General features: G+C 37.2%; 99 protein-coding genes and 8 pseudogenes (1 of these 107 cut by a window edge). 69 read left to right on the top strand and 38 right to left on the bottom strand.

What is annotated here, in order from left to right; translation table 11 throughout:
- Positions 1-512 precede the first annotated feature (512 nt).
- The 20 genes from AC2IP4_RS16545 to AC2IP4_RS16450 all read left to right on the top strand — a co-directional run bounded on the left by AC2IP4_RS16545 (position 513) and on the right by AC2IP4_RS16450 (position 25,528).
- Positions 513-1,322 (top strand): helix-turn-helix transcriptional regulator, encoded by an 810-nt coding sequence (locus tag AC2IP4_RS16545; RefSeq protein ID WP_375320044.1) that lies wholly within the window; start codon positions 513-515, stop codon positions 1,320-1,322.
- A 463-nt stretch (positions 1,323-1,785) separates the two neighbouring features.
- Positions 1,786-3,771, top strand: coding sequence for a type VI secretion system Vgr family protein (locus tag AC2IP4_RS16540; RefSeq protein ID WP_375320045.1), 1,986 nt, complete (start codon positions 1,786-1,788; stop codon positions 3,769-3,771).
- A complete protein-coding gene (locus AC2IP4_RS16535) occupies positions 3,771-4,334 on the top strand; it encodes a DUF6931 family protein (RefSeq protein ID WP_105056524.1) in 564 nt (187 codons plus the stop codon). Before AC2IP4_RS16540 ends, AC2IP4_RS16535 begins: the two co-directional genes overlap by 1 nt.
- Positions 4,335-4,343: 9 nt before the next feature.
- The gene (locus tag AC2IP4_RS16530) at positions 4,344-4,640 is read left to right on the top strand and encodes a PAAR domain-containing protein (RefSeq protein ID WP_060991874.1); all 297 of its coding nucleotides are present in this window, start codon (positions 4,344-4,346) and stop codon (positions 4,638-4,640) included.
- A 168-nt stretch (positions 4,641-4,808) separates the two neighbouring features.
- Positions 4,809-6,188, top strand: coding sequence for a type VI secretion system protein TssA (locus tag AC2IP4_RS16525; RefSeq protein ID WP_105056523.1), 1,380 nt, complete (start codon positions 4,809-4,811; stop codon positions 6,186-6,188).
- A 32-nt stretch (positions 6,189-6,220) separates the two neighbouring features.
- Positions 6,221-6,739 carry an Hcp family type VI secretion system effector gene (locus AC2IP4_RS16520; RefSeq protein ID WP_375320046.1) on the top strand — a complete coding sequence of 173 codons (519 nt, stop codon included), beginning with the start codon at positions 6,221-6,223 and terminating at the stop codon, positions 6,737-6,739.
- A gap of 71 nt (positions 6,740-6,810) precedes the next feature.
- On the top strand, positions 6,811-7,320 hold the full coding sequence (tssB, locus tag AC2IP4_RS16515; protein WP_060991877.1) for a type VI secretion system contractile sheath small subunit: 510 nt from the start codon (positions 6,811-6,813) through the stop codon (positions 7,318-7,320).
- Positions 7,320-8,801, top strand: coding sequence for a type VI secretion system contractile sheath large subunit (gene tssC, locus AC2IP4_RS16510; protein WP_375320047.1), 1,482 nt, complete (start codon positions 7,320-7,322; stop codon positions 8,799-8,801). Before tssB ends, tssC begins: the two co-directional genes overlap by 1 nt.
- A gap of 51 nt (positions 8,802-8,852) precedes the next feature.
- Positions 8,853-10,205, top strand: coding sequence for a type VI secretion system contractile sheath domain-containing protein (locus tag AC2IP4_RS16505; RefSeq protein ID WP_375320048.1), 1,353 nt, complete (start codon positions 8,853-8,855; stop codon positions 10,203-10,205).
- Positions 10,202-10,624 carry a GPW/gp25 family protein gene (locus AC2IP4_RS16500; RefSeq protein ID WP_375320049.1) on the top strand — a complete coding sequence of 141 codons (423 nt, stop codon included), beginning with the start codon at positions 10,202-10,204 and terminating at the stop codon, positions 10,622-10,624. The genes AC2IP4_RS16505 and AC2IP4_RS16500 overlap by 4 nt, the downstream gene beginning before the upstream one ends.
- Positions 10,617-12,398 carry a type VI secretion system baseplate subunit TssF gene (gene tssF, locus AC2IP4_RS16495; RefSeq protein ID WP_486311160.1) on the top strand — a complete coding sequence of 594 codons (1,782 nt, stop codon included), beginning with the start codon at positions 10,617-10,619 and terminating at the stop codon, positions 12,396-12,398. Before AC2IP4_RS16500 ends, tssF begins: the two co-directional genes overlap by 8 nt.
- Positions 12,380-13,363: a type VI secretion system baseplate subunit TssG gene (locus AC2IP4_RS16490; protein ID WP_375320051.1), complete on the top strand. Its 984-nt coding sequence runs from the start codon at positions 12,380-12,382 to the stop codon at positions 13,361-13,363. Before tssF ends, AC2IP4_RS16490 begins: the two co-directional genes overlap by 19 nt.
- A 6-nt stretch (positions 13,364-13,369) precedes the next feature.
- Positions 13,370-16,000 (top strand): type VI secretion system ATPase TssH, encoded by a 2,631-nt coding sequence (tssH, locus tag AC2IP4_RS16485; RefSeq protein ID WP_486307761.1) that lies wholly within the window; start codon positions 13,370-13,372, stop codon positions 15,998-16,000.
- A 232-nt stretch (positions 16,001-16,232) separates the two neighbouring features.
- Complete coding sequence (locus AC2IP4_RS16480) at positions 16,233-17,210, top strand: FHA domain-containing protein (protein ID WP_486311159.1); 978 nt, start codon at positions 16,233-16,235, stop codon at positions 17,208-17,210.
- The gene (tssJ, locus tag AC2IP4_RS16475) at positions 17,207-17,671 is read left to right on the top strand and encodes a type VI secretion system lipoprotein TssJ (RefSeq protein WP_375320054.1); all 465 of its coding nucleotides are present in this window, start codon (positions 17,207-17,209) and stop codon (positions 17,669-17,671) included. The genes AC2IP4_RS16480 and tssJ overlap by 4 nt, the downstream gene beginning before the upstream one ends.
- A gap of 2 nt (positions 17,672-17,673) precedes the next feature.
- Positions 17,674-18,990, top strand: coding sequence for a type VI secretion system baseplate subunit TssK (gene tssK, locus AC2IP4_RS16470; RefSeq protein WP_105056513.1), 1,317 nt, complete (start codon positions 17,674-17,676; stop codon positions 18,988-18,990).
- 64 nt (positions 18,991-19,054) lie between these two features.
- Entirely contained in the window at positions 19,055-20,098 is a 1,044-nt protein-coding gene (icmH, locus tag AC2IP4_RS16465; protein WP_375320842.1) for a type IVB secretion system protein IcmH/DotU, read from the top strand.
- Positions 20,099-20,105: 7 nt separating this feature from the next.
- A complete protein-coding gene (tssM, locus tag AC2IP4_RS16460) occupies positions 20,106-23,561 on the top strand; it encodes a type VI secretion system membrane subunit TssM (protein WP_486311158.1) in 3,456 nt (1,151 codons plus the stop codon).
- 114 nt (positions 23,562-23,675) lie between these two features.
- The gene (locus tag AC2IP4_RS16455) at positions 23,676-24,182 is read left to right on the top strand and encodes a protein kinase domain-containing protein (protein WP_375320056.1); all 507 of its coding nucleotides are present in this window, start codon (positions 23,676-23,678) and stop codon (positions 24,180-24,182) included.
- A gap of 422 nt (positions 24,183-24,604) precedes the next feature.
- Complete coding sequence (locus tag AC2IP4_RS16450) at positions 24,605-25,528, top strand: hypothetical protein (RefSeq protein WP_486311157.1); 924 nt, start codon at positions 24,605-24,607, stop codon at positions 25,526-25,528.
- A 352-nt stretch (positions 25,529-25,880) separates the two neighbouring features.
- Here AC2IP4_RS16450 and AC2IP4_RS16445 read toward each other — a convergent pair whose 3' ends face one another.
- Positions 25,881-26,417 (bottom strand): hypothetical protein, encoded by a 537-nt coding sequence (locus AC2IP4_RS16445; RefSeq protein ID WP_486311156.1) that lies wholly within the window; start codon positions 26,415-26,417, stop codon positions 25,881-25,883.
- Positions 26,418-26,476: 59 nt separating this feature from the next.
- Positions 26,477-26,674 carry a LysR family transcriptional regulator gene (locus tag AC2IP4_RS16440; RefSeq protein WP_375320059.1) on the bottom strand — a complete coding sequence of 66 codons (198 nt, stop codon included), beginning with the start codon at positions 26,672-26,674 and terminating at the stop codon, positions 26,477-26,479.
- Between the two features lie 145 nt (positions 26,675-26,819).
- Between AC2IP4_RS16440 and AC2IP4_RS16435 the strand changes: the two genes are divergently transcribed.
- On the top strand, positions 26,820-27,170 hold the full coding sequence (locus AC2IP4_RS16435; RefSeq protein WP_375320060.1) for a hypothetical protein: 351 nt from the start codon (positions 26,820-26,822) through the stop codon (positions 27,168-27,170).
- A 19-nt stretch (positions 27,171-27,189) separates the two neighbouring features.
- On the opposite strand, the gene AC2IP4_RS16430 is transcribed toward AC2IP4_RS16435, so the two are convergent.
- From AC2IP4_RS16430 to AC2IP4_RS16415, 4 genes and pseudogenes are all read right to left on the bottom strand, one after another.
- On the bottom strand, positions 27,190-27,372 hold the full coding sequence (locus AC2IP4_RS16430) for a hypothetical protein (protein ID WP_375320854.1): 183 nt from the start codon (positions 27,370-27,372) through the stop codon (positions 27,190-27,192).
- Between the two features lie 88 nt (positions 27,373-27,460).
- A pseudogene (locus AC2IP4_RS16425) lies at positions 27,461-27,594 on the bottom strand (IS5/IS1182 family transposase); the annotation flags it as partial.
- A gap of 62 nt (positions 27,595-27,656) precedes the next feature.
- Positions 27,657-28,604, bottom strand: coding sequence for a phosphatase domain-containing putative toxin (locus AC2IP4_RS16420; RefSeq protein WP_375320061.1), 948 nt, complete (start codon positions 28,602-28,604; stop codon positions 27,657-27,659).
- 559 nt (positions 28,605-29,163) lie between these two features.
- Positions 29,164-30,075 (bottom strand): annotated as a pseudogene (locus AC2IP4_RS16415) (IS256 family transposase); the annotation flags it as partial.
- A gap of 78 nt (positions 30,076-30,153) precedes the next feature.
- On the opposite strand from AC2IP4_RS16415, the pseudogene AC2IP4_RS16410 reads away from it, so the two are divergent.
- Together AC2IP4_RS16410 and AC2IP4_RS16405 are read left to right on the top strand one after the other, a co-directional pair.
- Positions 30,154-30,287, top strand: a pseudogene (locus AC2IP4_RS16410) (IS5/IS1182 family transposase); the annotation flags it as partial.
- Positions 30,288-30,308: 21 nt separating this feature from the next.
- Positions 30,309-30,938, top strand: a pseudogene (locus tag AC2IP4_RS16405) (IS630 family transposase); the annotation flags it as partial.
- 368 nt (positions 30,939-31,306) lie between these two features.
- On the opposite strand, the gene AC2IP4_RS16400 reads toward AC2IP4_RS16405, so the two are convergent.
- Positions 31,307-32,413 carry a M20/M25/M40 family metallo-hydrolase gene (locus AC2IP4_RS16400; protein ID WP_375320062.1) on the bottom strand — a complete coding sequence of 369 codons (1,107 nt, stop codon included), beginning with the start codon at positions 32,411-32,413 and terminating at the stop codon, positions 31,307-31,309.
- Between the two features lie 227 nt (positions 32,414-32,640).
- Here AC2IP4_RS16400 and msrB point away from each other — a divergent pair, with 227 nt between their 5' ends.
- The 11 genes from msrB to AC2IP4_RS16345 all read left to right on the top strand — a co-directional run bounded on the left by msrB (position 32,641) and on the right by AC2IP4_RS16345 (position 45,925).
- Entirely contained in the window at positions 32,641-33,780 is a 1,140-nt protein-coding gene (msrB, locus tag AC2IP4_RS16395; RefSeq protein ID WP_375320063.1) for a peptide-methionine (R)-S-oxide reductase MsrB, read from the top strand.
- 141 nt (positions 33,781-33,921) lie between these two features.
- Positions 33,922-34,224 carry a VF_A0006 family four-cysteine protein gene (locus AC2IP4_RS16390; RefSeq protein ID WP_375320064.1) on the top strand — a complete coding sequence of 101 codons (303 nt, stop codon included), beginning with the start codon at positions 33,922-33,924 and terminating at the stop codon, positions 34,222-34,224.
- 225 nt (positions 34,225-34,449) lie between these two features.
- A complete protein-coding gene (locus tag AC2IP4_RS16385) occupies positions 34,450-35,322 on the top strand; it encodes a patatin-like phospholipase family protein (protein ID WP_486307755.1) in 873 nt (290 codons plus the stop codon).
- Positions 35,323-35,384: 62 nt separating this feature from the next.
- Positions 35,385-36,836: a catalase KatE2 gene (katE2, locus tag AC2IP4_RS16380; protein ID WP_375320066.1), complete on the top strand. Its 1,452-nt coding sequence runs from the start codon at positions 35,385-35,387 to the stop codon at positions 36,834-36,836.
- 856 nt (positions 36,837-37,692) lie between these two features.
- Entirely contained in the window at positions 37,693-38,928 is a 1,236-nt protein-coding gene (gene ltrA, locus AC2IP4_RS16375; RefSeq protein WP_486311155.1) for a group II intron reverse transcriptase/maturase, read from the top strand.
- Positions 38,929-39,228: 300 nt separating this feature from the next.
- Positions 39,229-40,212 (top strand): oxygen-dependent tRNA uridine(34) hydroxylase TrhO, encoded by a 984-nt coding sequence (trhO, locus tag AC2IP4_RS16370; RefSeq protein WP_486311154.1) that lies wholly within the window; start codon positions 39,229-39,231, stop codon positions 40,210-40,212.
- Positions 40,213-40,437: 225 nt separating this feature from the next.
- Positions 40,438-41,625, top strand: a complete 1,188-nt coding sequence (locus AC2IP4_RS16365) for a lytic polysaccharide monooxygenase (RefSeq protein WP_375320068.1) — start codon at positions 40,438-40,440, stop codon at positions 41,623-41,625.
- Between the two features lie 212 nt (positions 41,626-41,837).
- The gene (locus AC2IP4_RS16360; RefSeq protein ID WP_375320069.1) at positions 41,838-42,377 is read left to right on the top strand and encodes a porin family protein; all 540 of its coding nucleotides are present in this window, start codon (positions 41,838-41,840) and stop codon (positions 42,375-42,377) included.
- 227 nt (positions 42,378-42,604) lie between these two features.
- Entirely contained in the window at positions 42,605-44,218 is a 1,614-nt protein-coding gene (locus AC2IP4_RS16355) for an ABC-F family ATPase (protein ID WP_375320070.1), read from the top strand.
- A gap of 153 nt (positions 44,219-44,371) precedes the next feature.
- Entirely contained in the window at positions 44,372-45,001 is a 630-nt protein-coding gene (locus AC2IP4_RS16350; RefSeq protein WP_486311205.1) for a 3'-5' exonuclease, read from the top strand.
- A 291-nt stretch (positions 45,002-45,292) separates the two neighbouring features.
- The gene (locus tag AC2IP4_RS16345) at positions 45,293-45,925 is read left to right on the top strand and encodes an Ig-like domain-containing protein (RefSeq protein ID WP_486311153.1); all 633 of its coding nucleotides are present in this window, start codon (positions 45,293-45,295) and stop codon (positions 45,923-45,925) included.
- A gap of 13 nt (positions 45,926-45,938) precedes the next feature.
- Here the strand turns inward: AC2IP4_RS16345 and AC2IP4_RS16340 are convergent, their stop codons facing one another.
- Both AC2IP4_RS16340 and AC2IP4_RS16335 read right to left on the bottom strand, forming a co-directional pair.
- Positions 45,939-46,151, bottom strand: a complete 213-nt coding sequence (locus AC2IP4_RS16340) for a TIGR02450 family Trp-rich protein (RefSeq protein ID WP_375320844.1) — start codon at positions 46,149-46,151, stop codon at positions 45,939-45,941.
- Between the two features lie 242 nt (positions 46,152-46,393).
- Positions 46,394-49,249, bottom strand: a complete 2,856-nt coding sequence (locus tag AC2IP4_RS16335) for a M16 family metallopeptidase (protein ID WP_486311152.1) — start codon at positions 49,247-49,249, stop codon at positions 46,394-46,396.
- A gap of 780 nt (positions 49,250-50,029) precedes the next feature.
- Between AC2IP4_RS16335 and rsgA the strand changes: the two genes are divergently transcribed.
- The 4 genes and pseudogenes from rsgA to AC2IP4_RS16315 all read left to right on the top strand — a co-directional run bounded on the left by rsgA (position 50,030) and on the right by AC2IP4_RS16315 (position 52,652).
- Entirely contained in the window at positions 50,030-51,091 is a 1,062-nt protein-coding gene (gene rsgA, locus AC2IP4_RS16330; RefSeq protein ID WP_375320074.1) for a ribosome small subunit-dependent GTPase A, read from the top strand.
- 307 nt (positions 51,092-51,398) lie between these two features.
- Positions 51,399-51,743: pseudogene (locus AC2IP4_RS16325) on the top strand (ribosome small subunit-dependent GTPase A); the annotation flags it as partial.
- A 91-nt stretch (positions 51,744-51,834) separates the two neighbouring features.
- A complete protein-coding gene (gene soxR, locus AC2IP4_RS16320; protein ID WP_375320076.1) occupies positions 51,835-52,281 on the top strand; it encodes a redox-sensitive transcriptional activator SoxR in 447 nt (148 codons plus the stop codon).
- Positions 52,282-52,400: 119 nt separating this feature from the next.
- Positions 52,401-52,652 (top strand): hypothetical protein, encoded by a 252-nt coding sequence (locus AC2IP4_RS16315; protein WP_375320077.1) that lies wholly within the window; start codon positions 52,401-52,403, stop codon positions 52,650-52,652.
- Between the two features lie 163 nt (positions 52,653-52,815).
- On the opposite strand, the gene AC2IP4_RS16310 is transcribed toward AC2IP4_RS16315, so the two are convergent.
- Both AC2IP4_RS16310 and AC2IP4_RS16305 read right to left on the bottom strand, forming a co-directional pair.
- Positions 52,816-53,049, bottom strand: coding sequence for a D-fructose-6-phosphate amidotransferase (locus tag AC2IP4_RS16310; RefSeq protein ID WP_375320078.1), 234 nt, complete (start codon positions 53,047-53,049; stop codon positions 52,816-52,818).
- Between the two features lie 228 nt (positions 53,050-53,277).
- Entirely contained in the window at positions 53,278-54,177 is a 900-nt protein-coding gene (locus tag AC2IP4_RS16305) for a LysR family transcriptional regulator (protein ID WP_375320079.1), read from the bottom strand.
- A 308-nt stretch (positions 54,178-54,485) separates the two neighbouring features.
- Here AC2IP4_RS16305 and AC2IP4_RS16300 point away from each other — a divergent pair, with 308 nt between their 5' ends.
- Positions 54,486-54,671: a hypothetical protein gene (locus tag AC2IP4_RS16300; RefSeq protein ID WP_105056478.1), complete on the top strand. Its 186-nt coding sequence runs from the start codon at positions 54,486-54,488 to the stop codon at positions 54,669-54,671.
- Positions 54,672-54,726: 55 nt separating this feature from the next.
- Here the strand turns inward: AC2IP4_RS16300 and mepA are convergent, their stop codons facing one another.
- Positions 54,727-55,533 carry a penicillin-insensitive murein endopeptidase gene (gene mepA / locus AC2IP4_RS16295; RefSeq protein ID WP_375320080.1) on the bottom strand — a complete coding sequence of 269 codons (807 nt, stop codon included), beginning with the start codon at positions 55,531-55,533 and terminating at the stop codon, positions 54,727-54,729.
- A gap of 334 nt (positions 55,534-55,867) precedes the next feature.
- Here mepA and AC2IP4_RS16290 point away from each other — a divergent pair, with 334 nt between their 5' ends.
- The gene (locus tag AC2IP4_RS16290) at positions 55,868-58,234 is read left to right on the top strand and encodes a cellulose-binding domain-containing protein (RefSeq protein ID WP_486311151.1); all 2,367 of its coding nucleotides are present in this window, start codon (positions 55,868-55,870) and stop codon (positions 58,232-58,234) included.
- Positions 58,235-58,414: 180 nt separating this feature from the next.
- On the opposite strand, the gene AC2IP4_RS16285 is transcribed toward AC2IP4_RS16290, so the two are convergent.
- Positions 58,415-61,003 (bottom strand): hypothetical protein, encoded by a 2,589-nt coding sequence (locus AC2IP4_RS16285; protein ID WP_486311150.1) that lies wholly within the window; start codon positions 61,001-61,003, stop codon positions 58,415-58,417.
- A 586-nt stretch (positions 61,004-61,589) separates the two neighbouring features.
- Here AC2IP4_RS16285 and AC2IP4_RS16280 point away from each other — a divergent pair.
- Complete coding sequence (locus AC2IP4_RS16280; protein ID WP_375320083.1) at positions 61,590-63,104, top strand: peptide MFS transporter; 1,515 nt, start codon at positions 61,590-61,592, stop codon at positions 63,102-63,104.
- Positions 63,105-63,184: 80 nt separating this feature from the next.
- On the opposite strand, the gene AC2IP4_RS16275 is transcribed toward AC2IP4_RS16280, so the two are convergent.
- Together AC2IP4_RS16275 and AC2IP4_RS16270 are read right to left on the bottom strand one after the other, a co-directional pair.
- A complete protein-coding gene (locus AC2IP4_RS16275; RefSeq protein WP_375320084.1) occupies positions 63,185-63,382 on the bottom strand; it encodes a hypothetical protein in 198 nt (65 codons plus the stop codon).
- A gap of 310 nt (positions 63,383-63,692) precedes the next feature.
- Positions 63,693-64,505 carry an enoyl-CoA hydratase/isomerase family protein gene (locus AC2IP4_RS16270; protein ID WP_486311149.1) on the bottom strand — a complete coding sequence of 271 codons (813 nt, stop codon included), beginning with the start codon at positions 64,503-64,505 and terminating at the stop codon, positions 63,693-63,695.
- A gap of 178 nt (positions 64,506-64,683) precedes the next feature.
- Between AC2IP4_RS16270 and AC2IP4_RS16265 the strand changes: the two genes are divergently transcribed.
- The gene (locus AC2IP4_RS16265) at positions 64,684-65,634 is read left to right on the top strand and encodes a LysR family transcriptional regulator (protein ID WP_375320086.1); all 951 of its coding nucleotides are present in this window, start codon (positions 64,684-64,686) and stop codon (positions 65,632-65,634) included.
- A gap of 99 nt (positions 65,635-65,733) precedes the next feature.
- Here the strand turns inward: AC2IP4_RS16265 and AC2IP4_RS16260 are convergent, their stop codons facing one another.
- A complete protein-coding gene (locus AC2IP4_RS16260) occupies positions 65,734-66,159 on the bottom strand; it encodes a MarR family winged helix-turn-helix transcriptional regulator (protein ID WP_375320087.1) in 426 nt (141 codons plus the stop codon).
- Positions 66,160-66,306: 147 nt separating this feature from the next.
- On the opposite strand from AC2IP4_RS16260, the gene AC2IP4_RS16255 reads away from it, so the two are divergent.
- From AC2IP4_RS16255 to AC2IP4_RS16245, 3 genes are all read left to right on the top strand, one after another.
- Complete coding sequence (locus tag AC2IP4_RS16255) at positions 66,307-66,609, top strand: DUF3861 domain-containing protein (RefSeq protein ID WP_375320088.1); 303 nt, start codon at positions 66,307-66,309, stop codon at positions 66,607-66,609.
- Positions 66,610-66,904: 295 nt separating this feature from the next.
- Positions 66,905-67,225: a DUF3302 domain-containing protein gene (locus AC2IP4_RS16250; protein WP_375320089.1), complete on the top strand. Its 321-nt coding sequence runs from the start codon at positions 66,905-66,907 to the stop codon at positions 67,223-67,225.
- Positions 67,226-67,229: 4 nt separating this feature from the next.
- On the top strand, positions 67,230-68,225 hold the full coding sequence (locus tag AC2IP4_RS16245; protein ID WP_375320090.1) for an HlyD family secretion protein: 996 nt from the start codon (positions 67,230-67,232) through the stop codon (positions 68,223-68,225).
- Between the two features lie 86 nt (positions 68,226-68,311).
- Here AC2IP4_RS16245 and AC2IP4_RS16240 read toward each other — a convergent pair whose 3' ends face one another.
- Together AC2IP4_RS16240 and AC2IP4_RS16235 are read right to left on the bottom strand one after the other, a co-directional pair.
- Entirely contained in the window at positions 68,312-69,214 is a 903-nt protein-coding gene (locus tag AC2IP4_RS16240; RefSeq protein WP_375320091.1) for a LysR family transcriptional regulator, read from the bottom strand.
- Positions 69,215-69,282: 68 nt separating this feature from the next.
- Positions 69,283-70,527, bottom strand: a complete 1,245-nt coding sequence (locus AC2IP4_RS16235; RefSeq protein ID WP_486311148.1) for an NADH:flavin oxidoreductase/NADH oxidase family protein — start codon at positions 70,525-70,527, stop codon at positions 69,283-69,285.
- 169 nt (positions 70,528-70,696) lie between these two features.
- Between AC2IP4_RS16235 and AC2IP4_RS16230 the strand changes: the two genes are divergently transcribed.
- On the top strand, positions 70,697-71,605 hold the full coding sequence (locus tag AC2IP4_RS16230) for a DMT family transporter (protein ID WP_486311147.1): 909 nt from the start codon (positions 70,697-70,699) through the stop codon (positions 71,603-71,605).
- Here the strand turns inward: AC2IP4_RS16230 and AC2IP4_RS16225 are convergent.
- Positions 71,583-72,461, bottom strand: a complete 879-nt coding sequence (locus AC2IP4_RS16225) for a LysR family transcriptional regulator (protein WP_486311146.1) — start codon at positions 72,459-72,461, stop codon at positions 71,583-71,585. The genes AC2IP4_RS16230 and AC2IP4_RS16225 overlap by 23 nt on opposite strands.
- A 99-nt stretch (positions 72,462-72,560) precedes the next feature.
- Between AC2IP4_RS16225 and AC2IP4_RS16220 the strand changes: the two genes are divergently transcribed.
- Positions 72,561-72,923 carry a DoxX family protein gene (locus tag AC2IP4_RS16220; protein WP_486311145.1) on the top strand — a complete coding sequence of 121 codons (363 nt, stop codon included), beginning with the start codon at positions 72,561-72,563 and terminating at the stop codon, positions 72,921-72,923.
- 55 nt (positions 72,924-72,978) lie between these two features.
- Here the strand turns inward: AC2IP4_RS16220 and AC2IP4_RS16215 are convergent, their stop codons facing one another.
- The gene (locus AC2IP4_RS16215; RefSeq protein WP_486311144.1) at positions 72,979-73,614 is read right to left on the bottom strand and encodes a CatB-related O-acetyltransferase; all 636 of its coding nucleotides are present in this window, start codon (positions 73,612-73,614) and stop codon (positions 72,979-72,981) included.
- A gap of 248 nt (positions 73,615-73,862) precedes the next feature.
- Between AC2IP4_RS16215 and AC2IP4_RS16210 the strand changes: the two genes are divergently transcribed.
- Both AC2IP4_RS16210 and AC2IP4_RS16205 read left to right on the top strand, forming a co-directional pair.
- Positions 73,863-74,315 carry a helix-turn-helix domain-containing protein gene (locus tag AC2IP4_RS16210; protein WP_486311143.1) on the top strand — a complete coding sequence of 151 codons (453 nt, stop codon included), beginning with the start codon at positions 73,863-73,865 and terminating at the stop codon, positions 74,313-74,315.
- On the top strand, positions 74,315-74,884 hold the full coding sequence (locus AC2IP4_RS16205; RefSeq protein ID WP_486311142.1) for a PIN domain-containing protein: 570 nt from the start codon (positions 74,315-74,317) through the stop codon (positions 74,882-74,884). Before AC2IP4_RS16210 ends, AC2IP4_RS16205 begins: the two co-directional genes overlap by 1 nt.
- A 109-nt stretch (positions 74,885-74,993) precedes the next feature.
- Here AC2IP4_RS16205 and AC2IP4_RS16200 read toward each other — a convergent pair whose 3' ends face one another.
- On the bottom strand, positions 74,994-75,368 hold the full coding sequence (locus tag AC2IP4_RS16200) for a hypothetical protein (protein ID WP_486311141.1): 375 nt from the start codon (positions 75,366-75,368) through the stop codon (positions 74,994-74,996).
- Between the two features lie 679 nt (positions 75,369-76,047).
- Here AC2IP4_RS16200 and AC2IP4_RS16195 point away from each other — a divergent pair.
- The 7 genes from AC2IP4_RS16195 to ugpC all read left to right on the top strand — a co-directional run bounded on the left by AC2IP4_RS16195 (position 76,048) and on the right by ugpC (position 83,054).
- The gene (locus AC2IP4_RS16195) at positions 76,048-77,115 is read left to right on the top strand and encodes a hypothetical protein (RefSeq protein WP_486311140.1); all 1,068 of its coding nucleotides are present in this window, start codon (positions 76,048-76,050) and stop codon (positions 77,113-77,115) included.
- Positions 77,116-77,705: 590 nt separating this feature from the next.
- Positions 77,706-78,137 (top strand): hypothetical protein, encoded by a 432-nt coding sequence (locus AC2IP4_RS16190; protein ID WP_486311139.1) that lies wholly within the window; start codon positions 77,706-77,708, stop codon positions 78,135-78,137.
- A 215-nt stretch (positions 78,138-78,352) separates the two neighbouring features.
- On the top strand, positions 78,353-78,586 hold the full coding sequence (locus tag AC2IP4_RS16185; RefSeq protein ID WP_486311138.1) for a hypothetical protein: 234 nt from the start codon (positions 78,353-78,355) through the stop codon (positions 78,584-78,586).
- 192 nt (positions 78,587-78,778) lie between these two features.
- Positions 78,779-80,071 (top strand): extracellular solute-binding protein, encoded by a 1,293-nt coding sequence (locus AC2IP4_RS16180; RefSeq protein WP_130045982.1) that lies wholly within the window; start codon positions 78,779-78,781, stop codon positions 80,069-80,071.
- 71 nt (positions 80,072-80,142) lie between these two features.
- Positions 80,143-81,024 (top strand): ABC transporter permease subunit, encoded by an 882-nt coding sequence (locus tag AC2IP4_RS16175; protein WP_130046799.1) that lies wholly within the window; start codon positions 80,143-80,145, stop codon positions 81,022-81,024.
- Between the two features lie 44 nt (positions 81,025-81,068).
- Entirely contained in the window at positions 81,069-81,911 is an 843-nt protein-coding gene (gene ugpE, locus AC2IP4_RS16170; RefSeq protein ID WP_486311137.1) for a sn-glycerol-3-phosphate ABC transporter permease UgpE, read from the top strand.
- A 60-nt stretch (positions 81,912-81,971) separates the two neighbouring features.
- The gene (ugpC, locus tag AC2IP4_RS16165; RefSeq protein ID WP_486311136.1) at positions 81,972-83,054 is read left to right on the top strand and encodes a sn-glycerol-3-phosphate ABC transporter ATP-binding protein UgpC; all 1,083 of its coding nucleotides are present in this window, start codon (positions 81,972-81,974) and stop codon (positions 83,052-83,054) included.
- Between the two features lie 46 nt (positions 83,055-83,100).
- Here the strand turns inward: ugpC and AC2IP4_RS16160 are convergent, their stop codons facing one another.
- Complete coding sequence (locus AC2IP4_RS16160; RefSeq protein ID WP_486311135.1) at positions 83,101-83,994, bottom strand: LysR family transcriptional regulator; 894 nt, start codon at positions 83,992-83,994, stop codon at positions 83,101-83,103.
- A gap of 116 nt (positions 83,995-84,110) precedes the next feature.
- Here AC2IP4_RS16160 and AC2IP4_RS16155 point away from each other — a divergent pair, with 116 nt between their 5' ends.
- Complete coding sequence (locus AC2IP4_RS16155; RefSeq protein ID WP_486311134.1) at positions 84,111-86,132, top strand: alkyl/aryl-sulfatase; 2,022 nt, start codon at positions 84,111-84,113, stop codon at positions 86,130-86,132.
- 275 nt (positions 86,133-86,407) lie between these two features.
- Here the strand turns inward: AC2IP4_RS16155 and AC2IP4_RS16150 are convergent, their stop codons facing one another.
- From AC2IP4_RS16150 to AC2IP4_RS16125, 6 genes and pseudogenes are all read right to left on the bottom strand, one after another.
- Positions 86,408-87,235, bottom strand: a complete 828-nt coding sequence (locus AC2IP4_RS16150) for a DUF3037 domain-containing protein (RefSeq protein WP_486311133.1) — start codon at positions 87,233-87,235, stop codon at positions 86,408-86,410.
- Positions 87,235-88,038, bottom strand: coding sequence for a HipA family kinase (locus AC2IP4_RS16145; protein WP_486311132.1), 804 nt, complete (start codon positions 88,036-88,038; stop codon positions 87,235-87,237). Before AC2IP4_RS16145 ends, AC2IP4_RS16150 begins: the two co-directional genes overlap by 1 nt.
- Before the next feature lie 274 nt (positions 88,039-88,312).
- Positions 88,313-88,513: pseudogene (locus AC2IP4_RS16140) on the bottom strand (sugar efflux transporter); the annotation flags it as partial.
- Between the two features lie 73 nt (positions 88,514-88,586).
- Positions 88,587-88,925 (bottom strand): annotated as a pseudogene (locus tag AC2IP4_RS16135) (nucleotidyl transferase AbiEii/AbiGii toxin family protein); the annotation flags it as partial.
- Positions 88,924-89,328 (bottom strand): DUF6088 family protein, encoded by a 405-nt coding sequence (locus AC2IP4_RS16130; protein WP_130046790.1) that lies wholly within the window; start codon positions 89,326-89,328, stop codon positions 88,924-88,926. The pseudogene AC2IP4_RS16135 and the gene AC2IP4_RS16130, both read right to left, overlap by 2 nt.
- A gap of 217 nt (positions 89,329-89,545) precedes the next feature.
- The gene (locus AC2IP4_RS16125; protein ID WP_486307739.1) at positions 89,546-90,748 is read right to left on the bottom strand and encodes a sugar efflux transporter; all 1,203 of its coding nucleotides are present in this window, start codon (positions 90,746-90,748) and stop codon (positions 89,546-89,548) included.
- A 205-nt stretch (positions 90,749-90,953) separates the two neighbouring features.
- Here AC2IP4_RS16125 and AC2IP4_RS16120 point away from each other — a divergent pair, with 205 nt between their 5' ends.
- From AC2IP4_RS16120 to AC2IP4_RS16100, 5 genes are all read left to right on the top strand, one after another.
- Positions 90,954-91,841 (top strand): helix-turn-helix transcriptional regulator, encoded by an 888-nt coding sequence (locus tag AC2IP4_RS16120; RefSeq protein ID WP_072055416.1) that lies wholly within the window; start codon positions 90,954-90,956, stop codon positions 91,839-91,841.
- Positions 91,842-91,885: 44 nt separating this feature from the next.
- Positions 91,886-92,725, top strand: coding sequence for a LysR family transcriptional regulator (locus AC2IP4_RS16115; protein WP_486311131.1), 840 nt, complete (start codon positions 91,886-91,888; stop codon positions 92,723-92,725).
- A 1,212-nt stretch (positions 92,726-93,937) separates the two neighbouring features.
- On the top strand, positions 93,938-95,212 hold the full coding sequence (locus AC2IP4_RS16110; protein WP_375320106.1) for a trypsin-like serine protease: 1,275 nt from the start codon (positions 93,938-93,940) through the stop codon (positions 95,210-95,212).
- Positions 95,213-95,297: 85 nt separating this feature from the next.
- Positions 95,298-96,818: an FAD-dependent oxidoreductase gene (locus AC2IP4_RS16105; RefSeq protein ID WP_375320107.1), complete on the top strand. Its 1,521-nt coding sequence runs from the start codon at positions 95,298-95,300 to the stop codon at positions 96,816-96,818.
- Positions 96,815-97,606 (top strand): hypothetical protein, encoded by a 792-nt coding sequence (locus tag AC2IP4_RS16100; RefSeq protein WP_375320108.1) that lies wholly within the window; start codon positions 96,815-96,817, stop codon positions 97,604-97,606. Before AC2IP4_RS16105 ends, AC2IP4_RS16100 begins: the two co-directional genes overlap by 4 nt.
- A 57-nt stretch (positions 97,607-97,663) precedes the next feature.
- On the opposite strand, the gene AC2IP4_RS16095 is transcribed toward AC2IP4_RS16100, so the two are convergent.
- Positions 97,664-97,816 (bottom strand): hypothetical protein, encoded by a 153-nt coding sequence (locus AC2IP4_RS16095; RefSeq protein ID WP_181044678.1) that lies wholly within the window; start codon positions 97,814-97,816, stop codon positions 97,664-97,666.
- Positions 97,817-98,111: 295 nt separating this feature from the next.
- On the opposite strand from AC2IP4_RS16095, the pseudogene AC2IP4_RS16090 reads away from it, so the two are divergent.
- Both AC2IP4_RS16090 and AC2IP4_RS16085 read left to right on the top strand, forming a co-directional pair.
- Positions 98,112-98,330: pseudogene (locus AC2IP4_RS16090) on the top strand (hypothetical protein); the annotation flags it as partial.
- 226 nt (positions 98,331-98,556) lie between these two features.
- Positions 98,557-98,970 (top strand): VF530 family protein, encoded by a 414-nt coding sequence (locus AC2IP4_RS16085; RefSeq protein WP_045103503.1) that lies wholly within the window; start codon positions 98,557-98,559, stop codon positions 98,968-98,970.
- Between the two features lie 136 nt (positions 98,971-99,106).
- Here AC2IP4_RS16085 and AC2IP4_RS16080 read toward each other — a convergent pair whose 3' ends face one another.
- Positions 99,107-99,826: an SDR family oxidoreductase gene (locus AC2IP4_RS16080; protein WP_122032420.1), complete on the bottom strand. Its 720-nt coding sequence runs from the start codon at positions 99,824-99,826 to the stop codon at positions 99,107-99,109.
- Between the two features lie 164 nt (positions 99,827-99,990).
- Here AC2IP4_RS16080 and AC2IP4_RS16075 point away from each other — a divergent pair, with 164 nt between their 5' ends.
- Entirely contained in the window at positions 99,991-100,890 is a 900-nt protein-coding gene (locus AC2IP4_RS16075; protein ID WP_375320109.1) for a LysR family transcriptional regulator, read from the top strand.
- A gap of 63 nt (positions 100,891-100,953) precedes the next feature.
- Here AC2IP4_RS16075 and AC2IP4_RS16070 read toward each other — a convergent pair whose 3' ends face one another.
- Both AC2IP4_RS16070 and AC2IP4_RS16065 read right to left on the bottom strand, forming a co-directional pair.
- On the bottom strand, positions 100,954-101,166 hold the full coding sequence (locus AC2IP4_RS16070) for a helix-turn-helix domain-containing protein (RefSeq protein ID WP_005421814.1): 213 nt from the start codon (positions 101,164-101,166) through the stop codon (positions 100,954-100,956).
- Positions 101,167-101,177: 11 nt separating this feature from the next.
- Entirely contained in the window at positions 101,178-101,708 is a 531-nt protein-coding gene (locus tag AC2IP4_RS16065; RefSeq protein ID WP_375320110.1) for a DUF2975 domain-containing protein, read from the bottom strand.
- A gap of 254 nt (positions 101,709-101,962) precedes the next feature.
- On the opposite strand from AC2IP4_RS16065, the gene AC2IP4_RS16060 reads away from it, so the two are divergent.
- Positions 101,963-103,285 carry a CHASE3 domain-containing protein gene (locus tag AC2IP4_RS16060; RefSeq protein ID WP_486307735.1) on the top strand — a complete coding sequence of 441 codons (1,323 nt, stop codon included), beginning with the start codon at positions 101,963-101,965 and terminating at the stop codon, positions 103,283-103,285.
- Here AC2IP4_RS16060 and AC2IP4_RS16055 read toward each other — a convergent pair.
- The 3 genes from AC2IP4_RS16055 to AC2IP4_RS16045 are packed head-to-tail and all read right to left on the bottom strand — an operon-like array spanning position 103,269 to position 108,072.
- Entirely contained in the window at positions 103,269-105,269 is a 2,001-nt protein-coding gene (locus AC2IP4_RS16055) for a diguanylate cyclase domain-containing protein (protein ID WP_486311130.1), read from the bottom strand. The two genes, AC2IP4_RS16060 and AC2IP4_RS16055, sit on opposite strands and share 17 nt — an antisense overlap.
- Positions 105,266-105,859, bottom strand: a complete 594-nt coding sequence (locus tag AC2IP4_RS16050; protein ID WP_375320113.1) for a YfiR family protein — start codon at positions 105,857-105,859, stop codon at positions 105,266-105,268. The genes AC2IP4_RS16055 and AC2IP4_RS16050 overlap by 4 nt, the downstream gene beginning before the upstream one ends.
- Positions 105,860-105,861: 2 nt before the next feature.
- A complete protein-coding gene (locus tag AC2IP4_RS16045) occupies positions 105,862-108,072 on the bottom strand; it encodes a TonB-dependent receptor plug domain-containing protein (RefSeq protein WP_486311129.1) in 2,211 nt (736 codons plus the stop codon).
- Between the two features lie 386 nt (positions 108,073-108,458).
- On the opposite strand from AC2IP4_RS16045, the gene AC2IP4_RS16040 reads away from it, so the two are divergent.
- Entirely contained in the window at positions 108,459-111,449 is a 2,991-nt protein-coding gene (locus tag AC2IP4_RS16040; protein WP_486311128.1) for a YncE family protein, read from the top strand.
- Between the two features lie 84 nt (positions 111,450-111,533).
- On the opposite strand, the gene AC2IP4_RS16035 is transcribed toward AC2IP4_RS16040, so the two are convergent.
- From AC2IP4_RS16035 to AC2IP4_RS16025, 3 genes are all read right to left on the bottom strand, one after another.
- The gene (locus tag AC2IP4_RS16035) at positions 111,534-112,742 is read right to left on the bottom strand and encodes an MFS transporter (RefSeq protein WP_375320116.1); all 1,209 of its coding nucleotides are present in this window, start codon (positions 112,740-112,742) and stop codon (positions 111,534-111,536) included.
- 9 nt (positions 112,743-112,751) lie between these two features.
- A complete protein-coding gene (locus AC2IP4_RS16030) occupies positions 112,752-112,934 on the bottom strand; it encodes a hypothetical protein (RefSeq protein ID WP_375320117.1) in 183 nt (60 codons plus the stop codon).
- Between the two features lie 128 nt (positions 112,935-113,062).
- Entirely contained in the window at positions 113,063-113,527 is a 465-nt protein-coding gene (locus AC2IP4_RS16025; protein ID WP_375320118.1) for a hypothetical protein, read from the bottom strand.
- A gap of 554 nt (positions 113,528-114,081) precedes the next feature.
- Here AC2IP4_RS16025 and AC2IP4_RS16020 point away from each other — a divergent pair.
- Together AC2IP4_RS16020 and AC2IP4_RS16015 are read left to right on the top strand one after the other, a co-directional pair.
- Complete coding sequence (locus AC2IP4_RS16020; protein ID WP_105056447.1) at positions 114,082-114,615, top strand: heme NO-binding domain-containing protein; 534 nt, start codon at positions 114,082-114,084, stop codon at positions 114,613-114,615.
- Between the two features lie 19 nt (positions 114,616-114,634).
- On the top strand, positions 114,635-115,343 hold the 5' portion of the coding sequence (locus AC2IP4_RS16015) for an ATP-binding protein (protein ID WP_375320119.1). The gene runs 1,049 nt beyond the window's last position; only the first 709 of its 1,758 coding nucleotides appear in the window; it begins with the start codon at positions 114,635-114,637; its stop codon lies beyond the right edge, outside the window.

The following is a 115,343-nucleotide window of genomic DNA, read 5'->3' as shown; positions in this document are numbered from 1 at the left end:
TATATGTTATCTATTGATTTTATAGGTTATTTGGTTAACATAAAACATAAATAATAGTTGATCTTTTTTATATTTATGTGACAGTATAGCCTTTGTCAAGGATGCAAATAATAATTTATTTTTTTATTAACTTGTTAAGTTTATATTACATAGTAATATTTATTTTTATGTATTGTTCTAGTTAGTATTTAAATTAATAATATTATTTTCACTAGCTTTTATTTTTATGGTATGTGAAACCATTTAATGGTGTAATTAGAGCTAATGATCTAAATGCATGATTCATCGTTATTATAAATATTAATACACAAAAATATTGGGCAAATTTATTTTAAAATATTATTTTACTGTCTATGGTAATTCTTGATCTATTCATTGTTTATTTGAGGGTATGGTAGTGCAATGTATGCTTCTTTAATTAAAATTGTGTTGTTCGTATTTAAGTCAAACTTTGACAATTTTTCTAGTTAGGAATAGATGTGTTAGATTAATTTAACACTGAAGGGGGCAATTTGCGTTCGCGAAAAATTTGTTGTGAAAAACAAGATGAAGTATTTCATTCTGGTCAGTCCCAGATTGTTGTCATTCACAATGGTCTATTGAGAGTAAAAACTGGAGATTGCACACTTAATGTTGTTGCTGGTTGTGGTATTTACTTTTCTCAAGGTGATTATTTACTAGAATATACACCGATAGATGGTCAATATAGGGCTTCAGTTATTGAATTTGATAACGAGTTTGTCAGTAAACTATTGCAAAAGCATAGTGAGCTTTTAATGTCTTTTCCAAAGGTCGCGAACATTCAATCTGGATTATTTTCGTTTACTCTTAATATATTGATTAAACAAACGTTATCAGGAATGAAAACATTAGAAGAGCAGTCGTATCCTGACGCTATTATGCGATTAAAGTATGAGGAAATGCTCATCCTATTATTACATGGCGAACAGGGTGAACACCTATATGCCTTGTTGTCACAATTGACAAACAAAAGTTCAGATCGATTACGTCGCTTTATGGAACGTCATTATCTCAAAGAGTGGAAACTGACGGACTACGCTCAAGAATTTGGTGCTAGTCTTACGACGTTTAAAGAGCTTTTTAACGAATACTATGGTATTTCACCGAGAGCCTGGATTAGTGAGCGTCGTATATTGCATGCTCATAAGCTATTACTGACTAGTAAAATGAGTATTGTGGACGTCGCGATGGAGTCCGGTTTTTCAAGCCAATCGTACTTTACACAAAGTTATCGCCGTCGTTTTGGTACAACACCAAGTAAAGTTCGTACGGGAGATGAACAAGTGACTATCGGTAAGTGAAATGTCTAAGAACTAAAATTTTCTGACTAATTTTGAAAGGCATTAACTGACGTAATCGTTATTATGCTCAGTGTAAGAACGAAGCAAAATTATTATCTCTATTTCATTCTAGATTGTTCGGAATTTATTATGGTCGCTGGTAGTTTCAAACTGTGGAAGCGAGCTTGGTCAAACATCCAAGGATTTTAATCATGACGATTATTGAATAAAAGCCAGTTTATTTTCTGACATTCGTCATGATGAATGTAAAAACTTTGTATGAGAAAGCTCAGCCATTATGAATCGCTTATTTTATGTTGAGGTTGTTTTTTAGTAATAATAAATTAATAGTTTAAATTATTTACAAGTTTTTATTATGTTTAGTAAATAATATATACAGATAAGTATAGTATGACAGTCTGTATGGTTTTAGAAAATAAATATCTTTTAATTATAATTATTATACTAAAGGAATAATACTATAATGACTCAATTATTACATGATTTTCGCCCTCTGACTGTGAGGTTAGTTGATAATGAAATATATACAGTTACTCAATTAGAATGTGAGGAAGTATTATCTCAAGGAACTAATTTTACATTTTCTGTTGCGAGCAATACTAAGATTAGTGATAAAGTATTAGGCAAAAGTGTTGATGTTATTTTTAAACAAGAAAAGGAAACTCGTCATTTTTTCGGCTTAGCAGTTAGTATTGAGTTAATGGGTTACAGCGAAGAAAAGTCTTTATTCTTTTATCAAATTCAAGCTTCTGATCCTCTTTCGCTTCTTGCATATCGTTATAATCGTCAAATTTTCCAAGATATGACGACGAAACAAATTATAGATAAAGTACTTGGAGAGTCTGATTTTAAAAGTTATTTTAAAATCTCATTGTCTGAAAATGGTAAAAAACATAAGTATTGTGCTCAATTAGATGAGAGTGATTTATTGTTTGTACAGCGCTTATTGTCTAGTGAAGGATGGCATTACCATGTTGATCATACTGGCAGTAAAGCTATTGTTATTATTGCAGATTCAAATCAAGGCTTTAAATCAATTGAGAGAAACTCTGTGTACTTTCAAGACGGAAGCTCCGATCCTGAGAGTACTGTGAATACATGGCAACTGAAAACAAGTATAGGCACTGCAAAATTATCATTAGTGGATCATACTCAAGAATTAGCAGAAGTTTTCAGTAGTGGTGAACGTAAAAGTGAATTCACTCATTCCCCTACGTCATTTTCTTCTTACCACTATGGGCAAGGCTTTACCGATAAAGGGAATATTCGTTCTGCTGTTAAGCGTCATATGGAAGCGTTAGATATAGAGAAAACATTAGCAATCTCTCAGTCATATATAGCAGCTTTTTCTTGCGGTAAACGTTTTAAATTACTTAAGCATCCTGTTAGTAATTTTAACCAAGAATACGTAATTTCAAAGGTCACTCATAGTATTAACTGCGATGAATCAGGAAAGAAGGTGGCTTATCAAAATCATTTTCAATGTCTGATAACATCATCGCCATATCGACCTGTACTAAGAGCAAAACCTCAAGTGCATTCTATTCATGCAGCAACAGTGACAGGACCTAAAGATAAAGAAATTTACCGTGATGACATGGGACGTATAAAAGTACAATTTCATTGGGATCAAAAAGGCAAAGAAGATGAGAATTCATCGTGCTGGCTTCCTGTTTCTCAAGGGTTAGCGAGTAAAGGATTTGGTATGCAATTTGTGCCACGTATTGGAGATGAGGTACTTGTTCAATATATTGATGGTAATCCTGATCAGCCCATTGTTGTCGGTTCTATCTATAATAAATCGAATAGGACGCCTTATTCTTCAGCTTCTCAAAGTGGAATTAAAACTCGGACTACGCCAAAAGGTAACAATAAACAAGGTAACGAACTGCGTTTTGAAGATCAAAAAGATAAAGAACATATATTTCTTCATGCTGAAAAAGACCTATTGTTGAATGCGAATAATGATTGGCTAACAACCGTTAAAGGTAAGCAAACAACAATAATAGATAAAACCTCAGATCTATTAGTAAAAGAGGGAGTATTTCTTAAAAGTGAAAAAACAATAGAAATAAACAGTAAAGATAATTGGTCTTCGAGTAGTGACAAAGAAGTTAAATTGGGTGCCGGATCTAAAATGTTACTGGAAGCAAAATCATCGGTTATGGTTGATGGTAGTTCTATTGCGATTACTGGAAAAAGTAAAATAGAACTGAAAGTAGGAGCCAGTAAAATAGAAATCAGTGCTAGTGGTATTAAGATAGATGGGCCACAAATTAGCATTTTAGGGAAAGCAAAAGCAGAGATGAAAGCAGCAATGGTGACAGTTGAAGGTCAAGGGAAAGCAAATATTAAAGCTGCAACGGTCGCTCTTAATGCAAGTGCTATCGCTGAAGTAAAAGCGGGAGCTATGGTTCAAATCAAAGGTGCAATTACAAAGGTAAACTAATGAAATTATTAAAGATCCCATATCAAAAAGCTCTTGATGTTTTAGCGCTTTATTCTGCAAATAATGATTTCTCCTTGTTAGCAGAGGATACAATGACACCTTATGAATTGATCCAAGTAGCATTAGAGCAATCATTACATGCAGATGTCGTTTGCTATTTAGCACATGCACTTCCTGTCCGAGAAGCCGTTTGGTGGGCATATTGTTGTACAAATAATCGAGATGATTGGAATCCTCAAGAATGGGATGCAATTCGAGCAACAAAAGCATGGGTACATACCCCAGATGAAACTAATCGTCGATTTGCAGAAGCAATGGCACTTAAAGCTGGTCTTGATTCTGGTGCTGGTTGGGCTGCTCAATCTGCATTTTGGAGTGGTGGAAGCATAACAAGACCTAACGAACCAATAGTTCCTCCTCCGCAGTATTTATATGCCCAAGCGGTTGCAGGTTGTATTGATTTAAGTGCTGTTCTACCTGAAGGGCAGTTGGCAATAGAACGTTATCAACATTTTATAGATATTGGTTTTGATATCGCTAAAGGTGGAAATGGCGATATTTAGGAGAATAGAATGTTACCAGCAGCTAGAGCAACTGATATGCACATGTGTCCAATGCAAACTCCTGTCGTTGTACCTATTCCACATGTAGGAGGCCCTTTATTACCTTTTCCTACAACTGTCCTGATTGGTAATTTACCAGCAGCTACTTTAGGGCAAATGTGTATTTGTATAGGGCCACCTGACAGCATAATTAAAGGGAGTGCAACAGTATTAATTAATAATAAACCAGCAGCTCGTATGGGAGATATAACTGCACACGGTGGAACTATAATTATGGGAATGCCAACAGTGCTAATTGGTGGTTAATTTATTTTACTTATAAATAATATACTTATATTTGTAATGTCTATATGTATGTTATTTAAATATCTATTTTTATTTCTATATGAAAATTAATTGTAATAGTTATATTTTCGCTTATACGTATATGAAATATGCTTCGTCGAATTTATTGATGAATTATTTGGGGGATAAATGAAGTTTACAAAAAAAAATATTTTAGAGTTTCAAACTCCTATTAGTGATGATTTTATTTGCGGAGTTTATTTAAAATTAGATAAAAGTACATTTCGTCCTTTACGTAATGAGTTTAATGTTGCTCAAACATCTTTACGTAAACTTAGCCAGAACCCAAGCAGTCAAGAGTTAGAACTTTTACAAGATGAGAATCGTGAAAATTGGCAAGTGTTATCAATTAGCTTAATGGCTACTTTTCAAAATGTGACGAGAGATATTGAGTTAATTGGGTGGTTTATTACTTCTCAAATTTTACTTGATAACTCACTTAGCAGCGTTGCATATTCAATGAATTGGTTTGCTGATTTATTGGAACAACAATGGAATTTCATTAACCCTGTATTACCTGAAGAAAAGTTAAAAAGTGATTCAGATGTAGAGCGTTTAGCTGAGCAATATAACGTTAAAGTGAAAGCGTTTTTTCAATTACTTGGGGATAGTGAAGAAAGTTGCTTATTGTATACCCCCTTTTTACTGCTACCACTTGTCGATCACGTTACATTTTATGATTTTCAAAGTGCAGAGCGTAAAGGCGAATTAAGTCAACTTAAACAACAGGCGACTTCGTTAATTGCTCTTGAACGTAATAATGTTCGACAACGATTAGAAAGTGTAGTCGAGTGTCTTTTTCAAATTGAACGTTTAATTGCGATAACCAAAACGCATGCTCAATCTGTAGGGATTAATGCTCCTAACTTTAATTTTTTGAAAACGTTGTTTACTAAATATAACAACGCATTGCAGCAGTTATCGGGCATGAAATCTGAAATGAAAAGTACAAGTCATGAAGAAAAGGAATGTTTAATAAACCAATCGAAAAATGCTGAGACTTGTGACGAAAATACTTTGTTCGTAGAAGCTGATTCTCATGTGGGTAATTTATCTAGGTCTATGATACTAACGGCAGATAATCTTTCGCAAACAGGTTTCACGAATAATATGAATCGTGATTTAGCTTTCCATTTACTTCGAGAAGTATCTGATTATTTCCGTCAGAGTGAACCACATAGCCCCGTTTCGTTTTTATTAGAAAAGGCGATCCGTTGGGGATACTTATCTCTTCCTGAATTATTACAAGAAATGATGACAGAACAGGATGGAGATAATGTAAGTAAAATTTTTAATGCCGCAGGATTGAATCACTTTGAACAGGTTTTGCTACCAGATGTAAGTGTACCTCCTAGTGTCATTAAAAATACTTTAACGTTTACTGAGAGTTCTTCTATTTCAGAACCTGTAAATATTGAAGATAAAGTAGATCAAGTATCTATTAATGATACTGAACTAAAACAACATGAAGAAGAGTCATCTTCGGGGCCTACAGCGCTTCGTTGGTGAATATATTATGAACTTAAGATAAGGAAGAAAAAATGGCTAGTATTTATATGCGTATTGAGAGTGTCGATGTTAAAGGTGGCGCGACAGTTGAAGGTCTAGAGGGAGAAGGTTGGTTTGCACTGTCTTCTTATGCTTGGGGGGGGGTACGTAATGTAGCTATGGACATAGGTAATGGTAATAATGCTGATGGTGGTATGGTTGCATTGAGTGAAATTAACCTGAGTAAACAAGTGGATGGAGCGTCTGAAGACTTACTTTCTTACCTATTCAACCCAGGTAAAGAAGGTAAAACAGTAGAGATTGCATTTACTAAACCTGAAGCTGATGGTTCAGGTGCTAAATTATATTTCCAAGTGAAATTAACTAAAGCACGTCTTGTTTCTTATAATGTTACGGGTAGTGATGGTTCTCAACCACATGAGAATATAGCACTGTCTTATGTTGAGATCGCACAGAAACACAATTACGAATTAGATGGCGGTGAAATTAAAGATGGCGGCATCGTTAGTTATAACCTACCTCAAGGTAAGTTATTGTCTGGCGCTCAGTAATTTTTATAATTAAGTACCTCGTAATGAGGTACTTTACTCTTGCTATTTAATTTATAAACGAGGGCACAGCTATGGCTTTGAATTCACAACATAAGCGTGTTAGTAAAAACCGCGTAAGTATTACTTATGATGTTGAAACGAACGGTGAGGTAGAAACCAAAGAATTGCCATTTGTTGTTGGTGTTATTGGTGATTTTTCTGGGCATAAACCAGAATCAGAAAAAGTTGATTTAGAAGAACGCGAATTTACAAGTATTGATAAAGATAATTTTGATATGGTAATGGGTCAAGTTGCCCCAACGCTCTCTTATAAAGTTGATAATAAATTAGCGAATGATGAAAGCCAATTTGAAGTGAATATGAATTTCAGTTCAATGAAAGATTTTCATCCTGAGAGCGTGGTACAACAAATCGATCCACTGAAGAAGTTAGTAGAAACTCGTAATCAACTTAAAGTGTTATTAAGTAAAGCTGATCGTTCTAGAGATTTTGAGCGGCTATTAAAAGAAATCCTACAAAGTACAGATGCAATTCAAGGTTTAGCACAAGAATTGGGTCTGAATAACGAAGGAGCAGAATAATGTCTACAGAACAACAAACGATACCAGAAGGTAGTGTAGAAGCGGAAGTAACAATCAATATTCTTGATCGTGCGATTACCGCTACAGCTCAAACACCTGTTGATACAACAAAAGAGCTTTTGAGCATTCTGACTTCGCAAGCACTTGATGGTACGGTTGCGTGGGATAAAAATTTAACTCTCACTATCGAAAAAGCGATTAACGCAATTGATACTAAAATTTCTGACCAGCTTTCATCTGTTATGCAAAACAGCGATTTTCAGAAATTAGAAGGGACTTGGCTTGGTTTACAAAAACTAGTTAAAAATAGTGAGCTTGGGTCTGATCTTAAAATCAAATTAGCAGATTATACTAAAGATGAATTGTTAGTACAATTTGAAGACGCTCCAGCAATCGATCGTAGTCGTTTCTTTAATATGGTTTACCAAGAAGAGTTCGGTACTGCTGGCGGTCAACCTTATGGTGCTTTGATTGGTGACTATGAGTTCGGTTATGGTGACGAAGATGTTGCCTTATTGCGCTATATGGGTGAAGTAGCCTCTGCTTCTCATGCCCCGTTTATTGCAGCAGCAAGTGCAAGCATGTTTGATTTTACGACTTATTCAACCTTTTCTGATGGTAAGCCTGTCGCAGCAGGTTTTGATTCTCCAGCTTATGTTAGTTGGAACGCTTTCCGTGCAAGTGACGATTCTCGTTATGTGGCATTAACTTTGCCTAAAACCCTCGCTCGTCAGCCTTATGGTGCACAAACAGTACCAGTAAAATCGTTTGATTTTGAAGAATTGAAAACACGTAATAATGGTCAGCAAATAATAGGTTCAGATGAAGATTTTGTCTGGAGTAATGCTGCATATGAATTCGGTTTACTACTAACACGATCATTTACTGAATTTGGTTGGTGTACTGCGGTTCGTGGTACTGAGAGCGGTGGTAAAGTTGAGAACTTACCAAGTTTTGCATATTACTCAGATGCTGGTGACTTACTGCAAAAGTGTCCAACAGAAGTTAACTTGACTGATGAACGTGAAAAAGAATTAAGTGAGCTTGGTTTCCTTCCGCTAGTACACTATAAAAATACAAATTATGCTGTATTTATGGGAGCACAAACGGCTCATAAACCAAAAGGTAGCTTTGACCCTGATGCGATGGCAAATGCAGCTATTTCAGCTCGCCTACCATACACTATGGCAAGTAGCCGTATAGCTCAATGCCTAAAAGTAATGGGGAGAGATCTTATTGGATCAAATGTCAACCCTAAAGATGTTGAAAAAGATCTAAATGCTTGGATCCACAAATATGTTAATCCAAATGCGATTGGTAATGAATCAAAAGCTCGTCATCCATTAGTTGAAGCAAAAGTGACTGTTGAAGAGCAAGCTGGCCGTCCAGGTTCGTATTCTGCTGTCGCATATCTACGTCCTTGGCTGCAAATGGAAGAATTAAGCACATCATTACGTATGGTTGCAAATATTCCTGGTTAATAATATTCGGGGGGAATATATCCCTCCGAAGTGTTTTGAATTGGATAGTCAATGAATACAATCAATCAATCAATAACGATTCCATTAGACTTGCCTTGGGAGGAATTGTTATCACTTTCTCAAAAAGGTAATACTGCCCAATTCAAAGCATTACTTACTAAATTGATAGCTAATTTAGATCATATTATTAGCTATCAACTTTCGACGATCATGCAACATAAATATTTTAAACAACTGGAAGCAAGTTGGTTTGATCTTCAGTTATTGACAGAAAAACAAGTCTCACCGAGAAGAGTTAAAGTTAAAGTATTAGATCTAAGTTGGAGTATGGTGTCAGATGATCTCAATTATTCATTTGATATAAAGCACACGGCTTTATTTAAAAAATTATATTCGAATGAATTCGATACTGCGGGAGGTACTCCATTTGGGCTTCTTGTTATCGACCATAAAATAACGTCTGATTATGGTGAAGATGAAGCACATGACGACCTTTATACTTTGCAATTACTATCAGAACTTGCAGAAAAATCTTTATGTCCTGTGATATTAGGTGTTGATGAGTTTTTCTTTGGTGATGATCCCAATCGACAACTGCACGATAACGCCCGAGCAAAACGTATTTTAGAGAGCTGTGATTTTCTTTCATGGCAATTATTAAGAGATAAATCATCTTCTCGTTTTTTACATTTGGCTTTACCTGAGTATTTACAACGCTGTCCTTATCAAAATTATGCGGCAGGGTTTATTTTCACTGAAAGTAATGAGCGTGATTATGCGCTTTGGGGAAATAGTGCCTATTTACTTGCAGGAAATGTTATTCAAGAGTTTGAACGTATTAGTTGGTTTGGTTTTTTGCGTTTATATAATGAAACGGGTACATATGGAGCGATCATTCAACATGATTTACCACTTATCGCTAAAGTTGATATTTATAATGAAGATGATGGTTTTTGGGCAGAAGAAGGTTTTGTTCCACTAAGCAGCTTATATTTAAGTGAGCAAAAAGGATTCTTCAGTAACCAATCTGTTTGGAAGGCACCGACAGAAGAATTGCGAATGCTAGGCATGTTGCAAACAAATCTTATGGCATGTCGTTTTGGACACTATATTAAAGTTCAGATCCGAGACCAAATTGGCCGTTACGATAGTATGGAAGATTGTAAGCGGGGTTTAGAGAATTGGCTAAAGCGTTATATTAGTGAAGTTGATTATGGTGAAGACTCGGTGATGGCTCGTTATCCATTAAAAGCGTGTGAAGTTCGTATGCAAGAAGATAGCCAAGACAGCACACGCTATTTATGTGAAATCATGCTTCAGCCTCAGTACCAATATGAAATGATGGATGCTCAAGTGTTATTAACTACCTCTATGTCAGATCAAGAAGTGGGAGAATCAGCATGAGCTTAATGGCGAAATTAACCCAATCTTGGACGAATGATGTAGATGCAGTACGTGATGCAATTATTGATAACATTTGTGATCTTATATCAAGCAGAGCTCCAATTTGGTCGGCATTAGAATCATCTGATGAGTTAGTTGATACGATTGCATATGTTGGATTACGTAATATGACTCGCGCACAGAGTAAATCGAATAGTGATGTAATTATTGCTGATATTACTTATTTGATCCGTCGCTATGAACCTAGATTAATTGATGTCTTGATTGAAGTAGAAGAGCAAGAAAAATTAAAAAATCAATTACAGTTTCGTATTTCTGCGGCGATGCTGTCTGACCAAGGAGAAGAAGCTATTATATTGGACTCTTTCTTGGATCTTAGTCGTAATACATTGGATGTAAGGAAATCAAATTTTGTCTGATACATTACTGTCATATTTTGAACAAGAGCTGCGTTTTATTCGAGAGGAAGCGTCGCAATTTTCAGCTCGTCACCCGGGGGCTGCAGATGCGCTCGGCATAAAAAAAGACAGCATTGATGACCCTCAAATTGCACGTTTAATTGAAAGCATAGCGTTTTTGAATGGTAAATTACAACAGCGTTTAGATGATTCTTTTCCTGAATTTACAGAAAGCCTTATTCGTTTGCTTTTTCCTCATTACTTACGTCCAGTTCCTTCTTATAGTTTGCTTGATTTTGTAGTGGGTGATGGTACGAATGCTACTCATCATATTCCAGTAGGTACGGAGTTTGAGGTACGTGATGACCAGACCGCTAGCGCTGTATTTCGCACAACAGAAGATGTAACTCTTTTCCCTTTAAAAATTGAGAACGTTAATGTTTCTTTTGCTCCATTTGAACTAGCTAAACCAAAAAGTGCAGAGCAATCAAATGCCTTGATCGAAATATCAATATCCGCAGTTGATGATACTGTTGTATTGTCTGAATTATTAATTGAATCTTTAAAACTTCATTTTAAAGGTGAAACTAGTTTTGCATTACGGTTGTTTGACCTTTTATCACAGGACACATCTCAAATTTGTGTATCAGCACAAGGTAAGAGCTATGAACTCGGTAGAAATGCAATGGAGCCAATTGGTTTTGATGTAAGCGATACGATCCTTCCTTATCAAGCGGCAAGCTTTGGTGGCTTTAAGTTATTAACTGAATTTTTCATGTTTTCAGAGCGATTTAACGGTTTTAAGTTCAATTTTGGGGATGTATTAAAACAGATAGGTAGTCATCAATTTAAGCTTCAAATATTTATTGATGAATTAAGCGTAGATTTTGCTCGAAACTTATCTGTTGAACGTTTTTCGCTATTTACTACACCTATAGTGAATTTACACCAAATGGTTTCAGATCCACTTGAAATTGATTTTTTAAAAAAACAATACCCAATTGTGCTTGATGTAAACCAAGGACATAGTTTGGAGTTATTTTCTGTTGATGAAGTGGTGGATGTTACGCAAGCTGAATCAGTAAAAATTGCACAAATTTACGGTGAAAAATTTAATAGAAATGAATCTGGCCTACGCTGGCAGTTAGTACAAACATTGCATGAGAATGGTCTATTAGAGGGTGCTTTAAAAGTTGCTGACCTTGAACATATTAGTGCAGAAAGCGAGCCTTTAACTTGGTTAGTCAATGCGACAGTAACAGATGGTATGGTAGTGAGTCACCTGTCATTGTTAAGTGAAATTGAGTGTCGAGAATCATTAACTATTCCAGCAGATATTCAGTTGTTACGTCGACCATCACTGCCTATGCGTAGCAAAGAAACTAATAAAAATGTGTGGGCTTTACTGTGTCATTTACATTTTAATTATCATGCAATTTTAGGTTCAGATAATCCTGTTGAGACACTAAAAAATGTATTTGATTTGTATAACCATAATCAGAATTTGCAAAATCATGCTTATATTGAATCTGTAACGATAATAGAACAAGAGCAAGTAGTCGCTCCAATTAGAGTATCAGGGAAAACGTGTTTCGCTTATGGAACCAAGATAACTATCACTCTTGATCCTACAAGCGTAAATGGAGGGCTTTGTTTATTTGCCCACCTCCTGGAGCGCTTTTTTGCATATTTTGCAGGGTTTAATAGCTTTACTCAGGTCGATATTAAACTGAAGGGACAAGACGAACTTTACATGGCTTTCCCAAGGAGGGCTGGATGCAAAAGTCTACTGTAGCACGCCTAAATAATACTCAACAAAACGTTGAACTAGATAAAGCGTGGCAGTTATTTAAGCATAAAGCTGAATGGCATGGTGTACGTCCAAATGTTGCTTTTAGTGCAGAGTTATTGCCTGCGTATTACCAAACTCAAGTTACAGAAGTATACAGCAATACTATCGGTCGTTATGTAATCAAAACCCCGTTAGCAGCGTTGTCGGGTTGTAAAGGCACAATACCAAGACAAATGTATCGTCAGGCATTGTGTGCTCAATTTGATTTGGGTGATGAAGCCCCCGTTGATTTTTTTGATGTATTTAATAACCGTTATTTTCGTTTGTATTGTCAAGCCGAGTTAAAGCACGACTTAAGTAGTCAAGCAGAAGAAGAAACTTTTGCATGGAATCGCCACCAGAAATCCTTAACTACTATGCTATCGAGCTTATGTGGCCTTGGAGAAAACAACAGTGCAATTCCAAAACAGCATTTAATTCAATATACCGGATTATTAGGTTTAAAACTAACCTGCCCGTTTACACTCAAGTTGTTGTTAGATGATTATTTTGATGCTGAATTTATTATAGAAACAAGTGAGTTAGAGTATCAGCCTTTAACACTTTGTTCATTAACTCAATTAGGAAAAACCGGACAGAATCGACAATTAGGCCTTGGCGCATTGGTTGGGGAAAGTGCCCCTATGGTTGGTCAAAAGCTACATATTAAAGTATGTCCTCGAAATTATAGTCACTATATAAAGATCCGCAGTGATAAGGAAATGATTGGCGCCATTGAGCACTTAGTTCGGAGCTACATGGGCGTTAACGTTAAATATAAGCTCTATATGAAAGTCGACAGCCGTTATTTGCCAAGAGTTCAATTAACTAGCAGCTCAGACAAAGGTTTAAAAGTTGGTCAGTCAGCCTGGATGAATGGCCGTTTAAATAATCAACTGTATGTTGAAATGCTACTAACAACGAGTTAATAAATTATGATAAATATTGAATTGCAAAGTCTAGTAAAAAGATTAACACCGGACATGAAGGCATCTCTTGAATCTGCTGCGGGTGAGTGTGTCCAACGTAATCATTTTTCAATTGAACTTGAACATTGGTTTGTTCAATTACTGCAGCAGCCAATGATGGGGTGGAAAAAAGCAGTAGAGCAAGCTGGAATGGCAAGCGAAAGTGTTCTTGAGCAACTGAATAATTATCTAGCTACTTTACCTCGTGGTAATGACAGTGCACCATCGCTTTCTCCTCAATTAGTTGAGTTATTAAAAGACGCTTGGATGATCGCGTCTCTTAATCATGCCCAATTATCAATGAATGAGTTTCACGTATTAATCGTGTTAAAACAAAGGATTGAGCAAGGTGCATATAATGGAGCATTATCAACTTGGATAAAAAGCTTGTCATCTGAGTGGCTCAGTCGCCAATCGATTGCTACAACAACAGCAACTCAACTTTCATCTACCTCTGTATTATCTGATCAAAGCCAAGGAATGGTAGGTAGTGACGAAGAGAGTATGAGCACGCCTGCTCTTGATAAATATTCACAGAATTTAACTCAAGCCGCACGAAACGGTGATTTAGATCCAATTTCTGGTCGTGGTAATGAAATTCGAAAGGCCATCGATATCTTATGTCGCCGCCGTCAAAATAGTCCAATTTTAGTCGGTGATCCTGGTGTAGGTAAAACGGCTATTGTTGAAGGATTAGCACAACAAATTGTCGATGGTAACGTACCACCGGCACTCGCTAATGTAGAATTACGCAGTTTAGATTTATCGCTACTCCAAGCTGGAGCCAGTATTAAAGGTGAGTTTGAGAATCGTCTTAAAGACGTAATTAATGAAATTAAACAATCACCAACGCCAATAATTATGTTCATTGATGAGGCGCATACTTTAATTGGCGCTGGTGGCGCTGCTGGTCAAAATGATGCGGCAAATATCTTGAAACCTGCGTTGGCACGTGGAGAATTTCGTTCTATTGCAGCAACGACATGGGCTGAATATAAGCAGTACTTTGAATCAGACGCTGCTTTAACTCGTCGCTTCCAAGTTGTATCGATTGATGAGCCTAGCGAAGATGATGCAATACATATGCTCAGTGGCGTAAAGAAAAGCTTAGAGAAACACCATAATGTAAAAGTAATGCAAGAAGCAATTAATGCCGCAGTTTTACTGTCTATTCGTTATTTACCTGAGCGTAAATTGCCTGATAAAGCAATAAGCTTATTAGATACAGTTTGTTCTCGAATTGGGTTAAGTCAGAGTGCTACACCACGTCAATTAGAAGTGGTAGCAGAGCAGATCAGCTATGTTGAAAATGAAATTGCAACTCTGAATCATGAAGCTGCATTATGGTCAATTGATGATGGTCGTTTAGTACAAGTTCAACAGCGTTTAGTTGCTCTACAAGAGCAGCATCAAGAAATCGGCCAGTGTTGGGAACAAGAAAAAATCTTAGCCGCGGAAATTATTTCTTTGCAAACAAGATTGGATGAGCAGTTTTTAAATGGTGATGATTTATCAGAAAGTGATGAGAAAGCGCTTTTAGCAACAAAAATGGAAGAATTACATGCAATACAAGGTGAGCAACCTTTAGTGCTTCCTCAGGTAAACCAACAAACAGTGGCTGAAGTGATTTCTTTATGGACAGGGATCCCTGTCGGCAACATGTTAAAAGAAGAAGTTGAGCGCTTAATGCACCTTGAGGATCATATTGGTGAACGAGTTATTGGCCAAGTTGCTCCTATTGCTGAGATCTCCCAAGCGATCCGTATGTCTCGCGCAGGGTTGACTGATCCCCGTAAGCCTGTCGGCGTATTCTTGATGTGTGGTCCAAGTGGCGTTGGTAAAACAGAGACCGCATTAGCGTTGACGGATCTACTTTATGGTGGCGAGCGTAATATTACTACAATCAACATGACCGAGTTTAAAGAAGAACACAAAGTGTCTATGCTTCTTGGCTCTCCTGCTGGCTATGTCGGGTACGGTAAAGGTGGTGTATTAACCGAAGCTGTGCGTAAAAACCCTTATTCCGTTTTATTATTGGATGAGATGGAAAAAGCACATCCAGGTGTTCATGATATTTTCTATCAAATTTTTGATAAGGGGTCTATTTCAGACAGTGAAGGTCGTGAAATTGATTTCCGTAATACGATTATTATTATGACATCCAATGCAGCCGATAGCGCAGTAGTTAATGGGTGTGCTGATGGTCGTCCTTCTATACCTACATTAACCAGCGCTATTTTTCCCGAACTACAAAGTTTCTTTAAACCTGCATTTTTAGGTCGAACAACAATAGTGCCTTATTTTCCATTGAATGATGAAGAGATGAGTAAGATTGCTCAACTGTCTTTACGTCGCATTGAAAAAAGAGTTAAGCAACATTATAACGCGACGTTTGATTACGAGGCTCAAGTTATTGAATTGTTAGTCAGTATGAACCAATCACCAGAAACGGGAGCCCGTGCAATTGAGCAATTAATTAATCGTCAATTAATGCCCGAGTTAGCGAATCAATGCATTGTGAGAATGAGTCAATCACAGTCAATAAGTGAAGTCTTACTGACCGTTAATGATAATAAATTTCAAATCGATATTGCATAAAATATTTTTCAGGTTATTTAAATAAGTGTTCTGATGTTAATTATAACAATAAGTTAATTTCACCTTATATAAGGGATTAATGCTGTTGGGCCTTATGTTGCTCTTTTGTCAAAATTGCCAGAACCTTAGATAATAAACATGAATTAAATTTATTTTTCGAAATTATTTGTTTTAAAAACACGGGTCTTAATTGAATTTAACCGTTCGATACAACAATGTAAGGGTAAATAATATGCCTATATCGATAAGAATTATTCGTTCGCCAGACGGAGAAAGTATCTCTGAATGGAATAAATTACTGCCTGAAGAAGGAGGGAGTATCGGTCGTGCTTTTGGTGCTTCTATTCAATTAAGTGATGCTATTCGAGAAGTTTCTGCTTCCCATGCAATTATTAAAAAAACATCTCGTGGGTATCAAATTATCGATGATAGTACTAATGGTTTATTTATTAATGGTTCAGATAAACCGCTTGGTTTAAATAATCAAACAACATTAAGTGATGGAGATATTCTTGATATCGGTCGCTATCGCTTATTGGTGTCTTGTTTTGTTCCTGAGCAAGCTCAAACTCAAGATTTATCAACGTTATCTGAAGATTCTTCATTAGGAGGTGATCCTTTTAATATCTTTGAAGTTGAGTCTTCATTTTCTTCAAATCTTACTCATGCTGAACCTGAACCTGAACCTGAACCTGAACCTGAATTAGATTTTTCGTTTTCTGATTGCAATATTATTGGCGATAACCCGTTTAATATAGAAAAAATAGAAAAAATAGAAGAAATACAAGAACATAAAGAAGTAAATTTAAGCTTTGTGGCATTAGATGATGATCCATTTTCTGGTTCAGGTCTTCAATCAAATTTATTTTTAGAGTCAAAGGAAGGTAAAGCTTCAATACAAGAAAATGCAAATGATAAATACGGATTGATAGCTTATCAAAAAAGTGAAGAACGAATGCAGCAACATCTGGATAGAGCCTTAGAAATGGCGTTAACTCGTTTTTTGTCAGATATTTCACCTCATGCAATGGAAGATATGTTTGATGAGCTTTCAACCCCCAGTTTTTTTAATGGTGAACCTAAATATTGGAATATGTATAAGCGTTATTTTATTCGACAAGTTGAAAATAAAGATTGGCAAATTAAATTTCATGCTTATTTTCATGATGCAATCCGCCTAGAGCGTAACCTAGAAGGAGATAACAAATGAGAAAGTGGTTAATATCATTTATTTTTGTTTCGTTATTATCAGGTTGTAGCTTTAGTGGTGCAGACCTTACTTCTCAAGTTGTACTCAATATAAAAGCGGCTTCTAATATTAACCCTAATGTAATGGGAAAGCCTTCACCGTTAGAATTACGTGTATATCAGTTAACTGATAGCCAAGCGTTTTCACAGGCAGATTTTATTCAAATTTATAATGATGAGCAGGGAGTTTTAAAAGCAGAGTTATTACTTGCTCGCCAATTAGAAAGCATTTTACCAGGAGAGACACGTCAAGAAGTATTTCCTCTTGCTGCAGAAACTAAATATATCGGTGTTATTGCTGAGTTTGCTGCCTACCATGAAGCAAAAAATAAAGTTATCTATAAACCGATAATCTTAGGAATTACAGCCATTAATATTGAAGTAGATGGGATTAATCTATCAGTATCAGGTGAAGAGGAATAATAATGGACAATAAAAAAGTCGTTTGGAGTGAAGGCATGTTTCTTTCTCCGCAGCATTTTCAACAGCAAACACGTTATGTTGAACATTTAACTCGTGAATTCACAGAGCAGATTGCCCCTCAAGGGAGCGGATTAACCTTACTAGAACTGGATCGCTCTATGCTTAATATAGGTAAAGTTTCTGTTCGTCGGGCAAGGGGGATCTTCCCAGATGGAACGCCATTTGAAATTAATCGTGGTCTTGTTTTAGATATACCTAAAAATACAAATCACAAAAAAGTGTATCTTGCTTTATCTGTATCACGACCTGGTGCGGTTGATGCTGGGGCTGATCAGCGCTTACGTCATTCTTCTGTAGAGCATTCAGTATTCGATACTAGTCGTGAGCACAGTGAATCAGTACTGTTAGAGGTTGCTGAGCTTAATATTGTTCTAAAATTAGAAGATGAAGAGTTACAAGATTACACTCTCATATCCGTTTGTGAGGTAAGTGAGCATAAATCAGAAGGTGCAGTACTGCTTAATCAAGCTTTTGTACCGTACTGTTTGCAGTTTGGTGTATCTAATTATCTAAAAGATTGTGTGGCCGATGTGTTAGCCCAAGTGCAGTATCGTGCAATGACAATATCGACTCGACTACAAATTGAAAATGGCAGTAAAAGTTATCAATCAATGATGCGTGATTATTTATGGTTGCAAGCCTTAGGTGCTTGGATGCCTAAATTACAACAATGGAATCAAGGTAGTAGCTTATTAACTAAACATTTGTATTTAGAATGCTTGTCAATGGCTGGTCAAATGCAGGGGCTTGAAGGGAAAGTGCCTAAAGATGCTCCAGTATGGGACCAAAACAATTTATACAGTATTTTTTCTATGGTTTTCTCCGAGTTATTAATGCTGCTACGTGAAGTACAAATTGATAATTTAACGACATTATCATGGGATAAACAATTATTTGTTTCCCGACGTTTACTCCGAACACTAGTTAAAGATCGCAGTTTATATAATGAAGGACGTTTTATCTTGGTTGCTACGTCACCTTTAGGTGCCTCGTACCTTAGTAAAGAGTTTCCTAAAGCAATTAAGCTTGCAGGTAATAGTGATATTGCAGGTTTAGTTCGTAATGCTTTATCCGGTGTAGGGTTACGAAATCTACCTTATGCGCCTTCAGAGCTTAAATCTAAATACGATGCTGCGTATTTTGAGATTGATACTAAATCTGAATTATGGCAAACCTTAGTGAAAAAAGACGAGCCTATCGCTTTGCATATCGACGAACGCATCGAAGACGTACACATTGAATTTCATGTAATTAGGTAGGTGAATTGTGAGTGGATTATTTAATGAAGAAGCGACAGTCGTCGTTCGTCATACAAAAGAAAAAATACCTGTAAAGAAAGAAAATGCCGAATTGAAGGATATTGATCTTTTAGATGCAGAGATGCTTATTGATAATCTTGCAGTTTATAATAGCCCATTACTGAACTCTGCAACTGAGTTATTTGCAATTTTGGTAACCTTACCTCGTCAAGGAGAACCAAGAGACATTAATCGCTTTAGACAGCGTCTATTAGATGAAATCTCTGTGTTTCGTCAGCGTGGAGCGTACCTTGAATATCACCCTAGCATTGTAGAAAAAAGTTGTTTTGTATTGTGTGCCGCTTTTGATGAAGCGATTCTCTATACCCAATGGGGAGAAAGTACCCGTTGGGAAAACCATTCATTGTTGAGTAAAGTTTTTTCTCAACGTAACGGGGGTGAGGCTTTTTTTACATTATTGGATAAAGCGAGCCAACAGCCAGCAAACTTAGTAGATTTTTTAGAGTTACAATACGTTTTACTTATGTTGGGATTTAAAGGACGCTTCCGTCACGATGATGAAAGTGTTTTACATGAAATACAATCAAATGTGTATTCCATTCTTTGTCATTATCGCAGTGAATCTGTATTACCTGTACCAAAAATACCAGAACTAATTGAAGGTAAGCAACCATGGCTAATGCTAAGTATGTCGAAAACATTAGCAATTGCTTTCTTATGCACAATCACAGCTTACGGTGCATCAGAATATTGGTATTTTAACCGTAGCCAGCCAATTCTTGCACAATTTAATGCTATTGATATGTCGAGTGTAAGTAAGAAAAATAATAAAGAATTAATTTACCTTAGCTCAGATGCTGATAATAAAAAACAAGCATCTAAAGAAATTCTGAAATGGGAAGTCGTGCTTGCTGTATTTACTCGCTCATTAGATGCAGTGCGATTAGCGTCAAAATTACAACAAGCGGGATACGAACCATTCATACGAGAAACGGATCATGGTGTCGAGCTTTATATTAGAGCTGGAGATAATTTATCGGTGATACGAAAGATTAGAAATGAATTAAATATTCGCTTTGGCTTGAATGCTACGATTAAGAGAGCATAGATATAATATGATGAAAAAAATCAGTGCGGTTTTATGTGCGATATTGATGATCACAGGAACAACATTATGTTGGACTTATTTATCTAACGATGAATGGAAATTGACAAAATATAGCATGACAGTTCTTAGCTCCGTGGTCATTCTATTTTTGATGTGGTGGTGGTATAAACAATATACAAAAGAGCAACTAGTTAATAAAAAACACGATCAACAGGTTTTGTTAAACCAAGATACACGTATTATCCAACAATTGTTTAAAGTGGCGACAAAAAAAATACGAGGTACAGGTCGAAATAAACTAGATAGCTTGTACAGCCTACCTTGGTACTTAATGTTAGGTGGTAAAGGCGATGCAAAAAGTGATCTACTTCGGAAAAATGGATTAGAACCTGTCTTTGATAGACATCTTGAAGGTGGAGATTCCGAGCAATACCTTAAATTTTGGAGTAATGACCAGATAGTTGTGATTGAAGGTGGCCACCGTTTATTTTCTGACGAAGGAATTGACGAGCAATTATGGCAAGTATTAGCGAATCAGTTATTAAAATACCGTCCTCGTCAAGGTCTAAATGGTGCTATTTCAGTTATTGGTTGTGACCGTTTACTTGAAAGTGATCGAAAGGATCGTCAAAAATTAAGCAATATTTATCAAGAGGCCATTTTGTCAATGGGAGGAATGTTAGATCTAGCACTTCCTGTATATAGTGTTTTTTCAAAAGCAGATACCATTGCTGATTTCGTTGAGTTTTTTGAAGGCTTCTCGAGTTGTGATGTTGAGAACCCATTTGGGATGACCTTCCCATGTACAGAATCTCGTCGTTTTGATAAATACCAATTTGAAGAACAAAGTAAAGATCTAATTAAATCCGTTGCTCAGCAGCAATTTGAGTTATTACGTAATATTAGTAGTGAAAAGTCGAACTCCGTAATTGCTTTACCTTATCAATTGCGTATTTTTCTTGAACGAGTTAATGAGTTACTGGCAGATATTGGTCATGAAAATAGAGTTCGTGAAGCTGTATGGATCCGTGGTGCTTATTTATTGTCGTCCGGTCAAAAAGGCAGAGAGCATGACTTATTAACGCAAGTTATCGCTGAGCGAACAGAGTTTAACTCTCAAAGTCATCGTGAGCAAAAATCAAGCCGTCGTAGTTATTTCTCAACTCGTTTATTTAGCAATGTCATTTTGCCAGAAAAAAGTATTACAGGTGTGAATGAACTTCGTCATTCAGGTTATCTTGTAGTACGAAGTGCAATGGTTTTACTGGTTGTAGGGACGATTTTCTATGCTGGTGTTTTATTAAAAAATAATTGGAACCAAGATGAACAATGGCGTGCAAATGCTATGACGCAATTAAAGTTATACAGTAATGATGTAAAACGTCTTGGTAATAATTATTCAACTTCAGATATCATTGTATTACTTAACGAATTAAGAGATGTTTCAGAGAAAGGAATTAAACCTAAAGTTTGGTATCAACAAGTCAGCATTAAACAAAGTAAAACTGCTGACCGTATTTATGAATTTTACGAAGAACAACTTAATTTAATTTTACTGCCAAAAATTGAAGAGTTAATTAGTTCAGAATTGTATGTATTTGTAAGTTTAGGCAATCCAAGTAAAATATTTGAAGTATTACGTTATTACCAAATGCTGTTTGACGCTCAGCGCCTAGATATTAATGAAATTCAAACTTATCTTATCGATAATATGAAAGACCAAGGTGATATTTCATCAGATGACATTAATGCTTTATCGCTATTAATAACGGATTTGTTTAATAGTAATTATCAGGATCGTTTAGAACCAAATAATGCACTTATTGCGGCAGCAACTAATAATTTAAAGGAGCTATCTCCAGAGCGTCTTATTTATGCTCGTATAAAAGAGTTGCCAAAATATCGTAGTCAGGTTGATATTCGTCGCCAACTTGGGGATAAATTTGACACTATCTTTGAGTTCTCAAATGATTTTCATGGTTATTTGATTCCTGAAATATATACAAAGCAAGGATATAGTTCAATTGACTTAACTGCAAAATCAGAACTTTTACGCCGTCAATTAAGAGAATTTAAAGAGATTCAAGGAAATATGACTGGTGCATCGGTAACAGAGTTAACCGAATTAAGTAAGCAGATACAACGTCTATATTTTTCTGATTATATTTATTATTGGAAAGACTTAGTTAACAATATTCAAGTTAAAAATTTTAATTCTCAGGCTGAATTTGCTTATTCATTAAAAAATGCGCGAGAACCAGCAACAAGTCCTGTTCTTGATGTACTTGGAGCGCTTATTGTCAACACGACATTAGCAGTAGAGGAACAACCTGATACTAAGGGGAATAAAGAAATAGCTAGCCAACTTGGTTTTAAGAAAGTGGCTAAAGGCTTAAGTAAAGCAGATAAAATAAACCGTGCTGTAGGTGGTAAATTGTTACGTTTACAGCCGTCTTATGTCGTCAATGAAGCCTTTATTGAGTATGGAAATTACGTAAATGGAAATGGAAAAGCAGGAACGGCGATTCCTCTTGATAGCTTAATTCAAGAGTTTGACTCTTTGAGCACTTATTTCGATGTTGCATTATCGAGTTCAGACCCCGCTCAAATGATGCATGAATATGCTTTAGCACACGCTGCGGGTAGTCAAGACGCGATTGTTCAGTTTCAACGTCAAGGTGCAAAAGCACCTAGTCAAGTTGCTCTATGGGCCAAAGACTTATCACAAAAAGCGTGGAGTCAAGTCATTAATGGTAGCGTTGGTTATTTAAATCAACAATGGCTCGAACAGGTATATCAGTTTTATGGTTCAGCAATTGAAGGACGTTTTCCATTTGCATTAAATGGTCGCGGTGAAGTTGCTCTGAATGATTTTGCTCAATTTTTTAAACCAGAAGGGCTAGTCGATAAGTTTATTAATGAACAGTTAAAGCCTTTTGTTTATTGGGATAATGGGACGTTGAAGCGCAAGACGATTGATGGTTTGGCATTACCTATTAGTAATAAAATGTTGGCTCAACTGCGTAAATCACATAAGTTAACTCAAACTTTCTTTGGGGCCGCGGGGCAAGAGTTAGCCTTGAAGTTTGCAGTTAGACCTAACTCTATGAGTACTGCTGTCACTGATTTTCAAATTCGTGAATCAGAGAGTATCTTTAGCTACCGCCACGGGCCAAGAATATGGACAGATCTTAATTGGCCAACAACTGGAATTGATGGTTACCTTACCACTAATTTTTATCAAGGTGGAAATCGTATTGCAACTCGATCATACACTGGTCAGTGGGCATTATTTAGAGCCCTATTTGATGGGTATTCAAGTGCGACATCCGATCGCTTGATCCATAAGCTAAAGTATAAAGTTGGAGACAATAGTATTATTCTTGATTACACCTTGAGAGATGCCAATCAGAGCTTTAATAAATCATTGTTTACCTCTTTTGCATTACCAAGACAATTATAAATTATTAATTCAAAGGAGTTATTTTCTTATAAACCCTTTTCTTATTGTTTTTTATTAGACGATGGAAATTGGGATTTATCTAAGATAGGGAAGTATTATGTTGACTCAAAAGACATGGAAAGAGAGTGGCAAGCTGTAAATGAATGTGCAGGATTTTATGTTAAAAAACCACTAATGTTAGATACCACAAATGGTGTTATTTATTTTGAATATGACTCAACAGCAAAACCATTAAGTACTTTTAATAAGGAACATGTAAAACAGCTTACATGGATACTACCTAATATTATTAGGGCAATAAAACATTGCCATGATAAAGGATGGGTACATGGGGATATCAAACCGTCGAATATTTTGTTTATTCCAGCACTTGATTCGATTCGATTAGTTGATTTTGGTGCAAGTTACCGTATAGGAACTTCTCGGGAAACACTATCATGTTGGCAAGCAACTCCATCGTTTGCAAGCCCTTCACAATTACAAGGAAAAGGATTAGTACAAAAAGGGGATGATTGGTATGCATTAATTAAAATGATTGAACAATTAATAGATATAAAAATTGAACCAAAAGTTGAAAAAAAAGCAAAGTATATTAGAAATGCACTTATGAAGTGGGTGTAAATAATTATGTGACAAGTACTAAATATGTACTTCACAAGAGCTTTTAATTCTAAAAGGAGGGAGTTCTATGTGCTTTATAGAGTTTATATGCATTTTTTAACTATTTTTTAAGTTTATACATACTAATATGAGGCTATGCTAAATTAAAATATATAAATAATAATAATGAGGTGTCGAGTAAATAAAATTTTATTTTTTAGTAATGTAAAAGAATGCTATGTATTTGAGTGGTAAATAACTTTAAATAAAAAATTAATGTTGATTCATAAAGCAAGTGTGACTTCATTGATATTTTTTGAAGAATAGTTGTTTAGTTTCTTCCTGATTATTCATGGTAAATATCTTAAAATGTTATATTAAGTAATTAATCTAAAAATAACACCAATAAATCCCATTTAACTTGTTAAAAATAGAGAGAATATATGCTAGATTTAAAAAAAGCAGTTATGAAAAAAGTATCTCCTGATGCTAATATTTATTATGAAACGAACGGGGGAGTATCTCACTTAGATCCTAGGAATAAACTTGCATTTAAGAGACCTTTACCTCTTAGTTTTATTAAAATGAGCAAGTATGATGTATCCGTTTCGGATATAGTATTAGCTGGTTCATTACATAGTATAATTGAACAACTTATTATTATTTATAAACGAGGTAGTAAATCAATCTATACAACTGATGCTTATAAAAACATAAAAATATGGATTAATGAAAAAAATGACAACTTAAGCAAGCCTCGAGCAATGCCCTTTACTGATGCTATTATTCGAAATACAGGATATTTAGCAATTAAAGGTTCAGGAGCAGATGTTGGAAGTACAATGGCTACATTGTTTCCTGATTTAAGCAACATATCGAGTAATGCGAAAATAGCAGGAAGACTGATTTGCGAAAAATCAGCAGAAGATTTAGCTTCAAGTGCAATTAATCTCGCCATGAAGACAGCTGTGAACTCCCGAGTAAAGCCTGTAAGTCAATCGACTTTTATGGGGACAACAAAAACTTATAAAAATTTTGAACAAATAGCAAAGAACTTAAAAGCTTTACAAGCCAGGTCTGATGTTGACTTTTGTATAGCAGATTTCCCATATGAACCTCTTCAGAATGATCTAATAAATAACCGAGCTTCTCGAGTTTCAAAGCTTAAATCTTTAGTAGGCAAACATTATATAATCAAAATTGGTTCCAATTTTAATTGTAACCATTCAGGAACCGTAATTGATTTAGCTACAAACTTTATTGAGATGGATGAACTTATTAATTTTCTTACTATTTATGAAGAAGAAAAGAGGTTTGTTAATTGCTTTTTAACTTCGGGAGTTGATGATTTATATGAAGAGCTATAACTCGAAAAAAAATAGAATATAATCAGTTAAACAGGTTGTTTAATTTTGGCATCATCGTTGAATTTTTTGTATTTGATGATGATGCTCGTTTGATGGGGGGGTGAATGATCTAAGTTGATAATATAAATTACTTATAATTGAATTATGAAGGTGAGTCTCTTTGTATTATTGTGTGTGTTTAGAATTGTACAACTAGAAATCGAATTGTTTCTTAATTTAACACTCGTAAATGTTTAAATCATTTGAATGAATTAACTGACCCGTTTTAGTATTTTGAGTTCTCCAGTGCAGTGGCAGCGACTAATTTTTTATCTGCAATGTATTTCTGAGAGCTCCAAAAAATATATACGTATCAGATTTGAAGATCATTGGATAGTTCTTTGATTTTAATTTCCACTAACTCTTTATTATCAATATAAGGTTGAGCTAATCCTTTACTCATTAATGTCCAGCTATCATTTCGAACAAGCTTAAGTAGGACATTATTGTTAGTGACCAAACGTAAATCGGTAGATACTGTAAAAAATTCAGGCATGGTGTTGTAATGGTTTTCACTAATATACTGTTTTTCTAGCTGCAAATCATACAACGATAAGTCTATAGGATGTGTGGGGTTGCAGTAAGCTGAAAAACTGTGTGTGTCTAAATTCAAAAAACCAACGGGGAATTGCGTTTCATTTGATGGTTTATTCTGCATGATAGCTAACTGATGTTTACTTTCAACCAGAGATGCCAGCGCCTGATCTCTGTTACGGTGAAGCCAATGAATTTTAATATGAGGGAATGCATTGGTTATAAATTCTTCCACTAATAAAATTAAAGAATTCGGAACAATAATATCGTGAAATATATCCAACTGAGTGATCGGCTGCTGGTAATTATTCATCATACGTAATACGTAATACGTAAATTGAGTTTTTCACTGTTTTAACCAATAATTTTGCTTGCTTATAGATAGCAAGTCCTGCCGGCGAAGCAATGGCTTTTTTTCTTTAAATCAGACAATTCAATCGCATAACTGTCTTCTAACGCTTTGATTTGTTCTCTAATCGTTGTGCGATCTTTTCCTAATTTTCGAGCCGCTTGGCTATAGCTTCCCTCTTTAACCATAGCGAAAAATGAGGTTAGGTGTTCATAAGAAAACATAGTCACTCCAATGTTGGGTATCTCCCATCATAGTGCATTATTTAGAACGTCGATTGATAAGTAATATGGCTTTATTAGAGCATCACGCTGAAGTATGCAGTGGCTCACAAGTTGAAATTGAAACTTAATATGAGAGAACAAAATTATGAATAGATTATTTAAAGTTTCTTCTGTCATTAGCCAAAGTCCAATTATTCTCTATTCTTCAAATGAATTACTTACCATGTCAGACAATAGCCCAATAGGTGCAAATTCTGTGGTGGTTCAAGAGGGAAAAATTGTTGATTTAGGGAAAAAAGAAACCTTGATTGTAAAGTATCTATCGCACCTAAGCTTTACGATTGATGAACAGTTCGAAGATAAAATAATAACCCCTGACTTTGTTGAACCACATCTTCATTTATGGCTCAGTGACATATTATTAGGATCTGAGTTTATTACGCCCGCAGGCAGATTGGACTTTTCCGTGGGGAGATGTCGGGGGTATACAGGGTAATTATGCCTATTTCTCACGTTTAACTGAGATTGAATGCCATTTCAGAGACTTTAATAAACTCTTCAGTGGTATGAACTTTAGACATACCCGTAGAAAGGTTAATTGTTGTTAAGCTTTTTTCATTAAATACGTTTGCATCAGAGTTACCATCTGTAGATTTAGTTAATTGGATAATATCGTTTAAATAGGCGTTGTTGACCAAATCAGGTAAGTTCCGTAGCCATCCTACGGAACTTACCCGTTAGTTTCTAACAGGAATGCCTAGCCCTAGGACTTTGTTCATTGCTTTCACGTTTGCCATGGTGTTTTTGCATTGCCACGCTTTAACGGCTGAGTCGTCAATCCAAAAAGTTACTGAGCCTCGTTTGCACAAGGCTTCATTATACTCATTCCAGTTCGTTATCTTCTTCTTCGATTTACCCATAACATCACTATGCTTCTGCTCCATGGGAGCAGATCGCAGGATTGAGGAAAGGTTCAACTTATTTAGTCAGCAACGCCCTTGAAGCATGAAAATAATGATTTGCTTTTTTTATGTTTTTTATAGCATTCTGGATAATTAATAGATATACCAGTAAGAGTTGATTGGGGTTTTAAATTAGGATTTTGACTAACGTATGGGCCTGTGGATAATGCAATACCGTCTGCTGATGTCATAACGTTATTAATATTTATTGGATGATACGTAGAACCGCCTTTATGTCCTGGTTCTAACAGCATCCCATCATTTTTGTGCTGACGATTAAATGAACCTCCACCATGATTTAATCTTCGAGATTCAACGTCAAGAGAGGGGGCTCTCAATAAGTAATCACTAAATCTAGCTAATGTATTATATTGAGCTTTCATCTCGATAGAATGAATACTGTAGTTTTTTCGTAGAAACGTAAAGGCATGTTCAGCAGTTAAGTTGGGATTGGAATAAAGCCAATACGCCGCCAAAAAACAAGCTGTTCTTCCTGTTCCTCCCCAGCAATGCGTAACTACAGAACCAAATTTTTTTCTTTGTTGCACTAATTTACAATATTCCAGTAAGTGTTCTACCGAAGGTGCATGCCAATCATCGAGAAAACTTCCATACCACTGAAAATCAAACATCATTTCATTTGTAACACTTAGCGTTTTTTGAACATTATCTGGTTCAATCGAAATCATTGTTTTATAACCAGACTTGTAGAGCCATAATAAAGACGAAAATAAGTCTGTATTATCTGAAAATAAAGACATTCCAGCTATGTTAGGGGTTAATTCTTTGAAATCATTTGGTTTTGTTAGGGATTGAAGTCTTGATATACACGATGAGAAACTCATTGAATCAACGTTATTTGTAGTGGTGGCAAAGGCATTGATGCAATCTAAAAGTGTTTTTTTATCACTTATTGATAAGGTAGAGTTATTTAATTTTGAGATGAAATGGGGGATGTTTTTAATCAAAATAGGACCTATAAATAAAGCCCGTTATCATAGACTTGACGGGCAGGAATTTCAAAGTTGAGAGCAACAACAATATCGAGCCATATCCTCAATATCATTTCTGTTTAAGTAAGCGACAACGCTACCCAATTTTACGACTTGTTGGATGTATTCTTAACAGCATTGATTTGTCACAAGAAATAACGGTCTTATAACCGTTAATCCGTTAGAGCTTAAATTTTTGTCAATATAAACAAATTTAATTTTTGAAGTTTGTATTACTTCAATCAATGAAAATTTAACTCTATCTATTAAACGGTAAGTTAAATTCGATGTTTATCAAATTTGATTGGAAGTTTTTATATGAACGTTTTTTGTATAGGTACGGAAATATTCATTGTGTTGCTAACGAGATTAGTTCACACATAAGTATGTGTACTTTGAGGTAAATCTGGTAGTCCGCCATTGGTGCTATAACTAACGGAGTACGAGGTTGGTTTCAAATTTTCAATGTTTTCATTTTCATCGTTATCGTTATCACACGCGATTAAGCATATAGGGATAAGAATAGGAGCTATAGTCAAATCTGGTGTATGAGTTCTTTTACTTCTTCTGTTTGATCTTGGGTTACTCTTATACCATCTTTAAATTTAACGCCTGTTATTACATCCGCTAGTAGCTTAAAACCTTTTAAACGATACCAACTTTTTTCAGCTGATTGTGCCAGTTTAAAGACCATCATTAATGTTGTCGTTCGACTTCCACAACTTTTCACTTTATGAGTTCGCAACCGAACGGTTGCAAACGTCGATTCTATTGGATTACTTGTCCTTATATGGACCCAGTGCTCTGCGGGAAAGTCATAAAAGGCGAGCATTTCTTCTTTGTCTTTTATTAAGCATTCAGTGGCTTTTTTATATTTAGCTGAATAGTCTTTTACAAATAAGTCATACGCTTTATAAGCCGATTTCCTGTCTTCTGCCATCCAAATATCTTGTAATCGTGATTTGATTTTTAGTTGTAATGACTTAGGGACTTTATTTAAGATATTCGCCGTTTTATGAACCCAACAACGTTGATGCTGAGTTGTTGGCCATACTTTTGTTATCGCATTCCAGAAACCGAGTGCACCATCACCAATCGCTAATTTTGGCGGTAAAGTTAACCCCTGAGATTGAAGTTGATTTAAGACCTCAGTCCAACTCATTTCTGACTCTCTAACGCCATCCACAACGGCAAGCAACTCTTTACGGCCCGTATCATCAACGCCCATAATGACGAGTAAGCATAGCTTATCGTCCATTCTAACTTTGCTGTAAATACCATCAGCCCAAATATAGACATATCGACGTTTATCTAATGAGCGAGTTGACCATTGCTTATATTCCTCTTCCCAAGAGGATTTAAGGCGTGAAACCGTATTGGCCGAAAGGCCTTTTGCATCATCACCCAATAATGAGACTAATGCAGGTTGCATATCACCAGTTGAGATCGGCGTTGTTGACTAAATAAGTTGAACCTTTCCTCAATCCTGCGATCTGCTCCCATGGAGCAGAAGCATAGTGATGTTATGGGTAAATCGAAGAAGAAGATAACGAACTGGAATGAGTATAATGAAGCCTTGTGCAAACGAGGCTCAGTAACTTTTTGGATTGACGACTCAGCCGTTAAAGCGTGGCAATGCAAAAACACCATGGCAAACGTGAAAGCAATGAACAAAGTCCTTATAAAAAAAGTGATTACAGTTACAAAAGAGCTCGACACTCATTAAAGTTAAAACGTGACGATGTGAAATTCAATAATTTCAGTAATATATTGAATTCATTGATTGAAATGGAACGTACGGATAAATGTGAACTCTTTTATTTTGATGAGTCAGGCTTTAGTCAGAAATCTAATCTTCCTTATTGTTGGGGGCCTATCGGTGTTCAATCGCTAAGACCAGCTTATTCACATAGTAAACGACTCAATGTCCTTGGTTTCTTAAGTCGACAAGGTAAATTGATTTATCAAACGACGGTAGGAAAAGTAACGACAGATACAGTAATTGACGCATTTGAGTACTTCATCAACGCAAGACAAAACGATAAACCGTGCTTTATTATCTTAGATAATGCCTCTTTTCATAGGTCAGCAAAATTCAAACAAAAAATACAGGAGTGGTTGATGAATGATGTGCTCGTTTGCTATTTACCACCGTACTCTCCAGAGCTCAATATCATTGAGATATTGTGGAAGAAAGTAAAATATGAATGGTTACCATGTGAAGCGTTCAAAACGTTTGAAGACCTCAGTATTAATATCAAAAACATATTAAATTATTACGGCGAAAAATTCACAATAACTTTTGCGTGACTACTTATCAGTATCGATATTAGATTGTTGGATCTTGGGGTAAGTGGAATCTTGAAGATGCTTTTGGAAATGTATAGGTATACAAGAAGTTTCGAGAAATGCTCTTGTGGATGTTAAAGGTCTGCGATTGATGGTCAAAACAAATAATTGGTATACGGTCTCTAGTATTACGATTAGGTAATATTTTGTTTTAAGGCAGAGTAATAATGTATGGTTTGGTATGTTTATCTCATCTTATTGAAAAATAAATGATAAGGGTAGCTTGAATTAACTATATATTAATTACGCTTTTAATTTTGATCACTAGTTTAAAAAACAGCCGCTCATAATAGGGCGGCTGTTTTGATTTTTTAGTCTTATAGCTAAGATTAACGAGTTAAATACGCCGTTAAGAAACGAGTGATATCAACCATATCTGATACTTTAATAAACTCTTCAGTAGTGTGTACTTTAGACATACCCGTAGAAAGGTTAACCGTTGTTAAGCCTTTTTCATTAAATACGTTTGCATCAGAGCCACCACCAGTAGATTTAGTGAATGGGCTAATGTTAATGCTCTCAAACGCTTCTTTAATGCTCGCTACGTGTGCATTGTCGTCTGCAATTTTATACGCATTATAAGCACGCGTTGAGATAATCTCGATTTCAGCGCCGTGTTTATCAGCCGCCGTTTTAAATGTTGATTCCATATGCTCAACTTGTTTAGCTAGCTTAGCATCATCAAGAGAACGCGCTTCGCCTTCAATGTACAGTTCAGGCATAACGATGTTTGTCGCTTGGCCGCCACGAACCACACCAATGTTGGCTGTTGTTTCTTCGTCAATACGTGCAAGTGTCATGTTCATGATTGCATCAGCGGCAACCGTTAGGGCATTAATGCCTTCTTCTGGCGCTAAACCTGCGTGTGCAGGACGACCTGTGATGGTTACTTTTAGGTTTTGTTGACCAGGAGCAGAGGTGATGATCGTACCGATAGGGCCGCCTGAATCTAGCACAATCGCGTGGTTAGATTGAATGTAGCTCATATCGTAGTTTTTAGAGCCGTGTAAGCCGCCTTCTTCATAGACAGTAAACGCTAACTCAATCGTTTTGTGTGCGTGGTTATTTTCTTTAATAACACGTACCGCTTCCATTACCGCAGAGATACCTGATTTATCATCACCGCCAAGAACGGTGTTACCTTTAGAGCGGATCACACCATCTTCAATAATAGGTTCAATGCCATTACCCGGAGTTACTGTGTCCATGTGAGAGCTAAATACAATGCTGCCCTCTAACTCACCTTCTAATCTTGCGTAAATATTAAAGCCGTTTGATACGTGCTCTGGTACTGGCAATTTAGTGACAGTAAAGCCTAGTTCACCCAGTTGCTCTGCAAGTGCTTCTGCAATCGCTTTTTCATTTTTTGATTCACTGTCGATTTGAACAATATCTAGAAAGTGATTAATTAAACGCTCTTGATTCACTTGAGTCATGATTTATCTTCTATATTGAAAGGGAACAGAAAACCACTCTAACCAAAGAAATTGCTTAGAAAGATGCACTGAATCAATAAATCGTCCGACAGCACTATCATATTTATGAGCTATATCTTAATAACGAAAAGCTATAACACAGAATTAATATTTAATAACAAATTGCAACTTTTTCGAAGCACATCACTCTGATAACTATATTAATAAGAAACCATAAAGAGGTTGATATGAGATCCCGATTAAAAATTACAACAGTTGCTCTACTGTTCTCTTCATTTTTTGCTGCCATGATGAGTTTCTTTTCAACTGCGGATGACAATATGTCTAAAGCAATGAATGGAAATTACGAAGTTGCCACATTAGCAGGGGGGTGTTTTTGGTGTACGGAATCTGATTTAGAAAAATTAGATGGGGTGGTGGATGTCGTCTCTGGTTATTCAGGAGGAGAGCTAGACAATCCAACGTATAAACAAGTGTCTTCTGGAAAGTCAGGTCATATTGAAGTGATTCAAGTGACGTTTGATCCAAAGATCGTAAGTTATGAGCAAGTGCTTGATCAGCTATTTAGGCATATGGACCCAACAGATAACCAAGGCTCATTTGTTGATAGAGGTCCACAGTATCGCCCTGCTATCTTTTTCCATAATGAAAGTCAGCAAGTAATTGCTCAAGAGTTTATGAATGCGATTGATGCAGCGAAAGTTTATCCAAAGCCTTTAGCTACAGAGTTAATTGAGTTTAAAAAGTTTTGGCCGGCAGAAGATTATCATCAAGATTATTACAAACGTAATCCTATTCGTTATAAATACTATCGTCACGGATCTGGGCGTGATAAATACTTAGATTTGGTTTTTGGTGAAGACAGAGAAGATAACCCAAAAACATTACGTCAGTACATTGATGAGCAAAAAATGGCTCAAAATGTTAAGCCATATGCCAAACCATCAGAATCAGAAATTAAGAAGATGCTGACTGAACAACAATATTACGTAACACAAAAAGAAGGGACAGAACGTCCATTTAAGAATGAATATTGGGATAATAAAGCCGAGGGTATTTACGTTGATATCGTTAGTGGTGAGCCATTATTCTCATCAACCGATAAATACAAATCAGGCACAGGCTGGCCAAGTTTTACCAAACCAATCAATAAAGCGTACATTACTGAAGAAGACGATTTTGCATTATTCAGTAAACGTACCGAGATCCGCAGTAAATTTGCAGATTCCCATTTAGGGCATGTTTTTAGTGATGGACCTAAACCTACAGGACTACGTTACTGTATGAACTCTGCAGCCATGCGCTTTGTTGCTAAAGCAGATTTAGAGAAAGAAGGTTATGGAGAGTATTTGTATCTGTTTAATTAAATAGTTTTTAGCTGTTTTTAAATTGCTTTATATAAAAAGGGGTTATAAATTTTTATTTGTAGCCCTTTTCAGTTAGTCTTCTATGTATAGTTAACACTTAAATATAAGTGTCTTTTTTACTCAATGAGTCAGTTTATTACCATGAATAAGTTCAAGCTAATGTTACTTTGCCTATTTATTGCAAATAGTGTTCAAGCGAAAGAAGATAAAGAGGCATATCAAGATTGTATTTTTCAGTATGTTACTGGGACTGAAGAGCCTAGCGTTTCAATTATGCTAACCAATGCGTGTGAGAAACTTTATATGGACAATTTTATGCTAGAAGAAAAGGATGCCAATTATAATCAATGCTTACTTGATAACCTTCAAAGCTCTAAAAATAAAATAGCATCATTGAAAGTTAAACAGGCATGTGATCAGAAATACCGTAGTTTTTTTAATTAATAAATCGACGTTATTTCTTATTTAAGTAAATACATCGTAAAGAACCCCCAGCTTATCAGCGGTTAAATCGGGGGCTTTTTGTTTAGCGGTGATAAATAAAGTTCATGATGTAAATCTAACTTTTGATAGGTTTTATAAATCACAGCTATAAGTACAAGCGATTATCTCTTATTCTCTAAAGTGTTTATTCTATCCCCACAGTATTTTAGGGGTTAAAGAGAGAGTATGGTGAAGAGTGCATTAGTCGTAGAAGGCGGAGCAATGCGTGGCATTTTTGCTAGCGGTGTTTTGGACACTTTTATGAAGAAAGAATTTATGCCTTATGATTTCGCCATTGGAGTCTCTGCCGGAGCATCGAATCTAATAGGGTATCTTTCTTATGCTCCTCAACGTAGCTTTGATGTCATTACGAAACTTGCAACCCACAAACGCTTTTTTAATCCAGCACGATTTGCTCGCGGTGGTGATCTTGTTGATGTGAAATGGTTAATTGAGGAGTCGAACAGAAGACATCCCTTAGATTCTGAACGTTTATTTTCTTCTATTCCTATGTATGCGGCAGTAACTAATATTGACAGTGGTAACGCCGATTATTACCAAGTAAAAGAAAGCAATTTAAATAATGTTCTTGAAGCAACAACCGCTTTACCTATCGCTTATAAATCAACACCTTGCTTTTCTGGTGGTTGTTATACCGATGGTGGAGTAGCTGATTCAATACCAGTAAAAGAAGCATACCGTCGAGGGGCGAGAGATATTACCGTGATCTTATCTCATCCTTTAAGTTATGAGATGAAACCAGCACGATCGCCTTGGTTAATGACTAAATTATTAGCTCGTTATCCGCAAATAGCGCAAGCCATGCTTGTTCGTGCTGAAAACTATAATCAGTCATTGGAATTTATTCGTAATCCGCCTGAAGGAACGACGATTCGAGTGATAGCACCACCAGAAAATTTTGCAGTAAAACGACTTACGATGAAATCGACTACGCTCATTGAAGGTTACAAAATGGGGGAATCATCTGGCTTAAACCATTTATCTAGCCGTGATGGAACCTTTGGTTTAAATACTGAAAACTGTCATTTTTGCGTTTAATACTTTTAACAGTTTTTATTTACATTTTATCGCTTAACCATTGTACTAAAGGATTAATAAACATGACTAAAAAGCTAACCACAGCAGCGGGTTGTCCTGTTGCACATAACCAAAATGTTCAAACTGCGGGTAAACGTGGTCCTCAATTATTGCAAGATGTGTGGTTTTTAGAAAAACTGGCGCATTTTGATCGTGAAGTTATCCCTGAGCGTCGTATGCACGCAAAAGGGTCTGGTGCTTACGGTACATTTACGGTTACTCATGACATCACAAAGTACACAAAAGCAAAATTGTTCTCTGAAATTGGTAAACAAACTGAGCTATTTGCACGTTTTACTACCGTAGCTGGTGAGCGTGGTGCAGCAGATGCAGAGCGTGATATCCGTGGTTTTGCGTTAAAATTCTACACAGAAGAAGGTAACTGGGATTTAGTGGGCAACAATACGCCAGTATTCTTCTTACGTGATCCTCTAAAATTCCCTGATTTAAACCATGCAGTTAAACGTGACCCTCGCACAAATATGCGAAGCGCGAAAAACAACTGGGATTTCTGGACATCATTACCTGAAGCACTTCACCAAGTGACTATCGTGATGAGTGATCGTGGTATTCCTGCAACTTATCGCCATATGCATGGTTTTGGTAGCCACACGTTTAGCTTTATCAATAGTGATAACGAGCGTTATTGGGTGAAATTCCACTTTGTCTCTCAACAAGGCATTAAAAACTTGTCTGATGCAGAAGCGGGCGCAGTAATTGGTAATGATCGCGAAAGTCATCAACGTGATTTGCTAGAAAGTATTGATAATCAAGATTTCCCTAAATGGACATTAAAAGTTCAGATCATGCCAGAGGCAGAAGCGGCGACGGTTTCTTACAACCCATTCGATTTAACCAAAGTATGGCCACATAAAGATTACCCATTAATTGAAGTGGGTGAATTTGAGCTAAACCGTAACCCACAAAACTTCTTCGCAGAAGTAGAGCAATCTGCATTTAACCCTGCAAACGTAGTACCGGGTATCAGCTTCTCTCCTGATAAAATGCTGCAAGGTCGTTTATTTGCATATGGTGATGCACAACGTTACCGCTTAGGTGTAAACCACCAACACATCCCAGTGAACGCACCTCGTTGTCCTGTTCATAGTTACCACCGTGATGGTGCAATGCGTGTTGATGGCAACTTTGGTAGCACATTAGGCTATGAACCAAACAACGAAGGCCAATGGGCAGAGCAGCCAGATTTTTCTGAGCCACCACTAAACTTAGATGGCGCAGCAGCACATTGGGATCACCGTGAAGATGAAGATTACTTCTCACAACCGGGCGATCTATTCCGTCTAATGACCGCTGAGAAACAAGAGATCTTGTTTGATAACACTGCGCGTAACTTAAACGGTGTACCAAAAGAAATTCAACTTCGTCACCTAAGACATTGTTATAAAGCCGATCCTGCTTATGGTGAAGGCATCGGTAAATTACTTGATATTGATGTGAGTGAATTTAACTCGTAATTTATTGTATTAAGTAACAATCAATCAAAGCGCTGAGTATTATATTCAGCGCTTTTTTTGTTTGCCCAGCAAAGCTGGCAAACCCGTCTGCTTGCAAGATAGCAGAGTCACCCCGACTAAGGGGAAGACAATCTGAATGGCAAGGGCGTCACTGGCTAACGGTGAGGTCTGAAGGAAGCCATAGGAAGTTAGATGTACACAACTAACCGTAACCTGTTTCGGCGGGATTGGTGGGTAAGCGTCCAAAATAGCGCGAAGCCCAATACTTAGTCAGACCAATTCTGTGCTTGAGGGTGGCATATCTAACAGGGAGTCAGTGCAATAACTGGGGAAGCCTGGCATCTAAACTTAATTGTCAGTAAGTGGCTTAGATTCAAGAAGAAACTCAAGATCTAATGCCGATGTGAGGTGGCAGATGAACCCGTAGTAGTGAGTAAGGCTAGGCCTGTGAAAGCCAGTGATGGTGTGGAGGACAAAACCAAGCCGACTATCAGTAATATATCTGATAGAGTCAATTTGAGCCAAAAGCACTTATTGATTGCGAAGGGGGGAAGTGATTTATAAATTACCTTAAAGTGACGTAATTTATGATGGGTTCACGAATTACCAAATAAGGTAAAGTCTCTATTTTAATGGCTAAGGGTGATACTAAAGCTGTGAATAGAACTGGGCACGGGGAGTAAGTGTTTCTCTTTACTAGAGGCATAGAGGCGGTTAAGCATATTGCGAATAAAAGGGCGTAGCCTTGCTAGAAAACTTAACGCGACAACGAAATAAACCTAACCAACATAAATAAAGTCAGCAGCAGGTGATGTGAGATAATAATTTGAGAGTACACTATAGCCTTTACGGGCGCATGCTATCACTGCAAGCGCTTTACGTGGCATACAAACAAGTGAGAAAGAATGGAGGCGCAGCTGGTATTGACGGGCAGCGTATCGATGATTTCACACAAAATTTGGAAGTAGAGCTCAGAAAACTATTACTTGAACTACAAGAAAAGCGCTATCAAGCGCGGCCCGTAAAACGAGTTGAGATCGCCAAAGACGATGGCGGTATCAGGTTATTGGGGATCCCCACAGTTCGAGACCGAATTGTTCAACAATGTTTAACGAATATAATGACTCCCATATTTGACCCAAACTTTCATCCATCCAGTTATGGATATCGGGTTGGGCGAAGCTGTCATCAAGCCATCAGCAAAGCTACACTCTTTATACGTAAATATAATAAGCGGCATGTTGTTGATATGGATCTGTCTAAATGCTTTGACATGCTTGACCACGATCTGATAATCAAGTTCGTGCGAAAGCGCATCGTGGATGGCAGTATCTTAGGCTTGCTCCGTCAATTTCTAAAAAGTGGAGTCATGGTTGGTGAAAACTGGCAGAATAGTGTAATAGGCAGTCCACAAGGTGGGGTGATTAGTCCACTACTTGCTAATATCTACTTAGATGAATTCGATCAAGAAATGATGAGGCGTAAGCATCGAATAGTGCGATACGCGGATGACATTTTGATATTCTGCACCTCGAAAAAGGGTGCAGAGAATGCATTAAAAGTAGCTAGCCATATTTTAGAAGTAACGCTAAAACTTAAAGTGAATGAGCGGAAAACCCATATAGCACATAGCGATACAGGTATTAAATTCTTGGGAGTGGAAATTTTTACAAATTACACGGCAATTCAAGAAAAGAAGCTCAAAACATTAAAAGCGAAAGTAAGACAACTCACCAAGCGTAATGGAGGATTGAATTTAGCGAGAGTGCTAAAGCAACTGAATCCAGTGCTCAGAGGGTTTGTAAACTACTTCAAAATAGCCAATATTACGGGCACACTGAAAAGCCTTGCGGCTTGGATAAGGCGGAGATTGCGAGCGGTACAAATGAGTTTGTGGAAGAAGCCGTGCAGATTGCATCGTCGTCTTAAGCAACTAAAGTACAAACCGCCATTTAAGTCCATAAAAATGGACTCATGGCGAAACAGTGCGAGTCCGTTAGCAAGCTATGCGATGCCTAATCAGTGGTTCAAAAATCTAGGCTTGTATTCAATAGACGAAGTTAAAACAGGTGTACTCGCTTCTTTTTATTAAGAAATAGTAAATTGCAGGAGCCGTATACGAGGTCCGTACGTACGGTTCTGTGAGAGGGATGAGGCAAAAGCCTCACCCTACTCGATATGTCTGTTTACATTGTAAATACCAGTGGTTTCACCGGTAATATTATTATTGTTTTCTATTATATTTATATAAATGGTTAGAAAAACCACAAAAACTGTCGGTATTTGTATCAATAAGCCTCCGTTATACTCTCCGCACTATTATAAGCCGCTAAGGCAAATACTCATTGCTCTGGATTTACGATCCAGCCTCGCAAAAAAAGGAAAGTTAACCATGTCTCAATATATCGTTTGTGCGTTATATAAATTTGTTTCATTAGAAAATTACACCGACATTCGTCAACCATTAACTCAAATCTTAGAAGATAATAATATTCGCGGTACATTGCTGCTAGCAAGTGAAGGCATTAATGGTACGGTTGCAGGCTCTCGTGAAGCGATTAATATGTTACTTGCTTGGTTCAAAGAAGACGCTCGATTAGCTGATGTCGTTTACAAAGAATCAATTAATGACGTGCAGCCGTTTAACCGTACTAAAGTAAAGTTAAAAAAAGAAATCGTTACTATGGGCGTAGAAGGTATTGATCCTCTTCATGTGGTGGGTACGTATGTTAAACCTGCTGATTGGAACGCCCTTATTTCTGGTCCAGAAGTACTATTGGTTGATACTCGTAACGATTATGAAGTGGACATAGGTACGTTTAAAAATGCAGTTAATCCAAATACAGAAACATTCCGCGATTTTCCTCAATACGTTGCTGATAATTTAGATCCTGAAAAACATAAAAAAGTAGCGATGTTTTGTACCGGTGGTATTCGTTGTGAAAAATCGACCGCCTATATGAAAGAACAAGGATTTGATGAGGTGTACCATCTTGAAGGTGGGATTCTAAAGTATCTTGAAGAAGTGCCAGAAGAAAACAGCTTATGGGAAGGCGATTGTTATGTGTTTGATGGCCGAGTTGCTGTTAACCATCAATTAGAAAAAAGCCATTACGATGTATGTAATGCGTGTCGTTTGCCAATCACAGACGAAGATAAACAATCAGAGGCATTTGAGAAAGGCGTAAGTTGCCCTAAATGTATTGATCAGCACAGTGATGAGCAAAAGTCTCGTTTCCGTGAGCGTGAAAAACAAGTGCAACTAGCGGATGAAAGAGGCGAAACTCACGTTGGTGGTGACGCTGCAAAGTTGATTGAGCAACGTAAACTGGAAAAGAAAGAGAGAAAACAGCAGCAGAGAGCATCTAAGAAGTAAATAGCACTTAATGTTGAGGTAAAGCATAAATAATGAACTGACTCGAAAGAATATAATGTGTTTTCATTTAACTCATTATTAGATGGAAAGCAGATAACAAATGTGTAAATAAAGCGCTTATTTGTCTCTGTTTTTATCGTCAATCCATCAATCCTTGCTAATTTTATAAACGAAAGTGGGGCGTTAATCGCCTCATTTTTATTGTTTATAGACAAGGATGAAATCATGAAAAATAAAATAAAAATCAGTTCGCTCACTATTGCCTTTGCTGGTGCATTATCATCAATGGGAGCGCAGGCACATGGCTGGGTCGAGTACCCGAGTGCAAGACAAAATACGTGTTATTTAGATGGAGGATTTTGGGATAATACTATTCCAAATCAGGCATGTCAGGCGGCGTATGATGAATCAGGTGCGTTTCCTTTTGTCCAACGTAATGAAGTCGCTGCCAATGTACCAAACTATAAAGACATGGCACACGTTCAAGCCATTGTTCGTGATGGTAACTTATGTTCAGCAGGGGATAATGCAAAAGCAGGTCTAAACGTAGGTTCTTCTCATTGGCAAAAAACGGCGGTTACCTTAGATGAGAATAACCAGATTGAACTTATCTTTAATGCCACTGCACCTCACAACCCTTCTTACTGGCAATTTTATTTATCTAATTCTAATTACGATCCAACCGTTCCACTAACATGGGGTGACTTAGATTTAATTGATACTGCAGGCAATGTGCCTGTAGGCGAAGATAAGAAATACCGTATTAATATTACTCTTCCTGCGGATAGAGCTGATTCGGCCGTTCTTTATACTCGCTGGCAGCGTGAAGATGCCGCTGGTGAAGGTTTTTATAACTGCAGCGATATTTCATTTGACGGAACGGGGACTACACCTCCAGGACCTACAGATCCAGTAGACCCACCACCATCATATTCTGATTTAGGTTATTACATTAGCCAAGGGTTTGGACCAGTAGAATCAGGTGATACGGTTCGATTCAGAACGTTTGATGCGACAGGTGCAGAAACAACAGATATCAGTTTAGCTATTACTGTGAACAATACGGCGACATGGTCAGCGGAACTGGCAGGGCAATTTAATCAGTTAAAAAATAAAGAATGGTTTATTGGTATTTGGCATCAAGAAATGAATCATTATATGTACGATACCAATAATATTTACGCAAACCGAGTTTTTGCACCAAGTGCAGATCTTAGTTATCAACTTTCTTTAATTAAAGCGGATACAACACCACCAGTAGAGCCGCCAGTTGAACCAACAAACGTATGGAAATCAGCTTCAACTTATAATACTGGAGATATAGTTAGTCATAATAATAGAGAATGGATAGCACAATGGTGGACAAAAGGGGAAGAACCAGGAACAACCGGAGAATGGGGTGTTTGGCGTTAATAGAAGACAATAAATGGATCCCAACTTAAAGTGGTATTTCTAATGTTTAAGCCCTAAATCTAATTTAGGGCTTTTTGTGATAAGTAATGCTTATAAATGAAATAATCAGAACTGCTTAGCCTTAATATCTTCAATTTCATACTATTTACTCAACGACTAAGAACACGAATTCATGGATGAAATCATTATTATTATTTAAAATGAGAGTAATTATGAAACTAGCACTAAAATCCCTTCTAGCAGCTTCACTTTTATCTTCTACAGCCCTTTATGCTAATGTTTTAGAAGGTCATCGAGTTGGATTAGGCTTTAATTCCACAAGTATTGATGATATAGCTTTTGATGGAAAATATTCAACCAGTGGTCTTACTTTGGCTTATGGTTATGACATAAATGATATTATTGGTATCAACGTTTCTTTAAATAAAGGCAGCGGCACAGATTTCCCTTTTGACATTGATACGTCAACCTTTAAGTTTGATACCGATATTGGTTATACCTTTCATATGCAAAATGCGTCAATAAAGCCTTATGGTGTCTTGGGTTTTGCAAAGTTTAAAGAAGAAGCTAGTGCTTTTGGACTAGATGCTTGGAAATGGAATGACTCAACTATCTTTGTTGGTATTGGTACAAGAGCTACGTTTAATCACCATTTCTATACTGATTTAAGATTAGATTTCATTAACTTAAAAGAGAGTGGAGATAATATTTTTGCTGATCAGTTCTCTTTTACTGTTGGTTATAAGTTTTAATCAAGCCTGATTCATCAGCTATTTAAGTTATCTTATTCATTATTAAAGCTCTCGATCTTTCCAGAGCTTTTTTATTGTGTATTAAAACATCATATTCCTCGACATTGTGATCAAGATCTCTGTATAATCCGCGCCTAGATTTTCTCATTCATCATACTTTCGTCCTTCATCTTGTGGCTCTCTATAGCCAAATCATGACTTGTCAGTAAACCCTAGGAATTATTTCGTTGATACAATCAAACAACATCACAATGCAATTTGGCGCAGAGCCTTTATTTGAAAACATTTCAGCAAAATTTGGCAACGGTAACCGTTATGGTTTGATCGGTGCGAACGGTTGCGGAAAATCAACGTTCATGAAGATTCTAAGTGGTGCATTGACTCCTAGTTCAGGCAACGTATCAATGACGCCAGGACAGAAGTTAGGCGTATTGAGCCAAGACCAATTTGCGTTTGAAAAATACAACGTAGTTGATGTTGTTATCATGGGTGATAAAAAACTCTGGGAAATCAAACAAGAGCGTGATCGCATTTATTCATTGCCAGAAATGAGCGAAGACGATGGCATGAAAGTCGCTGAGCTTGAAAGCGAATTTGCCGAAATGGATGGTTACAGCGCAGAGAGCCGTGCAGGTGATATCCTAATTCAAGCTGGTATTGATGAATCACTTCATTTTGGTTTAATGCAGCAAGTTGCTCCTGGTTGGAAACTGCGTGTGTTACTAGCACAAGCACTGTTTGCAAATCCAGATATTTTGCTACTTGATGAACCAACCAACAACTTGGACATTAATACGATTAACTGGTTAGCAGAAGAGCTAAACAAGCGTAAATGTACCATGATCATTATCTCGCACGACAGACACTTCTTAAACTCTGTATGTACGCACATGGCTGATATCGACTACGGTGAATTACGTATTTACCCAGGTAACTACGAGTACTTCTTAGAAGCATCAAGCTTGATCCGTGAACAACTATTAGCGGGTAACGCGAAAAAAGAAGCAGAGATCAGTGAATTACAAGACTTCGTAAACCGTTTTGGTGCTAACGCATCGAAAGCGAAACAAGCAAGTTCTCGTGCAAAGAAAATGGACAAAATCACGCTAGATGAAGTGAAATCATCAAGCCGTATGAGCCCATCAATTAACTTTGGTGAAGGTAAAAAACTGCACCGTCAAGCACTAGAGCTTGAAAACCTAGGCCACGGCTTTGATGGTGAAGTTCTGTTTGAAGGCGGTAATTTATTACTAGAAGCGGGCACTCGCTTAGCTGTTATTGGTGAGAATGGTGTAGGTAAAACAACTTTCCTACGTTGCTTAGTTCAAGACTTACAACAAAACGAAGGTATTGTTAAATGGTCTGAAAATGCGTCTTTTGGTTACTGCCCACAAGACAGCACGGCTGATTTTGACAACGATTTAAGCATCTTTGATTGGATTTCTCAGTGGCGTACCGTTAAACACGATGACTTGATGGTTCGTGGTATTTTGGGGCGTTTACTGTTTACTGCTGACGACGCAAATAAAAAAGCGAAAAGCTGCTCAGGTGGTGAGAAAAACCGTCTATTGTTTGGCAAGTTAATGATGCAAGATATCAACGTACTTGTTATGGATGAACCAACCAACCACATGGATATGGAAGCGATTGAAGCACTTAACGAAGCATTAAAAGTCTACACAGGTACTTTAATTTTCGTAAGTCACGACCGTGAGTTCGTATCATCACTAGCAACTCATATTATTGATATTAATGAGAAAAAACTAGTGAGTTTCCAAGGTACTTATGACGAGTATTTAGACCACCAAGTTAAAATGCTACAGGTTAATATTGCTAAATAAGCGTATTTTAACTCGGTAGACTTAAGCATAGATAAAAACGCGAGACTGGATATCAGCTCGCGTTTTTTGATCGAAGTCTATATGCTTTTGTTCCATTACGATTAATCTCTCTTTCACTTCTTATTTATTATTTGGAAATCATTTGTGTCAGTAATTAGCGCTAACAAAACCGCCCCAGCAAATACCGTCGTTGTACTCGATTTCGAAACCACAGGCTTATCACCAAACCAAGGCGATCGTGCTATTGAAATAGGTGCAGTTAAATTAGAAAACGGCGTGGTGGTTGATCGTTTTCAAGGTTTGATGAACCCGGGATTTAAAGTGAGTTCATTCATCGAAAATTACACAGGTATTTCAAATCGAATGTTAGTCGATGCTGCAAGTTGTAATGTAGTAATGGATGAGTTTGCTGATTTTATTCAAGGCTGTAATTTAGTCGCACATAATGCCTCATTTGATAAACGTTTTTTAGATGCCGAATTAGAGTTGATTCAGCGTGGTTATGAAGGTGATTTTGCTTGTTCATTACTGGTATCAAGACGATTAACTCAAGAGGTTTCATCGCATAAACTGGGTGACTTAGTCGCGTATCATAAAATCGATAATGATGGTGTATTTCACCGAGCGTTAGCCGATGCCGAGGTGACCGCCTCACTATGGTTAGTACAGCTAGAAGCATTAGAGCGTGATCATGGTATTGTCAATCCAAGCTTTGATTTAATGATGAAAATAGGAAAAACACCAAAGGCCTCGATTGAGAACTTCTTAAAAAAGAATGTGTAGTAGATAGTTTTCCTTACGTGTGCCGCAGTCTTCTTGATGCTCATAAAAGTATGGTTTGGTGCAATTAACGCTATAATTAATTTCCATTGAATGAAGCGATTCAATGGGTTTTTCTAATTTTCATATCTAATAAGTTGTTGGTTTTTAAGTGGGAAGATAGGTCACTCATTATTGTTACTTTTTATTTATCCCATTGGATGAAAAGCTGTAATAATTGACAGTTACAGAATGGATCGTAGCATTATATTCTTTATGACTTTTTTAAAGTTATTGTAAAATAAAGAGATGTTGATGGGTCATAAGTTATTTCCTAAATATTGCCTAATCATTATTGTAAGCGGAGTTCTTTTAGCTTGTAATTTTGGAAATGAAAATGATTTTAAACAATCGTCTAGATTGGTTGTTTTTGTTGGAGATGAAAAAAATCTTCAGTCTGCTATTAAGTACAGTAATGGTTGTACATTAGATATGACTAATAAGGTTCAGTGGCACAGCTCTGATCCTGTATATGGTTCTGTAGACAAAGGCGTTTTAAGAGCACAGCGTATAGGCTCGACTTCAATAACTGCACATTTTGATGGTATGGAGTCTGAGAATAATATAGTTGTTAAAGTTGTTGATGTAAAATTACAATCCATTCGGTTAATACCAAGTTCAAGTACAACGTCGTTAGATAATACTATTCGTTTGATGGCAATGGGAAAGTATACTAATAATACGAATGCTAAGTTGTTTGATATTTCTTGGGTATCTTCTAATCCAGAGGTAGCTACGGTATCGAATATAGGGTTAGTAACCCCTGTAGCAGCAGGTGAGGCAACTATAACAGCAACAGTGAAGAATAAGATTGGTGTCTCGAAGATAACGGTAACAGATGAAAAATTGGATTCTTCTAGGGTGCCTCTATTAGGTTTACTTTGGTGAATGAAGTAGATTTTTATTTCCAACCAGAAAGCCAATATTCTTGGTTTTTTAACTCTTGCCAATCCAAGGCTTGTGTTCGTTTTGTCATTACCGCTTCTATTAAACAATGCGTTACTTCATGTTCTTCAAACTCAATCTCAGTAACTAAAAAGTGCTTTTCTTTTTTTACTGGATTAACTGCTGTCCATTTACTGTTTAGTAGTTTTTTAGGGTTAATTTGATTCATCATTGTTCCTTAAATATTTGTCTTTAGATTAATGTAATGTGGCCCCCTAAAGCATAGCTCACATAGATTAACTACGTGACTAGAGGTGTGTACTAAATTAAAAAAGAATGATGGTATATTTGATCGTATTAAATAAGGTTTAGGATAAAGAACAAGTCGAATGGGCTTTAGTTTTTTCTCTTATTTAAATACCGTCTGTATGTACTATAGAAACGGTATTTTTATTTTATCTAGGGAGGTTTTTAGCTTTTATTTGTGGGTAATAGCACAGCTTCGAATTGGCTCGCATTAGTTAAAAAATTACGTAATATGCTATCAACTTTTTCCTTTGTCGCCGTACTGTTTGCTTCTAAGTTTGTAAACATAAGGTCGGGAGTGTCTGTTTCTAAATAACTGTGTTCCATTGCATTTAATACCCCTATATTTGAGCGTAGGTATTGGTCGAACTGTTCAGAGTGTTGTTGTAATTTATTATGTAATATTCTCTCATCGACACCCTTATCTCCCATCTCTTTTAATACGAGTTTTGTTAGCTTTAATAGCTCGTCAACTCGCTCTGGCGCACACATAAATTTAATTTGCCCTTCTGCTTGTGTGCTATTAATGTTTTGCCAAAATTCACTTGTGACAGAGTAAGTACCAGAAGCCTTTTCTCGTAGTGTTAGATGCAATTGTTCCTCGATGATCTCACTAGAAAGTCTTAAATAGTAATCGTTAATACTTGCCCATTTAAGTGATTGAGTTAAATAAAGCTCCACCTCTGCACGTTGTTCGTTTGAAAAAAAGCCCGTGTAACGCTCTTTAGGAGATACAGCCCTCATAAAATAAGGCTCTCTAGTTTGTGTTTTTACCTTAATAGAAGCGAGATAAGTCGCTGCAAATTCTTCCACTTCTTTTGATGAAATATCACCCACAATAAAATAGGTATAATCCGTTTTATTGGTGATGTATTTTTGATAGGTATTACTAAGCATAGTTGCAGTAAAGTCAGCAATTTCTAGATTTTTCTCACTGTATACCGTATCAATATTAGGGTAGCGTAATGAATACACATTACTTATGAATTTATGATATCCATCTATCGTATTTTTATACTGTGAAGCTTCTATTTTATTTTGATGAAGAAGCTGTTTTGATATTGGACTTGAAGTCAGTTTTAAGTGAAATAACGTAAACATATTCGCGAGATTATCCTTGTCAGCCCACCCCGAATAACCTTGTTGGTAATCAGCCAGTATAGTAGACATTGCGACGGGCTTTCCTTGGAAGATATTTTGCAAATCGGCTTGTGATACCTCACCAATACCTGTGTCATCGACTAAAATGGTTGCTACCCTTAATTGATTATATTTATCTTTAGATATTGAACGTAATCCCCCCTTTGTTAGAGCACGAAAATAGATTTTATTAGCTTCAGTATCGTTGTATTGGTAAATTAATTTGCTGCCATTACTTAAGCGATATTCGGTGATGTTATAGTTTTTCCACTCTTTTTCTTTACTTATTGTTCCTTTTTTTATTGTTAACTCTGGTAAGTTTGTAAATTTTTCTTTTTTTAGCCAAAGAGGTTGGGACGTTGTTACTGTTTCTTTCCATAAGGATGTTAATAGCTCTGCAGACATGCTCTTTTTTTTCTGAGTAACAGGTTGAGTTGTTAGTAATAATTTGGATTGTGCTTCGATAAATGAAAGGAAAACATTGTTTATATCTGTAAGTGTAATTTCATTTAAGAAGCGTTTTTCAAGTTCATAAGTGTCTTTTTTATTTCGATATAATTCATTATTTTCTGCTGAAAATAATAATTTATCAATGAGTTCAAGGCTGTCTGTTCTATTTTTTTTTGTTATTTCGTTCAAATTTTTTAGTTGAGTGATCTCGTTGTTTACTTCTTCAGAATTAAAACCTTGTTGTTTTAGTTGCGCAAGAAAAGTCATTAGTTCTTTTGTTGCTTTATCATAATCACTTTTAAACAATTGGAGAGTAAAGATCGATTGAACAGTTTCTTTGCCTGCTGGTGTCACATGGAAATTTGCAAAATTAATAGAGCTTTCTTCAGTATCTTTTAAGTGCTGTAAACGTTGGTTCAATAGAAGAACGACAATTTTTTTTGTTAAGTTTTCTTTATAGCGATCATCAGAGCTTTCTGGTCGGTAATTAGAAAAAAAACTTAACTCAACCGTCGGAAATGAGATCCCTTTTTCTGATACGGTTGCAGAGCGCCATTCATCTTTAATAGGAATACTGTAATTAATAGATTCTAATGCTTTTTTGGGTCTTGGTATGTTACCTAGCTTTTGTCCTATAAGTTTTTTTATTTCAGTCGTATTAATATCACCAGCAACGATAATTGATATATTGTCTGGACGATACCATTTCTTATAAAAATCAATAAGCTGTTGTCTTGATATGGTTTCTATTGAATTTGGCTCTCCAAGAATAGAGCGCATTACATACTGAGAGCCCGCCATTTCAATGGCCATTTTTTTATTATGTAGTCGTGTTATTGGACCTAAATAAGCCCGCCATTCTTCTAAAATAATGCCGCGTTCATTATTAAGCTCATCATTCGAGATTGTGATATGACTTACCCAGTCTGAAATAATATTTAATGCAAGATCTAATGTTTCTTTATCATTATTAGGCAGATTTAAGGTATAGATTGTATTTTCATAGTAAGTGGCAGCATTAACATCAATACTTGACGTAATACCTATATTTTCAAGGGCTGTAAAAAGAGTATGTAGTGGATAATTTTGGGTTCCGTTAAAAGCCATGTGTTCAAGAAAATGGGCAACACCTTGTTGACCATCTTCTTCATTGATTGTTCCTGCTTTAATTAATAATCGAATATATACTTTTGATTCTGGAGTATTATTTTCAGCAAGGTAGTAAGTTAATCCATTCTCAAGCTCGCCAATGTCAATATGTGGAGTTATTTTTGGTTTCGAAATATGCTTGTTATTTTGATTTAGAATAGTAAGAGTAGATAGATCTGACGTACTTTTATTTGAACTTCCTATCGGATCGGTATGTATATTTAATATCAAAAAAAGTAAGAATGGTACGATGAAAAGAATAATGTTTTTTAATCGAAACATAAATTAGTTAACCTAAGTGATAATTATTATTCATTATTCTAACAATAAAACATTTATGCGAGCAATATCACAAAACCAGCCATTTAGTGTGTCTATTATTGAGTTGTTGTAGTTTTGTGTTTTTATTTTGTAAATATATTGTTTCTTTTGTGGCGGCGTAAATACCGGTTTATAGAATTACCAATAAGTAACTGATAATTAATATCATTTGAGTTTATGCTCTAATTTGTTATTAAAGTTAACAATTATCAAACAAATATTTTTTCAGAAAAATAAAATTAAAAGTGGCCTTATTGCTTTTGTTACGTTTTTGTCTTTTTATTAAACAATAAAAGCAGTAACTAGGTTTGTACTTCTATTACTACTTTTAATTACTCCCACTTTAAACTTCTTGTTAGCACCCTTTAGATTTTCTCTTTTTAATCAATTTTTTTTATCGTAATCACAAGACAAACTTGTTTTACATGAATAAAAGTGAGGCATATTTTATACGTTTTAATGACGATAAATACTGAGAGTCTTAAATACAGAAGAGCAAGAGCAAAATAATTGCTACCAAGATCTTAAAACGACAAAAAGAAGCTCAAACTGAGTAAGTATTGTTGCTATTTATCCAATAGAAGATGCTAGTATTCTCACGCTTTAATTAGAAACTAAAATGTAATAAATTCAGTTGTCTAAAGAGTGTTTACCATTGATGTGTAGTGACACGTAAGTAACGTCACTTAATGAAATTATTTTATCAATGGTAAACAATCTACCATATGTATGGAGCAACAAATGAGTGAGCAAATTCTCACACTATCACAACTAGGCTGGCGTCCTTATTTTCAACAACAACTGACTCTAGACGATTTAACTGACTTACAAACGGGTCGAATTATCGAGCAGCACCGAAGCAGTATTATTGTTTTGAGTGAACAGGGCCAAGTAAGCTTATTACCACCATCAGGAGATGATCGTGTTTGTGTCGGTGATTGGGTATTGTTTGATGAAAATCTACGAATTCAACGCGTACTAGATAGACAATCTCTGTTTGATCGTAAAGCGCCGGGATCAAAAGTTGCAACGCAATTAATCGCAGCAAACGTAGATAGCGTCATGATTGTGTGTTCATTAAATAATGACTTTAATTTGAGTCGTATAGAACGTTACCTTGCTATAGCAAAAGAAGCCGAAGTAGAGCCAGTTGTGGTACTAACTAAAGCAGACTTATGTGATGATGCAGATGACAAGCAAGATCAAGTTCAAAAACTGAATCGAATGATGAGTGTTTACAGTGTAAATGCACTTGATTCGAATGATTTAGTTGCTCTACATAGCTACTGTAAAAATGGACAGACTATCGCTTTCCTTGGTTCATCTGGTGTTGGTAAATCAACATTGGTAAATGGTTTACTTGGCTTTGAAGCTCAAGAGACTGGCGATATACGTGAAGATGACAGTAAAGGCCGTCATACAACAACGTATCGAGCGCTTAAGCTAATGCCGCAAGGTGGTCTATTAATGGATACACCTGGGATGCGCGAGCTTCAACTGAGTGATTGCGAACAAGGCGTAAATGCAACGTTTAGTGAGATCACGGATCTTGCCGAAAAATGTCGTTTTGGGGATTGTTCTCATATATCAGAGCCAGGTTGTGCAGTATTAAAAGCTGTTGAGCTAGGCCAACTTGAAGAGCGTCGTTTAGTGAGTTTTCAAAAACTAATGCGTGAACAAGCGATTAATGGTGCTAGTTTGGCAGAGCAACGCGCAAAAGATAAAGCGTTTGGTAAGATGGTACATGGCGCAATAGCGGATGCTCGTAGTCGTAAAAAAGATTATGAGTCTAACGCTTATTAATACTCGACATTAATTACAAAATAAACCGCTAATTTTATTGGCGGTTTTTTTATATGTGTCGTTTTTTTTCAATCATTGCTTATTGGTTTCTACTACTATGAACTTATTGGATACATAGTATCTCGGTCCTTATTTTATTACTGAGCTATCAATGAGCGAACAGCCTCTTACGCTATCTCAACTAGGTTGGAGACCTTATTTTCAACAACAACTAACGTTAGATGATTTAACTGACTCTCAAATCGGCCGTGTTATTGAACAACATCGCAGCAGCGTGATTGTTTTGAGTGAAAAAGGTCAAGTGAGCTTAATGCCTCTGGGCGGTTTGTTGATGGATACTCCAGGGATGCGAGAATTGCAGTTAAGCGATTGCGAGCAAGGGGTGAGTGAAACGTTTAGTGAGATAACAGAACTCGCTTTACAGTGTCGTTTTGGTGACTGTTCGCATAATACAGAGCCGGATTGCGCTATTCAAAAAGCATTAACAACTGACTTGTTGGATGAGTGTCGCTTTGCTAGTTATCAAAAACTCATGCGAGAACAAGCTTTCAATGGTGCGACTCTTGCAGAAAAAAAAGCGAAAGATAAAGCTTTTGGAAAAATGATAGGAAACGTCCAATCAGAATCTCGGAGTCGTAAAAAGGGATATTAATTAAATTAACTGCTCATCTTTATGATGAGCAGTTTTGTTTTTTAGAATGTGACGTTAAGATTCTTTTTAATGTTCACTTTAGGGAAAAGAAATGCTGGACGAAAAAACGTTACTAACAATAGGAATGCTTTCTGAACGTAGTGGAGTTGCGCATTCTGCCTTACGGTTTTATGAAACAAAAAAATTAATAGCGTCTATTCGAACTTCTGGTAATCAACGTCGTTATCACCCCTCAATGCTCCGTCGAATTGCGCTTATTCAAGTTGCGCAACTTATTGGTTTTACACTGGAAGACATAGCTAAAGAGCTTGAAGACTTACCAATGAAAAAGACGGCCACTAAACGTGATTGGGAAAAGGTAGCGAGTAAATGGCAAAAAGATCTCGACGCTAAATTACATCAAATACAATTGCTTAAAGATAACTTAACGGGCTGTATAGGTTGCGGTTGTTTGAGCATGGAAAAATGTCAGTTATTGAACCCTGATGACATTTTGCATGAAGAAGGCTGTGGGGCTCAGAGAATTAACTTAGAATGAATCACAATTGAGGTGATAGAGATAGAAAGAATCGTTTTGTACGGTAGCAACATTGCCTTGGTAAGATAAAAATCGTACCATCCTGTGATTATCGATTGAGTCTACAAGAGAATAGCAATATGAACCAAGAATTAGAGATGATCACGAACCTAGAAGATCTAGAAACATTTATTGTTGCTGCTGAGAATGGCGGCTTTGGTTTAACTAACGTTGCTGGCATTGCAATGGCAACTAACAATAAAGACGGTCGTCGTTTTGTTGCTGTATTAGATGATAAGCACCAATTGCTTTTATCTCGCTGGGTAACGGAAGAAGTATTTCAAACCGGCCAAGACTTAGTGCGTAATGGTTCAAACCGCATAACGCACTAATTGAGTTATATTATCTCTATTTTTCTAATTGGTGCTTAAAGGTAATTAGAAATAATAGAGATAAATATAATGCAAATGAAAAAATAAATGTTATATCCTTCACAATCCATTCTTTATCACCCTAATCAAGCCTTTAATTTTTCTTTGCATATATCAATGTTGTTTACGGTATTACCACATTCAGGTGCTTGATATACTTCTCGATAAAGTAAGGTGGTATAACAAAGACGATAAGATAAAAAGACTGCTCTAAGAAGGTTGATGCAATCTGTGTTTCTTGATTTAAGTAAGCAAATAGAGCAAGCATATTTAATAGAACATAAAGTGCAACTAAAGCCGTTAAAGCAACCAAGATCAAACCAAGAAGGTCTCTTTGAAATACTTTTGATATAGTCATTTTCATTCCCTCAAAAATGTAATGTGCATTTTAATCTACGCCTAATCAGTAGGTGTTTTTTTGAGCTATATCAATGTTTGGTTTGGGAGAAGATGAAAAGTAATATTTACAATTTAGTAATTAAACTAAAAGGGCTAAGACATTTCCATGAAGAGAGGTCTTAACCCTGTTGGCTTATGCTATAAATTATCGTATAAAGATAAAATATAGGAAGTGAAATCTCTCTTTTTATCCTTTAATTCTTGCCACAATAAAATCAACCGCAGCTTTTACTTTTGGTGTTGAATACGCCAGTTTTTGATACAACATATATACTCCGAGTGTTTGGTTTTGCGTGATGTTTAATGGTTCATCAAAGTGAAGTTCAATAAGTTCATTACACTCAAAATAAGGCTGTAATACCCAACGAGGCATCATGATAATCCCATCGCCTTTTACTGCTTTATCTGCCAACCACTGACCATTATTTGTTGTGAGTAAACTAGGGGCCGAGACGTCTTGCCATTCACCATTTATTTCACTTAACCAAGGAGTGGGACCGTGAGGAGTTTTGAAAAATAAGCCCTTATGATTAGGTAGATCTTTTGTGCTTTTAGGTTGTCCATACTGTTCAAGATAAGCAGGAGAAGCGGCAGGAATAAATTGATTATCCATAAGATGAATCGCAACCACACGCTCATCAGGTGCAAAGCCCCCACGAATAGCAATATCAACATCGTCTCTATCTAGTTTGGAGAGTTGATCGTTTAACTCTACATCTAAAAAAATATCTGGGTAGAGGAGTGTAAATTCATCCAATATTGGAGCAAGAATGCGCTCACCAAAACCAACCATAGAACTTATTTTAAGCGTGCCTGTTGGAGTGGTTTGGTAATCTTTTACTGCTTTATCGCATTGTTCTAACTGTTGAATAAGTGTCGTAACTTGATTGTAGTACTGTAAGCCCACCTCAGTGAGAGAGACGGTTCGAGTCGTTCGTTTTAATAGTTGAGCACCGAGTGAGGCTTCAAGATCGGCGATTCGACGTGAGATAGAAGAGGCGGGAACATCAAACTTTTTAGCGGCAGCAGAAAAGTTACCAGCCTCTACTGTCGCGGTGAAATATTTTAAAGCACGTAATTGATCCATAATCTTATTGTTGCCTTTTTAACAATAGAGTTGCCTATATTAGCGTCTATAACTAATTAAAAACAGAAGCAATGTAGGAGGCAAAATGTAGATACCGTATCTTTAATCTGTACGAAAGTTCGTAGAGGCATTGATGTATGAAGGGGGAAGGTGAATGTAATTCAATAACAATAACCTAACAGGTTTGAATATCTGTGTTTACGCGGTAATTACAAACATAAAAAACCTTGCAATTCATAAGGTAAAAATCTGGTTTCATAAAATGAAAGTGGTAGCATGATTGGGTATGTTATTAAAGGAACAGAAAAATGGTCACAACCACTCCAAAGTATTTTAAAGTTAAAGTGAATACAAGCAAAGGAAGCTCTTACTGGACACTCAGTGGTTCTACTGTGATTTTAGAAGATGCAGCTGTATTTTCTATGGATTCGATGCCTGATTTTTTTCGTCAATCGTTGGCTCAGAATTTTATTGAATTGATGCCTGTCGAGTAAATCGAGTGAGCATCAATTGAATCGTCAGTAGCATTAGTTCATCGTTACAGATTAATTAAAGAGCATTTAGCATTTCAGTACATTGTTTTGGCATCACGGGTGCAGGTGCTCTTTTTTTCTGTGGGGTTGGATTGACTCGCCAGCTTTGCGTTTCGTAGCCACAACCATCCCCTTCTGGTGGCTCTGCTTGGTTAATACAGTTTTTATCCTCTGGTGGGCATTTAAGACGTACATGCATATGAGCACTGTGTCCCCACCAAGGACGCACCTTGCGTAACCATTCTGTATTCCTATTTTCTTCTTCGCACAGTTTTTCTTTGATTGCAGAGTTAACGAATATACGAGCTACTCTTTCATCTTTTGCTGCCATTTTAATTAATTCGAAGTGTTCTGGTTGCCACTGTTTATCACGAATGCTTGATGTTGGTTTATCGACAAGGCTAATCGAGTAGGGCTGTTTCAGCTCTTTTTCTGTTAGTGGTTTATTTAATAAGCGTAACCAAATATCGACATCAAGCCCTGTTTGGTGGCTAGAGTGCCCATGAGAAAATCGACCTCCCTGTGGTAAAGACACATCAGCAATTAAGAGTTGTTTCTTGAGTTCTTCTTTTGATTTTACAGCAAGATCTTGAATAAAATCGATTGTATCTGAGTGAGCGAAATAACGCTTACGTTCACTGCGAACCACTTGATAACCTTTTCCGGTTAAAGGTAAAGCGTTTGCACCTTCAAGACAGCCATTGGCATAACTACCAATAGATTCAATGGCTTGATTAGTCGGGAATTGCATTGATTCCCAAGCGGTCGCATTCACTGAAAAGCTGTAGCAGATAAAATAAAAAGTAATGAGACAGTAACGCATTTATTATTTTCACCATTATTAATAAATCATAGGTTATGAGTGAGACAATTTAATTCATCTCTTGTTAAAGAGTAACGATTGAATACAGGAAAACGAGTTTCTATTTTAGAGTTACTTCTCATTTATAAAGTATCATTTCTTTTATTACCGACTTTTTTTAGACATGACATTTATATTTTATTAATTAAATCAATAGAATATTGTCCTATGAAGTTGTCCATGTTACATAGATTAACAATGATTTTAAGGTAATTACACTGAGTGAAGTGTTAATTATCAATGAGGATCAGATTATTAGTCTGTTGGAATGCGTAAGCATGGAAGTAATTAAATAATGATAAAAATAAATAAAATAACAGTAGCGATATTAAGCGTGATGCTTAGTGGTTATGTGTATGCTTCTGATGAAAATCAGACATCTAGAGTTGCTCCTTTGGCTATAGGTGGATTATGTGAGAGTTTTAATATTTATCCCGATTGGACACGAGGTGATCATGCTGGCGGTGGTGATATTATGGTTCATAAGAACATCGCCTATTCTGCGGTTTATTGGACTCAAACCGTTCCCGGTAGTGATTCTTCATGGGCTCTTCACTTAAATTGTGATGGCTCAGAGCCAGGAACCGCCCCGGTTCTTTCGTTACCAAACCCGATGGATCCTATTCGTTTAGAAGTTGCTGGCTGGCCAAATACATTTGTAGTTGCTAGCCCATCATCAGTAGCACCTACAACGTTAACGGTTGAGACGAGCAAAAGTACAGAATTAACCGACTTAAATCAGCTAACTAGTACGTTTGTATCTATTATTGAAGTGATTGATCAAGCGAGTTCTTCATCAATCATTATTAACAGTGATGTGCTTGATAAAGCGATACAAGATAAAAATGTATTAATAGATAATATCGCAGTTAAAGAGGCGCTAATAAACGCGATAGATATTACTGGCAGTAAAATCGATATTACTCAGGTCAATGCACTTAGCAATGACCTGAAAGGGTGGGCTCAAGCTCATAACCTTATCGTATCAACGCTTGCGCCAGAAGCGAGTTTTGGATGGTCTTTAAGTATTGGTGATTTTGCTTACGATACACATTCAGGCAGACAATCTGTGTGGAATGCAGCATCTAATTATACTGTAGATGTACTTGATAAATTAGAACTTTATAAAGTAGCAGCAACCAAAGCTGATTTTGTAGCTTTCACTAAATCAAGTGCAGCCACTGCATTGTCAAGTGAGCAATGGCACAACGCACTTGAATATGTGAAACAAGTTACAGATTACGTGAAGAGCCCCGCGATGTTGGCTAATATGTCAACAACTCAAGCTGCTGACTATTTTATGGGCCAAACCACCAAAGAACAAAAGATTCGTAAAGCTGCGTACAGTAACGTATTTGCTATTTTATTTGATAAAGATACGGCTGAATTAACAACTAAAATTGAACGTTATCAAGATGCGAAAGTGCCACTATACTACGTTGGTGAAGAGTTAGAGAAAGGTTCATTAACACGTATTGAAGCATTGAACAGCGAATTAGCCAATGCTACCGATGTGATGGATAACGAAGTGTTCTTATATGAAACACCGCAATCTCAATGGGTTCCATCAACTGTATATAAATGGCCTGATTTCCTTGATGGCCTAAATGCGATGCACAATATTGGTGTTGCAGGCAATAAATTCTGGCTACTAAGTGACGAAGTCGATGATGCCACCAACATCATTTATGCAAAAGTTGCTATTGCTGCTTTTTTAGCTCAAAGCATGCAAGAAACCATTCGTTATAATGCTTGTGATGAAAACAACTGGTCTGAAGTAAAATATGGTGCACCAACAGACTACCCGATGTCAGCGAGTTGTGGGCAGCTTGGTCAAAAATACGCAGATTACGGCGTTAATCCTGTTTCCGGTTTAGACTTTGCTTATTCTTGTCCTCGTGACAATAAAATGGAAGTCAGCGCATTAACGCATGCTAAATGGTATGGTGCGCCAGCTCCAGTATTTGCTGCGCCAGATGCTGTATTAGAAGAGCGTGGCCTGCTTGTTAATGGTAGCGTTGGTCGCTGGACAAACAATGGCCACTGTAATTCGGTTCCAGAAAAAGTAGATACCTCGAAGCAAGTATGGGAACGTGACGAATGTAAAATTTACGTTGGTCAAAAAGCGGGTTCTTTCCTATGGGATGGAAGTAGCCAAGAAAGTGTAGAGGGCTGTGGTTGGTGGGGACGTGGTGTTATTCAAACAACAGGTCGTCAGAATTTTGGTACGTTGAACCATTATTTAGGACGTTCACACGTAGACCCTGAGACGATTGGTAAAACGATTGATGGCATAACAGTTGAAGCTCCACCGACAAATCCATTATACGCAGATCTTGATCTATGTTCGAATCCAGGACTGATTTGTAGTTCTGAAGAGAATAAAGAAATTAAATGGATTGCAGGCTTATTTTACTGGGTAACATCAGTGCAAGCTTATTCAGATATCGGGGGGCAATACGCGGATTGGAATTACTATAATGAAATTAAAAAATACGTTGATAGTGGCTTAAAAGGTACTCAATTTATTGATGACGTTTCTGGTATTGTAAACCGTGGTTGCCCTGATACGACTTGTTCTACAGGCGATGTTCATAATATTAAAGAACGTCAAGCCAACTTTAAGTTAGTGTTAGAAAAATTAGGCCTTAACCCGCAATAAATGGATAAATATTTTTGATATAGAATGAAATGAAAGTATTTAATAATCAAATGTTTAATTTTTAAGTGAGCTCTTTGGCTGAATATTATTGAGTCGAGTTGCTCACTAGATTAAGCTTATTAAAAGTGCCCCCATAGTTATGTTATTAATTATGGGGGCTTTATTAGTATATTTTTACTGTTAGTAAGGTAGTTCGTTTGCTAGCTCGTTGTACACATCAACGAATAATTTAGCAAAATGTTTTTCGGTCCAATTACAAGGTACTGGTGAGCAGTCAGGATACCAGTTGTTCCCTATTTGTTCTCCGAGATATAGAGCGAAATCATATATATCACCACGTTCAATTTTATCTAATTCTTTATCTGATAATCCAAATACAGTTCCGGCATTGCCTCCAAAACTAAATGTATTTTGGAATCCTGATATTTTTCGGTAATTAGTAAAAGCATTTGAATTTGATGTTATGTCAAGTAGGCTTGCATATTGTTCTTCAGTTTCAAACGTTGCACCATAAAGATACATTTCGTGACCATAATTTTCTTTATAATTCATTAGTTTATTTTTAAATAAATCATTAGATACAATATAGGCAACATTAGACAGTAGCTCTAAATGTCGTTTCGCACTTTTTGCATCCCAAGGCACTTCTGCTGTTGGATTAGTTAGTAAACGATCGGTAAATTCGATATCCCATGTAACTGAAATCTTTTTCAATTTTTCAAGTAATGGGTGTTTTGTATCGGTTGAAAAACGTGAATCAAATAGGTGCTGTGTACCGTAATGACCATAAGTATTACCTACGCCATCAAGTGAACTTAACATCCCTGTATAATTATACACCCCACTACCATCTGTAGTGTTAAAGCTATTATCAATATTTAGAGTTGAAATAGGCAGAGTGATGCGCGTGTATGCTGGTAATTTATTTAAGTTTGCTAGGCGACCCCAGCGATGTTGGCTATGTGCTTTAATATCTAGATTTAGATTGTGCATGTCGATTTCAGTAAAGTTAGTAATTTCTACTGTGTTACGATCAATTAAACGCACATTTACCATTGAGCCTGTATTAGCCGATAGAGACCAAAGGCCTTCGCTTAGCCCGTCTTGAAGAATTTTTTGTACCTTAGCTTCTTCTGGTAATGCATCAAATTCTAGTTGTGCAGTAGGTACATATGCATTTGGAGTAAACTCAAGAGTATCTAACTTGTTAAACTTGACACTTTCTATAATCGAGTTATTTAAGGATACAATTTCGTCATCACGTACAAGTAAATCACTACCATTTACCCAAAAATGATCGATTAAGTAAACCGCTTTTTCTGCATCTTTGAATTGATAACCGTTAGCAACAAATTGTTGAATATCATACATTGCAAACCGGGTGGTTGATTCGGTGTATTGGCCATTATTTTCTTTAACAAAGATATAGTCGTTATTTGCATCCATAGCTTCAAATCCATCAAGGTCTTGAACTATTGGTTGAAGTGTTACACCTTGTGATAAGGCTGATAAATCGTAAACGGCTGAACCTTGTGTTCCCCCTGCTAGTAATTTTGAACCAATGAATTCAAGAGTCAATGGACGTCCATTGGTATATTCTAAGTAAGCAAATGGTTGAAGTGCTGTCACTTCACCCAGGTTTGTAGCTTCATTGTGGTAAATGGTGATTTGGTTTGCATCAGCGACTAAAATATATTGATCATTGATTGCAATACTACCATTGCCGCCATGCTGAACTGCAAAAGAGTATTGATATTGGTTAGTTTCACCATTAAATACATCGATACGATTATGTGATTGAATCGCAGATACAAACAGTTGTGATTTGTAAACCCTAAGATCATCTAAGCTTTCGTATGGTTGAGCTTCGTTAATACCTAAAATCTTGGTCGTTGTATTAGCTTTGGAGTCAAAGATACCAACCATTGGATAATCATAAGGTTTATTTTCAGCTGTTGGTGAATGAGCAACGATTAGTTTATCACCTAATTGTTCTATTGATACCATATTTGCGTACTCTGCATTTACACCAAATTTGTAAGGAGCAACGTAAGTAGCATCGGTAGGCTCGCTTGTTTCTGAGCCATCAAAACAAGTTAATGCTTCATTTAGAATAAAATTACTCTCAAGATGACCATTTGGTAAATATTCGAGTACACAACCATTATCCCAGTTGTAGTTGCCCCACTGTTTATTTACGACAACAGCTCCACCTTCATACCAAGAAAATTCCCAGTTTTGATCAAAGAAGCTGAATAGATTACGTGTTGCGCTATCATCTGCCCAATTACGTAGTGGGATGATTGGTGTCCCATGCTGTCCATCAATTTCATAATTAATGCCGTTAATTTCTATGAACTTTTTACCATCTTTAAAAAAGAAGAAGTCTGGATTTTTTGCGAATTCTTTGAGCTCATTTACTCGATGAACCATTTTTTTTGCCATTTCATTCATAACTTGGACGTATTGGATTTTATTTGTTTCTTCAATATATGGAGTCGGCTCTGTTATTGGAGGTGCTGGCAAAGTTATTTCAGGTGTTGTTGGCAGGGATTTAGCGACAAATATCCAAGGTGATTCCCATGAATTTTGTGTCATAGCACTTGGTGATTCATCAGGATTTGCCCACCATTGAGTTTCATAAATGTTACCATTGAATTCAACTTGTTGATTAGTTGGATAACTTTTATTTGGGTCATATCTTTCAGTCGCAAACAAAGACGTTGATGTAGCTAATAATATTGAGAGCGATAATAAGGTTTTTTTCATTTTGAACTCCATTAAATATAAAATTATTCTCATTCAGCATTAATATGCTAAGTGCTAATTTTATAAACTTATGAACAATAATTATGAGTTTATATATAAAATCAGCAAAACTATCATAGGATACATTTATGGTGTGAATTATTTTTTTTTGTATATTTGAATTAGAATCTCTTTTATTTACGCCCTGGATGAGCTGTTTAACTTATTGCTGTGCTGTAAATCACCTTGCATTAATGGTGGTGAATGAGGGTTTTAGTTTGTTTTTATCAGTAAGTAATTGATTTTTATCTTTAAGTTTTTGGGTTGATTGAGGTTCTGTGATTTCCTGGTTTCTTGATAATCCATTTAACTATTTGTTGTTCTGTATTGTATTTTTTTTGGGGGTATCTACACTGAGCTGTAATTAACATTAACATCAGTTAAAAATACGTTAAATTAGGGTTAATGTCGCATTCTGTAAAAGAGAACCTTTTAACTCGGCAGTTTGGGACTTGTGTATCACACCGAGTAATAACGAGATGATATAAAGAAAAAATACACCTATAAATAGTAAGTGTAAATGTCGTTATTATTCTGGAGTAGTAGTATGCAAGACCATAACGCACGATTTCCCACGATAGCTAAAGTTCTCATTCTTAGACAATTTTTATGGGGTGCCGCCTTCTATGGTGCCTTTGTTCTTTTAACCAAATTTTTCCTTAACGACCTTAATTACAGTGAAGCTGATACCATTATGATGATGGGGGCTTTTGGTGCCGTAGGGCCTGTATTTTCAGCGGTAGGTGGCTTTTTAGCTGATAAATTTATCGGTGCGTTCCGTGCGGTATATATTGGTTACGCGACCTATTTAGTCGGCTTTTTATTATTAGGTATTGGCGCAAGTCAACTTAATGTGCCAATGAGTATTTTAGCGATTGCATTAATTGGCTTTGCTCGTGGTTTGTCTGCGACGTGTCCAACCGTGTTGTTTGGTAACTCATACTCTGAAACTAACCGTGAAGCTTTTCAGCAAGGTCTTACGGTGAATTATTCAATTAATAATCTTGGCTCTTTTTCTGCTAAATACCTTTTTCCTTTTTTAATCACTTATCTAGCATACCAAGGCGTGTTCTTTGTATCGGCACTATTAATGGCGCTCAACTTAGTTCTGTTTTATAAGTATCGTAAAGAGCTTGCAAGTGTCGGTAATGATTTAGATAAAGCACCCTTATCAGTAAAAACTTGGGTATCATTCTTTGCCGGTTCTGCAGCAATGCTTGGCTTAATATTCTGGATTTTCTCAAACCTTGATACGGGTAAATACATTCTTTATGCACTAGGTTTTGGTGCTATTGGCTACTTCATTTATGAAATAACAAAAGCAACGCGTGCTTTCCAATACAAAATGGTCGCTGTTTTGATCACCGTCTGTATTCTTATCGTGTTCTATTTCTTTTATGGCCAAATGTTTACATCAATGAACATGTACGCGATTAACTTAATGGGCGATACCTTACTTGGCTTTATTCCTATTCACCCTGAATCGAACATGGCATTTAACCCGCTATGGTGTTTTGTGCTTGGCGGCCCAATGATCCAACTGTACGCATGGTTAGATCGCAAAGGCTACTCACCAACAATTCCAACTAAAATTGCCGGCGCATTTATGTTAACTACTATTGCATTTGCTTTGTTGGGATTTTCTGCTGGAACAATGGGAGAAAATGGAAAAATTTCAGCAGACTGGATTTTATTTGTTCACTTTTTCCAATCAGGTGCAGAGCTTATCGTTGGTGCATTAGGGGCTGGGTTTATTTTTGAGATGGTGCCACGTTACCTTGCTGCATTCTCGATCGGCTTGCGTGCTGTGGCTATTTCATTAAGTGGAATATTAGCGGCTGTGATAGCAACCAAAATCGCCTTGCCTAAAGATATCGTATTTACACCAGAAGTGGTGGAGAGCGTATACACCAGTTACTTTTATATGTTAGCGCAAGTGGCGGCATTTATGGCAGTTCTGACGTTAGGGCTATCTAAAGTCATCCAAAAATTAATTGCTCGTGGTGAGGTATTAGAAGCAGAAGAAAAGGAAGAAGCATTAATGAAACCAAAGGTTAGTTAATATTTGGGTTTATCATTGAAATAAATAAGAAAAGAGTGAGTAACTCTTTTCTTATTATCGTTTGATAGGGAAATAAAAAGTTAGAGAATACTACCATATTGAAGATCATCGAGAAAAAAGAGATAAATGCCGTTACTAACAAAGAAGGCAAAAAGAAGTACCTCGAGAGTCCAAGTGTTTATGCTCCATTTGCTGTGATTCCATCCCAGATTTTCCACTTCCTTTTGGCTTAATTCTATTTTTAAGTCTTTCAAGTAGTCGTTTAAATTATCATTCATGCGTAATCCTCTTGAAATGTAAGTGTTCAACCAGATCGAGGTTACGTTATTTACTTTTTTTATATAACTGTTCTAAATTACAGTCTTAATAGTCATATTTAAAGCTATCGCTGTTGGTTAAGCTTATTCGTTATTTTTATGCAACTATTGTAAGAACAACCAATCGTATATTGCAAAATATAAGCGTCAGCCTCTGGCGGCGGACGATAAATATCACCTTCGTATCTCATGAGTTACCTTCACAGTATTATTTCAGTGGTCAACAACAATTAGCCGCCAATACGACGGCTAATAATGGAGTGATTTACTCTTATTTAGACAGTTCAGCCGCCGTATCAACAAAAATACCTTGAATGTCTTTTGCTTCACGCTCTGTTTGTCCGCCGTGTTTTAAAAATGCAGAGATAATAGCGGCTGTTTTTTGCTCTTTAGCGCGCTCTAAAAAGTAACGTAACTCTAACTCTGCACCCGCGTCTTCATCTTTAATTGATGCTGCAATGCTCTCTTTGTACATAACAATATCACGCACTTCTAATGTGCTAATCACACCTAAATTCATCGCTAAAAAGTTATCCATTTCTGCTTTAGGTACAAATTGAGTAATGATATTTAAGTTCTCAGCTTGTTGTGCTGTGAAATCGTTACCTAATAGAAGAGCTTGTAATGCTTTGTTTTTACCCATTCTTCTTGCGAACTGAACCGCACCTTGTCCGCCAGTAGGAATGTTTACGTGAACTTCTGGTTGAGCAAACGCTGCATTCTCAGTGCCATAAGCAAGGTCACACGCCATAACAAACTCATTACCGCCCCCACGAGCAACGCCATCAACCAAAGCAACTGACACTTGTTTCATTGCCTTGATGTTCATGATCATGTGGTTGAACTCAATTGACGCTGCTTGACCACCTTGCGTGCCATTAATCACGTTCAGATCAAGGTGCGCTAAAAAGAAGGTTTCATGCAGTGATTTAAACACCACCACTTTAGTATCTCGGTCATCTTTTAATGAAAGCACATACTCATTAATTTCGTTGATTAGATTAATGGTTAATACATTCACTGGTGGGTTGTTGATAGCAACTGTTGCGATACCATTTTGATTAGTGATTGATAATGTTTTCATAATGTACTTCCTCTAAATCGCCTATTGGCTAGTTAAATATGGTTACGTTGAGAGGGCGCCCTTTCCGTCAGTGAGATAACTATAAGCAATCCATTAGGTGAGAAAAATACCGTTATTGGCATAACATTGATGCTAATATTGCACCAATGGTGTTTTTATTTATTCTCGTGAGGCGCATATGAACTTTTCTAATCGCTTACTTTTATTGCTGGAAGTCACTGAACTTGGCTCTTTTACTAATGTTGCCGAGCAAAAGAACCTAGATCGCTCTGTTATTTCAAAGCAGATCAGTCGTTTAGAAGAAGAGTTAGGTGTCCGCTTACTTAACCGCACCACGCGCTCGTTATCATTAACAGCAGCAGGTAATGAAATGGTGAGCCAAGCAAAACTGTTACGTGACTTACTTAATAACACTCATCGTTTAGCGCAGAACTATCATTCAGAGCCAAGAGGGATATTACGAATTACGAGTTCAATGATGTTTGGTCGTCAGTATGTTCAAGATGCGATCTCTGTTTTTCAGAAGCAGTATCCAGATGTGAAATGCGAGCTGAGATTAGAAGATAGAGTGGTGGATATTGTGCAAGAGGGTTTTGATATTGGCTTTCGTATTGGCAAACCAAAGAACTCCAGTTTGATCTCTCGTAAGATTGCCAGAAGCCGTTTACTTATTGTAGCGTCACCTGATTTCATTCAACAGCATGGGAAAATAGAGACGATTGAAAAATTAGAATCACTGCCAGCGACGATTTATGCGGCTCCCGGTTTATTTATTGATAAATTTACTTACCTTGATGAAAACAAGGTTGAACAGCAGTTTCATTTGAATGTCGCGTATAAAGTGAATGATGTTGAGATGGTAGTAAAAAGCGCAGTAGCAGGTAATACGTTTGCAGTGGTAACAGCCCAAATGATTGAGAATGAAATTATTGAAGGTAAGCTTATCCCGATAATGACGCATTTGAATATTGAAGATTTCGGCACCTTTTATGCGGTGTACCCACACAGAGACGCATCTATTAAAACCAAGTTGTTTATTGATGTTTTAAAATCAATTATCGGAGAGGATTCCCCTGTTTGGGAGAAAAATATACCGAATTTTTCCAAATTATACGGCGATACGAGATAGGTTATAGGCTGGATTTTTGAATGTTAAAATAACCCTACTTAAATAAGCGGGGTTATTTTATTTATAGCCAGAGTTAATTCGTTAAACGCAGTTTTGCCGTTAAGCGTTAAGGTTGCTCGCCATTTTTTCTGCAACACGTTTAAATTCAGCGATTTCAGCTTCTGAAAGATCCATCGACATCTTTTCAAACATAGTTTTATCAATCTCTGATATTTTTTTCATAATCTCTTTGCCGCTTTCCGTGATGCGAAGGCATTGGCTGCGTTTATCTTCAGGGTTTGGCTCTTTTACGATGAGTTCTTGTGCTAATAAGCTGCTTAAAAGGCGCGTGACTTGCGCTTTATCACGGCTTAAATAGTTAGCAATATCAACGGCTGTGCAGTGCGGTTTGTGGTTAATGATCTTGATAACTCGTACGTGCATAGGAGTGATACCAAGGTTTAACTCTTCAATTTGATCATGCAAATTACGCTTTAGTGTATGTACTAATGTAAACAAGCTATCTAACGATTTTCTTTCTGACATCAAAATCTCACCTTTAAAAGTGGCTGACTTTATCAACTAAAAATATATAGTTGATATTATCAACTTAATTGAGCATTCTTTCAAGAGGAAGTTCAAATCGGTTTGCTGTTAATCATGATGCAATTTAGATTATTAGAAGGTAGAACTATGATCCCTAAAATCAGAAAAGATAAGTGTTACCGAGTGACCATTGAAGAGATAACACCAGAGCAAGAAACCGCTCAAACATTGGCGTTTGAATTTCAAGATCGTGAAGATGTATTTACTATCGTCGATAAGCTAAAGCAAAAGAGTGGCTTAGAGCCAGAAGTCGCAACGAGAGTTGGGGTTGCGTTACGTCTACTAGGCCCGGTTATGATGGCAAATCGTAAACATGAATTGTTTGCTGATTTTATGCCGCACTTTAAAACCTTTATGCAGAACTTGAAGAGTAAAGTGAAAGGCAAATAAGAGAGTGATGTTTTAATATCATATTAAAAATTTAAAGCCGAGTGAGAGATGAACTCGGCTTTTTTGTGCCTGAGTAAAATCTAGATTAATTGTGCATTCTCTTTCATAACCCCTTCAATTAAACAGAACTAAATCCACATTTAAAGTTTAATCAATAGCTACCAATAGCTGTAGTCGTTACTATTTAAATCTTAACACGACATTAATAATACCAATTTCAGTAAGTATCTAATTAAATTGGTATTAATCAAAGACCTCAATGAAGGTAATTAACAAATAATTCTAGAGGAATAATATGAACCTATTCTTAGACTACGCTTCATTAGGAATACTTTTTACCGTTCTATTAATACTTATTTTCGGCTTAATTATTGTGCATGATATCCCTTACGAGATGGCTCTTAAGCGAGATCATCCTCACGCAGAGGCCATTCACGTGGCAGGCTGGGTTAGCTTGTTTTTTCTTCATGTTTTGTGGCCGTTTCTGTGGATTTGGGCAACGATGTATAGCGGTGAGAAAAAAGAGTGGTTAGGCGAGAGAAAAAGTGTGTCATCAGAAGATTATTCATCTTTAGTTGCCCGTCTTGACGAATTAGAAAAGAATATTAAGGGGTAAAAAGATGGAAACAATCATCATATTAAGCTACATCGCTTTATGTATCATCATCTTTAAAGTCTGTAATCTTCCGAAAAATAAATGGACGATTACAACGGCTTCTGTCATTGGCCTGTTCCTTGTTGGTTGGATATTTTTATACATGGCGATGTACCAACCTGTATCTCGTATGGCGAGACTCTATAGTGTGACTACGCCGATTACCTCGCAAGTTGAAGGCTTGGTAACCAAAGTATTTGTTCAAGGTAATCAAGAATTAAAAGCGGGGGACCCTTTATATCAAATAGATAGAACCCCTTTTCAAGATAAAGTGAATAGAGTGCAAAGTGATATCAAACGTACAGATTCAGCGATTGACTTTTACCAAGCCGAGTTTGCTAGATATAAAAAATTAGGAACGAAAGGGTTCTCTTCTCAAGAAAATATTGATGATATCAAATCTCAATTATTACAACAAAAAGCAAATAAAAATAAATACTTAACACAGCTTGATTTAGCGAAATTTAATTTAGAACATACAAGGGTAATTGCTCCTACTGATGGCTATGTTACGCAAGTTGCTTTAAGACCTGGGATGAAGAGTAGAATCGTTCCTTTTCAGGGTAATCTTGTCTTTGTTCATAAAGAAGATAAACAATTATTCGCCGCATTTAAGCAGTCTCCTGCTCGATATATAAAGAAAGGTTATCCTGCAGAGGTTACTTTTAATACCATTCCTGGACATGCGTATAAAGCACATGTTGTACAGATAAATAATATCATCGCGCAAGGAGCGATTACGCCATCTGGAGTTATGCAAGCACCTGAAAACATTAGTCAGGGTGGTAGAATTTTAGTGAAAGTAGAGCTTGATAACCCATCTTTGATGGATGGAATGCCACTCCCTTCGGGGACTGATGCTCATGTTGCAGTGTATTCACCTAAATGGGAAATGTTCAGTCTTGTACGTAAAGTCATACTTAGAATGCAAAGTTGGGAAAACTGGGTATTTGAAGGGTAAATAAGTAAGCTCTTAATTTTAAAGGCGAGACTATGATGATAGTTTCGCCTTTTTTGTAGGAGGTAATGATGAATAACAATAACGGTTTATTGCTTTTTAGGCACTGAATTGATGATGGCTTCTCGCAGCCACTGGTGACCAGTATCGTTTTTTTGGGTTTGATGCCACGTCATATAAACGGGGACTTTATTGGTTTCAAAAGGAACAGGAAATACATTCAAACCAAAACTTTCTGCAACTTTAGTGGCGTGCCATTTACTTGTTACACATAGCCAGTCTGTTTCTGAGGCTAACATTAAGGCCGTGGTGGTAGACCCCGTTCTATAGGCCACCTTTCTTGCTGGAAGGTTGTTTTCAATAACCAAAGAATCAAGTGTATTGGTATTTAATCGCTGTGTTTTCCATACAAGGTGGCTTTCATTCGTGAAGTCGTCCATCGTTAGTATGTCTTTTACTCTCGGATGTTTTTTACTTGCTGTTACCACTAGCTCTTGTTCAAATAAAATGTGATTAATATAACCATGGTCAGTCAGTGGTACGGTCGCTAAGATAACATCAACACTTCTGTTACGGAGAGCATCTTGTCTATCTTGTTCATTTAAATGTTCGATATCGGCAGCGATGGTTATATTCGGGGCGTGTTGTTCTTTATATTTGACTAATGTTGGCACTATCAGTAAATCAATGTCTTTATGACTAGAGATACGAAAGGTGCGCTGGCTATGTTCAGGTTCAAACTCCAAACGAGATTTTGAACCATTGATGAGAAGATTAAGAGGACCTTGAATTTCACTGTGCAGTTCTAAGGCAAAGCTAGTGGGGGTAATTCCTCTGCCTTGGCGGATAAAAAGGGCATCTTGGTATTGATCTCGTAAGCGGTTTAACGCGTGACTTACCGCTGGTGGTGTCACGTTTAGTGCTTCCGCAGCTGCATTAACACTTTTTGACTTCATTACTGCATCAAATGTTTTAAGCAGATTTAAATCCATTTTTACCTCTTAGTATATTCACTCTCACACTTAAAGAGAGTAGTTCATTCCCTGTATAAAAACACGACTTACGCTCTGCGCTTTTTAAATGCATACCAGCCTGCACTTAGTAGGGTTTTAACTACCACACCAAATGCACTTAACTGAGGATCGGCTTCTTTTCCATCGGCAATACGCCACATTTGGTGTTCATACCAAACAAGCCCAACCATTGCCATTTTATCTAATACAGGTTTGCCTGTTGTTGGCTCTGCGAGTGGCATTCCATAGTTTGAGTCTTCCATTAATTTATTAGGAAAATCAGGATCGACCGCCATGGTTCGTGCAATACCAATAAAGTCAGTTGCTGATGTATTTAAGGCTTCATTCATTGCAGGGGCAGTACGAAAACCACCAGTAACAACCAAAGGGGTATTGACCAGTTTTCTTACTTTCTCCATGTAATCCATAAAGTAAGCTTCACGTTTAACAGTGCTTTCTTTTACTGGTTTATTTTTATCTTTGGCTCCCATCATCGATGGACTCTCGTATGTGCCGCCGGATATTTCAATCAAATCGATGCCGTCATCACTTAGAGTTTGAACAACCTGCATTGATTCATCTTCAGTAAAACCACCTTTCATAAAATCGGCACTATTAAGCTTAACCCCTACCGGGAAATCATCACCAACTTCTTTACGAATAGGACGATACACTTCTAAAACAAAACGCAGTCGGTTTTCTAATGAGCCGCCCCATTTGTCGTTTCGTTGGTTGTGTCTCGATGATAAAAATTGACTGATAAGGTAGCCATGAGCACCATGAATTTGTACGCCAGTAAAGCCCGTTTGTTTTGCTAGTTTGGCACTGGTGGCGAACTTATTGATAAGCTCATGGATTTCATCATCAGTGAGTTCTCGTGGAGTATTAAAGCTTTTCTCTAATCCACGCTCTAGTGGTATCGCTGAAGGAGATACAGGATCGGCACACAAAAATTTTGGAATTTGTTTACCCGGATGGTTAAGTTGCATCCATATGTGAGCGTTATTTTGTTTCCCGGCATTCGCCCATTCACTAAATAACCTAAGATCACTCTGCTCATCTAAAACCACATTCTTAGGCTCACCAAGAGCGGTTCTATCCACCATAACATTACCCGTCATCGATAAACCAATGCTACCTTTAGCCCAACGTTGATATAGGGTTGCTAAACCAGAAGTCGGGTTATGCTGCTTATCGCCAAGTTGTTCACTCATCGCTGATTTGAACAGACGATTTTTAATAATTTGACCATTGGTAAGCGTAAACGGTCTGCTTAGATTTATCGAATTCATGCGTGCCTGCAGTTATATTATTATGTAATTGGTCAGTATGCCCTATTTTTTGATAGTTCCGAATGTTGGGACTAAGGCTATTTCATTATGTTCACTAGTATGATTATTCTGGGGATGTAGTAGAAGAAAGGGTAGTATTCATTATCTCCTAAATTTGATAGTTGTCCTTATGTCCACTCTTTCTTTTTCAATGATCCCGACAGGGGTTAAGTTTATGTTTCTTTCTGCGCTTGGATTTGCGCTCATGTCGGCGTGTGTAAAATACGTGAGTAATTACGGCATTCCAGTATTTGAAATAGTAGCAGCAAGGGCGTTAGTTTCTCTGATTATTAGCTATGCAGATGTGAAGCGAAAAGGCATTTCGATATGGGGACACAATAAACCCTTACTTCTTGCTCGTGGTGCGGTAGGTACTGCTGCACTTATGTGTGTTTACTACGCTGTGGCAACCTTGCCTTTAGCGGAAGCGACGATCTTACAATACGTCCATCCTATATTTACGGCATTACTTGGTGTTTTGTTTCTTAAAGAGCACATTCAAAAATCAACCATGATATGTATAGCTTTTTGTCTTGTTGGATTGTTTGTTATGGTCCAACCAAGCATGAACAGTGGTAGTACAAATGAATTACCTATTTTTAGTGTTGTACTTGCGTTATGTGGTGCTCTGGGAAGCTCGATAGCTTATGTGATTGTGAGAAAACTCAGCCAAACAGAAGACAGCTCTGTGATCATATTTTATTTCCCATTAGTGGCGTTACCTATCTCAAGCGTACTGATTTGGAATAACTTTGTATGGCCAAGCCTGTTCCTTACCATGATCCTGATTTTAATCGGCATCTTTACGCAAATTGGACAATATGGATTGACCAAAGCCATGCAAACCCAAGCGGCGGGTAAAGCATCTGCTTACTCTTATGTACAGATTGTCTTTTCTGCGTTATTAGGTGTTTGGGTATTTAATGAAATTCCATCTATCTGGACTTATATCGGTGGTGGTTTAATTGTTACTGGTGCGCTCATTAACGTATTTGGTAAGCAATCTGTCTCTATTTCTAAGAAAAGTAATTTGAAATAAAATCAATGAAAGCACGAATGCGTTGGGGTTGGTGCTCACTATCTTTATAGACCATATACATAGGTAACTTTACCGTTTTATATTGTTCTAATATCTGCGTTAGTGAGCCCGATTTTAATTCGTGTTCTACCATCCATTTTGGCATTGCCGCTACGCCTTGTCCTAGTTTTGCCATTTGAACCAGCATCTCTGGGCTATCACTTCGTACTTGTTCTTTTATCTTAATTTTTGTCTCTTCCCCATCATTGAAACGCCATAGGTTCGATGGTGTCGATAACGAATAAGTTAAGCACTGGTGTTGTGCTAAATCGTCTGCAATTACGATAGGAGAATGTTTTTCTAAATAGTCAGGAGAAGCAAAATAGGTGAGTTCATTATCCATTATCCATCTTGCTTTTAGCCCTGAGTCTTTGAGGTAGGCCGCTCGAATAGCAATGTCTATGTCGCTCTCAACCAAATCAACAAACTTATCCGATACCGACACATCAACAGAAAGCTCTGGGTGTAAATTTAGGAATTCATTGAGTGGCTCAGAGAGCTTTTGAACACTAAAAGCACTAGGAACAGACAGCTTTAAAGTGCCAGATATGGAGGTTTGTTCCTGTCGTAATTGAGACTCAACAAGGTTCATTTCGTCAATAAGTTTCAGTGCTAAACGTAAATATTGTTTACCACCTGTTGTTAGGCTGATCGCACGAGCATGGCGGTGAAATAAGGTAATGCCTACTTGTTTTTCAAGCCATGCAATCTTTTTACTGACCGCACTTTGCGTTGTATTGAGTTCGTTCGCAGCAGCAGTAAATGTGCCTAATCTAGCAACACGAGTAAAGACGTTTAAACAATCAAACTTATCCATAGTCATTCCTATTTGGAATAGTAATAAACCTAATTCTAGTATTCTTCTATCTCAATTGGAATGCTTTAATGGCTCTATTGTTTATAGAGGAGTTACATCATGTTATTTATCCAAGGGTTATTAATCGCGTTTTTCTTGTTTGTTAGCTCAGTCAAAATGTTTGGTTGGGTAAAGGCGATATTTGAACCTCAACTTGCTTTCTTTCATCGTTATGGCCTTAACCGTGCGGCAATGTTCGCTGTGGGTGTTATTGAAGCCACAGGTGCTGTTGTGATGTTAGTGGGAATGTTTACAGCAACCCCAGTACTAAGTGCGATGGGTGCTAGTTTGATTACGCTAACTTCCATTGGGGCGATGTTCTTTCATTTTCGATTTGATACTTGGAAAGACGCGGTTCCATCAATGGTGACGTTAGTGTTGTCTCTTATTATTGCGTTCCCTTTGTTAGAGAGATTGATTTAGAGGGGTGAAACGGTGCGACACTGCCGCACCGTTTGAGTTATTTAATAGTAATGCTCTAATTAAGCGTGTCGTAAGATGCTATGGCTTGCTTTAGTTGTTCAAAATCAGGGCTGCATAAATGCGGTTTGAGCGAATTGAATTTATCAGTAGGCCAATCGTAAACTTTAAAAGACAATAGCTCTTCTATCACGGAAGGCTCAAAGCGATATTTCACATGTTTTGCTGGAGAGCCTGCAACCACGCTATATGGCTCAACATCTTTGGTGACGACACTATTTGCGGCAATAACGGCCCCTTCTCCAATCGTTACGCCGGGCATGATCATTGATCTCATGCCTAACCAAGCGCCGTCATGAATGTGAGTGTCCCCTTTGCTCGCATAAGAGTCGTCGATAAAGTCCATAAATGGGTATAAACAAAACCAATCTGTTCTGTGGTTATGGTTTCCGCCCATTAAGATAATAACTTCAGCGGCGATACAGACGTAATCACCAATATGAAGCTTATCGATTTCCCATCTTGGCTCCCATTGACGGCTGATTTTATCTCCGTGTAAATACCGAACAACAGAGTCTTCAAATCCGTTATCCCAGCAATCGCTGTAATAGCTATGGGTGCCTTTAATGTGAATGTTTTTGTTGGTTACGACTTCATGAAGTAACTGAAACTTTGACCAGTGCTTTTCTTGCATAATAAACCTTTTAACTTATATAAAAATAATGGGGTTGGCATTAATTTAAAATAAGTCAGTGGATTCTAGGCTGTTTCAGTAGGGGGATGAGCTTCATGATTATTGTCCTTACAGTTTGAGGGGATAATAACATATTTTCACATTTACTTGTGTTGTTTCGAATATTTCGAATATTGACTTTCTTTCGAATATTTCGGATACTGTAACAATTGTACAATTTGTACACATGAATATAAGAGAGAATAAACATGAATGCAGCGATAAAGTTGCCAAGTGCAGAAGAAATAGCATTGGCTAAGCTTGGTAGTCAGGAGTTATCAGCCGTAATTGAAACCAATGGGGAAGCTCAAAGGATCAACGTTGTTGATAAATTAGGTAAATCTCATGAAGTCACAATACCTGCGAGCGTATTAAATATGATGATAGAGGTACTAACTCAATTAGGGCAAGGTAACTCTGTTAGCATTACATCTATTCATGCAGAACTTACCACGCAAGAAGGGGCTGATATGTTAAATATGTCTCGCCCTACATTTATTAAGCTTCTTGATTCGCAAGAAATTCCGTTTAGTCGTACAGGTAATCGTAGAAAAGTCGCGTTTGCCGATATTATGGAATATAAGGATCGTTTAGAAGAGCGTAGGCTTGCTTCACTTGCGGAACTATCAGCATTAGATCAAGAACTGAATATGGGGTATTAATGTCATCATATACAGTAATACTAGATGCGTGTGTTATGTATCCTGCTCCTCTTCGTAGTTACCTAATGTATTTAGCCAATACTGGTTTATTTAGAGCACGGTGGACAGATCAGATACATGATGAATGGATTCGTAATCTACTTATAAATAATCCTGATGTTAACCCTGCTAGTCTTGAAAGAATTAAAACACTAATGAATGCAAATGTTCCTGATTGTTTGGTTGAGGGATATGAACCTTTAATTGATGGACTTGCTTTGCCGGATGTAGATGATAGGCATGTTGTTGCTGCTGCAATTAAAGGGCAAGCAGAGTCTATTATTACTTTTAATCTAAAGGATTTTCCTTCAAAGGAGCTTGAGCCTTTGGGATTATCTGCAATACATCCTGATGAGTTTCTGTGTGATATGTTCGAATTAGATAATAGTGCGTGTGTTAAAGCTGCTCAACAGCAAAGAAGCTCATTGGAAAAACCACCAATGACCCAAGATGAGTTTTTAATTTGTTTGCAAAAACAGAGACTTCCAAGTTTTGTTTCAAAGTTAAAAAGCTTTAAGTTAATGCTGTAGTTTTAAATTATCGTTGTTTGGATTTAATTAAAAATGACAAAACAAAAAAGGCATTAGCAAATTTAACTCTGCTAATGCCTAGAATTTGTATGTTGATCTTTATTAACGCTTATTCAACGTCACAATCCATACAGCTTTGTAGAGCGATTTCGTGCTCAAATACCGCTACCTCGTTACCGTCTTTTAGTAACTCAGCGATTTCATCTGCAACTTCTTTCTCATCGTCAGCTTCAATTTGACCTTCTAGCTCTTCTTCAGAGTAACCGTAGAAATTTAGCAATAAGTAATCACGAGCTTCAGCTTTAGTACAAGTCACGTTTACTGAAAGATCAGCTTCAACGCCTTCTTGCTCGATAATTGCAGCCGCTTGGGCTACGACATCATCTTTCATTGTTGCTGTTAACCAACCAAGATCAGTGTTTACTTTGGTTTTTTTACAGTTAAAACAAGGCAGTTTGTGAAAGTAATATTGAAAGTTAGTCATAGGTAATTTCTCTTTGAGTGTTGTATAGCAAGATTATGCGTATTTTTGAGGAAAATACTATCTTAATAGGGTTATTACCCCGAAACTAATTTTATGAGGATCAAAGATAAGTAGGTGAGCCTCTAGGGCGTTAATCTAAAGATGCCGATACTTTACTGTGACACTCTTATTGTCACTAAAGGATAAATACGCCATAATTGTGACACCTTTCTCCAGAAAGTGTCACAATTAAAAGGGTATCTGTCATGAATAGGTTTGAAATCCAGCGTTATATCGAGTGAAGATAAAGAAGGTTGTTAAACAAGTGTATCAAATACACTTTATTCAGCGTTTCTTAAAGAACATGTAGGATGCGACAAACATATGCCCTGTTCGGCTTCTTTGGGGAATCTGATATGTTGGATGTGATGTCTAAGATGACGAGAAATGACTTGTAAACATTCAATTCTCGTAATTAGCAATGCAGTGCTAATGTTGCTATGCGTGAACCATAAGAGACTCGACTATCACGTATCTGTTAGAATCGTAGCTTTTTCTCAAGGGTTAGCTCTATCTACACAGTGCATAGCATGTCATATTTTCTGGAAATTACATACCTTCAATGAGCGTGGGTATATTTACCACTTACAAATATTCATAGTATAGTAAAATTAACGTTGTATAACTGCACTATAATAATATGAAAAAAATTGATTTCCCTAATTTTACTGATGCTATTACTTTCATTAAAGGGATCAAGAAAGGAAAGATACAAGGCACCTCATGGCTATATGCTGGTGAACTTACCTCTCTTGATGAATGCTATATTTGGTCTCATTCACCTGACCAAAATCTATCAAATGGATCTATTGAACAGGCTGAAGATTCTGGCGAATTATATCATGATAAAAGTGAGTTTATTTATCAACAAAATGGCCTTGAATGGAAGATTTTGCCAGATCGAAATATTGAATGCTTTAGTCAGGTGAAAAAACTTGTCAGTCATCATCAGGAGGATGGATGGCGATTGCCAACTATCTTTGAATTAAGTCAGTTGAAATGGTTAGAGTTCAGGCATAAGGTTTCCTTCTTTCAGTATGAGTTCAGTGCTGATTTCAAAGGTCGTGAAAAATCTAAACTCTGGTCATGCCATGATCATAAGATGGGAATTATTGGCAATATTGGCTCCACCGATTATCACGAGCAATCTATTCGATATAACGATAAAATTGAATGGGATTCATGTGGAAATTTCGCTGATATTGGTAAAGATTCATACATCAGTAGAGGTGATATTCTTCTGGTCAGGGGCGAGAATCCTTTAACTATAGACTGGTGTATTGATTTGGTTCAATGGGCCGATGAAAATGAGATCTATAATTTCCCTCGGTCTGATGAAGATATTCAAGCATTAATTAAACTGAAGATTAAATTTCCATATCGACACCCGTTTACACAACCATATTTATTACCTAAGCAATTTTTGAAATTGACGAAATTGGAAGTCCTTGAGATTGAAAATAATCTGATCGGCTTCGATGAGTTGCTGTATAAGATGGATTGGTTATATGCCTTAAAAATATCTGGGAATGATTGGGATGATACTGTTCTAACTATAACAGATGACATCAAGAACATGACTGAATTATCAATTCTTGAGTTGATTGATATGGAAAGAGGAATTATTTCACCTGAGGTTTTAAACTTATCAATTAGGGAACTTAAACTAAATTTATATTTATCTAATGATAAGGAAGGTGATCTGTAAGGTTGTCTATCAGTACAGTAACATGAGGTTGGTGATAGTGATAACAATGTTAATTGCATAAGTTGATTTTCTGTAAATGATAATCGATTTTTTTGTTAGGTTGGCAGGATTGACTGTGTAAGATCTAATCCACGCGCATAAAAAAGAAACTGCCCTCCTATATTGGATTAGATTTAGTATGAAAAAGAGAGTTATGGATTGCTAGCGCGATGGTTAAAATTGCACTAGCTATCTAAAAGGTGATTAGGGGCGTACAACGGTGTTTCGCACGGGAAAAGCATTACGAAAAAACTATTTCCGTTCAACACTTTGAGCGGTAAAGAAAGTCGAACTTTCTAAGTTCTTATTCGCTAATTTAAGGATTTTTGAGATTACATCGTTGCTTTGTAATCACTCAAACGCCTTTGTTCCTTTGAGTTATTTTTAAACATAAATGGCCTTATAATGCTCTAGCCGTGCGGTGTTACGTTAAACGAGTTAAGCATAACCATTAAGTTTTTCGCAGAAGTAGGCACGAATCTCCATATAGCGTAGAATTCACAAAAGCAGTTTTTAACAATTATCATATCGATAAATATTGGATTTTTAAAATGAACATTATCACAGACGATGGAACTTGGGAACCAACGCCATCTGGTTATACTTTTGGTAATAAACAAGCATGGCGTGATCATATTTATGCTCTTTGCCCAAATCCAGTTGTTGGTCAAATCATTGAAGTTAATTCAGGTAATAATTATAAAGCACTAGATGCTAACGGCTATGATACTCGCTGGCAACGAGTTATTTCTCCGGTTCAAAATAACATCGATCAAATTAATGAATGGATATCTCACTGTATAAAAAAGGAAAATGAGTATATTTATAATATTTCCCCTAATCCAGAAGTTGGTGAAATAATAATAGCAACTATGGATCGTCGATGGTGCCATGGGAACGAAAACGAAAGAGTTATATTTCAATACACTAAAAATGGATGGCAAGAATTGGGAGATGGTCATTATCCAAATTGCACTAGATAACCGCTTTAAGACTGAGAGTATGGTTGGGCGTAAGCTTGGTTCAGTTAATCTGTCTTATTTGGTCTTGTTCGCCGTTATTATTTCCACGTTGGGTGGTAGGCGTACCACCTCTAATGAACATATAAAACGCTTTACTTTGACAGGTATTGGATAAAAATAATTTGCGTCCGATAAGTGTGAAGTATAGCGAATTATGCGTACTCAATAGTGAATTGGTGCCAAATGCCAAAGAGATCACCAAGCCTGAATCAAGACAAGAGTCGTTAATTGTTGAACAAAAGAAAGTAATGGATGCAGATTTACGAAGTGCGAACCAAGAGCGTCATGGATTACAAGCTTCGTTAACCACACTGCAGAGCACAGTGCATAAAGTGAGTGTGGTAACAGATGAATTATCTCAACTTAAAGCGATCATCACACAACAGAATGAGACGATAAAACGATCATAGATCGTTATCTGAAAAAGACGAAAAGTTAACAAAGTATAAATAACGCGTTGTAGTTAAAGTTAATACTAGCCAAACAAGATTACTCCAAAATCATCACAAGAACACAATAAAACTGAAGCATAACTGTCATCTTCAATCCCTACTATGAGCATCAAATTAACGGTTACTCATACTAAATCATTAGGGAATAAGATGAAAAAGCAATTGATAACAGGTGTTCTAGCGTCATTACTTTCAACGACAGCCATGGCTGAAACCAACATTACTTGGTGGCATGCAATGAGTGGTCAGCTAGGCGAAACAGTCAATACTATTGCTCGTGATTTTAATGCTTCACAAGATGAATACAAAATTACCCCAGTGTTTAAAGGCTCATACGTAGAGACACTTACCGCAGGCATTGCCGCTTATCGTGCCGACCAAGCGCCGAACATTCTGCAAGTGGCCGATGTGGGTGCCGCAACCATTATCAATGCCCCAGGGGTTGCAAAACCTGTCGAAGATATTCTCGTTCAATCTGGCTATTCATTTAATAACAAAGACTACATTGCAGGGGTTCGTAACTTCTACGCAGACAGCAATGGAAAAATGGTTGGCATGCCATTCAACAGCTCAACGCCTGTGCTTTATTACAATAAAGACATTCTTGCAAAAGCAGGGGTAGAGGCGCCTAAAACCTATGAAGAGCTAGAACAAGTCGCGAAAAAATTAAAAGCACAAGGCTACGCTACTTTCTCACAATCTTTAACGCCTTGGATCATGTTCGAAAACTTCAAGTCTCGCCATAACCTTCCCGTTGCTAACAAAAACAATGGCTTTGATGCGCCAGCGACCAACATCATGATTAATACGCCAGATATGGCAATGCACTTTAACAAGCTAAAAGAGTGGTCAGACAAAGGGTACTACAAGTATTACGGCTCCGATTGGGATGCAAACCAACAGCCGTTTGAGCAACAAAAAGTAGCAATGTGGTTAGGCTCATCAGGCTCGTTTGGTGGGTTACGTAACCGTGTTGATTTTGAGTTAGGTACAACCTATCTACCATATTGGAAATCAGTCAATAAAGAGGCAGGCCGTACCTTTATTGGTGGCGCTGCGTTATTTGCCATTGATGGTAAGCCAAAAGAAGAAGAGCAAGCCGTTGCTGCTTTCTTTAATTTCTTAACAAGTCCTGAGACACAAATGTTTTGGCATAAATCGACCGGTTATGTGACGGTTACCAAAGCGGCTTACGACATGACAAAACAATCTGGCTACTATCAAGAACAGCCCGATGCAGAAGTGGGCGTAAAGCAGTTGAGCTTACCGGGTGGCGAGTGGACGCGTGGTTACCGTTTAGGTTTTTACTCACAAATCCAAGAGGTAATGCATAGAGAGTTTGATAACGTATTTGCAGACCGAATTACGGTAGAAAAAGCACTCGCCAATATCGATAAAGAAAGCAAAGTAATGTTAAACCGTTTCGCACGTTCGGTGCAATAACAAGGATTCACTGTGGTTGATTTCGGTTAGTCACAGTGATTTTTTTCTTTTTAATGTAGTAGGTTATAACAGTGGAACAACGACAACAATTTACCCACTCGGCGTTGCCTTATGCGCTTTTAGTGCCACAAATCGCCATTATTGCAGTGTTCTTTTTCTATCCCGCAGCCGAAGCGGTTTATCTCTCCTTTATGCTAGAAGACCCTTGGGGGTTGTCATCAACCTTTGTCGGTTTAGAGAATTACAGCATTATTTTTAGCTCGGCAGAGTATTTAAGATCGATCTTTTTTACGGTTGGCTTTGCCATTGTTGTGTCATTTCTATCATTAGCCATCGCGCTTTTACTGGCGGTGAAAGCCAATAATATTTTGCATGGTAAGAGTGCTTATAAAATCACGCTCACTTGGGTGTATGCGGTTGCTCCTGCGGTGGCTGGTATTATGGGTGGCTTTATTTTCAATCCTCATATTGGTGTTTTTACCGATATTTTTGCCAGTCTTGGTTGGGATTTTAGTTTATACACCAGTCCTTTTGATGCGACGCTAACCTTGGTTTTGGTCTCGGTGTGGAAGCAAGTCTCGGTTAACTTTATCTACTTTCTTGCAGGGCTACAGTCTATTTCCTATGCGGTGAACGAGGCGGCAATGTTGGATTGTGAGAGTGATCGCCGTCGATTCTGGACTATTACTTTTCCGCTGCTTGCTCCTACAGGCTTTTTCTTATTAGTCATTAACTTAACCTATGCCTTTTTTGAAACCTTCGGCGTTATCGACACCTTAACATCGGGCGGTCCGGGTGGGGGTACAACCTCATTGGTTTATAAAATTTATCGTGATGGCTTTATCGGAACAGACATTGGAGGCAGTGCGGCGCAATCGGTGGTGTTACTGGTTTTAGTCTTAATGCTGACTTGGGTGCAATTTAAGTTTATTGAAAAGCGTGTGCACTATTAATTCAAAGAGATGTATTGGTACACAGCAATGATGAGAATTTTTTTATGAAACAGAATCAATGGTTCGATCATGTGATCCTAATAGCAGGGGCGCTTTTTATGATCATCCCTATTTGGCTAATTTTCGCCAGTTCTACCCACAACCCAAACACCATTATTAGTGATGGATTGCAGTGGTGGCCGGGCGGTAACCTTTTTGAGGTTTACGGTGAAGTGTGGGACAAGAGCATCGGCTTTAGTACGGATGTGAATGCAAAATCGATGATCATTAACTCAATGGTGATGGGACTTGGCTTTGCAATTGGCAAGATCATTATTTCGATGATGGCAGCTTATGCCTTGGTCTATTTTCGTATGCCTTTTGCTTCGCTGTGGTTTTGGCTGATATTTGTCACGCTATTGTTGCCATTAGAAGTTCGTATCATTCCTTCTTATGAGGTGGTTGCGAACTTAGGGATGTTGAACAGTTTTTCTGGGCTCATTTTACCTTTAATCGCTTCAGCAACGGCGACGTTTTTCTTTCGTCAATTTTTTAGAACCATTCCCAATGAATTGGTGGAGGCGGCGCAACTTGATAACGCCGGACCAATCCGCTTTTTTATCGATATTTTATTGCCGCTATCCAAAACGATGATCGCTGCGATTTTCATCATTATGTTTGTGGTGGGTTGGAACCAATATTTATGGCCAATCATGATGACTACTGATGAGAGTTACAACACCATCGTCATGGACGTGAAACAGTTATTGAGTGACATAAGTCAAAGCAGTCAACCGCGTTACGACCAAGCCTTTGCTCTGGTTATCTTCGCCATGTTGCCACCGATTTTAGTGGTTATTATTTTTCAGCGTTGGTTTGTGAAAGGCCTTGTTGAAACAGAGAAATAACCGTGCAGATGCGGTGATGAAACCGCATTGCCAATACCCAATTTGTGAAGAGATAGAACGATGTTAGCACTTAAAAATTTAGTAAAAACTTACGACAATGGCCACCAAGCGGTAAAGGGCGTTTCTGTTGATATTAAACAAGGCGAGTTCATTGTATTGGTTGGTCCATCGGGCTGTGGTAAGTCATCCATCTTGCGCTCTATCGCAGGGTTAGAGTCGATCACTGGTGGTGAAATTGAGCTAAATCATCGTCGAATTGATACTGAAAAACCAGCCAGCCGTGATATTGCAATGGTGTTTCAAAACTACGCGCTATACCCACACATGACGGTGTATGACAACTTGGCTTATGGGCTAAAAAACCGTGGTGTTGATAAGCAAACCATTGCTGCAAAAATTGAAAAAGTGGCAGAAACCCTCAAGATCGCAGATTATCTCGACAGAAAGCCTGCAAAGTTATCGGGTGGGCAGCGTCAACGTGTTGCTATGGGACGTGCAATTGTGCGTGATCCGCAGTTGTTCTTGTTTGATGAGCCATTATCTAATCTAGATGCTTCACTGCGCGCCCACATGCGTTTAGAAATTAAAAAGCTACAACGTGAGTTAGGCGTAACCAGTGTGTATGTGACTCATGATCAAGTGGAGGCGATGACCTTGGCGGATCGCATTATTGTGTTAAACCAAGGCGAGATTGAGCAAATCGGCACGCCATCAGAGGTGTACCATCAACCAGCAAGTACCTTTGTAGCGAGCTTTATTGGTAGCCCTGCGATGAACTTTCATCAAGCCGAGATTGTGAATGGGGTGATTAAGTTTGATCAGCAAAGTGTGTTTCTGGCTGAATACGCACATTTACCTGCTCTGACAATACAGCTTGGAATTAGACCTGAACACGCCTTGTTAGAGCCAGTAAATGAAGGGTTAAGTTTTCCATTAAGTGTGCAAGCGGTTGAACCGTTAGGCCCGAACCAATTAGTGCATGGCTTGGTGGGTGGCAAAACATTTACCGCGTTAACGCCAGAGTTAGACTTTGCCACTCAAGAATCTCTGACGCTTAACGTTGCAAAGCAGCACTTGCATTTGTTTGATGAGGCGGGGAAGCGCTTATTGGCTGATACCAATATGTTAGCGCAAGCAAGCTAGATCATTCGTTTCAGATTAGCTCACTTTAGTTGATGGTAGAGTGAGCTTAACAAAAATAGGACTTTATTTTTTCTCGTAACCACATATTTGCCGGGCTTTGTCGCTCTCGATTATGGGTGAGTAAGCGATAGTGAACCGGCTTGGACGTAAATGGGCAATCTAACACCTGTATATCCAGCTTATCGGCAAATGCGGTTGCGATACTTTCGGTCACCATTGCAATGCAATCACTCGCCGCAGCCATCGACATAAGCGACACTAGAGAGGTACATTCTGCGGCTACTTGTCGTTCACTTAGTCGTTCCTCGGTAAAATAATCTGCCATGTAAGTATCTTCACGGCGTAATTTCCAAGTAATGTGTTTCTCAGCATAAAACTGCTCACGAGTAACACTGCCTTCTATTCTAGGGTGTCCTTTTCGTGCAATCAGTCGGATCTTATCTTCAAACAGTGGCTCGGTAAAAAACGAGTGTGTTGAATAGTTAGATACTTCGATAGCAAGATCGGCTTGATGTTGATTGAGCGCTTGGATCAGGGCTTCTTCATTAGAGTGGGTTGGCTGCAATTCAATAGTGACATTACCCAAGCTATTGTCGGCTTCTAATTTAGGTAACAGCATTAACATCACAGGTTCTGAGGTGTATATAACGAACTTGCGTGGATACTGGGTCGAAAATCCCTCTAACCCTTCTAATGCGTTGTTGATTTGAGCTAATGCAGGCTCAACATGACGAATTAATTCTTGAGCATGCTGCGTTGGAATAATCCCTCGGCCTGATCGAATAAATAGCTGACTTCCCACCTGCTGTTGCAAACGTTTAAGTAAACCGCTTACTCCCGGTTGAGTTAATCCCATCTCTTCCGCGGCTAAGGTAATTGACTGGTGGCGATAAACCACCACAAACACTTTTAATAAGTTTAGATCTATATTTGAAACCATCCTTTCCTCAAACATAACATTTTGTGATGTGTTAAATACAGTTTCATGCATGTATTGCTATGTGTCAATACGCTAAATTAGCACCATACCAATACGAATTCCCAAAGAGGCTACTTATGAAAACTCGTTTTACTCTTTCAGTTCTTTCACTCTCTGTTATGGTTTCATTTGGCGCGACAGCTAATGATTATGCATCTATTGATACTTACGAGGGAAAAGCGGCATCTAAGTTTACCGAAAATGCAAATACCGCAGCGGCAAAGCTCCTTCCTTGGGAAGACACATCTGCGTTTAAACGTACTACTCGTGGTCTTATTGCTGAGTTTGGTACTCACGAAGCAGGCGAGCTTAAGAACCGTTTTGAATACATGGCTGATATGTCTGTTGAAGATTTACCACCCTCAGTAAACCCATCAATTTGGCGTCAAGGAATGCTAAATTACGCTGCAGGCGGTCTATACGAAGTGACGGATGGGGTATATCAAATTCGCGGTGCTGACTTATCAAACATGACGATCTACCGCACAGATAATGGCTATGTGATCCACGATCCACTTCTGTCTCGCGAAGCCGCCGCCGCTTCTTGGGAATTCGCAAAACAGCACTTACCTGCGATTAATGGTGAGCACAAAATTACGGGCATGATCTACTCACACATGCACGCTGACCATTTTGGCGGTTCACGTGGTGTCTATGCATCAGGTGATTTTGCAAAAGATGCTGAAATCTACGCACCAAAAGACTTTATCAAAGAACTGGCTGATGAGAATGTCATCGCAGGCACCGCAATGGGTCGTCGCGCAAACTACCAATACGGCACAACCCTTGATACCAACACCAAAGGCATTGTAGATAACGCACTTGGCCTTGGTGCATCGCGTGGTGAAGTGACTTTAGTCGCACCGACGATTGAGATCCAAGAGCGTGAAAAAGTCATTAATATTGATGGACTCGATTTCCATGCAATCAACATGCCGGGGGCTGAAGCGCCTGCTGAGATTGTGTTGTATGTACCAGAATATCGCTCATTGAATACCGCTGAGCTTACTTACGACGGTATGCACAACATTTATACTTTCCGTGGGGCAAAAGTTCGTGATTCATTGGTGTGGACTAAATACCTAACTGAATTAAAAATGCGCTTTGTTGATAATGGCTTAGTAGACAATATTCACGCGGCACACTCAGCACCAGTATGGAATGATGCAGACACTGACGTAAACGAAATTTCTGAGTACATGACGCTACAGCGTGACAACTATGGTTTCATTCATAACCAGTCGATGCGCTTAGCCAATCACGGTGTGACTATTCACGATGTGGGCCGTCAAATTGAGGAGATCGTTCCACGATCTCAAATCGATACTTGGCACACCAACGGTTACCACGGTTCATACAGCCACAATGCGCGTGCAGTGGTAAACCTGTACCTTGGCTACCATGATATGAATCCTGTGAACACCAACCCATTGCAAACTAAAGATCAATCTTGTGTGTACGTGAATGCCGCAGGTGCAGACGTACTGTATAAAGCGGGTATGGCTCACTTTAATGCTGGTGAATATCAAGAATCGTCTCAACTGTTTAACGACCTAGTACAATGTAATCCGAATAACATTGACTACCGTTTCGCACTCGCAGACAGCTTTGAACAGCAAGGTTACCAGTCTGAAACCATGGCGTGGCGTAACAGTTATTTGCAAGGCGCTGTTGAACTGCGTACTGGTGAGATCCAAGAGTCAATCAAGCTTGCTTCATCTGATGTAATAGCGAACACTCCAACGGGCATGTTCTTAGACTTTATTGCTGTGAGTTTGAACGCACCAAAAGCGGAAGCCGCAGGTCTTGACTTCAACTTCGGTGTTTATCACCCAGATCTTGGAGAGCGTTACTACGGTGAAGTATCTAATGCGAATATGGCTAACATTGAAGTCGATAAGCTACCAAAGGTTGATTTTGAATTAATTATCAACAAAGCAGATTTCACAAAAGTCGTTCTTGGTGAGACAACGCTAGAGGCACTATTCAAATCTGGTCAAGCGGGTGTGAAAGGCGATGCATCGCTGCTAGAGAAACTGGCTGGCTCACTAGATAAGTTTGATGGCATGTTTGAAATTCTACCAATGCCAAGTAAATAACATGTAATGAAAAAAAGCCCTATGGTGGGTAATGCAATGCCAGTCAGTTAAGTTGACTGGCATTTTTAGTTTGGTGGAAAGGGGGGTATTGGCGATACGAATGTATTGTGAACAAAAATAGGAGTTGTTGATAATTGGTAGGGGGTTTATATCGTAAAAAATAGGCTGAGATTACCGATTGGTAGAGAACTAGAGCCACAACAAATTTTAACTGTTGTGGCATTACTAGAAATTGATGTAGTTAATAAAAAAGTTCGTTATTAACGAGCTTTAATTTAATGGACTAAAGGTAAACTTCTACCAACGGCATTTTCTATTATTTGGAAATAGAGTGCCTCATCATCTTTAGATGCGATATTGAACATTTTTGTACTATAACTTTCAGCTAAGTTGATCTGCTGAATCACTTCTCGCTCTTTTTGTGCAGATGCAGAATAAACAAAATAGCTAGCTACATCGCCATCTAATGCTTTCTCACCCTCAGCAAAAGTCATAAGCTTCATTGTTGTTTCTTTAAATTTTGCATTTGTATCTGATACATCATAATCAATAACTTCTGTTAAATGGAACTTTCCATTTTTAAGTAAGAAATCAGCAGTTAGTCCATTTGATTCATTTAACATATAGTTAGATACAATCTTATGTTCACTCAATTCTGATGGATCCTGAGCAAGTAACTCAATAGAAGAAAACCTACGCTTTAAATTAGTAATTAATCTTGTATTATGCTTAATTGTTGTTTCTCTAGTTGAATAAGGCTTAACTAAAGTTTCAAATAAACCAACAATTTTAGCCTCATATTGAGATATGTGATCAACTGAGAACGTTGCTTTTGATGAAAGTTTAACCCCTCCAGGGAAGTTAAGAAGCATTTTTGAAAAATCATCAAAATTAGAAGTAAAGCTATAAAGGCTTTCTAAACTTTCTTTTACATCTAAAATAGCTTTTTGTGATGATGAGTTATCAAACATTCTTAACTTAGACGCTGATTTTAAGAGACGAATATCGATTGATTCAGTAAAAATAACCAAACCAATATTAATTATTTCGCCTCTAATAGGGTTTGGCATATAGCGAATAACAGCATAATCAAAGCTTTTCATTATATAACCCCCATAAGTTTCTCTATTCTTAAATGAAATTCTGTTGAATCCCACCAATTTACGATAATATCTTTGTCTTCTTTGCTCATCCAAGTATCGTGCATCAAGTCTAGTATTGATTCAACACTTTCTGTAGGAATTTTAGATATTTCTTCTAATAGAGCCTTTGCGACGTCTTTATCATAGCATTTATTCGCTCGAATGTATTGATTACATATAGTAGTCTTACTTCTTTTATCAAGGCATTCAAAACCGAACGGATTGGTTTCTTTCCATGCACGACTGAAATCAAAAGCTAATACAATTTTTGATTTAAAGCTATCTCGAAAAATATAATTACCAAAGTGGCGATCTTCATTATTAACAAATAGATCAAAAGCATAAACTTTACTTAAAAATATTGGTAAATCTTGAACTGGTGTCTTACCTGATAAGATATTCAGTACATCCATGGTAGTACTTACTGAGGTTACACCTCCTTCCCATACAGAACCAAATGCAATAGAACCGCATGCTAATTTAAGATTTTCAAATGGAGGGGTAGGTATAGAAACCAAACGCGCTAGCTGATAACAGAAGAATTCAGATGCAGGAACAAATCCGTTATTGTCACTTGTTGTTTTTATCGCATAGTGTCTACCATCACGACCTTTCCCAATAGATTGTAAATCCGCTGACTGTTGATCACTTGGATAAGTCTCAACTATCTCAATAGGAAATAAAGTTGGTTGATGAAAGGCACTTGGAATAATAATCGAGTCACCTGATGAACTTTCTTCTATGGTGTTGATTTTACTAGCCATTACATACTCTTATAATAAAATTTTTATGCATTCTAAACAAAATTAAATAGAACACAATACTTGTTAGTATGTCATTTGACATAGATCTATTTAAACTAAGTGGAATTTCCCCCTGTGATACATCATGGGAATTCACAGAGAACAGTATTAGAAGAACGGAGAACTTTTAGTCGGGAAAAAGATCATTAACATGATATGAATGAGTAAAAAGCTTAACGAAAGAAGGGGCAATAGCAAATCAGCTATTACCCCAACACTTAAGATAGCGTTAACCCTAAACCTCTCCAGCAACCGCGCATTGGCCTTCAATCATTACCTTCTGCTTCTTCTCTAATATCTCAAACATAATCAGCAACACAGCAGCTATAACAGCACCAACAAAGCATAAATACAGTGCGCTGTAGTCGTTGTATAACTCACCCACCACACCCACCATCACGCTTGATACCAAGACACTGATGTTTAACATGTTTGAGCAATTAGCATGCCTGTAAAACAGGTGGTTGAGAGCCAGTCAGTTAAGAATACGGTTTTTTCCATAGGCTTCTTTAAATGGTTTTAATTAATGACTCGGCGATGCCTTTAAATGAGGTAAAGCAAGTATCAAAATCATGAGGTTTGGTGTTAAACACCATTGGCGTGACAAAGTCTTTAAAACGTTGGCGAAAAATTGGATTTTTCTCTAGCTCGTTAAGACCTAGTTGTAACTCTTGTTTTGGATTGGCGACAAACTCTGCATGTTGGTTGCCAAAACGTTCAATATCTTCTTTCAACACCATTTTAAATAGTTCTGCAAGCACGACATTATCGGGAATTTCTGATTGTGTTATGCAGTGAACGTCGTAGATATGGCGTACAAGAGTTGTATCGTCCTTGCGTTCAGTATTAACTCGGCGAGTTTAATACTCGGTTACCCACAACCAATTTGCGATTAAATTGCTTGGGATTCCATGAGTATTGAATGGATGATGGGATTTGGGTGCTTTCACCTGATAGACTTTGTAAAGATAGGTTATCCATTTCGAAATCGACCCCTTTCATCTTTAATATCTCGCGCATCAGGGCATCGCTTCCCCCTGGGTTAGTGGGCATAGGGTTGCCTGTTAGGCTGTTAATTCTTGCTTTAGTGTACAAACCATAACCAAGCTTTATTAATTCACCTTGCTTGACCAACTGCCTAAGTACTCGACCAATTTGGTCGTAGCTAGCAAAACCATCAAAGTCTTTGCGCTCAAAAACATAGCGTCTGGAACGCTTTATCTTTTGATAAACACGATCAACGGCTGTCATTTGAACCTCCTAACTTTTTAACGTGTTCGAAGTATAACTCAACCTTGTTACTATAGGAATAAATACGGCATAATCACAAGCGAAAATACGGCATCATTACGATAATAAATTAACATAATGATGTCGTATTTCATTGCAATAAAAATAGATCATCTAATTAGTTGCATTGGTATAATCGTTAGTTCGTAACCATAACCGACACTGCTATCTAATGTTGCTATGAGTTTATCACCGTGCATTGGCCTTCAATCACTACCTTCTGCTTCTTCTCTAATATCTCAAACACAATCAACAACACAGCAGCGATAACAGCACCAACAAAGCATAAATACAGTGCGCTGTAGTAGTTGTATAACTCACCCACAACACCCACCATCACGCTTGATACCAAGACACTGATGTTCAACATGTTTGAGAACAGAGTAGAGGCCGTACCTAATCGGTCTTTCATCATATCTTGCAGTGCAACCATGCCAAGAGTGGCACACACACCAATGAAGAATCCATTAAGTATTTGTGCAATTAGCATTCCTGTAAAACTGGTGGTTGAAAGCATAACAAGAAAGAACATAGCACCAGATATCACGCCAAGTGTCATTACTCTGGTTGTGCCTAGTTTGTCAGCCATTTTACCTGCCCCAAGCATCACAGGGATCTCGCAAGCTGCTGCCATACCAAACATTAAGCCTAACCAACTCACATCCACTTGCAGTTCTTGTGAAAGATACAGAGGCATACTGGTGATGTATAAATTGTTGGCAGAAAACGCACACACAATGATGAAGCAATAAAGAATTACCATACGACCTAACGGTTTATGCTCAACAACAGCCGCTGTTCGTTCTTCTTTTGTCACCACGTTATCAGGAATAAACTTAGCGATGATGAGTATCGCGATAGCGACCGTAATCGCAGAGACCGCAAACGCCGCACTAAAGCTAAATTGTGCTTTAAGCATGAATGCCGCAGGTGGACCAAATACCCACGCAATGGCAAGGCCTGCACGCATCTTGGCTAAAAAACTGGTGCTGTTGGCGACGTGTCTGTCACCATATTCTCGACCTAGAGCAAACAGTTGACCAAAAGAAGCGCCACTGACGCTACCAAACACTACGGCCATGGTAATCGCTAACCAATAATCACGAATAACAGTAAAACTGGCGACCAAAATTAAGTAACTTGCTAAAGAGACAATCAGAATGGTTTTACGGTTCCAATGCGTGTCTGAGCGTTTGGCAATGAACTGAGATACGATCACAGAGCTGCTGACAGCAAGCGTCATATACAGACTTAACATCATTGGTGATGCGCCCAGCTCCTCTACAATAAATAAGCTTGATAGTGGGTAAAAAAACGCACTACAAAGTCCGGTAATAAAGGCGATAAAAATAAACAAAAATGTCTTCTTGTTTTGCGGCATAGTGAAGCTCCAGTGTACGAAAGAGAATGTGGTTGAACCGTTTTATTTAGGCGTAGTCTACTCAATGATAGGGAAGGTGAGTGATGTTATTCGAGCTACCTCTAATACTATTCAGTCATTTTGTTATCTTTCTTTGACAGGTGGCGCTTACACGATTAGCCTGAGAGTGACATATTTAGAGTGGTATTAACCGTTAAGGTCAAGAATGAAACCATTTAAAGAACACGTGCAAAATGTACCTAGTTTTGATTGGATAGTAAGAGAATTTCATTGTCGCGTAGAAGACAATGAATTTGCGTGTTCTTGGCATTATCATTCTGAATATGAATTGGTGTTGTATCTAGATCCTGATGAGGCATTTCAAGGCAGTTATTTTGCAGGAGATGCGATTGGCGATATCCATCATAATTCTCTGCTTCTTTATGGGCCGGGTTTGCCTCATATGGTGGCAGGGCGAAGCGTAAAATTAGAGCAATCGAAGCATCACACCTTAATTATTTGGTTTGCTCACCATTGGGTTGAGCGCTTAATGACACTGATCCCTGAAGCGAGAAACTTAAAGCGGTTATTAGATAATTCTGCTTATGGCTTATCGTTTAGCCCAGAAACCGCGCATAAGATGTCAGAATTATTAAAACACGCCAATACGCTAGATCGTCATTTGCAGGCGATAAAAGTGATTGAGATATTAGTCAGTCTTTCTGATGATACGAAGGCAAAAAAGCTATCAACCACACCTTATCGAATTAAGCCGCTTTCGGATGATTCAGAATTAAACCATCGAATTGAGCGAGCAACTCGTTATATAGAAACGTATTATGGTGATGCAATTAAGATCTCTGATTTATGTAAGCGACTTCATATGAGTGAGAGCTCTGCTTATCGAATGTTTGAGAAGCATTATGGAATGAGCTTTTCTGATCATTTAAAGCAATACCGTATTGGTAAAGCATGTGAGCTGTTAGCGAGTACTAACTTTCCTATCGCATTAGTGGCAGAAAAAACGGGATTTAAAAATATATCTAACTTTAATCGTCAATTTAAAGAGCTAAAAATGATGACGCCGACTGAGTTTCGACGTCGATTTAATTAACCTCAGTTAGGTATTTCTTTAGGGATATAGAGTAGGGAAGCGAAATGAATTTAAATTTTATCAAACATTTTCTTGCAGTGTATGACTTTGGTAGCGTGACAAAAGCTGCTGATCATTTAGATATTACCCAGCCTTCAATGAGCAGTGCGATTAAAAAATTTGAAGAGAGTTACGGGCAACCGTTATTTCTAAAAATAGGACGATCTCTAGAGCCAACCGATGCAGCCCATTCATTAGCCTATCAAGTGCGTCCGATAATGGAGCAATTGGTGGTGGCGTTGGAATCTCCACGTCGTTTGATAATCAGCGCGCCAGAAATCGTATTGCAATCTTTGCCTGATATGGACGATGCGTTGCTGACAGAAAGCCCAGCGGTTGAGTACCAAATGCTTGATAAAATTCGCTCGGGTGAAGTCGATATCTTGATTGATGATATTACCGTGACGGACTATACCTTTGTGAGTGAGAGTTTAGGTAAATTGGATATCGCTTTTGCTTGTCGATGCGATCACCCAAGCATTACGGGAAATTCATTAAGTTTAGAGCAATTTAACCAAGCTGAGCATGTCATGCTTAAATTGAAAAACGAGAACATGGGCGCATTTGAAACCCGCCCTGATGAGATATTTGAGCGCAATATCGTTCGTGAAGTGAGTGGGCCATCTAATTTATTGTTAAGTGTTAGACACACGGATGCGATCTGTATTGTGGCTGAAAGTATGTTTGGTTTAGCCCAAGAGCTCGGCCTAAAGGTATTGGAGTCACCTTTTCCACTTCAACCGTATGAAATTAAGCTTATTTATCATCGCCGTAATATAAGCAATAAAACGCATCAATATGTACGTGAGCAGATTAAAGCTAGGCTAAGTGAACTGTATCAATAAATACATAGATAAAAACTATACATCGAATAGTCAGTGACCGATAGTTTCTCGTTATCAAGCATCATAGTATTACCTGATTAGAGTCTAATTCATTCATCTTTAATGAAAAATTAGATTTATTTGAATGATAGATAAACCGGAGTTATTTGATGAAATTTGATAAAGATGTTGTTATTCCTCGTATACTGATTGCCGCTATTGTTGCTGTTTTAGTTATTGCTCCTAATGTGTAGCTGAGCGAGATATAAATACACTGCCAGCGGTGAAAGTATCAGTTAGTGAGCTAACGAGCTCCTTTACTTGACCGCTAAATTCCCCCCTAATCGACAGCTTGATTTTCTTTTCTTATTTATCTTGAAATCCTTTCTTTATTGACTCACTGATCATCAGTTTTAACCAACGATGAGGTGAACTAGTTAGTGTTCTTCTATGTTCAATTAAGTAAATATCAACAGTATATGGTTTGCTATCAAATGCTTTAATTACTTTAAAACTTGAATCTAAAATTGAGTCTTTTTCTAATAAATGCCCACCAATAATAAGGAGATCTGTGCCTTTAATTGATAGTGCTTTATTAGCCGCTAGGATTTTAAATAAAAAAGGACAATCAACAAATTTCCCCGTAGTTAACTCTTCGAATTGATTCGGAAGAAAGTAGTTTTTTTGGGGGGGATCACTTGAAATATTAAAGGTTGAGTGAAGCTATCACATGAGATAGCGGCTTAGAGTTATTAGGGAAAATGTTTAGAAATGATGTGAAGGTATAAAAAGCGTGAAAAGAATTACATTGTAAAAAGGAGTACGACTTAACGCATTACTATTAAGTGAAGAGAATATGATGAGTTTTTATCAAGAAAACAGCAGAACTTAGTCAGTGATGTTGAAATGAATATGGAAGCAAGTGCAAATTTTTCGGATGTTATTCCTTATGTATTTATTCTCGCTGTGAATGTTTTATTTTAGTTTAACGTTATGTTTTATGGTTTCTTTATGAGTTTCTGTGGTGGGTTTATGCGTGTGTTTTTCGCTAAAAATCGAACATAGCCTTATTGCGTTAATTTATCAATTGATATAAGTTCTCGTTTGGGATCATTCCCAATAGTGTGGTGGGGAAATATATAAGAAAAATTAACAGCCTAATTTGGCGTTGTTCTTGGGAAAAATCTTTCGCCTTTAAGTCGCTAACCTCTTAAATATTCAAAAGGAATTATTATGAAAAAAAATCGTATAGCCTCTCATTTGCTGCCATTGGTTACTATTGTTGGTGTTTACTCCTCTCAAGCTCATGCTGTCTATAACGGGGTTGAAGTTAACCCTAAAGATGAATCGTACATGGTGTATTTGGAAGGTGGAGGCACTACGTGCAGTGGTGCACTCATCGCTCCAAATACAGTTCTAACAGCAGGACATTGCAGTGTCAGTAATTTAAATGCTCATTTCCTATATTCGAAGAATAAAGATGGCACAGTAAATGGCAAAAGCACCAAAGTTGTTAAATCTCATTTAATTAACCATTTATACACCTTTGATGATCCTAGAAAGTACTATGATATCGCTATTTTAGAGCTCGAAAGCACGCCTGAAGGTGTTGAATATCTTCCTGTTGCATATGACAGCATTCCATTAGATGCCGAGGTGTACCCACTTGGGTACTCTTCTGGTCAATTGAAAAAGATGCCGATAGCAGCAAAAGTGGCAGCAAAAGAAAACTCTAAATCATATTATATTGAAGCTTTCTTTTCTGAGTGCCGTAACTCTCCTAATTATTCAAATAGTTATTATACGCAACCAAGATCAGAAGGAGATGAGGCTAGATGTGGGTATTTGGAGTGGTCATTTGAAAATCGAATAGAACCGATAAGCCAAACGCAATATACGATTAGTGTTGAAAGTCCACCCTTGCCTTCGTCTCATCCAGATTATTCTTTAGATGAGAGTAGCGGTTTTATCACTAAATACGGTAGTACTAGAGGCGATAGTGGAAGCCCACTTATTTTTAATGGCAAGATTTATGGTGTAGCAAGCTCTGTTGTCAATATTTATTCAGCGCCGTATAACGTAGCTACTTTCTATGAAGGTTTTGGTCGTGAGGGGGCTCATAATTGGATTGTTGAGACGGTAAGAGATATTCAAACGCGAGTAGCGAAAAACAAGTTACCGCCAGAAGAAAAAGATGAATTCATTCCAGTTGTTTTTCCTACTGCACAGCTTCCAGTGGCTCTTGTTGGTGGTTATAACATTGAGGATGGAATATTTAAATCTCGAACTTATGATTGTGGAATTAATATTAGTGATTTAAACCTAACGGCTAAATTGGTTTGGGAAGGCACTACTCCAAAAATAGAAATAGTAGGAGATGATCTACTTAAGTGCCGTTCACTGGCTAATAGCCCGTTTGAATTGGATATTAACCCACTATTAAATAAGCTACCAAATCATGAGATGTTTCTTCTTGAAGTCGCTAACCACGTAAATCTTAGACGATAGTTTATAGGATTCATAGTTTCTTAATACGAGATGCTTTATGTTTGGCCAAATAGAAATATTTGGCCTCTTTATTCAAGAGTTGATTATGACTGATAGATGTAAAATAGAAAAAAAACCGCTTAGAGTTGCCGTTTTTGGTGCGGGTATTTCAGGGTTAGCGATAGCACATCAATGTGTTAAACAAGGTTTTGAAGTTACGGTATATGATAAAGAAATGAGTACGGGAGGAAAGTGTAGAGGCACAGTGATTGATGGAAAGATCTATGAACTTACTCATCGCCAGTTATTTGCTAAAAATCATAACCTTATTAATTTTTTGAAAGAAATTCCCTCTAGTACAGGTAGTTGTTTAGATTCTATATATCCTCAAAATAGAGTGCAATTTCATTGGGGAAAGAAAAATAAAACAATGCAATTTCAGCGTCTTTATTTTAAAGGATTGGATAAGTTATTAGATGACGCAAAATCTGCGTATTCGATGATATATTCTCAAGTTTCATTGATTGATATCTTGTGGTTTAAGAAACAAATTCAAAGAGATTATGACCCTAGTGAGCTACTTAAAAAAACAGTTGGTGAATTTTTTGAGTATCAAACAAGACCTAGTTTAGCTGCATTTTTACAGCCGGTTTTATTAGGTTGGATTGGCTGCACAGATGATACTTCTGCGTTGTCTGTTCTTGATTTATTGAACAATAAAATAGGTGAGTTTCACCCAGATGCTCCGCAAGCTTATAGCCTTGGAATTCGAGAACCGATTGGTGATGCCATCATCACTCCTTTAACGCATTATTTACGAGAAAAAGGAGTTCAGTTTCATTTGGGGAATGAACTCAGAGTTTTGCATTCAAATGATGAAAAAACACATGTGGATTATGTTGAGCTTAAAGATACCGATCCCGTTAAAGCTGATTTTTATGTATTGGCACTGCCTGCTCATGTTACTCAATCATTGCTAGGTAAAGCGAGTAAAGCGTTGGATTATCGTTATGTCTTTAGTCATGGCTTTCAATTTCATTTTTCTTCTATGCCTGAAATATTAAAAGATAAAACGGTAGGGCTTGTTCTTGATTCGCCATGGGGATTGAGTTATCACATAACAACGAGTGAAGAAGGTAATGTTTGTTTATCGGTTACTGCTACCGATTTGGATAAAGCGATTGGTGTGATGTATTTGCAGCCAGTACTCGAGTGTAGTGAAGAAGAAGTTAGAGATGAATTACTAGCGCAATTATTTGGTGAGTTGAGTTTACTTGATGACCCGACTTATGAAGCGTTTAATATTGGTTTAGGTGCTAAGATAGTTAATAAAAATGAAGCCGAAACTCACTACTCTGATTGGTTTCTCGGCCCTCCGATCCGTAATGAGGAGGGAGAACGTTGTTATTGGGTTGTGCAACATGCATTAACACAACCAACGTCAAAAAGTCATTTACCACTAATAGCTGAAAATTATTCTAACGTCTTTTTAAGCGGTGAGTATTTATATGATCCAAAACAAAAGTGGCGCGTACCAGTGACATTAGAGCGTTGTATTGAAACGGCTAATTTATGTATGGAACATGTATTAATGAAGGCTTCATTGTTGGACATGGAGGTTGTGTGAAAACGGTTCTTTATTCTCCATTATCTAATGTCTTTTTTTTACTTATTTGCCTCATTTATGGCAGTGGGTTTTATCTTCTCGTCCAAAGCTCTATTTGGGGCGCTTTTGTTTTGACGTTAATACTTCCTGTTCTTTTTTGGCCCTTGATTCAACCTGTAGATAATTCACATGAGATTAAACGTATTTTATTACTTGAAACGGGATTTAACCTGTTGTGCTTTTTGGCTGTCAGTCAATGGATTAGCCTTGAGTATATTGATAAAGCGTTAGTGTTCTTCTTTATTCTTCAAGCCACTGGTTTCATGTTGGTTCAATGGAAAAAACGTGCTTACTTATCGTTATGTATTTCTGTATTTTTGGCATTAGCTATTGGTTTTTGGATAAATGGAAGTACGCAAACCTTATTGTTAGACGGTGGAGGGGTTTTGATTTTTGGGAAGAGTGTCCCGTGGCAGTTAATAGTTATTTATGGTGTCTGGTTAACTCAATTACTATTAGTTGAATATCGCCATACTTTGCCCAAAATGACGTTAGTTATTTGTCATGTTGCATCGTTCTCCATTGCTGTTAGTGCAGATGATTTTTTTTATGCTCGGATAATTACAGCGAGTCATCTACTGTTTCTTAGCCTTTGTTTTAATTTTAAAGTCAGGGAATGGGGAGGAAGGGATTTTGCAATTGCCGAATCCTTTAGTGGCTATGTAACCGTGACACGAGTTCAATGTGGTTTATCGATTGTTCTACTTTGTGTTGCTGCTATCTCTTTTGGTAGTCTTATCATCATGTAATCTAATGAGGTGATTGAATGCATTGCAAAATAAGAAATGGCCTTGAATTAGCCTAAGTTAGAAGAAATAGAGATAAATCAGTAGAATGATTGATGATATAAAAGTGATGCTTTCAATGAACCATTCTTTGTCATCCCAACCAAGTATTTTAATTTCATCTTCGGTAATGGTTATCTCTAAATCTTCGAAACTTTCATCTAAATCGCACATAGCTTATCCTCTTAAATCGTCAGTAAAAGGATGATATCGACTTCATTGGTTTAATTAAAGTTAATAATATTTAATAGAAGTTTATATTTAATTAACGATTTGGAGGGTAAAAAAGGATAAAAGAGACGATCTTTCATCCTTTTTATTGATATACATTATTCATTGATAACAATAAGATTTTCCTGATCTAATGGACATTCCATATCAATTAATCATTCACTAAGTTCAGCAGGATAAAGCATATTCTCTTTTGCGACTGAAACTTAGCAGTCATATTTTGATTAAATAGATTCCAATGTTGTTTAACTCGTTTAAAAAGCCGTTAGTGATTTGGTTTACGGTTCTTCTATCCATAATTGGTGTTGTGTTTGGTTTATTGAGTACTGTGTTCTTTAGCTCAATGGCAATCACTATCATGGCGGGTTTAGGCTTTGCGACTATTTTGACACTGATTGTAGTACCGGTAATGTACGCGATTTTATTTAAGATTAAGCTAGCACCAAACCACGCATAAACTAACACTGTCTTTGAGTTTATTTTTACTCACTAATCACAATGGCCTTAGGGTTATTGTGGTTGGTTTTTTACGTTATAATCTCCTTAAAGATAGTTACTTATATTTCACGGGTTAATACTATATTTTGAGTGATAACCCTGTATAATCCGCCGCCTATTTACTGGTAATATTATTGTCTCTCTAAGACAATCATTCACGCGTTAGTTAAACTTAGGAATTCGTTATGACTGAAGAAGAAAGAATTGAACTGCAACAGAACAACCCATTACACGGTCTTAAGTTAGAAATTTTACTGCAAGAGTTGGTTGATCATTACGGATGGGAAATTCTAGATACCGCAATGCGTTTAAACTGCTTTAACACAAACCCGTCAATGGCGAGTAGTGTTAAATATCTAAAGAAAACACAGTGGGCAAGAGAGAAGGTTGAAAACTTCTATTTGTACCGTTTTAAACGTATGCCTAAAGCGTCTGATCTTGAATATCAAATGCCTCCACGTTCTCGTACGTTTGCTCACGGTCTTGAGCCTCGTGAACCAATGGAATTGACCGTTGAATCTATTTTGCTTTCTCAAGCGAAGTCTGCCTCAGCACACCAAGCACGTTCTCAAAACCGTGGTGGTAACTACCGTCGTTAATCATCATAGCCAAATGAACGGCTGTTAATTGAAGATGGTTTCTAGCTAGAAATAAAAAAGCCAAACTGGGCAATCCAAGTTTGGCTTTTTTGTGCTTATTATTTAATGATGATCTCGCTAAATAAGTTAGTACCTACTATGGCTGCTGCTTAGTAGGAGCAAGCGCAATCTCACGGATACAAACGTTTTGAGGCTGTTGGTAAGCAAAAGATACAGCGCGTGCGATATCGTCAGCAGCTAGAACGCCACCCATGCTTTCTTTCCACTCGCCGTAACCGTCTTTGATTTCTTGAGATGTAGTATGAGACAGAAGCTCAGTTTCAACTGCACCCGGTGCAATCGTAGTTACGCGAACGTTTGATAAAGCTACTTCTTCACGTACGTTTTCAGAGATAGCGTGAACCGCAAACTTAGTACCACAGTAAGCCGCATGGCTTGGGAATGTTTTCTTACCAGCGATAGAACTGATGTTGATAATAGTACCTGTGTTGCGCTCCATCATAGGTGCTAGAACCGCTTGCATACCGTTTAGAAGGCCAATAACGTTTACATCAAACATTGTCTTCCACTCTTGTGCGTCTTGAGTGTCGATTTGACCAAGAAGCATAGCGCCTGCGTTGTTGATTAGTGCATCAACAGGGCCGAATTTTGCTTCACCTTGAGCGATTGCTGCATCAAAAGACGCTTTGTCTGTAACGTCTACTTTTACAGATAGAGAGTTTGGCAAGTTAAGCGCTTCAAGACGGTCAACACGACGAGCAAGAAGTAGTAGAGGGTGACCTTCATCGCTTAAACGACGTGCGATTGCTTCACCAATACCAGAACTTGCACCTGTAATAACAACTAATTTTTTCATCTTCTATTTCCTCAATAAATTCAATGAACAATCGAATGCAGAACCCTGCTTCGTTGCGATGGAGGTATATTACTGCGACTCTTATTGTTGATATATAGTCATTTACTTGAAACTCTATTGCTGTACTGCAACAATAGCCGTCTTTACTTTATGGTGCCTAAGTTATGATTAATCATATTAACCTTACCGATATCCGATCTTTTGTTCTTATTGCTCGTTTAGGCAACTTTACTAAAGCGGCTGAAACCTTAGATGTTTCTCGTTCGCACGTATCACGTCAAATAAGTAGCTTAGAAAAGCAGATGGGTGTGACCTTATTAATACGAACAACACGCACACTTCGTTTAACAGAGGCCGGAAAGCATTTTTATCAGCAATGTGAACAAGCCCTTCATACTATAGACCAAGCGTTGTTATCTGCCGTCGATGATGTAGAAAAAGTACAAGGCGAGATAAAGATAAACTGTGTTGGTGGTTATTTAGGTGAGGTGTTTCTTGCGGAATTAGTAAACGATTTTATGCAGCAATACCCGGATGTATCTGTCAGCTTAGATTTCAGCAGTAACCGTGTTGATTTAATCGAAGAAGAGTTTGATATTGCGTTTCGTATGGGCTCACTTGAAGACTCAGGTTTTATCGCTAAAAAACTGTTTAATATTGAAATGGGAACGCTAGCAAGTCCCTCTTATTTGGCTCAATATGGAAGACCAACGCACCCCAAAGAGTTGAATCAACACTATTGTTTAACAGGTTCAGTGCGAAAATGGCATTTTCAATCTCTTAAAAATAAAGATCATTATGACGTTACTGTGAAAGGTAATTTACAGTGTAAAAACGGCCGAGTATTGGTTTCTGGTGCGATAGCGGGCAATGGGATTATTCGTGTTCCACTAATTTATTGCCAACAAGAGCTAGATGATAATAAGCTTGAGCAAGTATTTGAAGAATGGGGGATCCCTAGTGTCGATTTCTCAGCAATTTATCATCGAGACCGTTACCAGCCTAAGAGAATAAGAACATTCATTGATTTTGTGAAGCAGTATTCAGACTCTTTGTTTACTTAAACATTATCACAATCGCCATGAGACACTTTTTAGTGAATCATGGCGTTTTATTGTTGGGTTGTTTTATTCTTCCTCTGCCTGATATTCTAAAATATCTGCAGGTTGACACTCTAAATGTTTGCAAATGGCTTCTAAGGTTGAAAACTTTATTGCCTTTGCTCTGCTATTTTTTAGTACAGACAAATTCTGTTCCGTGATACCAATTAGTTGCGCTAACTGATTTGAACGCATTTTTCGCTTAGCTAACATGATATCGAGATTTACAACGATAGGCATATATATTGTCTCTAGATTGTGAGTTCTTGTTCTTCGCGGATAAGACTTGCTTCTTCCATTACTTTCGCGATAACTCGTACGATTAAGCCAATGACTAGCATACTGATTTCACTGTCTGAAATGTTAAACCCACCTTCTACATTATCTTCAGTATAAGAGAGAGCAATACTGAGGAGTATATCTGATAATACTTTAACAAATGGCATCATAATTAAGATGTTAGCGATTTTACGATATCTAATGGTGTTATCAAGCGTAAACACTTGCCCTTTCTTGTATAAACGAAATAAAAGTATTAACTGCCATAAGATTGCGCAGGTTAATAGCGTTGGTAGCATGCTTGGCAGATAACCTAACGCTGAACGAGTGAAAGACAGTGGAAGAGTGACTTCAATAGGAAAAGTACTTTGGAATGATTGTGAGTTATAAAGGGTTGCGGCAAACCAAAGGGCAGTGTCCATTAATGGTAAGGCAACAAGCGCAAATCCAAAGACAATAAGCAGTTTTGAACTAAAAGATTGAATGTTATTTAAGTTATTCATGGTATTCCCTAATCATTATTTGTGGTGAGAATATATGGCTCTGGAAAATAAATGTCAATAAATATTTATCGTAAAACGATAACTTATTATCGTCTTGCGTTTTTGTCTTTAAAGGTAAAAAGAAATATTTGCCTTCTTTATTTATAAAAAATGACATTGAGCCATTAATTAAAAAGATTTATTGTCAGTATTGTAGATAGGGTCTAGTATTCAGAATAATGGATTGTTAAATATTTATTATCAGGGTTGATATAATGAATGTTCGCTTAAAACTAGCTCTATTTCTTTTGGTCTTATTCTCGATTTCCATCGTAGGTTCTATATTGACCTTTAAATTGGAATCTTATGGGGATGAGAAGCTTGGCTGGGTGATCCATACCCATAATGTGATTACTGATTCTGAAAAATTACTTAGTAGTATGAAAGATGCAGAAACGGGGCAAAGAGGTTACTTGTTAACACAAGAAATCACTTATTTAGAGCCTTATTATACAGGCATGTCCAATGCTCAAAAAATGTTTCAAGAGTTAAGATTATTAACCAAAGATAATCCAGAACAACAGGCAGCTCTTGATAATATTGATAAGTCAATGAAACTAAAGTTTGATGAATTAGCGTTGACAGTAGAGTTGACTCAGTACGACAATTTATCCCAAGCACTTAAAGTGGTAAAAGAAGATCGAGGCAAAGATTATATGGATAGCTTAAGAGCTGATTTGACTCAATTTATCAACATTGAGATGATATTGCTTGAAAAGCGTAAAGGGGACTTTAAAGAAAACAGAACGCAATTAGTCACGCTGATAAAGATGCAGATTGTGCTATTAATCTTTCTAGCTATTTCTACTATTTTCTTTATGAAACGTAATTTATTTGACCCTTTAAATCTCCTACTTTCAAGCACAAAAAAAATGCAACAAGGCGAAAAATTAGAGATTTCAGATGTGGTAGAAAAAAATGAAATGGGTAATCTTCTCGCTGCTTTCTTTAAAATGAATGAAGTAGTGCATGAAAAAGCGGAAGTGTTGGCTTATAAAGCACATCATGATGAACTTACGGGGTTACAAAATCGAAGTATGGTGAATACTGAATTACAATGTGCTATTCATCATGGTGAGAAAACAAACACTAAAGTTGCTGTTTATTTCTTAGATTTAAATAAATTTAAAGAGATAAATGATTCTCTAGGTCATGATATTGGTGATCAAGTTTTAATTAAAACAGCACAGCTTCTGGCTGAAACTATCCGTTCTAAAGATAAAGTATTTCGATTAGGAGGAGATGAGTTTTTGGTTATCGGGCAAGATATTTCACAGAATTCAGGGATAAAAAAACTGACGTCTAAGTTATTAGAGCAATTTAAATTCCCAGTGATTATTAATGAAACATCGATGCTGATATCTCCTTCTATTGGTGTAGCTATTTACCCCGATGATAGTCTCAAAGGAGAAGAGTTAATTAAGTTTGCAGATATCGCCATGTATGAGGCGAAGAAAGAACAAGGGAATACCTGCTGTGAATTTGATGCATCAATGCTTAAAAGAGATGCAGACCAACAGTTTAATACTCATAGATAAATTCACTTTGTTGTCTTAGGTGATAACGGTTTTTTCCTAATAGTTTAGCGCGGTACATCGCTTTATCAGCTTGCTGTAACGCGCTTTCTAAATCACTTCTACTGTACTTATCCCAATAATAAACCCCAATACTTGCTGAGACTTTTGCTGTGTTATTTTTGATTACTATTGGTTGATTGATTGTATCTAAAATGTGCTGTAACACAGTATGAATATTATGCTCTTGAGTGGATGTTTCTTTTGATAAATAGACCCCAAGTAAGAACTCATCTCCTGATAAACGAGCAACGAGATCATGTTTGCATACACTACGTGTTAGTCGTTGAGCGATGATTTTTAATAATTCATCACCACATTGGTGCCCATAGGTATCATTTACTGCTTTAAAGCCATCTAAATCAATAAAAAGAAGATAAGTTGACTCTTGTTGTTGGTGCGTTTTTATTAGGTGCTGGTATGCATTTTTACGGTTTGCTAATCCTGTTAAGGCGTCGTGATTGGCTTCAAAACTCAGCCTTTTTAGTTCCAATATTTGAGTTTGGTCGCTGAATGACACAATGAATGATTCAACTTTATTCTCGCTATTCTTAATCGTTTTTATTGTGACCACACAAGGCAACCAAGCAGAAGTATCTTTCCGGTTATTAGACAGCTCACAGCTAGATACTTCTGCATCAATTTTTAAGAAGCCATGAGTAAGTAGTTGTCTAAAAACAGAAAAAGTAAGGTTAAAAGTCTGACGTAAATAAAGTTGGTCTAGGTTATGTATATCACCAAAAACTCGAATGAATGCGTTATTTTTTGTCTCTATTTGTAGTTTTCTAGTTAATACGATGACAGAGCTTGGGTTTTGATCAAAAATCATTTCAGCCATGCGTTGACGCTGTTCTGCAAGATAACGAGCACTGATGTCTTCAACATGAATCAATGAGTTTTTATCTCCCGCAATCGGGTAAGTTGAGACCTGATATAACAGGTTCGTCAGTTGGTGACGAATGATAATTGGTTCTAAGCGTTTGTGTTGTTCAATGTGTTCTTGCAGTGCTAACAATTTATTCGCTGGCTCAAAATTATTGAATATCGTCTCAAGTGGAGGGGGAGTAACCTCTGTGAGTGTATCCTTAATATTATGGGTGATATTAGGCAATAATCGACGAACTGCTGGATTGTAATAAGTAATAATTTTATTTGGTGGAACGACTAATAGCCCTTGTTCAAGAGAATCTAGAACTTGGTTTATATAGTGGTTTTTATCTTCTAAATGCTGGAATGCTTGAGATAATAAGCTATCTCGATGGCTAAGGTTATCTAGCATGTCATTAAAACAGCGAGTTACCATGCCTAACTCATCGAGTTGTATAACCTCTAAGCGCTGGTTGGTTACCCCTTTTTTTATTACACTTTGCATTGAATTAAAGATAGATAATAAAGGAGTAGCGATAAGTCTATGCACTCGGTGAGCAAAAAATAGCGCGAACGCCGATAACAATATGGTCGTGAATAAGAAAATGGTGATAATTTGGTTACGTTGCTTAAACATTTTATCTTTTGATACCCATACCGTAAGGTTACCTAGATGTTCATTATCCAGTGTGATTGGGTGGGTAATAGCAAAAAATATAGAGCTGTAACAATTTATACTTTGATTAATCCATTGGCAGTTACTTGGTAAATTATCAAGTTTTGCAAATATTTCTTCATCCGTATTCTCGACATAAGCTGCAATGACCTCAGGATCAAAAGAGAGGGCATCCATTTGATCTAACCCGGTTTGTTTATCTCCAAAGATTAGTGCGCCTGATAAGTTGCTCGCAATCCCTTGAGTTAAAATAGACGTTCGAGTATATAAATTAGCACTATGAGTAATTCCGACAAAATGAGCAACACTTGCACCTAAAATGATGGTACTAAGAGTTAACAATGTCCAAATAGGATAAATGATTTTTTTGCGTAGTGGTAACGCACTGAACCAATGGTGGATCATGGTTTTTCCTTAGTGCTAGCGATTTCTGAAACGGAAAGTAACTGTGAACGTAAAGAGAGTTCAGTTGACGCTAGATTTTCTAAACTGATTAAAGGTTTGATTCGGTTATTCATTTTAATAAAGGCAATCATGCCGCCAGACGAAATGAAGGATTTTCCATCACCGACTAAAATAGCGTGCGGTTGCTCTATTTTAACCTTTTGAATTTCAAGTGGATTATTGGAATTTAGATAAATAATATGGCAGTTATGTTGTTTAATATCATTGATTGTTGAGTAAGGTATAAAAGCAGCTTGAGCCGATTTTTTATTAATTAAAGATTCTAGAGTATGACTGATATCTAAGGACGCTTCTGAGCAGAAATTGAATTGCTTATTTGTGGGAGCAAAGTTCCCCCAAGAGGTTAAAAAAGCGAATCTAAAGAGATACACTGCTTTTAAATCATGATCTTGAATGTCTTTATTGCTTGCTTGGAGTGAAAAGCTACTTATTGGTAGAGTAAGTAAAAGGAGCAGGCACGCCACCACTTTATGGGGAAAACCATAACGTGGCGGAGATTGTGAACTTGCTCGTGCTTTTACTTTGAGCATAGCTATATGAAGTTCCAGCTTAACTCAGCATAGTACTGAGTGCCGTTAGCAAAAGAGTTAAATTGCTCTGAATATTCTTTTACTTGGTCATTACCTAGATTTTCAGCACTAATTTTTAAGCTTGGCCATGTTGGTTTGTGTTGCCAGTGAATTGTCATATCAAGAGTTACTAGCTCTGGCCATACAAGATAATCATCGCCATAGCTTCGGTATGCTGCAACTAGTTTTTCATCAGGCTCAGAGGCTGAAACATAATTAACAACTGAAGAAACCCAAAGTGTTGGGTGGATGTCCCACATCATGTGCAGTGTTGCATAATGATTTGGGGTATTTTCAAGGTCTAAAATGGGTAGCTCACTTGAGTTACAGATAGAGCCAGTGCACTCCCCTTTAATTGTTTTGTAGCTGTAGTTGGCATTAACTTGCAATACATTAATTGGTTGCCATTGCACACTTAATTCCCCCCCCATAGTTTCTTGAGAAAGAGGGTCGATGAGCTGAGAGATATATTCATTAATAATTGTTCCTGAGCTACCCTCAGAAGCTTCAGGAAGTATTGGATGATAAATTGGGTCCAGTGTTTTATAGCCACGAACATTATCATGTTGACTATAAAATAAACTCATATTAAGTTGAAATTGGTTATCTTGCCAATAGCGGTAACCAATTTCATATGTATCGATAGATTCTAATTTTAGGTCGCGGTTGCCAAGGTAGTGATATGATGCCATATAATCATATAAAGCAATTGAACCATCAGGATTTGTTACTGGTCTGTTCTGCTCATCAACAAAATATACACAACTACTGCAATAGCTGTTTTCTTGAAATTGAGTATCTAACTCTAAACGAGAAGGCGTTATTACCGCACGTCCCCAGCCCATCCATAAGCGTTGGTTGTCTGTCAACTTTTGCAATAATCTTGCTTGTGGCTGAGAATAAAGCTCTTCAGTAATGTTAGTGTGTTGCCAACGATTACCTAGTGTTACTTCTGTTGATTCAGTAAGAACTATGGTCCAGTTTGCATATAAACTATAGCTTTCATTTAAAAATTCATGTTCATCAATGGTACGAACATAAGGAGATAGATATTGCTCTTGTTCTGAGAATTGTGCGTATTCCTCATCGATAATACGTACATTTGCACCAAGAGTCAGAATCCCCCAATCTTGAGTGTTAACTGTATAGCGGCTGTCTAAGTCTATGCGAGTAAAGCTTGCTGGTTCATTGGTGCTGTCTGAATCATTATAGGTAACCCAAGCTTGGTTTTCCCATTGATCACCATCTGATTTTTGATGAAGATATTGAATACCGGCAAAGAGCTCCTGAGAATTCATTTTCGTTAGAAACGCATCATAATCACTTTGATGTGATGCTGGATCTAAAAATGCAGGAGTATAGGTTAACCATTGGTAATCTTCGCGTGAGCAAATGCCGCCAAACTGAAGAGATACTGTATTTTGAAGATTCTGATAATCGGCACGCAATCCAAAGCGTTCGGTTTGTACGTCTAAATCCCGTAATTCTTTAAGGTGAGCACCTTCATCGGTAAAAGGAGAGTGGTTTAATAATTCGATATAACCAGAAAGGTGTGTTTTTTCGTTGAGCTGCATGCTGTGATGAGCTTTATATTCACGGTAATCATAATTACCTACTGCTGCACTGATTTGTGCTTTAGGAGCGCTTTCGGCGTCTTTCGTGATGATATTTATAACACCATTGACTGCGTTCCCGCCCCACATAGTTCCAACTGGACCTAATACGACTTCAATATGATCAACACTATCTAAACTGACAGGTAGAGTATCCCAATTAACGCCTGAATAGAGGGGGTTAACAACACTGCGACCATCAATCATGACAAGTAGTGTGTTGTTTTCGCCTTGGTTTTTACTGCGTGCTGAAATAGTCCAATCGTAATCTGAATACTTTGTGACATGAAGGCCAGGAGCAAGTACTAATACATCTGCGATGGAGCGAGCACTAGAACGTTCAATTTCTTTCGCGGTAATTACATGCACTGATGCTGGAACATCAGATAAACTCAGTGACGTTTTGGTTGCGGTGACGACTTTGGTATCTGCTAATGACTCTAATGGCATATTTAGCAACGCGTTGAGATCATCGAATTCATCATCTATGTTTGCAATAGCAGAAAAAGACATCAGAAGACATAAAGTATACAAAAGTGGAAATCGAGATAGCGTTGGCATAATGTTCCATCAACATAAAACACAACTGATTTAACTCAAGTCGTAAAGTAAATACCTATTTTGTATATTTTGAATTAAATCTTACATTTAATATATTATTGAGAATTAGTTTTCACTGTAAGTTCAAAATTTTATGAAATAAACTTCATTTAAAGTAGGTGCCCGTTTAATTTCTCTATTTTAAAAAATAATTTTCTGGTCAGTTATTTAGAAATAAAATTAAGTAATAAGAATTACTTCTTATGACGATAAAAATATTTCATTAATGTATCGTTCTTTTTCTGACTTAATATCACTTATTCTGTATGGCTTAATTTTATATATTTAATTACATTACCAATATATTCATGTCGTGAATTAATTATGTGTTTCTTATTGGAGGTTTTATGGAAATTAAATTTTTACCTGCTATTATAGCATCGCTATTGTCAGCGAATGTTTATGCAATAAATAGTGATGCAGAGCAAATCTACTTTAAATCGACGTCTGAAGCTCTACATCAAAAAATTGTAAATAAAATTAATGAATTACATGTTTACGCATCAGATATTAATAATATTATTACTGAAAATGGCCGCCGCCAGATTGAAGTTAATGGTATGAAATATTACATTACAGATGATAATTATATTTTCTTTGATTTACCAAAACCATTTCTTGATGAAACAGCATTCCGTAATGTGTTTGACTTTATCGATAGCGACTGGGAGTTAACGTGGACAGAAGGCGGTGTTGTTGTAGTTAATAAATTATTTGGTAATTATGATTACGGCAATGGCTGTTTGATGGAATATTATCCAAAAGGAACCGTTGATATTGATGGCCTAACTCGTGTCGTACTTGAAACGAGTTCTTGCAAAGTGAATGATTTTGAAACAACCCAACAGTACTTCAGTAATGGTTCATTTATCACAGCTGAGCAATTGGGTGTTGAAACTTTAGCAATTACGGCAGTTGAGCGTTACCAAGATAAATTGTTTGTAACTCAAGATACGAACCCCGCATTTGTCACTATTTTAGATGTTAATACTAAAGAAGTGATTGGTCGCATTGAGGGAATTGATACCCCGCGTGGGTACCAAGCATATAATCGTATTAATGAAATCTCCATTACTGACGGGCGTTTATACGTTTCTTCTCTTTCTTCAAACCGTGTTGATATTTTTGATTTAGAAAACAATAATGAATTGGTCATCTCTTTAGGATCTGGCACTGGTTCATGGTCGGGTTCAAACGGACTTATTCATGCACAAGCTTCGGCGGCAACAAAAGATTATGTTTTTGTAACTGATGCACAAACTCGTATATCGGTGTATCGCCAAAAAGATTTAACACTTGATAATCCTAATTATGCTAAGCGTGCAGGTTTCCTGATTTTTGAAGGAAAATACAGTAATCGTAAAGTGCAAATGCACACAATTGGTGAGCATCTTATTGTTTCTACGGCGGATCGTGGTTACTTTATTTATGATTTAACGAAAGTAGAGCAAGCATTAGTCGATGGTGTTAATTTAGCCGCTGAAAAAGTAGTGTCAATTAACGTACAAAAAATAGACGTAGATAATAATACGTTAGTAGTCAGCTTTAATAATCGTATTGAATGGCATGATGTTGATGCCTTTATTCAAAATGATTTTGAGCTTGGTGAACCAAAAAGAACGATCAATGCATTAGATGGTAAAGCGATTTCTAGTTTGAAAGATATTCATTTTTCAAATAATGAAATGGTAACTGCCACGAATGAGAAAATTTCAATTAATCATTTATTGAATAATGAAATTACATTTATATCTGGTGATAGCATTGAGCAAAATACGATTAAATTTGAACAATTAATGCCGACATCAGTAACTCAGATTTTAACTAATGATGAAGCGCATGATGTTTTAATGAACCGAGAGTTGCGTTCGGTTAACATTAACTCATTAGTTCAAACTAAATTACTAGATAATAATACTGTTCAAATTACAAACTATGCGGCTCAAGAGTTACGCGATATATCTTCTGAGTTAAAATTAAATGGTGTAGACAAGTGGTTTAAGCTTGGGACGATTGATCGTATTCCTGCTTATGCACAAATTGTTTTACCGTTATCTGCATTCAGTTCAAATTACCAATTTAATAGCGCTAATGGTGATGGTGTATTTGATCTTTCTGATTTATTTTCGAGTGATATTGAAGTAAAAGATCTTTTTGAACATCGTTTTAGCTCTAGTTCAGATGAGTTTGCACAAAAATTATCTCGTTTAAAACCAACGTGGGAAATTCGATTTGCAGGCACTGCCGATCATAAGTGGCGTGATATGAATGGCTTGTATGCTCGTGAATGGTTGATTATCATGACTAACTTTGCCCACCTTGTCTCGTCAGATGAATTTAAACATATCTGGTTTAATTTTGAAGATATCATGGGCTACAACATGCATGCGTATGCGGGACCTGTGGATCAACCGGGTGGTTACTTTACAGATGAAGACTATAAGCATTATTACAATAGTATGTTAAAGCGTCCATTTGTTAATGTTGGCATTACAGCAATGGGAGGCGGACTAGGATCTGCGGCTATCATGGGGGTGGATTCATGGATGTTCTATAGCCACTACTACGGTCAATGGGGCATTATTGCGCATGAATTTGGTCACGGTTTTGATGGAAAATCTTATAGCCACAACACCAGTTTTGCGAATGGTGGTAATGGTTGGCAGCCATTAATGACAGTGGTTGCAAACTACCACATCCGTAAGGGTGATATGCCTTACATGGACGATAACATCAATGGATTTTATAAAGAAGAAAACACTGAGTATCATTATGCTGGCATAAGTCATGGTAAACGTAAGCACCGCAGTGAATCACACATGTATCCGCTTGATGATTATTTCATGACATTCTCTGATATGCCACAAGGTTGGTTTACTCATTCAGATCAATTCGCACCAGATAACCTTAATAATCAGGAGCGTATGATGTTAGCGAAAATGCCGATCCATGGTGATGATCCGTATCTGTGTCGTTTTGAGTATACAACAGAAATGGGTTCAACAACGTTACATGGCTATGTTGAAGAAACCGAAGGCTCTCAATACCGCTGTACTAGTGGTGAAGAGATCACTTATCGTTTACCAAGTGGTGATAAAGTAACAGTGGAATCCCCAGTTAATGAATTTGAATGGCTATCACTTTATTCCCCAGAGAGAAAAGGTGAGCGAGCGGTGACTAATAATGGGCAAGAATTGTGTGCAATTAACAAAACCGATTTTTATGGTGTAGGTTTTATTAATAGTGGAAACCAATGTACGCAACAATCAGAAGTATATTGGTCGAATGGTAACCAATGGAAGTTTAGTAATGGTTGGATTGATTATAAATATCGTTAATAGCAGTATGGTTAAATAACCGTAACATTAAAAAGCTGATACACCTTAAAATGTATCGGCTTTTTTGTATTTAACTCAAGATATTTATACTGTTTGTAATGACAATCTTACCAGTGGTTTATCATTAATCGGTAAATGGATTAGAGCTGCACAGAAAGCAAGAACGACCGTAGACCACCAGATTGGTTCGTATGAGCCATAGTAATCATAAATTCGACCACCAGCCCAAGCACCTAAGAAACTACCAACCTGATGAGTAAAGAAGACTAATCCATACAGAGTTGATAAGTAACGAGCCCCGAAGATCTGACGAACCAAGCCAGACGTTAATGGCACAGTCCCTAACCAACAGAAACCAATGGCACCACCAAAAATAGCCGCTGTGTGTTCAGTAACTGGTAGCGTTACAAATGCGCCGATCACAATCGTACGGACAAAATACAATGCAGACATTACGTGTCGCTTACTGTATTTATCGCCCATCACACCCCAGAAATATGATCCGAAGATATTAAAAATACCCACATAAGCCAATGCCATTGCCGCACTTGAAGCGGGGAGATCTTTATCGGCTAAGTAACTAGGTAGATGGGTAGCAATGAACATCACATGAAAGCCACATACAAAGAACCCTGCGTGGATTAACCAGTAGCTTTTGTTAGCAAATGCTTCTTTTAGCGCCTCGGTTAATGTCTGCGTATTTTCTTCTTCTGTTTGTTTTTCTGATGGCTTTGCTGTTTTCATAAACAAAGCAAAGGTAATAATAAGCGTACATAGCATGGCGAATACTTGTAATGCGAACTGCCAGTTAAAATTATGCATTAAGGTTTGAGCGCCAGGAATAACCGCAAACATACCAAAAGAACCTGCAGCCGTTGTTAAACCAAACGCTTTTGCTGCGTGTTCAGCAGGGACGACTTTAGCCACTGCACCCAAAATAATGACATAGCTTGTGGCACTTAAGCCAAAACCAACGAGAGCGCCAAGCGATAAATACAACATGCTTGGTTCAGTTGCGACAGACGTAAGAACCAGTCCCAATGAATAAGAGACAGCACCTAACATGATAATACGCTTGGAGCCCCACTTATCTGATGCCATGCCAACAAAGGGTTGGAAAATACCAAATAAAAGGTTTTGTAGTGCGATAGCAAAACTAAAAAACTCACGACCAGTTTGGAAATGGTCTGAAATTGGCATCATAAAAATGCCGAATGATTGTCTGATCCCTAGACTGATAATTAAAATCCCGATCCCAAGCCATACTAGTGGTGGAAAACGAAAAATACTCATAATGTGCTCTTAATGGTGATGATGAGAATGATGATGGCTATCGTCTTGCCCTGTTTGTTGATGGCAACCGCTGTTGACCGCTTGTTGAGCTAATAAATTCAACAATGCAGGAGAGTTGTGTACCGCAACTAAGGATAAAACTAATAGGACACTCATTCTGATTAATTGAGCGAAAATGGATTGTGAAAACATGCTGCGCTCTTAGGGTTAAAAATAAGAGCGCGAATAGTAGGGAAAGGGAGGCTATGAAGCAAATGACTATTTGTAACGATAACTATGATTTTTGTGCATAGATTATATAGAAGCAGTGTTCTATTTTATTAATCGAGAATTTCACCAACAACGACATCTTCCACCTTACTATTTAAGAATAAATTTCGTTTAATAATAGGTTCAACGGCGGCCAATGATGCAGACACTCCCGGCCAACCGTCAGTATGTGCCGCGAGTTCCACATAAGCGACGTTATCCTTGATCCTAAAATGCGTTACTCGACCTGAATTTTTATAATTTGAAATTAAAATATCTTTTGCACTACGTTCAGCAAGCTCTCTAAATGAAGATTTAGGTATGCATTTACTCTCAAATTGAACAGAGTTTAACGGGGTTTCCCCACCCTCTTGAGAGAATGTAGCCATGGAATCTCTATAATCTAAAATATGCTTTGGTAGCGAAAAAAGGAACTCATCTTTACTGCATACAACGGTTTCAGATTCGCTCTCCTGTTCTAATTGGCAACCATTAAGAAAAAGTAAAAATGGAATGAGAGACAGTAATGTTTTCATGAGTAGAGCTCGAATGATTTATTTATTCTATTAATAGTATTAAGTCTATAGGATTACATAAAAAAAAGTGCCTTTATTTTAATAAATGTTCAAATAAAAGAGAAATCGAGACAATTATTACTCTGGTTTGTAGCCTATAGCCTTAAGTTTATTATGATATGAAGGTATGAAAATACTTATATGTATAGATAAAAGGAGAAATATGAAGTTTATTTGGTTAAAAATAGCGATTACAGTGTTGATCTTTGCCGCATTATTTGGTGTCGTGTTTTATAAAGTACAAAGTGGAACTATGTAGTTACGTTGATGATTTTAAAGAATCATCAACGTTGTTACCTTCTTGATGCATATATCCCTCTCTTTAGAATGATGCTTACTGCTTAAGTGCACTTTAAAATAGTATGTTGCTGGGTTTTTATAAAAAATACAGGTTTCATGTCTAGTAAATGACAAAAACAGAATAAATATCAGTATATCAATTACCTTCTATCGTTATTTTTACCTAAACTTGAAAAGTGGCATCATAAAAATACGAAGCGATAAAAGGACGTGATATGAAAGGGATTATTTTTTCAGAGTTTTTAGAATTAGTTGAAGATACATTCGGGTTAGAAGTGTGCCAAGAAATGCTCGATCAAAATAATGATGAAGGGGCTTATACTTCTGTTGGAACTTACGATCATAAAGATCTAGTCAAATTAATTATTTCTTTGAGCAAACTGACAGGCATTAGTATTGAAGACTTACAAGAAGTCTATGGTAAATCTGTATTTTTAACCTTGTTTAATAGTATGCCGGGTTTACAAGGTAAGTCCTCTTCGACGTTTGATTTTATTCGGCAAGTAGAAAACTATATTCATATAGAAGTGAAAAAGTTATATGCCGACGCAAATCCTCCTCAATTCATTTTTATTTCTAATACCGATTCAGAAATGGTAATGGATTACATCTCAGCACGATGCTTTTCTCATGTTTGTTTTGGCTTAATTCAAGGTTGCGCAGAACACTTCAATGAAAAAATAGATATTCAAATGGCGTCAGTCCAAGAAGATGGCTCTCAAGTTCGTTTTACCTTAAAAATGCAATGATTTGTGTGAAGAGGTGATTATGGATAACGATAAAATGGTCGAGCTATTAAATCGAAAAGTGCAACGAGAAAAAGCGGCTCGTAAGGCAGCAGAAATGCTTCTTGAACAAAAGAGTCGTGAGCTATTTACGGCTAAGCAATTAGTGGAAGAAACACTACTTATTGTTCAAGAAAAGGCCGAAAAAGACGTTGTGTTACTTCAATTTAAAGGATATCTGGATGCTATTTTATTAGATTATAATCAAGCTTTTCTACAAGAAGAACCATCAAGTATCCTCTTACAACGCTTGTTAGATGACCTAGTTAGTATTGATGGTATCGCAACATTACGTCTCACTATTTTTCCTGAATTCAATCTTCATAGGCACCTTCAGTCTGTATTAATTTCAGGAGACACTGTTCTATGTGACGATGAATTAGAGCACTCTAGCGCTGAGTTTAATTGGAGCTTGAGTGGCTCTCATATCATTGTTTACTTGCATCATAAAAATGAACGATGTGGTTCATTGCAATTTACGTTTAATAACCCACCAAGTAAGACGTGGCATCAAACGATTGAGAAACAATGTCGTTTATTTTCAGAGATGTTAAGTGCTGCATTTATACGTCAACAATTGCTTGAAAAAACAATGATAGAAAAACAAAGAGCTGAGAATTCAGAGCAATCAACCCGTGATTTTGTGGCCATGATAAACCATGAATTGCGGACACCATTAAATGGACTTTTAG

Source organism: Aliivibrio thorii, assembly GCF_057368585.1.
The sequence above is the reverse complement of the archived record's forward strand: the minus strand, read 5'-3'. Positions and strand labels throughout refer to the sequence as shown.

What these genes read in the sequence shown, in the direction of transcription:
- AC2IP4_RS16345 (WP_486311153.1), top strand. Translation starts at nt 45,293, where the DNA reads ATGGGTCATAAGTTATTTCCTAAATATTGCCTAATCATTATTGTAAGC.
- AC2IP4_RS16110 (WP_375320106.1), top strand. Translation starts at nt 93,938, where the DNA reads ATGAAAAAAAATCGTATAGCCTCTCATTTGCTGCCATTGGTTACTATT.
- AC2IP4_RS16305 (WP_375320079.1), bottom strand. Translation starts at nt 54,177, where the DNA reads ATGGATCAATTACGTGCTTTAAAATATTTCACCGCGACAGTAGAGGCT.
- AC2IP4_RS16490 (WP_375320051.1), top strand. Translation starts at nt 12,380, where the DNA reads ATGCAAAAGTCTACTGTAGCACGCCTAAATAATACTCAACAAAACGTT.
- AC2IP4_RS16390 (WP_375320064.1), top strand. Translation starts at nt 33,922, where the DNA reads ATGAATAAGTTCAAGCTAATGTTACTTTGCCTATTTATTGCAAATAGT.
- AC2IP4_RS16225 (WP_486311146.1), bottom strand. Translation starts at nt 72,461, where the DNA reads ATGGATAAGTTTGATTGTTTAAACGTCTTTACTCGTGTTGCTAGATTA.
- ugpC (WP_486311136.1), top strand. Translation starts at nt 81,972, where the DNA reads ATGTTAGCACTTAAAAATTTAGTAAAAACTTACGACAATGGCCACCAA.
- AC2IP4_RS16400 (WP_375320062.1), bottom strand. Translation starts at nt 32,413, where the DNA reads ATGACTCAAGTGAATCAAGAGCGTTTAATTAATCACTTTCTAGATATT.
- AC2IP4_RS16155 (WP_486311134.1), top strand. Translation starts at nt 84,111, where the DNA reads ATGAAAACTCGTTTTACTCTTTCAGTTCTTTCACTCTCTGTTATGGTT.
- AC2IP4_RS16285 (WP_486311150.1), bottom strand. Translation starts at nt 61,003, where the DNA reads ATGAAAAAAACCTTATTATCGCTCTCAATATTATTAGCTACATCAACG.
- AC2IP4_RS16180 (WP_130045982.1), top strand. Translation starts at nt 78,779, where the DNA reads ATGAAAAAGCAATTGATAACAGGTGTTCTAGCGTCATTACTTTCAACG.
- AC2IP4_RS16085 (WP_045103503.1), top strand. Translation starts at nt 98,557, where the DNA reads ATGACTGAAGAAGAAAGAATTGAACTGCAACAGAACAACCCATTACAC.
- ltrA (WP_486311155.1), top strand. Translation starts at nt 37,693, where the DNA reads ATGCTATCACTGCAAGCGCTTTACGTGGCATACAAACAAGTGAGAAAG.
- AC2IP4_RS16055 (WP_486311130.1), bottom strand. Translation starts at nt 105,269, where the DNA reads ATGATCCACCATTGGTTCAGTGCGTTACCACTACGCAAAAAAATCATT.
- AC2IP4_RS16240 (WP_375320091.1), bottom strand. Translation starts at nt 69,214, where the DNA reads ATGGATTTAAATCTGCTTAAAACATTTGATGCAGTAATGAAGTCAAAA.
- AC2IP4_RS16525 (WP_105056523.1), top strand. Translation starts at nt 4,809, where the DNA reads ATGAAGTTTACAAAAAAAAATATTTTAGAGTTTCAAACTCCTATTAGT.
- AC2IP4_RS16235 (WP_486311148.1), bottom strand. Translation starts at nt 70,527, where the DNA reads ATGAATTCGATAAATCTAAGCAGACCGTTTACGCTTACCAATGGTCAA.
- AC2IP4_RS16050 (WP_375320113.1), bottom strand. Translation starts at nt 105,859, where the DNA reads ATGCTCAAAGTAAAAGCACGAGCAAGTTCACAATCTCCGCCACGTTAT.
- AC2IP4_RS16365 (WP_375320068.1), top strand. Translation starts at nt 40,438, where the DNA reads ATGAAAAATAAAATAAAAATCAGTTCGCTCACTATTGCCTTTGCTGGT.
- AC2IP4_RS16275 (WP_375320084.1), bottom strand. Translation starts at nt 63,382, where the DNA reads ATGAATGATAATTTAAACGACTACTTGAAAGACTTAAAAATAGAATTA.
- AC2IP4_RS16455 (WP_375320056.1), top strand. Translation starts at nt 23,676, where the DNA reads ATGGAAAGAGAGTGGCAAGCTGTAAATGAATGTGCAGGATTTTATGTT.
- AC2IP4_RS16160 (WP_486311135.1), bottom strand. Translation starts at nt 83,994, where the DNA reads ATGGTTTCAAATATAGATCTAAACTTATTAAAAGTGTTTGTGGTGGTT.
- AC2IP4_RS16300 (WP_105056478.1), top strand. Translation starts at nt 54,486, where the DNA reads ATGGTCACAACCACTCCAAAGTATTTTAAAGTTAAAGTGAATACAAGC.
- AC2IP4_RS16150 (WP_486311133.1), bottom strand. Translation starts at nt 87,235, where the DNA reads ATGAAAAGCTTTGATTATGCTGTTATTCGCTATATGCCAAACCCTATT.
- AC2IP4_RS16385 (WP_486307755.1), top strand. Translation starts at nt 34,450, where the DNA reads ATGGTGAAGAGTGCATTAGTCGTAGAAGGCGGAGCAATGCGTGGCATT.
- AC2IP4_RS16195 (WP_486311140.1), top strand. Translation starts at nt 76,048, where the DNA reads ATGAAAAAAATTGATTTCCCTAATTTTACTGATGCTATTACTTTCATT.
- AC2IP4_RS16030 (WP_375320117.1), bottom strand. Translation starts at nt 112,934, where the DNA reads ATGTTTTCACAATCCATTTTCGCTCAATTAATCAGAATGAGTGTCCTA.
- AC2IP4_RS16115 (WP_486311131.1), top strand. Translation starts at nt 91,886, where the DNA reads ATGAATTTAAATTTTATCAAACATTTTCTTGCAGTGTATGACTTTGGT.
- AC2IP4_RS16255 (WP_375320088.1), top strand. Translation starts at nt 66,307, where the DNA reads ATGATCCCTAAAATCAGAAAAGATAAGTGTTACCGAGTGACCATTGAA.
- AC2IP4_RS16200 (WP_486311141.1), bottom strand. Translation starts at nt 75,368, where the DNA reads ATGACTAACTTTCAATATTACTTTCACAAACTGCCTTGTTTTAACTGT.
- AC2IP4_RS16340 (WP_375320844.1), bottom strand. Translation starts at nt 46,151, where the DNA reads ATGAATCAAATTAACCCTAAAAAACTACTAAACAGTAAATGGACAGCA.
- tssB (WP_060991877.1), top strand. Translation starts at nt 6,811, where the DNA reads ATGGCTTTGAATTCACAACATAAGCGTGTTAGTAAAAACCGCGTAAGT.
- AC2IP4_RS16020 (WP_105056447.1), top strand. Translation starts at nt 114,082, where the DNA reads ATGAAAGGGATTATTTTTTCAGAGTTTTTAGAATTAGTTGAAGATACA.
- AC2IP4_RS16070 (WP_005421814.1), bottom strand. Translation starts at nt 101,166, where the DNA reads ATGCCTATCGTTGTAAATCTCGATATCATGTTAGCTAAGCGAAAAATG.
- msrB (WP_375320063.1), top strand. Translation starts at nt 32,641, where the DNA reads ATGAGATCCCGATTAAAAATTACAACAGTTGCTCTACTGTTCTCTTCA.
- AC2IP4_RS16290 (WP_486311151.1), top strand. Translation starts at nt 55,868, where the DNA reads ATGATAAAAATAAATAAAATAACAGTAGCGATATTAAGCGTGATGCTT.
- AC2IP4_RS16520 (WP_375320046.1), top strand. Translation starts at nt 6,221, where the DNA reads ATGGCTAGTATTTATATGCGTATTGAGAGTGTCGATGTTAAAGGTGGC.
- AC2IP4_RS16435 (WP_375320060.1), top strand. Translation starts at nt 26,820, where the DNA reads ATGAATAGATTATTTAAAGTTTCTTCTGTCATTAGCCAAAGTCCAATT.
- katE2 (WP_375320066.1), top strand. Translation starts at nt 35,385, where the DNA reads ATGACTAAAAAGCTAACCACAGCAGCGGGTTGTCCTGTTGCACATAAC.
- AC2IP4_RS16045 (WP_486311129.1), bottom strand. Translation starts at nt 108,072, where the DNA reads ATGCCAACGCTATCTCGATTTCCACTTTTGTATACTTTATGTCTTCTG.
- AC2IP4_RS16120 (WP_072055416.1), top strand. Translation starts at nt 90,954, where the DNA reads ATGAAACCATTTAAAGAACACGTGCAAAATGTACCTAGTTTTGATTGG.
- AC2IP4_RS16215 (WP_486311144.1), bottom strand. Translation starts at nt 73,614, where the DNA reads ATGCAAGAAAAGCACTGGTCAAAGTTTCAGTTACTTCATGAAGTCGTA.
- AC2IP4_RS16535 (WP_105056524.1), top strand. Translation starts at nt 3,771, where the DNA reads ATGAAATTATTAAAGATCCCATATCAAAAAGCTCTTGATGTTTTAGCG.
- AC2IP4_RS16265 (WP_375320086.1), top strand. Translation starts at nt 64,684, where the DNA reads ATGAACTTTTCTAATCGCTTACTTTTATTGCTGGAAGTCACTGAACTT.
- AC2IP4_RS16315 (WP_375320077.1), top strand. Translation starts at nt 52,401, where the DNA reads ATGAACCAAGAATTAGAGATGATCACGAACCTAGAAGATCTAGAAACA.
- AC2IP4_RS16270 (WP_486311149.1), bottom strand. Translation starts at nt 64,505, where the DNA reads ATGAAAACATTATCAATCACTAATCAAAATGGTATCGCAACAGTTGCT.
- AC2IP4_RS16205 (WP_486311142.1), top strand. Translation starts at nt 74,315, where the DNA reads ATGTCATCATATACAGTAATACTAGATGCGTGTGTTATGTATCCTGCT.
- AC2IP4_RS16095 (WP_181044678.1), bottom strand. Translation starts at nt 97,816, where the DNA reads ATGTGCGATTTAGATGAAAGTTTCGAAGATTTAGAGATAACCATTACC.
- AC2IP4_RS16480 (WP_486311159.1), top strand. Translation starts at nt 16,233, where the DNA reads ATGCCTATATCGATAAGAATTATTCGTTCGCCAGACGGAGAAAGTATC.
- tssH (WP_486307761.1), top strand. Translation starts at nt 13,370, where the DNA reads ATGATAAATATTGAATTGCAAAGTCTAGTAAAAAGATTAACACCGGAC.
- AC2IP4_RS16245 (WP_375320090.1), top strand. Translation starts at nt 67,230, where the DNA reads ATGGAAACAATCATCATATTAAGCTACATCGCTTTATGTATCATCATC.
- AC2IP4_RS16145 (WP_486311132.1), bottom strand. Translation starts at nt 88,038, where the DNA reads ATGGCTAGTAAAATCAACACCATAGAAGAAAGTTCATCAGGTGACTCG.
- AC2IP4_RS16360 (WP_375320069.1), top strand. Translation starts at nt 41,838, where the DNA reads ATGAAACTAGCACTAAAATCCCTTCTAGCAGCTTCACTTTTATCTTCT.
- AC2IP4_RS16220 (WP_486311145.1), top strand. Translation starts at nt 72,561, where the DNA reads ATGTTATTTATCCAAGGGTTATTAATCGCGTTTTTCTTGTTTGTTAGC.
- tssM (WP_486311158.1), top strand. Translation starts at nt 20,106, where the DNA reads ATGATGAAAAAAATCAGTGCGGTTTTATGTGCGATATTGATGATCACA.
- AC2IP4_RS16250 (WP_375320089.1), top strand. Translation starts at nt 66,905, where the DNA reads ATGAACCTATTCTTAGACTACGCTTCATTAGGAATACTTTTTACCGTT.
- AC2IP4_RS16130 (WP_130046790.1), bottom strand. Translation starts at nt 89,328, where the DNA reads ATGACAGCCGTTGATCGTGTTTATCAAAAGATAAAGCGTTCCAGACGC.
- AC2IP4_RS16035 (WP_375320116.1), bottom strand. Translation starts at nt 112,742, where the DNA reads ATGAGTATTTTTCGTTTTCCACCACTAGTATGGCTTGGGATCGGGATT.
- tssJ (WP_375320054.1), top strand. Translation starts at nt 17,207, where the DNA reads ATGAGAAAGTGGTTAATATCATTTATTTTTGTTTCGTTATTATCAGGT.
- AC2IP4_RS16105 (WP_375320107.1), top strand. Translation starts at nt 95,298, where the DNA reads ATGACTGATAGATGTAAAATAGAAAAAAAACCGCTTAGAGTTGCCGTT.
- AC2IP4_RS16335 (WP_486311152.1), bottom strand. Translation starts at nt 49,249, where the DNA reads ATGTTTCGATTAAAAAACATTATTCTTTTCATCGTACCATTCTTACTT.
- AC2IP4_RS16540 (WP_375320045.1), top strand. Translation starts at nt 1,786, where the DNA reads ATGACTCAATTATTACATGATTTTCGCCCTCTGACTGTGAGGTTAGTT.
- AC2IP4_RS16080 (WP_122032420.1), bottom strand. Translation starts at nt 99,826, where the DNA reads ATGAAAAAATTAGTTGTTATTACAGGTGCAAGTTCTGGTATTGGTGAA.
- AC2IP4_RS16310 (WP_375320078.1), bottom strand. Translation starts at nt 53,049, where the DNA reads ATGACTATATCAAAAGTATTTCAAAGAGACCTTCTTGGTTTGATCTTG.
- AC2IP4_RS16075 (WP_375320109.1), top strand. Translation starts at nt 99,991, where the DNA reads ATGATTAATCATATTAACCTTACCGATATCCGATCTTTTGTTCTTATT.
- AC2IP4_RS16500 (WP_375320049.1), top strand. Translation starts at nt 10,202, where the DNA reads ATGAGCTTAATGGCGAAATTAACCCAATCTTGGACGAATGATGTAGAT.
- AC2IP4_RS16445 (WP_486311156.1), bottom strand. Translation starts at nt 26,417, where the DNA reads ATGATGAATAATTACCAGCAGCCGATCACTCAGTTGGATATATTTCAC.
- AC2IP4_RS16440 (WP_375320059.1), bottom strand. Translation starts at nt 26,674, where the DNA reads ATGTTTTCTTATGAACACCTAACCTCATTTTTCGCTATGGTTAAAGAG.
- AC2IP4_RS16060 (WP_486307735.1), top strand. Translation starts at nt 101,963, where the DNA reads ATGAATGTTCGCTTAAAACTAGCTCTATTTCTTTTGGTCTTATTCTCG.
- AC2IP4_RS16260 (WP_375320087.1), bottom strand. Translation starts at nt 66,159, where the DNA reads ATGTCAGAAAGAAAATCGTTAGATAGCTTGTTTACATTAGTACATACA.
- trhO (WP_486311154.1), top strand. Translation starts at nt 39,229, where the DNA reads ATGTCTCAATATATCGTTTGTGCGTTATATAAATTTGTTTCATTAGAA.
- ugpE (WP_486311137.1), top strand. Translation starts at nt 81,069, where the DNA reads ATGAAACAGAATCAATGGTTCGATCATGTGATCCTAATAGCAGGGGCG.
- AC2IP4_RS16065 (WP_375320110.1), bottom strand. Translation starts at nt 101,708, where the DNA reads ATGAATAACTTAAATAACATTCAATCTTTTAGTTCAAAACTGCTTATT.
- AC2IP4_RS16125 (WP_486307739.1), bottom strand. Translation starts at nt 90,748, where the DNA reads ATGCCGCAAAACAAGAAGACATTTTTGTTTATTTTTATCGCCTTTATT.
- soxR (WP_375320076.1), top strand. Translation starts at nt 51,835, where the DNA reads ATGCTGGACGAAAAAACGTTACTAACAATAGGAATGCTTTCTGAACGT.
- tssC (WP_375320047.1), top strand. Translation starts at nt 7,320, where the DNA reads ATGTCTACAGAACAACAAACGATACCAGAAGGTAGTGTAGAAGCGGAA.
- AC2IP4_RS16190 (WP_486311139.1), top strand. Translation starts at nt 77,706, where the DNA reads ATGAACATTATCACAGACGATGGAACTTGGGAACCAACGCCATCTGGT.
- AC2IP4_RS16280 (WP_375320083.1), top strand. Translation starts at nt 61,590, where the DNA reads ATGCAAGACCATAACGCACGATTTCCCACGATAGCTAAAGTTCTCATT.
- AC2IP4_RS16230 (WP_486311147.1), top strand. Translation starts at nt 70,697, where the DNA reads ATGTCCACTCTTTCTTTTTCAATGATCCCGACAGGGGTTAAGTTTATG.
- tssK (WP_105056513.1), top strand. Translation starts at nt 17,674, where the DNA reads ATGGACAATAAAAAAGTCGTTTGGAGTGAAGGCATGTTTCTTTCTCCG.
- AC2IP4_RS16505 (WP_375320048.1), top strand. Translation starts at nt 8,853, where the DNA reads ATGAATACAATCAATCAATCAATAACGATTCCATTAGACTTGCCTTGG.
- AC2IP4_RS16025 (WP_375320118.1), bottom strand. Translation starts at nt 113,527, where the DNA reads ATGAAAACATTACTGTCTCTCATTCCATTTTTACTTTTTCTTAATGGT.
- AC2IP4_RS16040 (WP_486311128.1), top strand. Translation starts at nt 108,459, where the DNA reads ATGGAAATTAAATTTTTACCTGCTATTATAGCATCGCTATTGTCAGCG.
- rsgA (WP_375320074.1), top strand. Translation starts at nt 50,030, where the DNA reads ATGAGTGAGCAAATTCTCACACTATCACAACTAGGCTGGCGTCCTTAT.
- mepA (WP_375320080.1), bottom strand. Translation starts at nt 55,533, where the DNA reads ATGCGTTACTGTCTCATTACTTTTTATTTTATCTGCTACAGCTTTTCA.
- AC2IP4_RS16210 (WP_486311143.1), top strand. Translation starts at nt 73,863, where the DNA reads ATGAATGCAGCGATAAAGTTGCCAAGTGCAGAAGAAATAGCATTGGCT.
- AC2IP4_RS16450 (WP_486311157.1), top strand. Translation starts at nt 24,605, where the DNA reads ATGCTAGATTTAAAAAAAGCAGTTATGAAAAAAGTATCTCCTGATGCT.
- AC2IP4_RS16530 (WP_060991874.1), top strand. Translation starts at nt 4,344, where the DNA reads ATGTTACCAGCAGCTAGAGCAACTGATATGCACATGTGTCCAATGCAA.